The 115,067-nt window shown below is 71.4% G+C and carries 92 protein-coding genes (1 of these 92 running past the window's edge); 58 read left to right on the top strand and 34 right to left on the bottom strand.

What is annotated here, in order from left to right; translation table 11 throughout:
• The 3 genes from ABIC63_RS06305 to ABIC63_RS06295 form a co-directional block, all read left to right on the top strand.
• Window positions 1-620: the 3' portion of a citrate synthase/methylcitrate synthase gene (locus ABIC63_RS06305; RefSeq protein WP_354319108.1), read on the top strand. Its footprint begins 511 nt before the window's first position; 620 of the gene's 1,131 nt are visible here — the last part of the coding sequence; its start codon lies beyond the left edge, outside the window; the stop codon is at window positions 618-620.
• 143 nt (window positions 621-763) lie between these two features.
• Complete coding sequence (locus ABIC63_RS06300) at window positions 764-1,822, top strand: phosphotransferase enzyme family protein (protein ID WP_354319107.1); 1,059 nt, start codon at window positions 764-766, stop codon at window positions 1,820-1,822.
• Window positions 1,823-1,832: 10 nt separating this feature from the next.
• A complete protein-coding gene (locus ABIC63_RS06295; protein WP_354319106.1) occupies window positions 1,833-2,423 on the top strand; it encodes a DUF3253 domain-containing protein in 591 nt (196 codons plus the stop codon).
• On the opposite strand, the gene ABIC63_RS06290 is transcribed toward ABIC63_RS06295, so the two are convergent.
• The 7 genes from ABIC63_RS06290 to ABIC63_RS06260 all read right to left on the bottom strand — a co-directional run bounded on the left by ABIC63_RS06290 (window position 2,387) and on the right by ABIC63_RS06260 (window position 9,702).
• Window positions 2,387-3,574: an MFS transporter gene (locus ABIC63_RS06290; RefSeq protein ID WP_354319105.1), complete on the bottom strand. Its 1,188-nt coding sequence runs from the start codon at window positions 3,572-3,574 to the stop codon at window positions 2,387-2,389. The two genes, ABIC63_RS06295 and ABIC63_RS06290, sit on opposite strands and share 37 nt — an antisense overlap.
• Window positions 3,571-4,473, bottom strand: coding sequence for a ketopantoate reductase family protein (locus ABIC63_RS06285; RefSeq protein WP_354319104.1), 903 nt, complete (start codon window positions 4,471-4,473; stop codon window positions 3,571-3,573). Before ABIC63_RS06285 ends, ABIC63_RS06290 begins: the two co-directional genes overlap by 4 nt.
• Before the next feature lie 11 nt (window positions 4,474-4,484).
• On the bottom strand, window positions 4,485-5,420 hold the full coding sequence (locus ABIC63_RS06280; RefSeq protein ID WP_354319103.1) for a glutaminase: 936 nt from the start codon (window positions 5,418-5,420) through the stop codon (window positions 4,485-4,487).
• A gap of 76 nt (window positions 5,421-5,496) precedes the next feature.
• Window positions 5,497-6,387 (bottom strand): DMT family transporter, encoded by an 891-nt coding sequence (locus ABIC63_RS06275; protein ID WP_234193618.1) that lies wholly within the window; start codon window positions 6,385-6,387, stop codon window positions 5,497-5,499.
• Between the two features lie 61 nt (window positions 6,388-6,448).
• Entirely contained in the window at window positions 6,449-7,864 is a 1,416-nt protein-coding gene (locus tag ABIC63_RS06270; protein WP_354319102.1) for an amidohydrolase family protein, read from the bottom strand.
• Window positions 7,865-7,916: 52 nt separating this feature from the next.
• Window positions 7,917-8,666: a TSUP family transporter gene (locus ABIC63_RS06265; protein ID WP_354319101.1), complete on the bottom strand. Its 750-nt coding sequence runs from the start codon at window positions 8,664-8,666 to the stop codon at window positions 7,917-7,919.
• Between the two features lie 16 nt (window positions 8,667-8,682).
• Complete coding sequence (locus ABIC63_RS06260; protein ID WP_354319100.1) at window positions 8,683-9,702, bottom strand: Bug family tripartite tricarboxylate transporter substrate binding protein; 1,020 nt, start codon at window positions 9,700-9,702, stop codon at window positions 8,683-8,685.
• A gap of 125 nt (window positions 9,703-9,827) precedes the next feature.
• Between ABIC63_RS06260 and ABIC63_RS06255 the strand changes: the two genes are divergently transcribed.
• The 3 genes from ABIC63_RS06255 to ABIC63_RS06245 all read left to right on the top strand — a co-directional run bounded on the left by ABIC63_RS06255 (window position 9,828) and on the right by ABIC63_RS06245 (window position 13,110).
• Entirely contained in the window at window positions 9,828-10,547 is a 720-nt protein-coding gene (locus ABIC63_RS06255) for a GntR family transcriptional regulator (protein ID WP_354319099.1), read from the top strand.
• A gap of 79 nt (window positions 10,548-10,626) precedes the next feature.
• Entirely contained in the window at window positions 10,627-11,565 is a 939-nt protein-coding gene (locus ABIC63_RS06250; protein ID WP_354319098.1) for an isopenicillin N synthase family dioxygenase, read from the top strand.
• Between the two features lie 147 nt (window positions 11,566-11,712).
• Window positions 11,713-13,110 (top strand): aldehyde dehydrogenase family protein, encoded by a 1,398-nt coding sequence (locus tag ABIC63_RS06245; protein ID WP_354319097.1) that lies wholly within the window; start codon window positions 11,713-11,715, stop codon window positions 13,108-13,110.
• Window positions 13,111-13,127: 17 nt separating this feature from the next.
• Here ABIC63_RS06245 and ABIC63_RS06240 read toward each other — a convergent pair whose 3' ends face one another.
• From ABIC63_RS06240 to ABIC63_RS06225, 4 genes are all read right to left on the bottom strand, one after another.
• Complete coding sequence (locus tag ABIC63_RS06240; protein WP_017758556.1) at window positions 13,128-13,637, bottom strand: flavin reductase family protein; 510 nt, start codon at window positions 13,635-13,637, stop codon at window positions 13,128-13,130.
• 150 nt (window positions 13,638-13,787) lie between these two features.
• The gene (locus ABIC63_RS06235; protein WP_354319096.1) at window positions 13,788-15,017 is read right to left on the bottom strand and encodes a spore maturation protein; all 1,230 of its coding nucleotides are present in this window, start codon (window positions 15,015-15,017) and stop codon (window positions 13,788-13,790) included.
• A 105-nt stretch (window positions 15,018-15,122) separates the two neighbouring features.
• Window positions 15,123-15,953 carry a crotonase/enoyl-CoA hydratase family protein gene (locus ABIC63_RS06230; protein WP_354319095.1) on the bottom strand — a complete coding sequence of 277 codons (831 nt, stop codon included), beginning with the start codon at window positions 15,951-15,953 and terminating at the stop codon, window positions 15,123-15,125.
• A 48-nt stretch (window positions 15,954-16,001) separates the two neighbouring features.
• Window positions 16,002-18,674 (bottom strand): winged helix-turn-helix domain-containing protein, encoded by a 2,673-nt coding sequence (locus tag ABIC63_RS06225; protein ID WP_354319094.1) that lies wholly within the window; start codon window positions 18,672-18,674, stop codon window positions 16,002-16,004.
• Between the two features lie 147 nt (window positions 18,675-18,821).
• On the opposite strand from ABIC63_RS06225, the gene fadB reads away from it, so the two are divergent.
• Both fadB and ABIC63_RS06215 read left to right on the top strand, forming a co-directional pair.
• The gene (gene fadB, locus ABIC63_RS06220) at window positions 18,822-20,972 is read left to right on the top strand and encodes a fatty acid oxidation complex subunit alpha FadB (RefSeq protein WP_354319093.1); all 2,151 of its coding nucleotides are present in this window, start codon (window positions 18,822-18,824) and stop codon (window positions 20,970-20,972) included.
• 66 nt (window positions 20,973-21,038) lie between these two features.
• Complete coding sequence (locus ABIC63_RS06215; RefSeq protein WP_017757521.1) at window positions 21,039-21,821, top strand: SDR family NAD(P)-dependent oxidoreductase; 783 nt, start codon at window positions 21,039-21,041, stop codon at window positions 21,819-21,821.
• Window positions 21,822-21,836: 15 nt separating this feature from the next.
• Here the strand turns inward: ABIC63_RS06215 and ABIC63_RS06210 are convergent, their stop codons facing one another.
• Entirely contained in the window at window positions 21,837-22,253 is a 417-nt protein-coding gene (locus ABIC63_RS06210) for a type II toxin-antitoxin system VapC family toxin (RefSeq protein WP_354319091.1), read from the bottom strand.
• A complete protein-coding gene (locus ABIC63_RS06205) occupies window positions 22,250-22,507 on the bottom strand; it encodes a type II toxin-antitoxin system Phd/YefM family antitoxin (protein WP_294366273.1) in 258 nt (85 codons plus the stop codon). Before ABIC63_RS06205 ends, ABIC63_RS06210 begins: the two co-directional genes overlap by 4 nt.
• Window positions 22,508-22,693: 186 nt before the next feature.
• Here ABIC63_RS06205 and ABIC63_RS06200 point away from each other — a divergent pair, with 186 nt between their 5' ends.
• From ABIC63_RS06200 to ABIC63_RS06120, 17 genes are all read left to right on the top strand, one after another.
• Complete coding sequence (locus ABIC63_RS06200; protein ID WP_354319090.1) at window positions 22,694-23,152, top strand: MarR family winged helix-turn-helix transcriptional regulator; 459 nt, start codon at window positions 22,694-22,696, stop codon at window positions 23,150-23,152.
• Window positions 23,149-25,137 carry an FUSC family protein gene (locus ABIC63_RS06195; protein ID WP_354319089.1) on the top strand — a complete coding sequence of 663 codons (1,989 nt, stop codon included), beginning with the start codon at window positions 23,149-23,151 and terminating at the stop codon, window positions 25,135-25,137. Before ABIC63_RS06200 ends, ABIC63_RS06195 begins: the two co-directional genes overlap by 4 nt.
• A 120-nt stretch (window positions 25,138-25,257) precedes the next feature.
• Complete coding sequence (locus tag ABIC63_RS06190; RefSeq protein ID WP_354319088.1) at window positions 25,258-26,442, top strand: acetyl-CoA C-acetyltransferase; 1,185 nt, start codon at window positions 25,258-25,260, stop codon at window positions 26,440-26,442.
• A gap of 96 nt (window positions 26,443-26,538) precedes the next feature.
• Window positions 26,539-27,384, top strand: coding sequence for an ABC transporter ATP-binding protein (locus ABIC63_RS06185; RefSeq protein ID WP_354319087.1), 846 nt, complete (start codon window positions 26,539-26,541; stop codon window positions 27,382-27,384).
• A complete protein-coding gene (locus ABIC63_RS06180) occupies window positions 27,368-28,093 on the top strand; it encodes an ABC transporter ATP-binding protein (RefSeq protein ID WP_354319086.1) in 726 nt (241 codons plus the stop codon). Before ABIC63_RS06185 ends, ABIC63_RS06180 begins: the two co-directional genes overlap by 17 nt.
• Before the next feature lie 167 nt (window positions 28,094-28,260).
• Window positions 28,261-29,133: a branched-chain amino acid ABC transporter permease gene (locus ABIC63_RS06175; protein WP_017761967.1), complete on the top strand. Its 873-nt coding sequence runs from the start codon at window positions 28,261-28,263 to the stop codon at window positions 29,131-29,133.
• Window positions 29,134-29,137: 4 nt separating this feature from the next.
• Window positions 29,138-30,145 carry a branched-chain amino acid ABC transporter permease gene (locus ABIC63_RS06170; RefSeq protein WP_354319085.1) on the top strand — a complete coding sequence of 336 codons (1,008 nt, stop codon included), beginning with the start codon at window positions 29,138-29,140 and terminating at the stop codon, window positions 30,143-30,145.
• Between the two features lie 39 nt (window positions 30,146-30,184).
• Window positions 30,185-31,009: an enoyl-CoA hydratase-related protein gene (locus ABIC63_RS06165; protein ID WP_294366287.1), complete on the top strand. Its 825-nt coding sequence runs from the start codon at window positions 30,185-30,187 to the stop codon at window positions 31,007-31,009.
• Window positions 31,010-31,140: 131 nt separating this feature from the next.
• Entirely contained in the window at window positions 31,141-32,355 is a 1,215-nt protein-coding gene (locus tag ABIC63_RS06160; protein ID WP_354319084.1) for an ABC transporter substrate-binding protein, read from the top strand.
• A 37-nt stretch (window positions 32,356-32,392) separates the two neighbouring features.
• Window positions 32,393-34,042, top strand: a complete 1,650-nt coding sequence (locus ABIC63_RS06155; protein WP_354319083.1) for a long-chain-fatty-acid--CoA ligase — start codon at window positions 32,393-32,395, stop codon at window positions 34,040-34,042.
• Between the two features lie 29 nt (window positions 34,043-34,071).
• Window positions 34,072-34,953, top strand: coding sequence for a thioesterase family protein (locus ABIC63_RS06150; protein ID WP_354319082.1), 882 nt, complete (start codon window positions 34,072-34,074; stop codon window positions 34,951-34,953).
• Window positions 34,954-35,075: 122 nt separating this feature from the next.
• Entirely contained in the window at window positions 35,076-36,158 is a 1,083-nt protein-coding gene (locus tag ABIC63_RS06145; RefSeq protein ID WP_354319081.1) for a CaiB/BaiF CoA transferase family protein, read from the top strand.
• Between the two features lie 20 nt (window positions 36,159-36,178).
• Entirely contained in the window at window positions 36,179-37,741 is a 1,563-nt protein-coding gene (locus ABIC63_RS06140; RefSeq protein ID WP_354319080.1) for an acyl-CoA synthetase, read from the top strand.
• A gap of 49 nt (window positions 37,742-37,790) precedes the next feature.
• Window positions 37,791-38,972 carry an acyl-CoA dehydrogenase family protein gene (locus tag ABIC63_RS06135; RefSeq protein ID WP_354319079.1) on the top strand — a complete coding sequence of 394 codons (1,182 nt, stop codon included), beginning with the start codon at window positions 37,791-37,793 and terminating at the stop codon, window positions 38,970-38,972.
• Complete coding sequence (locus ABIC63_RS06130; RefSeq protein ID WP_354319078.1) at window positions 38,972-39,796, top strand: enoyl-CoA hydratase/isomerase family protein; 825 nt, start codon at window positions 38,972-38,974, stop codon at window positions 39,794-39,796. Before ABIC63_RS06135 ends, ABIC63_RS06130 begins: the two co-directional genes overlap by 1 nt.
• Complete coding sequence (locus ABIC63_RS06125) at window positions 39,793-40,683, top strand: SDR family oxidoreductase (protein ID WP_354319077.1); 891 nt, start codon at window positions 39,793-39,795, stop codon at window positions 40,681-40,683. Before ABIC63_RS06130 ends, ABIC63_RS06125 begins: the two co-directional genes overlap by 4 nt.
• A 38-nt stretch (window positions 40,684-40,721) precedes the next feature.
• Entirely contained in the window at window positions 40,722-41,528 is an 807-nt protein-coding gene (locus ABIC63_RS06120; RefSeq protein WP_294366303.1) for a crotonase/enoyl-CoA hydratase family protein, read from the top strand.
• 64 nt (window positions 41,529-41,592) lie between these two features.
• Here the strand turns inward: ABIC63_RS06120 and ABIC63_RS06115 are convergent, their stop codons facing one another.
• Together ABIC63_RS06115 and ABIC63_RS06110 are read right to left on the bottom strand one after the other, a co-directional pair.
• On the bottom strand, window positions 41,593-41,796 hold the full coding sequence (locus ABIC63_RS06115; protein WP_294366305.1) for a hypothetical protein: 204 nt from the start codon (window positions 41,794-41,796) through the stop codon (window positions 41,593-41,595).
• A gap of 47 nt (window positions 41,797-41,843) precedes the next feature.
• Window positions 41,844-42,671: a metallophosphoesterase gene (locus ABIC63_RS06110; RefSeq protein WP_354319076.1), complete on the bottom strand. Its 828-nt coding sequence runs from the start codon at window positions 42,669-42,671 to the stop codon at window positions 41,844-41,846.
• A 146-nt stretch (window positions 42,672-42,817) separates the two neighbouring features.
• Here ABIC63_RS06110 and ABIC63_RS06105 point away from each other — a divergent pair, with 146 nt between their 5' ends.
• Entirely contained in the window at window positions 42,818-42,991 is a 174-nt protein-coding gene (locus ABIC63_RS06105; RefSeq protein WP_354319075.1) for a hypothetical protein, read from the top strand.
• Between the two features lie 65 nt (window positions 42,992-43,056).
• Here ABIC63_RS06105 and ABIC63_RS06100 read toward each other — a convergent pair whose 3' ends face one another.
• Window positions 43,057-44,040 carry a LysR family transcriptional regulator gene (locus ABIC63_RS06100; RefSeq protein WP_294366312.1) on the bottom strand — a complete coding sequence of 328 codons (984 nt, stop codon included), beginning with the start codon at window positions 44,038-44,040 and terminating at the stop codon, window positions 43,057-43,059.
• A gap of 116 nt (window positions 44,041-44,156) precedes the next feature.
• Between ABIC63_RS06100 and ABIC63_RS06095 the strand changes: the two genes are divergently transcribed.
• Window positions 44,157-44,663: a hypothetical protein gene (locus ABIC63_RS06095; protein WP_294366314.1), complete on the top strand. Its 507-nt coding sequence runs from the start codon at window positions 44,157-44,159 to the stop codon at window positions 44,661-44,663.
• A gap of 261 nt (window positions 44,664-44,924) precedes the next feature.
• Here the strand turns inward: ABIC63_RS06095 and ABIC63_RS06090 are convergent, their stop codons facing one another.
• The 3 genes from ABIC63_RS06090 to ABIC63_RS06080 all read right to left on the bottom strand — a co-directional run bounded on the left by ABIC63_RS06090 (window position 44,925) and on the right by ABIC63_RS06080 (window position 48,484).
• Window positions 44,925-46,778 carry a phosphoenolpyruvate carboxykinase (GTP) gene (locus tag ABIC63_RS06090; protein WP_354319074.1) on the bottom strand — a complete coding sequence of 618 codons (1,854 nt, stop codon included), beginning with the start codon at window positions 46,776-46,778 and terminating at the stop codon, window positions 44,925-44,927.
• A 216-nt stretch (window positions 46,779-46,994) separates the two neighbouring features.
• Entirely contained in the window at window positions 46,995-47,147 is a 153-nt protein-coding gene (locus ABIC63_RS06085) for a hypothetical protein (protein ID WP_017759270.1), read from the bottom strand.
• Window positions 47,148-47,278: 131 nt separating this feature from the next.
• A complete protein-coding gene (locus tag ABIC63_RS06080) occupies window positions 47,279-48,484 on the bottom strand; it encodes a threonine ammonia-lyase (protein ID WP_354319073.1) in 1,206 nt (401 codons plus the stop codon).
• Window positions 48,485-48,665: 181 nt separating this feature from the next.
• Here ABIC63_RS06080 and ABIC63_RS06075 point away from each other — a divergent pair, with 181 nt between their 5' ends.
• A complete protein-coding gene (locus ABIC63_RS06075; protein WP_354319072.1) occupies window positions 48,666-50,990 on the top strand; it encodes an ATP-binding protein in 2,325 nt (774 codons plus the stop codon).
• Between the two features lie 145 nt (window positions 50,991-51,135).
• Entirely contained in the window at window positions 51,136-52,707 is a 1,572-nt protein-coding gene (locus ABIC63_RS06070; protein WP_354319071.1) for a S41 family peptidase, read from the top strand.
• A gap of 164 nt (window positions 52,708-52,871) precedes the next feature.
• Here ABIC63_RS06070 and recQ read toward each other — a convergent pair whose 3' ends face one another.
• Window positions 52,872-54,809: a DNA helicase RecQ gene (gene recQ, locus ABIC63_RS06065; protein ID WP_354319070.1), complete on the bottom strand. Its 1,938-nt coding sequence runs from the start codon at window positions 54,807-54,809 to the stop codon at window positions 52,872-52,874.
• 491 nt (window positions 54,810-55,300) lie between these two features.
• Here recQ and ABIC63_RS06060 point away from each other — a divergent pair, with 491 nt between their 5' ends.
• From ABIC63_RS06060 to ABIC63_RS05995, 14 genes are all read left to right on the top strand, one after another.
• Window positions 55,301-56,266 carry an ABC transporter substrate-binding protein gene (locus ABIC63_RS06060; RefSeq protein ID WP_354319069.1) on the top strand — a complete coding sequence of 322 codons (966 nt, stop codon included), beginning with the start codon at window positions 55,301-55,303 and terminating at the stop codon, window positions 56,264-56,266.
• A 110-nt stretch (window positions 56,267-56,376) separates the two neighbouring features.
• The gene (locus ABIC63_RS06055; protein WP_354319068.1) at window positions 56,377-57,216 is read left to right on the top strand and encodes an ABC transporter permease; all 840 of its coding nucleotides are present in this window, start codon (window positions 56,377-56,379) and stop codon (window positions 57,214-57,216) included.
• A gap of 8 nt (window positions 57,217-57,224) precedes the next feature.
• Entirely contained in the window at window positions 57,225-58,016 is a 792-nt protein-coding gene (locus tag ABIC63_RS06050; RefSeq protein ID WP_354319067.1) for an ABC transporter ATP-binding protein, read from the top strand.
• 785 nt (window positions 58,017-58,801) lie between these two features.
• Entirely contained in the window at window positions 58,802-59,593 is a 792-nt protein-coding gene (hutC, locus tag ABIC63_RS06045) for a histidine utilization transcriptional repressor HutC (protein ID WP_294366329.1), read from the top strand.
• 56 nt (window positions 59,594-59,649) lie between these two features.
• On the top strand, window positions 59,650-61,197 hold the full coding sequence (gene hutH, locus ABIC63_RS06040) for a histidine ammonia-lyase (protein WP_354319066.1): 1,548 nt from the start codon (window positions 59,650-59,652) through the stop codon (window positions 61,195-61,197).
• Between the two features lie 31 nt (window positions 61,198-61,228).
• Window positions 61,229-62,956, top strand: a complete 1,728-nt coding sequence (gene hutU, locus ABIC63_RS06035; protein WP_354319065.1) for a urocanate hydratase — start codon at window positions 61,229-61,231, stop codon at window positions 62,954-62,956.
• A gap of 117 nt (window positions 62,957-63,073) precedes the next feature.
• Window positions 63,074-63,838, top strand: coding sequence for an IclR family transcriptional regulator (locus ABIC63_RS06030; RefSeq protein WP_354319064.1), 765 nt, complete (start codon window positions 63,074-63,076; stop codon window positions 63,836-63,838).
• Window positions 63,839-63,922: 84 nt separating this feature from the next.
• Window positions 63,923-64,672, top strand: a complete 750-nt coding sequence (locus ABIC63_RS06025; RefSeq protein WP_294366337.1) for a transporter substrate-binding domain-containing protein — start codon at window positions 63,923-63,925, stop codon at window positions 64,670-64,672.
• 26 nt (window positions 64,673-64,698) lie between these two features.
• Complete coding sequence (locus ABIC63_RS06020) at window positions 64,699-65,367, top strand: amino acid ABC transporter permease (RefSeq protein ID WP_294366338.1); 669 nt, start codon at window positions 64,699-64,701, stop codon at window positions 65,365-65,367.
• 28 nt (window positions 65,368-65,395) lie between these two features.
• Window positions 65,396-65,971, top strand: coding sequence for a HutD/Ves family protein (locus ABIC63_RS06015; protein ID WP_354319063.1), 576 nt, complete (start codon window positions 65,396-65,398; stop codon window positions 65,969-65,971).
• Between the two features lie 174 nt (window positions 65,972-66,145).
• Window positions 66,146-67,315, top strand: a complete 1,170-nt coding sequence (gene hutI / locus ABIC63_RS06010; protein WP_502935854.1) for an imidazolonepropionase — start codon at window positions 66,146-66,148, stop codon at window positions 67,313-67,315.
• Window positions 67,312-68,781, top strand: a complete 1,470-nt coding sequence (locus ABIC63_RS06005) for a formimidoylglutamate deiminase (protein WP_354319061.1) — start codon at window positions 67,312-67,314, stop codon at window positions 68,779-68,781. Before hutI ends, ABIC63_RS06005 begins: the two co-directional genes overlap by 4 nt.
• Window positions 68,782-68,898: 117 nt before the next feature.
• Complete coding sequence (gene hutG, locus ABIC63_RS06000) at window positions 68,899-69,723, top strand: N-formylglutamate deformylase (RefSeq protein ID WP_354319060.1); 825 nt, start codon at window positions 68,899-68,901, stop codon at window positions 69,721-69,723.
• A 47-nt stretch (window positions 69,724-69,770) separates the two neighbouring features.
• Window positions 69,771-71,183 (top strand): FAD-binding oxidoreductase, encoded by a 1,413-nt coding sequence (locus tag ABIC63_RS05995; protein ID WP_354319208.1) that lies wholly within the window; start codon window positions 69,771-69,773, stop codon window positions 71,181-71,183.
• A 49-nt stretch (window positions 71,184-71,232) separates the two neighbouring features.
• Here the strand turns inward: ABIC63_RS05995 and ABIC63_RS05990 are convergent, their stop codons facing one another.
• The 6 genes from ABIC63_RS05990 to recC all read right to left on the bottom strand — a co-directional run bounded on the left by ABIC63_RS05990 (window position 71,233) and on the right by recC (window position 85,052).
• Entirely contained in the window at window positions 71,233-73,146 is a 1,914-nt protein-coding gene (locus tag ABIC63_RS05990) for a sensor histidine kinase (protein ID WP_354319059.1), read from the bottom strand.
• The gene (locus ABIC63_RS05985) at window positions 73,130-73,852 is read right to left on the bottom strand and encodes a response regulator (RefSeq protein WP_354319058.1); all 723 of its coding nucleotides are present in this window, start codon (window positions 73,850-73,852) and stop codon (window positions 73,130-73,132) included. Before ABIC63_RS05985 ends, ABIC63_RS05990 begins: the two co-directional genes overlap by 17 nt.
• The gene (locus ABIC63_RS05980; RefSeq protein WP_354319057.1) at window positions 73,849-74,841 is read right to left on the bottom strand and encodes an alkaline phosphatase D family protein; all 993 of its coding nucleotides are present in this window, start codon (window positions 74,839-74,841) and stop codon (window positions 73,849-73,851) included. The genes ABIC63_RS05985 and ABIC63_RS05980 overlap by 4 nt, the downstream gene beginning before the upstream one ends.
• 160 nt (window positions 74,842-75,001) lie before the next feature.
• Window positions 75,002-77,275 (bottom strand): exodeoxyribonuclease V subunit alpha, encoded by a 2,274-nt coding sequence (gene recD / locus ABIC63_RS05975; RefSeq protein ID WP_354319056.1) that lies wholly within the window; start codon window positions 77,273-77,275, stop codon window positions 75,002-75,004.
• Window positions 77,272-81,423: a UvrD-helicase domain-containing protein gene (locus ABIC63_RS05970; protein ID WP_354319055.1), complete on the bottom strand. Its 4,152-nt coding sequence runs from the start codon at window positions 81,421-81,423 to the stop codon at window positions 77,272-77,274. The genes recD and ABIC63_RS05970 overlap by 4 nt, the downstream gene beginning before the upstream one ends.
• Window positions 81,420-85,052: an exodeoxyribonuclease V subunit gamma gene (gene recC, locus ABIC63_RS05965; RefSeq protein WP_354319054.1), complete on the bottom strand. Its 3,633-nt coding sequence runs from the start codon at window positions 85,050-85,052 to the stop codon at window positions 81,420-81,422. Before recC ends, ABIC63_RS05970 begins: the two co-directional genes overlap by 4 nt.
• 63 nt (window positions 85,053-85,115) lie before the next feature.
• Here recC and ABIC63_RS05960 point away from each other — a divergent pair, with 63 nt between their 5' ends.
• Entirely contained in the window at window positions 85,116-86,192 is a 1,077-nt protein-coding gene (locus ABIC63_RS05960) for a homocysteine S-methyltransferase family protein (protein WP_354319053.1), read from the top strand.
• Between the two features lie 130 nt (window positions 86,193-86,322).
• Here the strand turns inward: ABIC63_RS05960 and corA are convergent, their stop codons facing one another.
• Complete coding sequence (corA, locus tag ABIC63_RS05955) at window positions 86,323-87,309, bottom strand: magnesium/cobalt transporter CorA (RefSeq protein ID WP_294366359.1); 987 nt, start codon at window positions 87,307-87,309, stop codon at window positions 86,323-86,325.
• A gap of 249 nt (window positions 87,310-87,558) precedes the next feature.
• On the opposite strand from corA, the gene ABIC63_RS05950 reads away from it, so the two are divergent.
• The 4 genes from ABIC63_RS05950 (at window position 87,559) to hprK (ending at window position 91,922) form a co-directional block, all read left to right on the top strand.
• Entirely contained in the window at window positions 87,559-89,679 is a 2,121-nt protein-coding gene (locus ABIC63_RS05950) for an ATP-dependent helicase (RefSeq protein WP_354319052.1), read from the top strand.
• Between the two features lie 253 nt (window positions 89,680-89,932).
• Window positions 89,933-90,262 carry a ribosome hibernation-promoting factor, HPF/YfiA family gene (hpf, locus tag ABIC63_RS05945; protein ID WP_017757964.1) on the top strand — a complete coding sequence of 110 codons (330 nt, stop codon included), beginning with the start codon at window positions 89,933-89,935 and terminating at the stop codon, window positions 90,260-90,262.
• A 144-nt stretch (window positions 90,263-90,406) separates the two neighbouring features.
• On the top strand, window positions 90,407-90,874 hold the full coding sequence (locus tag ABIC63_RS05940; RefSeq protein WP_294366364.1) for a PTS sugar transporter subunit IIA: 468 nt from the start codon (window positions 90,407-90,409) through the stop codon (window positions 90,872-90,874).
• 94 nt (window positions 90,875-90,968) lie between these two features.
• Window positions 90,969-91,922, top strand: a complete 954-nt coding sequence (hprK, locus tag ABIC63_RS05935) for an HPr(Ser) kinase/phosphatase (protein WP_043119117.1) — start codon at window positions 90,969-90,971, stop codon at window positions 91,920-91,922.
• A 21-nt stretch (window positions 91,923-91,943) separates the two neighbouring features.
• On the opposite strand, the gene fur is transcribed toward hprK, so the two are convergent.
• Window positions 91,944-92,360 (bottom strand): ferric iron uptake transcriptional regulator, encoded by a 417-nt coding sequence (gene fur, locus ABIC63_RS05930; protein ID WP_076505370.1) that lies wholly within the window; start codon window positions 92,358-92,360, stop codon window positions 91,944-91,946.
• Between the two features lie 116 nt (window positions 92,361-92,476).
• On the opposite strand from fur, the gene ABIC63_RS05925 reads away from it, so the two are divergent.
• The 4 genes from ABIC63_RS05925 (at window position 92,477) to ABIC63_RS05910 (ending at window position 95,237) form a co-directional block, all read left to right on the top strand.
• Window positions 92,477-93,031, top strand: a complete 555-nt coding sequence (locus ABIC63_RS05925) for an outer membrane protein assembly factor BamE (RefSeq protein ID WP_294366369.1) — start codon at window positions 92,477-92,479, stop codon at window positions 93,029-93,031.
• 94 nt (window positions 93,032-93,125) lie between these two features.
• Entirely contained in the window at window positions 93,126-93,965 is an 840-nt protein-coding gene (dapB, locus tag ABIC63_RS05920; RefSeq protein ID WP_354319051.1) for a 4-hydroxy-tetrahydrodipicolinate reductase, read from the top strand.
• A 38-nt stretch (window positions 93,966-94,003) separates the two neighbouring features.
• Complete coding sequence (locus ABIC63_RS05915; protein WP_354319050.1) at window positions 94,004-94,705, top strand: MotA/TolQ/ExbB proton channel family protein; 702 nt, start codon at window positions 94,004-94,006, stop codon at window positions 94,703-94,705.
• Window positions 94,706-94,772: 67 nt separating this feature from the next.
• Window positions 94,773-95,237, top strand: a complete 465-nt coding sequence (locus ABIC63_RS05910; RefSeq protein ID WP_294366374.1) for an ExbD/TolR family protein — start codon at window positions 94,773-94,775, stop codon at window positions 95,235-95,237.
• 106 nt (window positions 95,238-95,343) lie between these two features.
• Here the strand turns inward: ABIC63_RS05910 and ABIC63_RS05905 are convergent, their stop codons facing one another.
• The 5 genes from ABIC63_RS05905 to glgB are packed head-to-tail and all read right to left on the bottom strand — an operon-like array spanning window position 95,344 to window position 104,928.
• Complete coding sequence (locus ABIC63_RS05905; RefSeq protein WP_354319049.1) at window positions 95,344-97,812, bottom strand: glycogen/starch/alpha-glucan phosphorylase; 2,469 nt, start codon at window positions 97,810-97,812, stop codon at window positions 95,344-95,346.
• A 59-nt stretch (window positions 97,813-97,871) separates the two neighbouring features.
• Complete coding sequence (glgA, locus tag ABIC63_RS05900) at window positions 97,872-99,347, bottom strand: glycogen synthase GlgA (RefSeq protein WP_354319048.1); 1,476 nt, start codon at window positions 99,345-99,347, stop codon at window positions 97,872-97,874.
• Window positions 99,347-100,666: a glucose-1-phosphate adenylyltransferase gene (gene glgC, locus ABIC63_RS05895; RefSeq protein WP_354319047.1), complete on the bottom strand. Its 1,320-nt coding sequence runs from the start codon at window positions 100,664-100,666 to the stop codon at window positions 99,347-99,349. The genes glgA and glgC overlap by 1 nt, the downstream gene beginning before the upstream one ends.
• Before the next feature lie 57 nt (window positions 100,667-100,723).
• Window positions 100,724-102,766 carry a glycogen debranching protein GlgX gene (gene glgX / locus ABIC63_RS05890; RefSeq protein WP_354319046.1) on the bottom strand — a complete coding sequence of 681 codons (2,043 nt, stop codon included), beginning with the start codon at window positions 102,764-102,766 and terminating at the stop codon, window positions 100,724-100,726.
• Window positions 102,763-104,928 (bottom strand): 1,4-alpha-glucan branching protein GlgB, encoded by a 2,166-nt coding sequence (glgB, locus tag ABIC63_RS05885; protein WP_354319045.1) that lies wholly within the window; start codon window positions 104,926-104,928, stop codon window positions 102,763-102,765. The genes glgX and glgB overlap by 4 nt, the downstream gene beginning before the upstream one ends.
• A 206-nt stretch (window positions 104,929-105,134) precedes the next feature.
• Between glgB and leuS the strand changes: the two genes are divergently transcribed.
• From leuS to ABIC63_RS05860, 5 genes are all read left to right on the top strand, one after another.
• Window positions 105,135-107,789, top strand: a complete 2,655-nt coding sequence (gene leuS, locus ABIC63_RS05880; RefSeq protein WP_354319044.1) for a leucine--tRNA ligase — start codon at window positions 105,135-105,137, stop codon at window positions 107,787-107,789.
• On the top strand, window positions 107,786-108,349 hold the full coding sequence (locus ABIC63_RS05875) for an LPS-assembly lipoprotein LptE (RefSeq protein ID WP_234193695.1): 564 nt from the start codon (window positions 107,786-107,788) through the stop codon (window positions 108,347-108,349). The genes leuS and ABIC63_RS05875 overlap by 4 nt, the downstream gene beginning before the upstream one ends.
• 13 nt (window positions 108,350-108,362) lie before the next feature.
• Window positions 108,363-109,409, top strand: coding sequence for a DNA polymerase III subunit delta (gene holA, locus ABIC63_RS05870; protein WP_294366386.1), 1,047 nt, complete (start codon window positions 108,363-108,365; stop codon window positions 109,407-109,409).
• A 38-nt stretch (window positions 109,410-109,447) separates the two neighbouring features.
• Window positions 109,448-110,173, top strand: a complete 726-nt coding sequence (locus ABIC63_RS05865; protein WP_502935853.1) for a 5'-methylthioadenosine/adenosylhomocysteine nucleosidase — start codon at window positions 109,448-109,450, stop codon at window positions 110,171-110,173.
• 211 nt (window positions 110,174-110,384) lie between these two features.
• Window positions 110,385-111,293: a hypothetical protein gene (locus ABIC63_RS05860; protein ID WP_294366391.1), complete on the top strand. Its 909-nt coding sequence runs from the start codon at window positions 110,385-110,387 to the stop codon at window positions 111,291-111,293.
• 51 nt (window positions 111,294-111,344) lie between these two features.
• Here ABIC63_RS05860 and ABIC63_RS05855 read toward each other — a convergent pair whose 3' ends face one another.
• On the bottom strand, window positions 111,345-112,358 hold the full coding sequence (locus tag ABIC63_RS05855; protein ID WP_354319042.1) for an LLM class flavin-dependent oxidoreductase: 1,014 nt from the start codon (window positions 112,356-112,358) through the stop codon (window positions 111,345-111,347).
• 193 nt (window positions 112,359-112,551) lie between these two features.
• On the opposite strand from ABIC63_RS05855, the gene ABIC63_RS05850 reads away from it, so the two are divergent.
• A complete protein-coding gene (locus tag ABIC63_RS05850; protein ID WP_354319041.1) occupies window positions 112,552-114,795 on the top strand; it encodes a TonB-dependent siderophore receptor in 2,244 nt (747 codons plus the stop codon).
• The last annotated feature ends 272 nt before the right edge of the window (window positions 114,796-115,067 follow it).

The following is a 115,067-nucleotide window of genomic DNA, read 5'->3' as shown; positions in this document are numbered from 1 at the left end:
TGGTCACGGTGGCCGACCACGGCCTCAACGCCTCGACCTTCGCCGCGCGTGTCGTCGCGTCCACGGGCGCCGGCCTGGCCTCGGCCGTGCTCGCGGGCCTGAGCGCGCTCAAGGGCCCGTTGCATGGCGGCGCGCCCGGGCCGGTGCTGGACATGCTCGATGCCATCGGCCATGCCGATGCGGCCGCGCTCTGGCTGGACGCCGCGCTGGACCGCGGCGAGCGGCTGATGGGCTTCGGCCACCGCATCTATCGGGTGCGCGATCCGCGCGCCGACGCGCTGAAGAAGGCACTGCGTGGACTTGCTCAGGCCGGCGGCGTGGAGGCCGGCCGCGTCGCGCTGGCCGAGGCGGTGGAGCGCGCCGCCCTCGCCTCGCTGCAGGCCCGCAAGCCGGGCCGCGTGCTGGAGACCAATGTCGAGTTCTACACCGCCCTGCTGCTCGAAGCCGTGGGCCTGCCGCGCGAGGCCTTCACCGCCGTCTTCGCGGCCGGCCGGGTCGGCGGCTGGGTGGCGCATGCGCGCGAGCAGGTGCAGCGCGGGCGGCTGATCCGGCCGCAGTCGGTGTACGTGGGGCCGGCACCCGCGGCGGCTGACAAGGTGGCCGAGCCGGCGGTTGCCTGACGACAGTTGCTCGAAGTCGTTGGGGTGGGCCATGGTGAGCGCGCGTCTTTGGCATCGCCGAAGCCGGTGCCACTTAGACTCCGCGCCCCGTGTCGACCTGCGTGCATCCGCCGCGGGTCGGCATGGGCTGCAGAAAGCGAACCATGGCCACTTCCGACGCGTGCGATCCCGAGCTTGTCCCCACCCACACCACCGTCGCCGCGCGTTCCGTGGCGGGCTGGGCGCAGCGGCACTATGGGTTGGCGGTGGAGCACTGTGTGCTGATCCGCCGTGGTCTCAATGACAACTACGCCCTGCGCGTGGCGGGTGGCGTGCGCCACGTGGCGCGGCTCTACACCATCCGCCCGCGTGGCCCCTTCAACGTCGATTTCGAGACCGCGCTGCTGAAGCACCTGCAAGGCCGCGGCGTGGGCGTGGCCGCCCCCGTCGATACGACGGCGGGCGGCTCGCATGTGCGTCTGCCGTGTCCCGAAGGCGAGCGCGGGTTGGCACTCTTCCACCACGTCGAAGGCGCCGTGCCGGACGCTCTGGACGACTTCGCCGCGACCGGCGAGGTGCTGGCCCGCATGCATGCCGCCGCGCGGGACTACGCCGGCCCGCCCAGCCTCTACGCACTCGATGGCCACGGCTTGGCCGGCCGCACGCTCGCCTGGTTGCGGGCCTATCCCGGCCTCGATGCCGGCGTGCTCGCCAGCTACGAATCGCTGATCGGTTCCTTGCTGGAGGAGCTTGCCGCGGCCGAGCCCGCGCTGACCCGCGTGCTGTGCCACGGCGACACCCATGGTTTCAACAACCATGTGGTGGCCGACGAAGCGGGCAGCAAGCGCGCGGTCCTCTTCGACTTCGACGATGCGGGGCCGGGCTTCCTGGCCTACGACCTGGGCGTGATGCCTTGGTCCTACCTGCTCCGCAAGGGCCTGCGCGAAGCCGACGACCTGCTGCGCGAGCGCTGGACGCACTATCTGGCCGGCTACCGCGCTGCGGGTGGCTTGATCACCGACGCGGATCTGGCGGCCCTGCCGTTGTTCATCCAGCTGCGCCATCTCTGGAACCTGGGCGAGGGCGTCGGGCGCCTGCACCATTGGGGAACCAGCGTGGCGCCCGAGGACTGGCTGCGCAAGCAGATCGAGGTGATGGCGGCGTGGAAGAGGCTGGATCTGGGCCCGGCGTCCGCCGACAGCGTGGGGGGCCCGCCCGTGTGACGATGCCGTCATGCGCCCGACCGACGCCACCGTCCGCCTCACCATCGCCGACCTGCTTGAACGCCGTGCCACCGAGGCGACGGTCTGCCCCTCGGAGGTGGCCCGTGCGCTGTCGGCGGACGATTGGCGACCGCTCATGCCGCAGGTCCGGGCTGTTGCCATCGAGATGGCGAGGCAGGGCAATCTGGAGATCCGCCAGCATGGCCGAGCTTTGTCACCCGAAGCGGCGTTGCGCGGCCCGATCCGGCTGGGCCGCACGAGCTCGGCCGCCGCCGCTGGTGCACACACCGGCGGCCATCCCACCACGCCCGACGGGCGCTACTTCGTCGTGCGGGGCCGGCTCTGGCGCAAGGCCAACCCGGACCTGCCGCAAGACAAGCGCGATGCCCTCTTGCGCCAACTGATGGACGCCCGCCGTGCCCTGCGCGGCCGTCGCTCCGAAGCCGAACGCCAGGCCGCGCGCCAACAGGTCGACCAGGCCAAGCGGGCCCTGGGCGAGCGCGGGCCCGTGTGGTGGACCGACGGCGCGCCCGACTTCAACCGCCGCATGGCCCGCAACACGCCCTACCGCGACTGGTTCGCCGCGCTGCCGGAAGGTTGAGCCGGACGCAGCCCCAGCCACAGCAGCGCCGCCGCGATCAGGCCCAGCGGCAGCAGCGAGCCCAGGTTCAGCAGCGTCCAACCCCGCGTGGTGACCAGGGCACCCGACGCGAAGGAGGTGCCCGCCAGCACGGCGAACTGCAGGAAGTTCATCGCCCCCTGCGCCCGGTTGCGCTCCTGCGGCGTGTGCGATTGCAGCGAGAGCGTGGTGCTGCCGGTGAACAGGAAGTTCCAGCCCACGCCCAGCAGGAAGAGCGCGATGGTGAAGTGGTGCAGTTCCACGCCCGACAGCGCGATGGCCACGCACAGCATGTTCAGCAGCACGCCCGTGCCCATGATCGGCAGCGTGCCGAAGCGCTGGATCAGGTGGCCGGTGAAGAAGCCGGGCGCGAACATGCCGATCACATGCCACTCCAGCACGAAGGCCGCGTCCGAGAAGGGCAGGCCGCACTGCTGCATGGCCAGCGGCGTGGCCGCCATCAGCAGGTTCATCACGCCATAGGCCAGCGCGCCGCCCATCGCCGCAACCAGGAAGGTGGGCTGCCGCAGCAGTTGCGCCACGCTGCGGCCGGCGGAGGCCGAAGAGGTGGCCAGCGGCGGCGGAAAGCGCATCAGGGCCAGCAGGCCCATGGCCAGCAGCGCGACCACCGCCAGCGCCAGGTAGGCGCCGACGAAGGGCGCGGCCGTGAGGTCGCGCGTGCGGGCCGCCAGGTTGGGCCCGACGATGGCGCCGATCAGCCCACCCGCCATCACGTACGACACCGCCTTGCTGCGCATGGCCGGCGCGCACAGCTCGGCCGAAGTGAAGCGGTAGAGCTGGCCGTTGGCCGAGTAGTAGCCCGCCAGCAGCGTGGCGGCGCACAGCAGCCAGAACTGGCGCGTGAAGGCCGCGAAGGCGCACAGCAGGGCCGAGCCCAGCGCCACGAGCAGGCCGAGGAAGAAGCCCGTCTTGCGCCCGAGGCGCCCCTGCACCCAGGCCACCGGCGCGGTGAACAGCGCGCCGCCCACCACATAGCCCATGACCGGCAAGGTCGCCATCCAGCCATGGGGCGCGAGGGCCAGCCCCACCAGGCCGTTGATGGCGATGAAGGTCACGTTGTTGGTGAGGAACAGCCCCTGCAGGGCCGTCAGCAGCCAGAGGTTGCGGTTCATCGTGCCGCCGGCGGCGTCTCCAGCAGCCGGACCACGCTGTGCAGCAGGCGGTTCAGCGGCACCGGCACGCCCAGTGCATCGCCGCGGCGCACCACGTAGCCGTTGATGTGGTCGATCTCGGTGGGCTTGCCGCGCATCAGGTCCTGCGCGGTGGAGGAGAACTGCGCCGGCATGGTGGCCGCGATGGCGTCCACCGCCGCATACGGATCGCCCGGCACCTGCACGCCATCGGCGCGGGCCACCGCCAGGCATTCGTCGGCGATGGCACGCAGCGTCGGCAGGATGCCCGGCGCGGGGTAGAGCACGCCGTAGGGCTGGCGCGTGATGGCCGACAGCGCGTTGTAGGCGGCATTGAGGATCAGCTTGGCCCACAGCGCGCCGATGGCCTGCGCCGACACCTCGGTGGGCACGCCGGCGGCCTCCAGCAGGGCCGCGACGTCGGCACTGCGCGCCGACGGGCCGATCACCAGTTCGCCGCGGCCGTGGTGACGCAGATGGCCGGGTCCTTCCATCTCGGTGGCGACGTAGACCACGGCCGGCACCACCATCTGCTGCGGCAGCACCGCCTGCAGGCGCTCGGCGTTGTCCACGCCGTTCTGCAGGCTCAGCACCAGCGCACCGGCCGGCAGATGCGCGCGAATCTGTTCGCCTGCGGCCGCGGTGTCGGGCGACTTGACGCAGAACAGCACCAGGTCGGCGCCGGCCACGGCCTCGGGGCCGGTCGCCGCCTGCAGCGGCACCTGCTCGTCGAAGCGCGTGGTCTGCATGCGCAGCCCCTTGGCGCGCACCGCCTCCACATGGACGGGCCGGCCGATCAGAACCACCGAATGGCCCGCGCGGGCCAGCATGCCCCCGTAGTAGCAGCCGACCGCGCCGGCGCCCATCACTGCGACCTTCATCCTTCGCTCCTTCAGAAAACGGAAAGCCCGGTGCGGGCCACGAACAGTTCCAGCGCCCGCATGCCCAGGTGCGAGTTGCCCGTGGCGTCGAGCGCGGGCGACCACACGCACAGCGTGAGCCGGTCGGGCACCACGGCCACGATGCCACCGCCCACGCCGCTCTTGCAGGGCAGCCCGATGCGGAAGGCGAATTCGCCCGCCGCGTCGTAGGTGCCGCAGGTGAGCATCAGCGCATTGATGCGGCGCGCCTGGCGCTCGGTCACCACCTGCTCGTCGGCATTGGAGGGATGCGCGCCATCGCGTGCCAGGTAGCCAGCCGCGCGGGCCAGCTGGCGGCAGCTCAGGGCCAGCGCGCACTGGTGGAAGTACAGGTCCAGCACCTCGGCCACCGGGTGGTCCAGCTTGCCGAAGCTCTTCATGAAATGGGCCAGCGCCAGGTTGCGGTGGCCGGTGGCGGCCTCGGAGGCGGCGACCTCCTCGTCGAAGACGACCGGCTCGCCCGCGAGGTGGCTCAGGAAGCCGCGCAGCGTGTCCCGCGCATCGGCGCCGTAGAGGTCGACGATGCGGTCGGCCACCGCGATGGCGCCGGCATTGATGAAGGGATTGCGCGGCTTGCCCTGCTCGCTCTCCAGCTGCACCAGCGAGTTGAAGGGATTGCCCGAAGGCTCGCGCCCGATGCGCGCCCACAGTTCGGCCTCGGGCATGTGCCGCATGGCCAGCGTGAGCGAGAAGAGCTTGGAGATGCTCTGGATCGAGAAAGGCACATCGCCATCGCCTGCCACGGCCTCGTGGCCGTCGCAGGTGCGCAGCGCGATGCCGAAGCGGTGGGCGTCCACGCGGGCCAGGGCGGGGATGTAGCTGGCGACCTTGCCCTCGCGCCCCGCCTCGGGCTGCAGGGTGTGGACGATGTCGTCGAGGACGGCCTGGAAGTCGAGGGAGCTGTTCATGGAAAAGGGGGTGGTGGCTGCCCGTTCGGACGCCCCTGCATATGGAAGAAACTTTCTTCAGTTTGTACGTCGAGCTTCAGCCTCTGCGGTTCAGCAACACCAGCCCCACCGATACACCGGCCAACGCCGCCACCAGCTGCGCCGTCAGCGGCTCGCGCAGCAGCAGCACGCCGAAGAGCAGCGCGAACAGCGGCGTGAGGAAGGTGAAGGGGGAGATGCGGGTGGCCGGGTAGTGCCGCAGCAGCCACATCCAGGCCAGGTAGCTGGCGAAGGCACCGATGAAGGTCTGGGCCGCGATGGAGGTCCAGGCGTAGGCCGAATAGCCCAGGCCCCAGGTCTCGCCGCGCACCAGCGAGGCCACCGGTACCACCACGGCCGTGACGGCCAGTTGATAGAACAGCGTCTTCTCGGCACTGGCGGTGGCCAGCCGGCTGCTGCGGATCACCAGCGTGGTCAGCCCCCACAGCAGGCCCGCCAGCAGGGCCAGCGCGTCGCCCCGCAACTGCCCGGGCTGGGCATGGCCCAGGCTTTCGCTGAAGGCCACCACCACGGCCGCGAAGGCCAGGGCCAGGCCGATCCACTGCACGCCCCGCAGCCGTTCGGCCGGCACCAGCCGCGGCAGCAGCAGGGCCACGAAGAAGGGCGAGGTGTAGAGGAAGACGGTGAGCCGCGAGGCGGTGGTCAGCTGCAGGCCCAGGTAGATGCAGATGAACTCGCCGGAAAACAGCAGCCCCGCCAGCAGCCCGGCCGCCAGCGTCCCGTCGCGCCGGAACAGCGCCACGCCGCGCACCGCGCACCACAGCAGCAGCAGCACGGTGGCCCCCACCATGCGCAGCGTGGCCTGCCACATGGGCGGCACCTCCGCCACGGTGGTCTTGATGAGGATCTGCTGCAGGCCCCAGAACGCACAGCAGGCGACGAGGATCAGGAGGGCTCGGGTGTCGAGGTGGTCTTTGCGATCGGTCATGCAGCGGGCGGCGTTGTCTCGGCGGTCTTCTGGGGTCAGCCGCCGATCCTAGCCCGCGGGGCTAAAAGCTGCTGGGCGCGTGCAGGGCCTGTGCACGGTGTGCGTCCGAGGTGGCATGCACCCGCTGGATGGGCGCCCTTGCCACGTCGCGCCGCGCGATGGTGGCCACCTCGCGCATCAGCGCGCGGGCGTCCCAGTCCACCGGCCAGCCCTGCCACAGCCGCAGTGCGCCCTGCACGAAGACGGCATCGATCTGGTCGCGGTTGGCGAAGCGCACCAGCTCCCAACCCAGGTCCCAGCTGGGCACGAACTCGGGCACGTCGACGTCGAGCAGCAGGAAGTCGGCCGCGTGGCCTGCATCGATGCGGCCGGTGATGTGGCCCAGGCCCGCGGCGCGCGCGCCTTCGTGCGCAGCATGGTCCAGCCAGGTCCAGCCGCCGCCGCAGGAGGAGTCGCCCTTGGCGATGCCCTGGGTCAGGCGCTGGGCCATCTCGGCGGCGTCCATCAGGCGCAGCGCATCGGCGCGCGTGCCGTCGGTGCCCAGGCCGAAGGGCACGCCCAGCATCTGCAAGAGGCCGGCGTCGAGCACGGCATTGCCCTTCCAGGCGCTGGCCACGGGGTTGTAGGCCACGGCGGCGCCGCTGTCGCGCAGCAGGCCCAGCTCGCGCGGAGTCAGCAGCGTGGCATGGGCGAGCAGCGCGCTCTCGTTGAGTGCGCCCACGGCGTGCAGCAACTCCAGCGGACGCAGGCCGCGTGCGACCAGCGAGCGCTCGACGGCGGCCAGGTGCTCGTTCACATGGGTCTGGAAGCGCACGCCGGCTTCGCGGGTGAGCGCGGCCACGTCGCGCAGCATGCGGTCGGTGGCCGCCTCGGGGATGGAGATGGCCAATGACGGATGCACCAGCGGATCGTGCTCGTGCGCGGCGAGGAAGCCCGCCGCGCGGTCGAGGATGCGGCGCGCGCCGGCCTCGCCCTCGGTGTTGCCGGCGTCGTTGCAGATCAGGCCCAGCACGCAGCGGATGCCCACCTCGCGCGCGGCGCGTGCCACGCCGCCCAGGCCCTCTTCGGAGCGCGTGCCGGCATCGACCACGGTGGTGAAGCCGCCGCGCAGCGACTCCAGCGCGGCCAGTTTGGCCGACAGGTAGGCGGCGTGCTCGTCCAGCACGCCTTCCATCGGCACCCAGATGCGGCGGAAGATCTCCGACGGCTCGCCGAAGGCCAGCGACTTGCCGAAGGCCTGCGTGAGGTGGGTGTGGATGTCGATGAGGCCGGGCATCAGCAGATGGTTCGGGGCCTCGTGCACCGGCAGGCCCGGATGGGCGGCCCGCACCTCGTCGACGGGGCCGACCTGCGTGAAGCGGCCGTTCTGCACGGCGACGGCCAGGCCCTGCCTCATGCCGCCCCGCTGCAGCAGGTGGCCGGGGGCGATCAGGAGCGGGGCATCGCCGGCGGAGCGGAGTTGGTCAACGGACAGCATGGGAGAAGGTGCTCGGAAAGGCGCGCTCACAACGTGGCGCAGAAAGGACGTGTCACTTCAGGATCAGCAGGGCGAACCAGCCACCCGTGGCCAGCAGCAGCACGGCCACGCCGCGTTGCAGTTGGGCGATGGGCAGCCGCCGCGCGGCGCGCTGGCCCAGCAGGCTTCCGGCCATCAGCAGCAGGCCGCACATCAGTGCCAGTCGCCAGTCCAGCCGGCCGGCCAGCGCGTGGACGGTGCTGGCGGACACGGCCACCGGCAGCTGCACCGCCTGCGCCGCGGCGACCGCGAAGACCAGCGGCTGGCGCAGCAGCATCAGCAGCGGCAGCAGCAGCACCGGGCCGCCGGTGCCCGTCAGCGCCGAGCCGGCACCGACCGCCGCACCCAGCGCCGCGAGCGCCCCGCTGCCCAGCGTCGGTGCGCCTTCGTGGACGCCGGCCGACGCCGGCCGCAGCCCGCGCCAGCCTGCCAGCAGCACCAGCGCCGTGACGCCGGCCAGCAGCACCTGCACCGGCAGCCAGCGCACCACCAGCGCGCCGACCACCGCACCCACGAGCGCACCCGCGAGCAGCGGCACGCAGCGGTGCGCCAGTTCGGGCCGCTGCCGCAGGGGGCCGAGCGCCACCAGCGCCGGCAGCAGGAAGGCCAGCGACGAGGCCGCGATGGCCTGCGGTGCCGGCACGCCGCCCAGCGTGGTCAAGAGCGGCACCACCAGCACGCCACCGATGCCCGTCGCGCCGATCAGCGCGCCGGCCGCCAGCAGCAGCGGCGTGACGATCCAGGCGTGGGCGATCAGCGGCATGTCGGTGGCCTCATCGTCATTCGGCCTTGATGCCGGCTTTGTTCACGACGTCCTGAATGGTCTGGCGCTCCTTCTTCAGGTAGTCGCCGAAGGCCGGGCCGGTGGTCACCACGGGGCGCACGGCGATCTCGCCCAGGCGGCGCACCACCTCGGGGTCCTTCATCGTGGTCTGGATGGCCTCGGCCAGCTTCGCGGCGACTGGGGCCGGCACGTTGGCGGGCGCCAGGATGCCCAGCCAGGAGTCCAGCTCGAAGCCCTTCAGGGCCGGCGTCTCGGCCAGGGCCGGCACCTGCGGCGCGATGGGCGCGCGGGCGGCGGAGGTGACGCCCAGGCCCTTGACCTTGCCGTCCTTGATGAAGGGCAACGCCAGCGACAGCGGCAGCACCGCCAGGTCCAGCTGGCCGCCGGCCACGTCGGTCAGCACCTGCGGGCCCGACTTGTAGGGCACATGCACGATGTCGATGCCGGCGCGCTGCTTGATGAGCTCGGCCGTCACATGCAGCGAGGTACCCACGCCGTCGGTGCCGAAATTCAGCTGCCCCGGGTGCGCCTTGGCGTACGTGATCAGCTCGGCGGCACTCTGCGCCGGCAGCTGCGGCTTGCCGACCAGCACGAAGGGCGAGAAGCCGACGGTGGCGATGGGCGCGAAGTCCTTGAAGGTGTCGTAGCGCACGGCCGAGGGCGCCACCAGCGGTGCCACGTTGAGCGGGCTGGCCACGGCGAACAGCAGCGTGTAGCCGTCGGCCGGCGCACGGGCCGCCTTCTGCGTGCCGATGGTGCCGGCGGCCCCGGCCACGTTGTCGATCACCACCGGCTGGCCCAGCACCTCGCCCAGCTTGGCGTTGACCAGGCGGGCCGTCGCATCGACGCCGCCGCCGGCCGCGAACGGTACGATCAGCGTGACCGGTTTGGCCGGCCAGGCCTGGGCCTGTGCGGCGCCGGGCCATGCGGCCAGGGCCATGCCCGCCGCCAGGGCGGCAGCCAGGGTGCGGCGGGTGGAGCTCAGGGAATGGGCGGTGCGGGCGGGATGGGCCATGGTCGTTCCTCGTTCGGCAGTGTTGAAGGATGGAAAAGCACCTCGACGGTGCGAGAATCTACTCGTTATGACAAGTTATAACAAGCGATGCAAGCGGCATGCCAGCCGTGCGGAAGGGCCGCGCCTTGGCTGAGATTCCCCAGTCGCTGCATGCCCGCCTGCGCGATGAACTGCGCGCCGCCATCCTCGACGCCCGACTGAAACCGGGCGACAAGCTGCCGTCCGAATCCGAGTTGCAGGCGGCCCATGGCGTCAGCCGGATCACCGTGCGCCAGGCGCTCGGCGCGCTGCAGGCCGAGGGCCTGATCGTCAAGCTGCACGGAAAGGGTGCGTTCGTCTCGCACCCGAAAGCGGCGCAGAGCCTCAACCGCCTGCAGGGCCTGAACGAGGCGCTGGCCGCCGAGGCGCGCGCCGTCAGCAACAAGCGCCTGGCCTGGCGCGAGGTGCGGGCCCCCGCCGCCGTGGCGCAGAAGCTGGGCCTGTCAGGCAACACCACCGTCTACCACCTGCAGACCGTGCGCTACCTGGAGCGCGAGCCGCTGTCGGTCAACAACTCCTGGCTGCTGGCCACGCTGGGCGAGCGCCTGTCGCGGGTGGACTTCTCCCAGCGCGACCTGATCGACGTGTTCGAGCACGAGGGCGGCATCGCCGTCGGGCGCGCCGACCTGGAGATCGGCGCCGGCACCGCCCGCGCGGCGGATGCCCGCCTGCTCAAGCTCGAAACCGGCGCGCCCGTGCTGGAGGTGGAACGCGTCGTGCATGACCAGACCGGCACGCCGGTGCATGTGGAAAGCGCCGTCTACCGCGCCGACACCTTCCGCTACCGGCTGAGCCTGCAACGCTAGAAGGGCCCGCCAACCTGCCCGCGCAGCCCGCCGCGTCACGATTGCCCGCCGACCTTCCTCAACGCCTTTGCCCGCCGCCATGACCGCTGCCTCCACCATCCCCGTCATCAACATCGCCGCCCTCGCCTCGCCCGATGCCGACGCCCGTCGCCGCGTGGCGGCCGAGGTGGGCGCCGCCTGCCGGGACATCGGCTTCTTCGCCATCACCGGCCACGGCGTGCCGGCCGAAGTGATCGACGGCGCCTTCGCCGCCAGTCGCGACTTCTTCGCCCAGCCGGTGGCCGACAAGGCCGCGCTGGCCTATGCCTCGCTCAGCCACAACCGTGGCTACGTGGGCATGGGCGTGGAGGCGCTGGACGAGAAGCGCGGCGCCGACCAGAAGGAGGCCTTCAACCTCATCTGGACCGACGAGGCCACCCGTCCCCCCAATGCCTGGCCCGCCCTGTCCGGCTGGCGCGCGCCGGTGCAGGCCTACTTCGATGCCGTGTTTGCCGCCGCCAGCCGCCTGCATGCGGCCTTCGCGCTGGACCTGGGCCTGCCCGAGGACTTCTTCGCCGACAAGATCGACCGACCCCTGGCCACACTGCGCCTGTTGCACTACCCCGCTGGGCAGGCGGCCGACCAGGGCGTGGGCGCGGGTGCGCACACCGACTACGGCAACGTCACGCTGCTGGCCACCGATGGCGTGTCGGGCCTTCAGGTGCAGGGCCGCGCCTGCGACGAGTGGATCGACGTGCCGCCCCTGCCCGGCGCCTTCGTCTGCAACATCGGCGACTGCCTGATGCGCTGGACCAACGACGTCTACCTGTCGACGCCCCATCGCGTGGTGCGACCGGCCGCCGAGCGCTACTCGATCGCCTTCTTCCTCGACCCGAATCCGGAGGCGCTGGTCAGCGCCATTCCCAGCTGCGTGGCGCCCGGCGAAGCGCCGCGGCATGCGCCGGTGACGACGCAGGCCTACCTGCAGGCCCGCTTTGCGGCCACCTACGGCGCCGCTGCGACGGCGCCGGCTGGTTGAGCAGCGGCGGGCGCCGACTGCCCGCCAGTCCCACCTGAGTCCTGCGACCCTGCGATGGTGTGGCGTGCGGCGGCCGTGGGCAGCTCCATACCGCTGCCCTCGGGCACGGGGCATCATGCGGCACCTTCTTCGACACCGCCCCTTGCCATGACGCCTGCGCTCCACGCCATGTTCGACGCCCAGCACGCCGCCAGCCGCGCCCAGCCGGAGACGCCGCTCGCGCTGCGCCGCGACCGCCTGCTGAGGATGCGCGGCCTGCTCCAGCAGCACGGCGCGGCGCTCGCCCAGGCGGTGCAGGCCGATTTCGGCGTGCGCTCGGCACCGCTGACCGAGATCGCCGACATGCTCCTCTTGCGTGAAGGCGTGGCCGACGCGCTGCGCCATCTGCGCGCGTGGTCGCGGCCGCGCCGGGTGCGCACGCCGCTCACCCTGCAACCGGCGCGTGCATGGATCCAGCGGCAACCGCTGGGCGTGGTGGGCGTGCTCTCGCCCTGGAACTATCCGCTGCTGCTGTCGCTTGGGCCTGCTGCCACGGCCATGGCGGCCGGCAACCGGGTGATGCTCAAGCCCAGCGAGCGCACGCCGCGCACCTCGGCGCTCACGGCCGAGCTGGTGGCGCGCCACTTCGAGGCCGACGAGTTCTGCGTCGTCAATGGCGACGCCGCGCTGGCAGCGGAATTCGCCGGACTGCCCTTCGACCATCTCTTCTTCACCGGCTCCACCGCCGTGGGCCGCCACGTGGCCGCGGCGGCGGCCGCCAACCTCACGCCCACCACGCTGGAGCTGGGCGGCAAGTCTCCCTGCGTCGTCGACCCGTCCTGCCGCATCGACGAAGCGGCAGCGCGCATCGCGCATGGCAAGCTGCTCAATGCCGGGCAGACCTGCATTGCCCCCGACTACCTGCTCGCCCCGGCAGCCATGCATGCCGCACTGGCGGATGCCATCGGGGGGGCCGCCGGGCGCATGTTCCCGACCGTCGGCGGCAATCCCGACTACACCGCGCTGATCGATGACCGCCACGCCCAGCGGCTGGCGCGCCTGCTGGACGATGCCGTCTCGCGAGGCGCCGAGGTGCGCGTGCTGGGCGCCGACGGTGCCGATGCGCGCCAGATGGCGCCGCGCCTGGTGCTGGGTGCCACGCCCGACATGGCGCTGATGCAGGAGGAGATCTTCGGTCCGGTGCTGCCCGTGCTGGCCTGCGAGAACGCGCAGCAGGCCGTGCAGTTCATCAACGCGCGGCCACGGCCGCTGGCGCTGTACTGGTTCGGGGAGGATCGCGCGGCCCGCGATGCCCTGCTGCAGCAGACCACCAGCGGCGGTGTGAGCATCAACGACACGCTGGTGCACATCGCCCATCCGCGCCTGCCCTTCGGTGGCGTGGGCGACAGCGGCTGGGGCGCCTCCCATGGCGAGGCGGGTTTCCTGCGCTTCACGCACGAGAAGGCGGTGCTGGTGCAGTCGCGCTGGTCGCTGGGCAGCCTGCTGCATCCGCCCTACGGTCCCCGAACCGAGCGGCTGCTGGCCGCAATGCGCCGTCGCGGCTGAGGCCGGATTCGTCGCGCCTACAGCGGGTGCTCGGTATAGAAGCGGCCGCCGTGGAAGAGCAACGGGGCCACACCGGCCCGATGCGCGCAGCGCTCCACCTCGCCGACGAAGATGACGTGGTCGCCTTCTTCATAGCGGCTGCGGTTGAAGCATTCGAAGCTGGCCACGCAGCCCTCCAGCACGGGCGCACCGGCCACGCCTGGGGCCCAGTCCACGCCCTCCCAGCGGTCCACTCCGCGTGCGGCGAAGCGCTCGGCCAGCGCCTTCTGGCTGGCGGCCAGGATGTTGACCGCGTAGTGCGAGCCCGCGCTGAGGTCGGGCATCGAACCCGCGCTGCGCGCCAGGCTCCACAGCACCAGCGGCGGCGTCAGCGACACCGAGTTGAAGGAGTTGGCCGTGAAACCCACCAGCCGTCCATCGGCGGCCCGCGCCGTGATGATGGTCACGCCGGTGGCGAACATGCCCAGGGCGGCGCGGAACTCGGCGGCGGAAAAGTCGGGCGCTTGGGCCTGGAGGGGTGCGGTCACGGAAGAGGGCCTGGTGGCGGGAGGCGGTCGGCCGGCATTGTCCCGCAGGCCGCTTGCCGGGGGCAGTGACAGGGTCAGGCAGGTGCAGATGCAGGCGTCAGGCGCTGCGCGCCGCTGGCCGATGAAGGGGGCTGAAGAAGGCCCGGCGCCTCAGCCGAAGAACCAGTAGCAGACGGCGATCGCGGCCACCACGCCCGCCAGCTCGGCCAGCAACGCACAGCCCACCGCGTGCCGCGCCCGCTGGATGCCCACCGCGCCGAAGTACACCGCCAGCACGTAGAAGGTGGTCTCGGTGCTCCCCTGGATGGTGGCGGCCACCAGCGCGGGGAAGCTGTCCACACCGTGGGTCTTCATGGTCTCGATCAGCAGCGCCCGCGCCGCGCTGCCCGAGAAGGGCTTGACCAGCGCGGTGGGCAGCGCATCGACGAAGCGCGTGTCCCACCCGGTCTGGGCCACGCACCAGCGGATGCCGTCCAGCAGCAGGTCCAGCGCGCCCGAGGCCCGCAGCACGCCGATGGCGCAGAGCATGGCCACCAGGTAGGGCAGCAGGCCCTTGGCCACGTCGAAGCCTTCCTTGGCGCCCTCGATGAAGCGGTCGTACACCGCCACCCGCCTGAGCGCGCCGACCACGAGGAAGACGATGACGATGCCGAACAGCACCAGGTTGCCCATCAGCGACGAGAGCTGCGCCAGCGCCTGCGCCGACAGCGTGGCCAGCAGCGCCATGAAGCCGGCCAGCAGCGCCGCGCCGGGCAGCAGGTAGGCCAGCACCACCGGATCCCACAGTTTCAGGCGCTGCACCAGCGCCACCGACAGCAGCCCCACCAGCGTCGACGCGCTGGTCGCCAGCAGGATGGGCAGGAAGACCAGCGTCGGATCGGCCGCGCCCTGCTGTGCGCGGTACATGAAGATGGTCACCGGCAGCAGCGTGAGCGAGGACGCGTTGAGCACCAGGAACAGGATCTGCGCATTGCTGGCCGTGTCGGGCTGTGGGTTGAGCGTCTGCAGCTCCCGCATGGCCTTCAGGCCGATGGGCGTGGCCGCGTTGTCCAGGCCCAGCGCATTGGCCGCGAAGTTCATGGTGATGAGCCCCAGTGCCGGATGGCCGGCCGGCACTTCGGGCATCAGCCGCCGAAAGAGCGGCCCCAGCGCCCGCGCCATCAGCGCCACCAGGCCGGCCGCTTCGGCGATGCGCAGGAAGCCGAGCCACAGCGTGAGCGTGCCGAAGAGCAGCAGCATGATCTCCACCGACATCCTGGCCATGGCGAACAGTGCCTCGACCATGGCGGCGAAGACCGTCGCGTCGCCACCCACCAGCCAGCGCGAAAAGCCCGCCACGGCGGCGACGAGGAAGAAGGACAGCCAGAGGCCGTTGAGCATGGGTTGGAGGCGCGCCGAGGGCGGAGGATAGGCAGGAGCGGCGCATCATAGGAGGCGCCTTGGCCTCTGGGCCACTGGCGCAGCGGCCAAGGCGCTGCGCCAGGCTCAGGCCGGGTCGCTGGCCGGCGGCGCCTCGCCGAAGCGCCCGTGCCGCCCCGCCCCCGCCGCAAAGCGCGCAGCGCCCGCCTCACCCTCGGCAAAGAACATCGGCACGCCGTTCGCGCCCTCCTGCCGCAGTGCCTCGTCCAGCGGCAGGTCCCACTGCGCATAGGCGGAGCGGCGGTCGGCCCGCATGCATTGCTGCGGAAAGGCCGCCAGCTCGCGCGCCCAGGCCTGGGCGGCGGCCAGGGCGTCGCCACGGGGCACCACGCGGTTGACCAGGCCCATCGCCAGCGCCTCGCCCGCGGGCACGGGCCGCCCGCTGAGGATCAGGTCCATCGCCCGGCCCATGCCGATCAGGCGCGGCAGCCGCACGGTGCCGCCGTCGATCAGCGGCACGCCCCAGCGGCGGCAGAAGACGCCCATCACCGCGTCGTCGGCGGCCACGCGCAGGTCGGCCAGCAGGGCCAGTTCCAGGCCGCCGGCCACGGCGTAGCCCTCGATGGCGGCGATCAGCGGTTTGGCCAGCGCCATGCGCGTCGGGCCCATGGGGCCGGGGCCCTCACCGCGGGCATCGAGCGCATTGCGCGCGGCCGGGTCGGTGGCGGCCGCCAGGTCGGCGCCCGCACAGAAGTGGCCACCGGCGCCGGTGAGCACCGCCACCCGCAGGGCATCGTCGGCCTCGAAGCGTTCGAAGGCGGCGCGCAGCGCTTTGGCGGTGGCGCCGTCGACGGCGTTGCGCTTGTGCGGGCGGTCAAGCGTGATGGTGCAGACGGGGCCGTCGGCGGCGTAGTGGACGCCAGTGTCCTGGTGAGAGGAGGAGGAGAGATCGGTCATGGGCGAGGCTCCCGGTTGAATAGGTCCGCGGCCGACAAGGCGTCCGTCCTACCGCACCACGCCCGCCTGCCGCGCCAGCGCCACCGCCTGCGTGCGGCTGCGGGCGCCGAGCTTGAGGTTGATGTTGCGCAGGTGGGTGCGCACGGTGCTGTCCGAGACGAACAGCTTCTCGGCCATGGCCGCGTTGGAATAGCCGGCGGCCAGCAGTTCCAGCACGCGGATCTCCTTGCGGGTCAGCGGCTCGGCCAGGGGCGCGGGCGCTGCGTCGCCGGCCGCCGGCTCGTCCTCGTGCACCTCGCCGAAGGCGGCGGCCAGGCGCGCCACATGGTCGGCATAGATGGGGCCCGCCTCGTCCAGCCGCGCCCGGTCGGCCTGCAGGGCGCGCAGCAGCGGTGCCAGCGCGGGCCCCTCGTCCAGCAGCAGCCGCACGAAGCCTTCACGTGCGGTCTCGGCCAGCACGGCGGCGAGCGTCGTCTGCGCCTCGGCTGCCGCCCCTTCGCGCGCCTGGGCCAGCGCCAGCAGCACACGCAGCTTGAGCGCCCGGTGCCGCCGCGCCTGCGTGTCAGCCTCGGCGATGGCCGGTGCCAGCGCCTGCCGCACGCCTGCCGCATCGCCAAAGCGCAGCTGCCAGCGCCAGCGGCCGATGGCGATGTCGTCCACCGGGTGGGCCGGCAGGTTGAGGCGGCGCACGCGGTCCCACACGGCGGCGTCGTCCGCGCGCTCCAGCATGTCGGCGGCCGCGTCGCGGTTGCCCTGCAGCATCAGGAGGCGCGCGTGCTCCAGTTTGGCGCTGGCCACCACGCGCGGCAGCTGGCGGTCGTGGCCCAGGTATTCGAGCTCGGTCAGCAGCTGGAAGGCGCTGTCCACGTCGCCCTGCAGGAAGGCGATGCGCGCACGCATGCGGTAGGCCGCGATCACGTGGTCGGGCAGCCCGACGTCGCGGGCCAGCGGCAGGTACACGCTCAGCAGGTGCTCGGCGCCGGCCAGGTCGTCGCTTTCGTACAGCACGCCGGCATGCAGCACGCCGGCCCAGGCATTGCCCTGCGTGGGGTTGTAAGAGGCGCTGCGCGGCGTGGCGGACAGGGCCACGCGAAAGCGGGCGGCGGCCTGGCGCAGCCGGCCTTCGGCCAGATCGAGCACGCCTTCCATGGCCTCGGTGTACATGCGGTTGAAGATGCTGCCGGCCTGGCTGCGGCGGGCGGCGTCGAGCAGGCGGTGGGCCTCGTGCTGCTCGCCCATCACCGAGACGATGTAGGCCATGGCATTGGCCAGCGCGCTGTCGGCGAAGGCGCGGCAGGTGGGCAGCCGCCGCAGGTTCGCCTGGCCGACCGGGTAGGCGTCCTCGGGATGGTCCTGCATGGCCAGCAGCAGCGGCTGCAGGCCGTTGACATGGGCGCGCACGGCGGCGTCTTCGCTGGTCTCGCAGCCGCTGGCGCGCAGCCGTTGCAGCGCCTGCCAGGGGCCGCGGGTGAAGCATTCGGCCCAGGTGGCCACCATCTGCAGCAGCGGTTGGCCGGCCAGCTGCTCGGGCGGCAGCGCGGCGAACCAGCGGTCCAGCAGGCGCATGCGGCCTTCCTCCAGGAAGCGCTCGGCATGGCGTGCCAGCAGGGCCAGCGCATGCGGATGGTCGCCGCCCTCGATGGCATGGTCGATGGCGGGCACCGGCCGGCCCTGGGCCTCGTACCAGCCGGAGGCCGCCAGGTGCAGCCGCGCCACGTCGCCGGGCCGCTCGCGTGCCAGTTGGGCGCGCAGGAAGTCGGCGAACAGGCTGTGGTAGCGGTAGCTGCGCGCATCGCTGGCCAGGGGCGCCAGAAAAAGATGGCCGGCCTCCAGCTGCGCGAGCATCGCCGTGCAATCGGCGCGCGGGGCCACGGCGGCGCACACCTGCACATCCAGCACCCGCAGCACGCTGGTGCGCAGCAGGAAGTCGCGCACCTCCTCGCTCTGCTGGGCCAGCACGTCCTCGGCCAGGTAATCGGCCACGGCGCGGTCGGAGCCCGAGAAGCGCTCGACGAAGTCGCTGCCCGCGGCGCCATGCCGTTGCAGCGCCAGCGAGGCCAGCCACAGCGCGCCGGCCCAGCCCTCGGTCTTGGCCAGCAGGCGCTCCAGCGTGTCGCGTGGCAGCGCCTTGCCGCGCAGGCGGAAGAACTCCTCGGCCTCGGCGGCCGAGAAGCGCAGCAGGGCGGCATCGATCTCCAGCAGCTGGCCGCGGGCCCGCAGTCGACCCAGGCCCAGATCGGGCAGGCTGCGCGAGCCGATCACCAGCTGGGCCTGGCGCGGCAGGCCGTCGAGCAGTTGCCGCACCAGGCCGATGACGGCGGGCGACTGCAGCACCTCGAAGTCGTCGAGGAAGAGCGCGAAGGGCAGCGCGTCATGGCCCAGGGCTGCGATGGGGTCGCCCCGGCCGCTGCCCGGTGCGGGCTCGATGCCCAGGGCCTGCACCGCCGCGCCCAGGCCTTGCAGAAAGCGCGGCACGTCGTTGTCGGCGCTGTCCAGCGTGAGCCAGGCGGTGGCGATGCCCTCGGCCTCGAAGCGGTCGCGCATCTGGCGCATGGCGGTGGTCTTGCCGAAGCCGGCCGGCGCGCGCACCAGCAGCAACCGGGCGCGGGCCGCCTCGTGCACCTGCCGCGCGATGGCCTGCCGCAGCACCTGCGCCGCAGGCGGTGCGGGTGGGCTGAGCTTGGCGGGCTGGACGGGCACGGAAGGCGGCGGGGCGGACATGGGACGAGGCGGCGCGCGTGGCGCGGAGTGACAAGGGCCGCGCGGCGGCGGCCGGCCACTTTCGTCGGTTTGGACGATGGCCGCAAGAAGGGGCGATTCCTAGACTGCCCCCGGCATCGAAGGCCGAGACACCCAGGAGACAACACCGTGTTCGAAGGAAACAGCATCCGCCTGCACCCCCTGGCCGATGGGCTGGTGGAGCTTGTCTTCGACCGCCGCGGCGAGGCCATCAACAAGTTCGACGCCCGCACCGTCGCCGAGCTGCGCGAGGCCGTGGCCCTGCTCGCGGCCGACGCCGGCCTGCAGGGCGTGCTGGTCACCAGCCCCAAGGACGTGTTCATCGTCGGCGCCGACATCACCGAGTTCGGCGCCACCTTCCAGCAGAGCGCCGAGGCCATCACGGCGGGCGTGCGCCGCAGCAACGAGGTCTTCGTCGCGCTGGAAGATCTGCCGGTGCCCACCGTGGTCGCCATCAACGGCTATGCGCTGGGCGGTGGGCTGGAGCTGGCGCTGGCCGCCACGCTGCGGGTGATGTCCACCGTGGCCCAGGTGGGCGTGCCCGAGGTCAAGCTCGGCCTCTTTCCCGGCTTCGGCGGCACCGTGCGCCTGGCCCGCGTGGCGGGACTGGAGACGGCCATGCGCTGGGTCGCCACCGGCACGCCGGCCGATGCGCGCACGGCCCGTGCCGCTGGCGTGGTCGAGGCCGTGGCCGAACCCGATGCATTGCGCGACGAGGCGCTGGCCCTGCTGCGCCGCTGCGTCGCCGGCGAGGTGGACTGGCGCGCCCAGGTCGCGCGCAAGCGCAGTGCCCTGCCCGGCGATGCCGCTGCCTTCGCGGCCACGGCGCAGCAGGTGCTGGAAGAGCTGGCCCCGCGCCTGGGTCGCCATCAGCCTGCCGCGCCCATGGCTCTGGCCATGATGGCCGAGGGCGCGTCGCAGCCGCGCGACGAGGCGCTGAGGCTGGAGGCCGAGGCCTTCGGCCGGGTCGCGCGCACGCAGGCGGCGGCCTCGCTGGTGCGCACCTTCCTCAACGAACAGGCCGTGCGCAAGGCGGCGAAGAAGCAGGCCGCCGGTGCAAAGGCGCCGGCCCGGGCCGCCGTCCTTGGCGCCGGCATCATGGGCGGCGGCATCGCCTTCAGCAGCGCGCTGGCCGGCATTCCCGTGCGCATGAAGGACATCCGCGCCGACCAGCTCGATCTGGGCATGACCGAGGCTGCCAGACAGCTGGGCCGCCGCGTGCAGGCGGGCCGCTTGTCGCAGGCCAAGGCCGACGCGGTGCTGGCCGCCATCACGCCGCAGCTGGACGACGCGGGCCTGGATGCGGCGGACCTGGTGGTCGAGGCCATCGTCGAGCGGCTGGAGGTCAAGCAGCAGGTGCTGGCCGCGCTGGAGCCGCAGCTGCGGCCCGATGCGCTGATCGCCACCAACACCTCCAGCCTGCGCCTGGCCGACATCGCCACGCCGCTGGCCCGGCCGCAGAACCTGGTCGGCATGCATTTCTTCAACCCCGTGCCGGCCATGCCGCTGGTCGAGGTCGTGCGCGGCCCGCAGACCAGCGACGCGGCTGTGGCCGCCGCGGTGGCCTATGCCCTGGCCATGAAGAAGACGCCCATCGTGGTGGCCGACGGTCCGGGCTTCCTGGTCAACCGCGTGCTCACCGCCTACTTCAATGCCTTCAACGAACTGGTGGCCGAGGGCGTGGATTTCACCGCCGTCGACCGCGCCATGGAGGCCTTCGGCTGGCCCATGGGCCCGGCCTGGCTCAACGACGTGGTGGGCATGGACACCGGCGCCCATGTGGGCGACGTGATCACCGCTGGCCACCCCGCACGCATGCGCGCCATCGACGCCAACCCGGTGCACCGCATGGTGCGCGCCGGCCGGCTGGGCCAGAAGAGCGGCGCCGGCTTCTACCGCTACGAACGCGACGCGGCCGGCAAGCCGCGCCGCAGCGCCGACCCCGCTGCCCAGGCCCTGCTGGCGGACCTGGCGCCCGGCGGCTTCACGCCCATGACCGACGACGCCATCGTGGAGCGCCTGATGCTGCCCCTGCTGGCCGAGGCCATCGCCGCGCTGGAGGACGGCAGCGTCGCCAGCGCCGCCGAGCTGGACATGGCCCTGCTGCTGGGCGTGGGCTTTCCGGCTTGGCTGGGCGGGCCGCTGCAGTACGCCGACTGGCTGGGTGCGGCCGAGTTGCTTCAACGGCTGGAGGCCCATGCCGCGCACGGCCCCGCCTATGCGCCGCCCGAACTGCTGCGGCAGATGGCGGCGCAGCAGCGGCGCTTCCACCCGCTCTGAACCCCCACACGCCGTCGCCTGCCGCCTTGGCAGGCGCCCTTCACCACGACACAGGAGAGCCCCTTCATGCAACTCGATGCCACCATCGCCGCCGTCGTCACCGGCGGTGCCTCCGGCCTGGGCGCCGCCACCGCGCGGCGGCTGGCCTCGCACGGCGTCAAGGTCGCGCTGTTCGACCTCAACGAAGCGGCCGGCGAGGCGCTGGCGCGCGAGATCGGCGGCCTGTTCTGCGCCGTCGACGTGACCAACGAGGCTTCGGTCGATGCCGGCTTCGCCAAGGCCCGCGCCGCGCACGGGCAGGAGCGGGTGCTGGTCAACTGCGCCGGCACCGGCAATGCCGTCAAGACCGCCAGCCGGGACAAGGCCACCGGCGAGATCAAGCACTTTCCGCTGGCCAACTTCGACCGCATCATCCAGATCAACCTGGTGGGCACGTTCCGCTGCATCGCCAAGTCGGCGGCCGGCATGCTGACGCTGGAACCGCTCGCCGATGGCGAGCGCGGCGCCATCGTCAACACCGCCTCGGTGGCCGCGGTGGACGGCCAGATGGGCCAGGCCAGCTATTCGGCCAGCAAGGCCGGCGTCGCGGGCATGACCCTGCCCATCGCCCGCGACCTGATGGGCGAGGGCATCCGCGTCAACACCATCCTGCCCGGCATCTTCGACACGCCGCTGCTGCAGGGCGCGCCCGACAACGTGAAGGCGGCGCTGGCCGCCTCGGTGCCCTTCCCCAAGCGGCTGGGCAACCCGGCCGAGTACGCGCACCTGGCCGAGACGATGATCACCAACGGCTATTTCAACGGGGAGTGCGTGCGGCTGGACGGGGCGATCCGGATGGCGCCGCGGTAGCCGGTGCCGCAGTGCTCAGGATGCCGCAAAGGGATTGAACACCTCGACGGCCAGCGCCTTGAAGTCCGCCACGTTGCGGGTGGCCACGGTCAGGCCATGGATCTGTGCGGTGGCGGCGATCATGGCGTCTTCGTAGAGCGTGTCGGACTTCCGGTGCATCAGCCGCGCCCAGACCCGGAAGGCCGCGGCGTCCATGGGCAGGACGTTGTAGGCGCTGGCGATCTGCGCGAGCCATGCCTCGATCTCCTGGGCCTTGGCCGCATCCTGCTCCTTCGTCAGCTCGATGCCGGCCTGGATCTCGCCGAGCGAGACCGCCGAAAGATGCAACTGCGCATCGTCCAGGGACTTCAGCCAGGCGACCACCCCGCCGTGCGGGCGCAGGCGGCGCAGTTCGGAGACGACGTTGGTGTCGAGCAGGTAGCCCTGCGTCACCGCTGCGGCTCCACCTTGCGCCTGCGCGCCTGGCCGCGAGCGGGCACCAGCAGATCGGTGCGGCCGTCGTCCGACAGCAGCAGCTGCTTGAGCGACGGACGCGCCGCCGACTGCAGCCGGCGCCATTCCTGCACCGGCACCAGCACGGCCGCTTCGGCGCCACGGCGGGTCACCATCTGCGGGCCTTGCGCCAGGCAGGCATCGAGGAATTCGCTGAACCGCGCCTTGGCGTCCTGGACGGGCCATGTGTGCATCGAAAAGCTCCCCTGTTGAACTGGTCAGACAACTAGTCTGTCAGCGGAGCCTCGTACTGTCAAACGACAGACCTCGCCGCCTGCTCCTCGGCGGGACTTTCGCCCATCGGCGGGCGGCCGGCCCGGAGTCGGGATCCATCCCCTCCAAATCGTTGGGATCCAAATGATTGGCCTATCATCCGCCCCATGAATGACGACACCCCCGCCCTGCCCCGCCAGCGCTTCGGCATGCGTTTCGTCGTGCTGGCCCGTCGCTGGCGCCGGGCGTTGGACGCGCAACTTGCTGCCCTGGGCCTGACCGACGCGGGCTGGCCGCCGCTGATGTACCTGGCCGAGGCGGGCGGCGGGCTCACGCAGCGGGAGCTGGCCGAGCGCATCGGCATCGACGGCTCCAGCCTGGTGCGGCTGCTGGACCAGCATGCCCGCGCCGGCTGGATCGAGCGCCGCGACGATCCGCAGGACCGCCGCACCTGGCGGCTCTTCCTCACCCGCGACGGGCGCGCGGTGGTGCGCCGCATCCAGACGGTGCTGGACCGGGTGGAAGGCCGCATGCTCGCCGGGCTGGACGACGCCCAGCTGCAGGCGCTGCTCGACGGCTTCGACCGCATCGGCGAAGGCATCGCAGCCCTGGAGTCCGGGGCATGAGGGCCCACCCGGCCGTTTCGGCCGCCGGTGCCCCTTCCTTCGAACGCCTCGCGCGCCGCCTCGGCTTCGAACCCGCCCGCCTGGCGTTCACCCTGCGCACCGCGGCCGGCTCGGGCATGGCGCTGCTGCTGGCGGGCCTGCTGGGCCTGGACCATCCCCAATGGGCGGCCATGACCGTGTGGATCGCGGCGCAGCCGCTGCGTGGCCACCTGATCGAAAAGAGCCTGTACCGCCTGCTGGGCACGGCCGCCGGTGCCGTCTACGGCGTGGCGCTGGTGGCCCTGGGCCACGGCTCGCCGGTGGTGCTGGTGCCCGGGCTGGCGCTGTGGGCGGGGCTGTGCGCGGGCGCGGGCCAGCTGCTGCGCGGCTTTGCCAGCTACGGCACCCTGCTGGCCGGCTACTCGGCGGCGATGGTGGCGCTGCTCGACGCTGGTCAGCCAGCGCACATCGTGGCCTTCGGCCTCGACCGGCTGCTGACCATCGGCCTGGGCGTGGTGGTGGCGCTGGCCGTGAGCCTGCGCTTCGCGGCGCGGCCGCCGGCCGATGCTCTGCACCTTCGCACACGCATGCTCTGCCTAGAGCGGATGCACGAGCTGGCCGCCTGGGCGCGCACCGGCGTGGCGCCCGCGCAGGCCTCCCGCGATGCCCAGCTGGGCGAACTCGCGCGCCTGGAGGAAGGGCTGGAACTGCAGGCCGCCGGACGCCTCGGGGGACGCCGCGAAGTGCATGCGCTGCGCCGGGCGCTGACCGCCCAGGTCGGCCTTCTGCTGTGGTGGCCCGGTGCACAGCCGCCCGGACCTGTCGACGGTGCCCCGCTGGCGGCCGCCCTGCAGGGCGTGTTCGACGCCGCGGCGGCCGGCCGACCCGTGGGGCCGTTGCTATTGCAGGCCGCCGCAGTCGCCGAAACGCGGGACGCCGAACTGGCCGGCGTGCTTCGTCGCCTCGGCATGGCTGCCCGGAGCGCCGAAAGGCCCGAGGGCTCGGAAGTGCGTTCCGGCACCGGGGCCCGTCGCGCGCGCGGTGCCGAGCTGCATGCCGTCTTCGAACCGACCGTCGTGCTGCACCGCGACTGGATCGCTGCCCGCGAAACCTTCCTGCGCTCCCTCGTCACGCTGGGCCTCATGGGTGGGCTGTGGCTGGTCACGGGCTGGCCGGTGGCGCCCCTGCTCATGCTCGGCGTGGCCGTGATGACCACGCTCTTTTCCACCGCCGACGACCCGGCGCGGATCATGCGCTCGGTCTTCTGCGGCCAGTTGCTCGGCGCCGCCGCGGCGCTGGCGGTGCAGGCCTTGCTCTGGCCGTGGGTGGACGGCGCGGCCGGGCGACTGCTGATGTGCCTGCCGCTGGTGCTGGCCGGCGCCTTCGTGCTGGCGCATCCGCGCACGGCGCGCTTCGGCTTCGACTTCAACCTCGTCGGCCTGCTGCTCCTGCAGCCCATGCATGCCCGGGCGTTCGCCTGGCCGACGGGGCTGGCCGAGGCGGCGGCGGTGGTGGCCGGGCCGCTGGTGGCGCTGGCGGCCTTCCGCCTCGTCTTTCCGCCGGGCGGGCGCCGCCGCTATGCGCAGCTGTCGACGCTGATGCAGGCGGAGGTCTCGGCCATGGCCGCGCAGCCGCAGGCGTGGCGACGGGCCGCGGTGTGGCGGGCCCGATTGCAGCACCGCGTGCTGCGCCTGGTCCGCTGCGCCGATGCGGCCGGCCTGGCGCCGGAGCATGGCGCACGCCAAGGCCTGGCCGTGCTGGCCACGGGGCAGGCGGTGCTCGCGCTTGGGCAGCTGCTGGCGCAGGACGCGCTGCCGCCCGCCGACCGTCGCCGCGCGCAGGCCTGGCTGCGTCGGCTGGCCCGGCCCATGCGCAGTCCGGCCCAGGCCCACCGCCGGGGCCGCCTGCTGGCGCGCGATGCGTTGCGGCTCGGCCCCCCGCCCGCCGGGCATGCGCCGGCTTCGGCGCTGCAGCACGCCGCCCGGGTGCTGGCGCGGGCAGCCTGAGAGGGGCCGCCGCGGTCCGCGGCCCTCGAAATTCGTCGCTTCGGACGAGCGACGCCGCCGCCCTCGCCGCCCAGAATCCACGCGGACTTCCGACGAACCGCACTGGAGACTGGAGACACCATGGCAGAAGCATTCATCGTCGCCGCCACCCGCACCGCCGGCGGCCGGCGCGGCGGCAGACTCTCGGGCTGGCACCCGGTGGACCTGGCGGCCCAGGTGATCGACGAGCTGGTGCGCCGCGCCGACGCCGATCCCGCCCTGGTCGAGGACGTGATCATGGGCTGCGTCAGCCAGGTGGGCCAGCAGGCCACCAACGTGGCGCGCAATGCGGTGCTGGCCTCGTCGCTGCCCGAGTCGGTGCCGGGCACGTCGGTCGACCGGCAGTGCGGCTCCTCGCAGCAGGCGCTGCATTTCGCGGCCCAGGCGGTGATGAGCGGCAGCATGGACGTGGTGATCGCCGCCGGCGTGGAGAGCATGTCGCGCGTGCCCATGTTCACGCCCAACGCGCTGCCGCTCAAGGCCGGCCTGGGCGGCTACATGAGCCCGGCCATGCAGAAGCGCTATCCCGGCGTGGAGTTCAGCCAGTTCATGGGCGCCGAGATGATGGCCAAGAAGTACGGCCTGTCGAAGGAGCAGCTCGACGTCTACGCGCTGCAGAGCCACCAGCGTGCCGTGGCGGCCACCCACGAGGGCCGCTTCGCCAAGGAGATCCTGGCGGTCGAGGCCCGCAGCGCCGAAGGCGGCGCCGAGGGCGAGGGCCAGCCGCATGCGGTGGACGAGGGCATCCGCTTCAACGCGACGCTGGAGGGCATCGCCGGTGTCAAGCTGATCCAGGAGGGCGGCCGCTGCACGGCGGCCACCGCCAGCCAGATCTGCGACGGCGCCACCGGCGTGATGGTGGTCAACGAGCGTGGCCTCAAGGCGCTGGGCGTCAAGCCGCTCGCGCGCATCCACCACATGACGATGATCGGCCACGACCCGGTGATCATGCTCGAGGCACCCATCCCCGCCACGCAGCGCGCGCTGCAGAAGGCCGGCATGAAGATCGACGACATCGATCTGTTCGAGGTCAACGAGGCCTTCGCGCCCGTGCCGCTGGCCTGGCTGCAGGTGACGGGCGCCGACCCGGCGCGCCTGAACGTCAACGGCGGCGCCATCGCCCTGGGCCATCCGCTGGGCGCCTCGGGCACCAAGCTGATGACCACGCTCGTCCATGCCCTGCACGACCGCGGCGGCCGCTATGGTCTGCAGACCATGTGCGAAGGCGGCGGCATGGCCAACGTGACCATCGTCGAGCGGCTCTGAGCGCACGCTGACGCCGGGGCCCGTCAGCGAGGCCCCACGGACCGGCGTGCGCGGCGCGCGCCGGCCCTTCCATCACAACACCAGGGCAGGACTTCCATGACCCAGGACTTCGGAGACACACACGCCGCCGCCACGCCCCTGCTGCGCATCGAGGGGCTGTCGGTGCGCTTCGGCGGCATCGTGGCGCTCGACCGCGTGGGCTTCGACGTGGCCGCCGGCCAGGTCTGCGGCCTCATCGGCCCCAACGGCGCGGGCAAGAGCACGCTGTTCAACTGCCTCTCGCGCCTGTACGGCTGGCAGGCCGGGCGCATCGCGTTCGCCGGCCGCGCGCTGGACACGCTGCCGCGCCACCGCATGGCGGCGCTGGGCATCGGCCGCACCTTCCAGAACCTGGCGCTCTTCGCCAGCATGACGGTGCGCGAGAACGTGCGCGTGGGCACGCACACCCACCAGCATGCGGGCTTCCTGCGCGACGCGCTGCGCCTGCCCGGCGTGCGACGGCTGGAGGAAGAGGCCGAGGCGCGCACCGACGAATGCATCGCCCTGCTCGACCTGGGCGCCGCGGCCGACCGCCGCGTCGCCGACCTGCCCTTCGGCACCCAGAAGCGGGTCGAGCTGGCACGCGCCCTGGCGGCGCGCCCCCGGCTGCTGCTGCTGGACGAGCCTGCCTGCGGCCTCAACCACGAGGAGCTGGAGGGCCTGGGCGACCTGATCCTCGCGCTGCGTGCGCGGCTGGGCCTGACGGTGCTGCTGGTGGAGCACCACATGGGTCTGGTCATGCGGGTGAGCGACAAGGTGGTCGCACTCAACTTCGGCCGCAAGATCGCCGAGGGCACGCCCGCGGCCGTGCGCGCCCATCCCGAGGTGATCCGCGCCTACCTGGGCGACGACGGTGCCGCCGAGCCGGCCCTGGAGGTGCGCCAGCATGCCCGCGCTGCTTGAGCTGCGCGGCCTGCATGCCGCCTACGGCCCCACCGCCGTGCTGCACGGCATCGACCTGGACGTGCCCGAAGGCCGCGTCACGGCGCTGCTGGGTGCCAACGGCGCGGGCAAGACCACGCTGCTGCGCGCCATCTGCCGGCACATGGTCTCGGTGCGCGGCGAGGTGCGGCTGGCCGGCGAGCGCATCGACGGCCGCAGCACTGAGCAGATCGCCCGCCTGGGCGTGGGCCATGTGCCCGACGGCCGCGGCACCTTCGCGCACCTCACGGCCGAGGAGAACCTGCGCCTGGGCGCCCAGGCCCGGCCGCGCCATCCAGGCCGCGCGGCCATGGCCGAGGCGCTGGAACGCATCTATGCCTACTTTCCTCGGCTGAAGGAGCGGCGCGCGCAGCAGGCCGGCACCCTCTCCGGCGGCGAACAGCAGATGCTGGCGATCGGCCGCGCCCTGATGGGCGAGCCGCGGCTGCTGCTGCTGGATGAGCCCTCCTTCGGCCTGGCGCCGCTGGTGGTGCGCGACATCTTCGCCATCATGCGGCGCATCAACCGGGAGCAGCGCATGGCCATCCTGCTGGTGGAGCAGAACGCGCGCCTGGCGCTGGAACTGGCCGACACCGCCTACCTGCTGGAGACCGGCCGCATCGTGCTGCACGGCAGCAGCGAGGACGTGGGCCGCAACGACGCGGTGCGCCGCGCTTACCTGGGAGGCTAAGAAGGTGTGAACGAACCCGTCATGCCCGCTCGTCCTGCCAAAACACGCCCACTCCGCGTTGCAAATGCTCGCCATAGCCCGAGCTATGGCTGCGCTTTGCGCCTTGATTGGCCGCGTTTTGGCAGCCCGCTCGGCCACGCCGGATTCATTCACACCTTCTGAGAACCATGGACGCATTCCTGCACCAGCTCTTCGCGGGCCTCGCCACCGGCGGCATCTATGCCACCGTCGCGCTGGCACTGGTGATGATCTACCAGGCCACGCACCACATCAATTTCGCCCAGGGCGAGATGGCGATGTTCTCCACCTTCATCGCCTGGTCGCTGATGCAGGCGGGGCTGCCCTACTGGGTGGCCTTCTTCGCCACGGTGGCGCTGTCCTTCGTGGTGGGCGCGGCGGTGGAGTTCGCCATCATCCGGCCGATGCACAAGGCCACCGACCTGGCACAGGTGGTGGTCTTCATCGGGCTGCTGGTGGTCTTCCACAGCCTGGCGGGCTGGCTCTTCGGCTACACGATCAAGGAATTTCCGAGCCCCTTTCCCAAGGACGCCTGGTACGCCAGCGCACTCATGTCGGCGCACGAGGTGGGCGCCATCGCCGTGGCGCTGGCCATCGTGGCGCTGCTCTTCGGCTTCTTCCGCCTCACGCCGCTGGGCCTGGCCATGCGGGCCGCGGCGCAGAACCCGGCCTCGTCGCGGCTGGTGGGCATCTCCGTGGGCCGCATGCTGATGCTGGGCTGGGGCCTGGCCGGCGCCATCGGCGCGGTGGCCGGGATGATGGTGGCGCCGGTGGTCTTCCTCGATCCGCACATGATGACCGGCGTGCTGCTCTACGCCTTTGCCGGCGCGCTGCTGGGCGGCATCGACAACCCGGTGGGTGCAGTGGTCGGCGGCTTCCTGGTGGGCGTGCTGGAGAACCTGATGGGCAGCTACGTGGTGGGCACCGAGCTCAAGCTCTCGGTGGCGCTGGTGTTGATCGTGGGCGTGCTCATCGTCCGCCCGGCGGGCCTCATGGGCCGGCGCATCGTCAAAAGGGTCTGACCCGATGTCCACCTTGCTCACCTCCGATGCCGTGCCGCCGAAGGCGGCGCCCGTGAGGCGGCGGCTCTCGCCCTCATCCGTCTTCGCGCTGGCGTTGATCGTGGCCGGCGTCGCGCTGGCCTTCATCGCGCAGGGCTACCAGCTCTTCCAGGCCACCATGGTGCTGGCCTATGCGGTGGCGCTGGTGGGGCTGAACATCCTCACCGGCTACAACGGCCAGATCTCGCTGGGCCATGGCGCCTTCTTCGCCATCGGCGCCTATGCCGCCGGCATCCTCATGGACCGTGGCGGCGTGCCCTACTGGCTCGCAGTGCCGGCCGCGGGCATCGTGAGCCTGGGGGTGGGCTACCTCTTCGGGCGACCGGCGCTCAAGCTCGAAGGCCTGTACCTGGCGCTGGCCACCTTCGCGCTTGGCGTGGCCATGCCGCAATTGCTCAAGTACAAGCATCTGGAGGCCTGGACCGGCGGCGTGGGCGGCATCGTGCTGACCAAGCCTGAAGCACCCTTCGGCCTGCCGCTGGATGCCGACCAGTGGTTCTACCTCTATGCGCTGGCGGTGGCGGTGCTGCTGTTCTGGGGCGCGCGCAACCTGATCGACAGCGGCAGCGGGCTGGCGCTGCGGGCCATCCGCGACCACGGCATGGCGGCCGAGGCCATGGGCGTGAACAACGCGCATGCCAAGTCCATGGCCTTCGCCGTCTCCGCCGGCTACACCGGCGTGGGTGGCGCGCTGGCGGCCATCGCGGTGCAGTTCGTGGCGCCGGACTCCTTCACCTTCTTCCTGTCCATCTCGCTGCTGGTGGGCATCGTGGTGGGCGGCGTGGGCACGCTGTGGGGGGCGCTGTTCGGCGCGCTGTTCATCCTCTTCGTGCCGGGTCTGGCCGAGCAGGTGTCCAAGTCCGCGCCCTGGGCCGTGTATGGCGTGGTGCTGATCCTCTTCATGTTCGTGATGCCCGGCGGGGTGATGGGGCTGCTGCACCGGCTGCGGGCCCGGCTCGCGCGCCGTGGCTGAGCCCTCTTCGCCTCGACCTTCAACGCCCAAGGAAACCGCATGACCGCCGACACCGACACCGTGCTCCGCCTGCATCGCCACGACGAGGTGGCCGTGCTCACGCTGTGCAACACCGCCCGCCTCAACCCGCTGGGCATCGGCCTGCAGCAGCAGTTGCGTGCGCGGCTGGCCGAGCTGGCCGCCGATGCCGGCGTGCGCGCCCTGGTGCTCACCGGTGAGGGCAAGGGCTTCTGCGTGGGCGCCGATCTGCAGTCCATGGGCGGCGTGCCGGCCGGCGATGGGCGCTCGCTGGGCGCGCACACGGCGGACACCATGCATGCGCTGTCCAACCGGCTCATCCTCGACCTGCAGGCCCTGCCCATGCCGGTGGTCTGCGCCGTCAATGGCGCGGCGGCGGGTGCTGGTGCTGGCCTGGCGCTGGCGGGCGACTTCACGCTCATGGCCCGCTCGGCCTACTTCTTCCTGCCCTTCCTGCCGCGGCTGGGCATCGTGCCCGACCTGGGCACCACGTGGTTCATCGAACGCCGGCTGGGCCGCGCACGGGCCATGGGCCTGGCGCTGCTGGGCGAGCGCCTGTCGGCCCAGCAGGCGCTGGACTGGGGCCTGGTGTGGGGCTGCGCGGACGACGCCGCGCTGCAGGACGAGGCGCTCGCCCTCGCCCGCCGCCTGGCCCGCCTGCCCGCCCATGCCGCGATGGAGGCGCGGCACGCCCTCGACGCCGCCGCCACCGGCAGCCTGGCCGACCAGCTGCACTACGAGGCCGAGCGCCAGCGCGAACTGATCGACGGCGCCGCCTTCGCCGAAGGCGTGCGTGCCTTCGTGCAGAAGCGCGAGCCCGTGTTTCCGCCCCGCAGCGCACGCTGACTGCGAAGGCATCGGCCCAATCGTCGGAACCGACGATGGGCACCGGCAGAGGCGATTCCTACCATCGCCTCGCGACCCCGCACCAAGGCCCACACCACACAGAACGGGCCGACGACAACCAGGAGACAACCATGCGCCTTTCCATCGCACGCGGCCTGGGGGCCGCGCTTGCCACCTTCTCGCTGCTGGCCCTGGCGCCTGCCGCGCAGGCCCAGAAGAAGTACGACACCGGCGCCAGCGACAGCGAGATCAAGGTCGGCAACTTCGTGCCCTACTCCGGCCCGGCCTCGGCCTACGGCACCATCGGCAAGACCCATGCGGCCTACTTCGCCAAGCTCAATGCCGAGGGTGGCATCAACGGCCGCAAGATCAGCTACCTGTCGGCCGACGACGCCTACAACCCGGCCCAGAGCGTGGAGCAGACCCGCAAGCTGGTCGAGCGCGACGGCGTGCTGCTGATGTTCGGCGCACTGGGTACCTCGCACAACCAGGCCGTGCAGCGCTACATGAACCAGCGCAAGGTGCCGCAGCTGTTCGTCTCCACCGGCGCCACGCGCTGGGGCGACCCCAAGACCTTCCCGTGGACCATGGGCTGGCAGCCCACCTACCAGCTCGAAGGCGCGCTCTTCGCGCGCCACATCATGGCCAACCGGCCCAATGCCAAGGTCGGCATCCTGATGCAGAACGACGACTTCGGAAAGGACTACCTCAAGGGCGTGATGGACGGCTTCGGCGACAAGGCCAGGCAGTTCGTCGTGAGCCAGCAGACCTACGAGGTGACCGACCCGACGGTGGACAGCCAGATGGTCGCGCTCAAGGGCTCGGGCGCCGACACCTTCATCAACATCACCACGCCCAAGTTCGCGGCGCAGTCCATCCGCAAGGCGGCCGACATCGGCTGGAAGCCGGCCCACTACCTGGTGAGCGTGTCGCTGTCGATCAGCTCCGTCATCAAGCCGGCCGGTGCCGACAACGCGCAGGGCATCATCACCGCCACCTACCTGCGCGAGCCCTCGGACCCGAGCAACCAGGGCACGCGCGAGCTGGCCGACTACCTGGCCTTCATGAAGCAGTACTACCCGGCGGGCGACCCGAACGACTCGCTCAACGTCATCGGCTACTCGCAGGCCCAGACGCTGGCCGAGGTGCTGCGCCGCTGCGGCGACGACCTGACCCGCGCCAACGTCATGAAGCAGGCCGCGAGCCTGAAGATGGCCCTGCCCATGCTCTACCCGGGCATCACGCTCAGCACCGGCGCCGACGACTTCTTCCCCATCAAGAAGATGCAGCCCGTGCGCTTCGATGGCACGCGCTACGTGCCCTTCGGCGAGCTGCTCGGCAGCTGACGCCACCGCACCCCAACCGCATCCAGGAGACACCGCCATGTCCGAACCCCTCTTCGGCCTGATGCAGGACCGCCCGCTGCTGATCTCTTCGCTCATCGAGCATGCGGCGCGCTTCCATCCGCGCACCGAGATCGTCTCGCGCCTGCCCGAGGGCGGCACGCACCGCACCGACTGGCTGGGCGTGCGCAATGCCGCCTGCCGCATCGCCAACGCGCTGCAGTCGCTGGGCATCCAGCGCGGCGAACGGGTGGCCACGCTGGCCTGGAACAGCTGGCGCCACCTGGCGCTGTACTTCGGCGTCTCGGGCACGGGCGCCGTGCTGCACACCGTCAACCCGCGGCTCTTTCCGGAGCAGATCGAGTACATCGCCAACCATGCCGAAGACCGCGTGCTGTTCTTCGACGTCACCTTCGCGCCGCTGGTGCAGAAGCTGGCGCCGAAGCTCAAGACCGTGAAGACCTACGTCTGCATGACCTCGCGCGAGCACATGCCCGCGCTGGACCTGCCGGACCTGCGCTGCTGGGACGAGCTGCTCGCCGCCCAGAGCGAGCGCTACGACTGGCCCGACTTCGACGAGCGCACGGCCTCCTCGCTCTGCTATACCTCCGGCACCACCGGCAATCCCAAGGGCGTGCTCTATTCGCATCGCTCGACGATGCTGCACACGCTGATGGAGCTGGCGCCCGATACCTTCGGCATCAGCTCGCGAGAGACGGTGATGCTGATCGTGCCCATGTTCCATGCCAACGGCTGGGGCACGCCCTATGCGGCGGCCATGGTGGGCACGCGACTGGTCTTCCCGGGGCCGCACATGGATGGCGAGAGCGTCTACACGCTGATGCGTGACGAACGGGTCACCTTCTCGCAGGGCGTGCCCACGGTGTGGCTGATGCTCTTCCAGTACCTGGACGCGCACCCGGAGATCGACCCGCGCGCGCTGGGCGTCAAGATGATCGGCATCGGCGGCGCCGCCGTGCCGCGCGCCATGCTGGAGCGCTTCGAGAAGCAGTTCGGCGCCCAGGTGGTGCAGGGCTGGGGCATGACCGAGACCAGCCCCATCGGCGTCATCAGCAAGCTGCTGCCCAAGCATGACAGCATGGCCGAGGACGAACTGGTCAAGGTCAAGCTCAAGCAGGGCCGCGGCGTGTGGGGTGTGGACCTCAAGCTGGTGGACGATGCCGGCGAGGTGCAGCCCTGGGACGGCCAGTCGCGCGGCCACCTGCGCGTGCGGGGCCCGTGGATCGCCTCGGGCTACTTCAAGGGCGAAGGCGGCTCGCCCATGGACGACGAGGGTTACTTCACCACCGGCGACGTCGCCACCATCGACGGCGACGGCTATCTCCAATTGGTGGACCGGGCCAAGGACGTGATCAAGTCGGGTGGCGAGTGGATCTCGTCCATCGACGTCGAGAACGCGGCCATGGGCCATCCGGGCGTGGCGGAGGCGGCCATCATCGGGGTGGCCCATCCCAAGTGGCAGGAGCGACCGCTGCTGCTGGTGGTGCCGCGCGCGGGCCATCAGCCCACCAAGGAATCGGTGCTCGACTTCCTGGCCAGCCGCATCGCCAAGTGGTGGCTGCCTGACGACGTGGTGGTGGTGCCCGAGCTGCCCCACACCGCCACGGGCAAGCTGCTCAAGACGCGGCTGCGCGAGCAGTACCGCGATTACCAGCTGCCCACGGCATGAGCGGTGTTGGCGCCCCTCCTCACGAAGCCATGCGCCGCCAGGGCTGGCGCCAGGCGCGCGAGGCCTACGGCTGGCACACGACCCTGGCGCCGCGCCATGCCGACCTGGACCTGCTGCGGCACCTGAACAATGCCGCGGTGATCGGCCTGCACATCGAGGCGCGCATCCGCTGGCTCGATGCGGTGCTGCCGCAGCCTGCGGGCGACGGCCTGCGCCTGCGACCCGCCGGGCTGTGGACGGACTTCCTGGCCGAGGGCGCCTATCCCGCATCGTTGGAGGCTGGCGTGGCGCTGCTGTGTGTCGATGCCGAGGCGGCCCACATCGCCACGGCCCTCTTTCAGCAGGGCCGCTGCATCGGCCTGCAGCACACCGAGCTGGCGGCCTGGCAGGACGGCGAGCGCGTGCCGCTGCCCGCGGCGCTCGTGCAGCAGCTGCGCCTGCACGAACAGCCGCGCCCCTTGCCCGCGGAGGTGCATGCGGCTTTCGGCGCGCCCGCCACCCAGGCCATCGAGGAGCTGCTGACCACCCGGTATGCCGATGTCGACGCCGAAGGGCTGCTGTCGGACGTGGCACTGGCCCGCTACCTGGAGCACGGCCGCTCCCGCTGGTGGCTGGATGGCGGCGCCGATCCCAGCCGGCTTCCGCTCACGGGTGGCGTCGACGTGATGGTGGCCCACATCGCCCTGCGCGTGCACCGCGCCACCCCCGTGCCGGTCAGCTGGCGCCTGCGCACCGGCGTGCAGGCGCTCGGCCGCAGTTCGGTGGTGCTGCGCTGTCGCCTGTTCGACGGCGATGCGCTGCAGGCCGACAGCGAGGCCGTGCTGGTCGCCATCGATCCCGCCACGCACCGGCCCGCGCCGCTGCCCGAGGCGGTGCGCGACCGCTGGTCGGCGCTGCTGCCGGCCCCCTGAAGCGCGACGCGGCACTTTCGTCCGTTCCGACGATTCCGGGTGCAGCGCCGGCTGCGCCATGATCGGGGCAGGGACCGGCGACAAGGCCGGCCCGCGCCATGCACACACAAGGAGACAACGCGATGGCAGGTCCGCTCCACGGCGTCCGGGTGGTCGAGTTCGCCGGCCTGGGCCCCGGCCCCTTCTGCGCCATGCTGCTGGCGGACCTGGGCGCGGAGGTGCTGCGCATCGTCCGCCCCGGCGTCGCGCCCGATCCGCAGGACATCACCACCCGCAGCCGCCGGCAGGTCGCCATCGACCTGCGCGGCCCCGACGGCCAGGCGGCGGCGCTGGCCCTCATCGACAAGGCCGACCTGCTGGTGGAGGGCTTCCGCCCCGGCGTGATGGAGCGCCTGGGCCTGGGCCCCGACGACTGCCTGGCCCGCAACCCGCGGCTGGTCTACGGCCGCATGACGGGCTGGGGCCAGCATGGCCCGCTGGCCAAGGCGGCGGGCCACGACATCAACTACATCGCCATCAGCGGCGCGCTGCATGCCATCGGCCGCGCGGGCGAGGCGCCGGTGCCGCCGCTCAACTACGTGGGCGATTTCGGCGGCGGTGGCATGCTGCTGGCCGTGGGCCTGCTGGCCGCCCTGCACGAGGCCGGCCGCAGCGGCCGCGGCCAGGTCATCGATGCGGCGATGACGGACGGCACGGCGCTGCTCTCGGCCTTCATGTACGGCTTCAAGGCCAAGGGCCAGTGGAGCAACCAGCGCGGCGAGAACATGCTCGACGGCGGCGCCCACTTCTACGACACCTATGCCTGCGCCGACGGCAAGTACGTGGCCATCGGCGCCATCGAGCCGCAGTTCTATGCCGAACTTCGCGAGCGCTGCGGCATCCACGATCCGCTCTTCGACGGCCAGATGGACCCGGCCCGCTGGCCGCTGCTCAAGCTGCGCCTGGCGGACGTGTTCCGCACCCGCACGCGCGACGAATGGTGCGCCCTGCTCGAAGGCACCGACGCCTGCTTCGCGCCGGTGCTGGACTGGGACGAGGCGCCTCAGCACGCCCACAACCGCGCGCGAAACACCTTCACCGAGGTCGACGGCGTGGTGCAGCCGGCGCCGGCGCCGCGCTTCTCGCGCAGCACGCCCACCGAGCCCGCCGCACCGCAGGCCGCCAGCCTGGACGAGGTGTTGGCCGCCTGGGGCGCGAAGGTCTGACGGCCCCGGAGCGCACGGCCATGACGATGTCCCTCACCCAATCCGTCCACAAGGGCCGGCGCGAGAAGGCGGCCGAGACCGCGGCGATCTGCGGCGACGAGCGCCGCAGCTGGGCCGAGCTGGCCGGCCGCATCGAGCGCCTGGCCGGCGCCCTGGCGGCGCTGGGCGTGGCGCCGGGTGACCGCGTGGGCATGATGGCCCTCAACTCGGTGCGCTACCTGGAGTACTTCTACGGGTGCTGGTGGACGGGCGCCGTGGTCAACCCGGTCAACATCCGCTGGAATCCGCACGAGGTCGCCTACTCGCTGGACGACTGCGACACCCGCGTGCTGATCGTGGACGATGCCTTCGCCCCGCTGGTGCCGCAGCTGCGCGAGCTGTCCCACAGCCTGCGCACGGTGATCTTCTGCGGCCGCGGCACGCCGCCCGAGGGCGCGCTGGGCTACGAAGCCCTGCTGGCCGAGGCCGCACCTCGCGACGACCTGCGGCGCGGCGGCACCGATCTGGCCGCCGTCATGTACACCGGCGGCACCACGGGCCGGCCCAAGGGCGTGATGCTGGGTCATGACAACCTCTACATCAATGCCCTGTCCAACGCGAGCGCGGTGCCGCGCGTGGGCGTGCAGGTGGGGCTGGTGGTCTCGCCCATGTTCCATGTGGCGGGCTGCGGGCTGTCGCTGCTGATGGCGCAGCGGCTGGTGCCGCAGGTCATCGTGCCGGCCTTCGACGAGGTGGCCATCATGGCGGCGGTTCAGGCGCACCGGGCCAACGAGATCTTCCTGGTGCCCACCATGATCAAGCGGCTGATCGAGCATCCGCGCTTCGCCGAGTTCGACCTGTCCAGCCTCAAGCTGATGCTCTACGGTGCCGCGCCCATCGACGCGACGCTGCTGGCGCAGGCCATGGCTGCCCTGCCCGGCGCCGACTTCGCCCAGGCCTACGGCATGACCGAGCTGGCGCCCACCGTCGTCACCCTCGGCCCCGAGGAGCACCGCCCCGGCCCGCAGCGCGAGCGCCTGCTGCGCGCCGCCGGCCGGCCGGTGCCCATCGCCGAGGTGCGCATCGTCGACGGCGAGGGCCGTGAGCTGCCGCCCGGCGAGGTGGGCGAGATCACCGCCCGCGGACCCATGGTGATGCAGGGCTACTGGAACAAGCCGGCCGAGACGGCCGCGGCGCTGCGGGACGGCTGGATGCACACCGGCGACATGGGCCGGCTCGATGCCGACGGCTACCTCTTCGTGGTCGACCGGCTCAAGGACATGATCGTCAGCGGCGGCGAGAACGTGTATTCGGCCGAGGTGGAGAACGCCATCGCCCAGCTGCCCCAGGTGTCCATGTGCGCCGTCATCGGCGTGCCCGACGAGCGCTGGGGCGAGCGGGTGCATGCGGTGCTGGTGCTGCGCGAGGGCCAGTCGCTGGACGAGGCCGAGGTGATCGCCCATTGCCGGGCGCGCATCGCCGGCTACAAGTGCCCGCGCTCGGTGGAGTTCCGCGCCGCGCTGCCGCTGTCGGCCGCCGGCAAGCTGCAGAAGTTCGAATTGCGTGCCCCCTTCTGGGCCGGCCGCGCCCGCAACGTCAATTGACCGACCGCGCAGCCCGGCGCGGCCGGTTGCGCCCGACAAGGAGACAGACATGCCCCTGAACCTGAAGCGCTCCTGGAGCAACGAGGAGCTGGAGGCGCTGCGCGACACCGCGGTGCGTTTCATCGAATCCGAGATGCAGCCGCAGGACGAAGCGGCGCGCAAACGCGGCCACGTCGGCCACGCGCTCTGGCGCCGCGCCGGCGAGTTGGGCCTGCTGTGCACCGACATCCCCGAGGAGTACGGCGGCGGTGGCGGCGATTTCCGGCACGAGGCGGTGATCTACGAGGAGATGGCGCGCCGCGGCCTTTCCGGCATGAGCAATTCGGTGCACTCCATCGTGGCGCACTACTTCCTCAATCACGGCACCGAGGCGCAGAAGCGCAAGTACCTGCCGCGCATGGCCCGCGGCGAGCTGATCGGCGCCATCGCCATGACCGAGCCCGGCGCCGGCTCGGACCTGCAGGGCATCCGCACGCGGGCCGAGCGGCAGGGTGACCACTACGTGCTCAATGGCAGCAAGACCTTCATCACCAACGGCTTCCTGGCCGGCGTGATCCTGGTCGTGTGCAAGACCGACCCCACGCAGGGCGCACGCGGCACCTCGATCCTGATCGTGGAGACCGATGCGGCGCCTGCGGGCGATGACGCGCCCGGCATGCAGCGCGAGGGCTTCCGCGTGGGCCGCGTGCTCGACAAGATGGGCATGAAGGCGCAGGACACCTCCGAGCTCTTCTTCGACAACGTGGTGGTGCCGGCCGATGGCCTGCTGGGCGGCCAGGAGGGCCAGGGCTTCTACCAGCTGATGGGCGACCTGCCCTACGAGCGGCTGATCATCGGCGTCAGCGCCGTGGCCTGCATGGAAGGCGCCTATGCCGCCACGCTGGACTATGTGCGCGAGCGCAAGGCCTTCGGCAAGCCCATCGCCGAGATGCAGAACACCAAGTTCAAGCTGGCCGAGGTGGCCACGCAGATCATGGTGGGACGTGCCTTCATGGACCGCTGCGTGCAGCAGATCGTGGCCGGCGAGCTGGACACGGCCACCGCCTCCATGGCCAAGCTTTGGGGCTCGGAGGCGCAGGGTCGTGTTCTCGACGAACTGGTGCAGCTGCATGGCGGCTACGGCTTCATGAACGAATACCTGGTCACGCGCATGTATGCCGACGCGCGGGTGCAGCGCATCTATGGCGGCACCAGCGAGATCATGAAGGAAGTCATCTCGCGGGCGCTGTGATGACGACGCCCGCCGCCAACGATGTGCTGCAGGTGCGCGAGGAAGCCGGCGTCGCCTGGCTCACGCTGCACCGGCCCGAACGCCTGAATGCGCTGGACGACACGCTGGTGCTGGCCCTGCGCCAGTACTTCCAGGGCCTGACGCTGCAGTCTTCCGCCCGCGTGGTGGTGCTGCGCGGCGCGGGCCGGGCCTTCTGCGCCGGGCTGGACCTGCGGGACGTGGACCTGGACCGCATCCCCGATGCCGCCACGATGCTCCAACGCCAGCGCGGCATCCGCGACATCATGGTCGCCATGCGGCGCTGCCCGCAACCCATCGTGAGCCTGGTGCAGGGCGCGGCCAGCGGCGGCGGCTTCGCGCTGGCGCTGGCCTCGGACATCCGCCTGGCCACGCCCGATGCCCGCATGAACGCCGCCTTCATCCGCATCGGCCTGTCGGCCTGCGACGTGGGCGTGAGCTACTTCCTGCCGCGCATGGTCGGCAGTTCGGTGGCCGCCGAATACCTGCTGACCGGTCGCTTCATCGACGCGCAGCGTGCGCAGCAACTGGGCCTGGTCAGCCGCGTGGGCCCCATGGACGAGATCGAGGCCGAGGCGCGCAGCCTGTGCGCCGACATGCTGCGCGCCACGCCGCTGGGCCTGGCCCTCACCAAGGACGCGCTGGGCCATGCGGTGGACGCCGCGAGCCTGGAGGCGGCCATGGCCCTCGAAGACCGCAACCAGGTGCTGTGCACCCAGACGCCCGACTTCCAGGAAGGCGTGCGCGCCTTCCTCGAGCGGCGCGAACCGCGCTACGGCGCATCCTCACCAAGCTCTCTTCCATGACTTTCGACGACCTCATGTACAAGCCCGGCCTGCTGGCCGGCGAACGCATCCTCGTGACCGGCGGCGGCACCGGCTTGGGCCGCGTCATGGCCGAGGCCTTCCTGATGCTGGGCGCCGACGTCTACCTCTGCGGCCGGCGCGGCCCCGTGGTGGAAGAGACCGCACGCGAGCTGATGGCGGCCCACGGCGGCAAGGCGGCCGGCCATGCCTGCGACGTGCGGCAGCCTGACGCCATCGAGGCCATGCTCGACGCCATCTGGGCCGACGGCGGGCCGCTCACCGGCCTGGTCAACAACGCGGCCGGCAACTTCGTCAGCCGCACCGAGGACCTGTCGATGCGCGCCTTCGACGCCGTGGCCAACATCGTCATGCGCGGCAGCTTCAACATGACGCTGGAATGCGGCAGGCGCTGGCTGGCGGCAGGGCAGCGCGGCAGCGTGCTGTCCATCCTCACGACCTGGGTGTGGAACGGCTCACCCTTCGTCGTGCCCTCGGCCATGGCCAAGTCGGGCGTGCATGCGATGACCCAGTCGCTGGCGGTGGAATGGGGCAACCGCGGCATCCGCTGCAACGCCATCGCGCCGGGGCTCTTTCCCACCGAGGGCATGAGCGCGCGCCTCAATCCACAGGGCGGCGAGCACAAGCCCGAGGGCAATCCCATGCAGCGCGCCGGTCGCATGCCCGAGCTGGCCAACCTGGCGGTCTTCCTCATGAGCCGACAGGCCGAGTACCTCACGGGACAGACGATTGCCATCGATGGCGGGCAATATCAGGCCACCGGCGGCAACTTCGCCAGCCTGGCCGCCTGGGGCGATGACGACTGGGCGAAGGCGCGCGAGTCCATCGCCTCGCGCAACGCGGCCGACCGCGCCCAGCGCACGGCCTGAGATCCCGCCGCCGGGCTTTGCACAGGAGACTTTTTTCGATGACTTCCCCCACCCGTGTGCGGGTCGACGTGGACGGCGGCGTGGCAGAGGTGGCGCTCGCCCGGCCCGACAAGATGAACGCGCTCGACCCCGCCATGTTCGACGCCCTGCTCGATGCCCTGGCGCGCCTGCAGGCCGAGCCCGGCCTGCGCGCCGTGGTGCTGCACGGCGAAGGTCGCGCCTTCTGCGCCGGACTGGACATGGGCAGCATGGCCGGCATGGCGGGCGGCGAACCCGCTGGCGGCTTCACCGACCTGCTGCCGCGCACCCATGGCATCGCCAACCGCTTCCAGCAGGTCTGCTGGGGCTGGCAGGAGCTGCCGGTGCCCGTCATCGCCGCGGTGCACGGCGTGGCCTATGGCGGCGGTTTGCAGCTGGCAGCGGGCGCGGACATCCGCCTAGTGGCGGCCGATGCGCGCCTGTCGGTGCTGGAGATCAAGTGGGGCCTGGTGCCCGACATGGCGGGCTGCGCGTTGCTGGCGCCGCTGGTGCGCGGCGACCACCTGCGGGAGTTGGTCTACACCGGCCGCGTGGTCGATGGCACCGAGGCCGCCGCGCTGGGCCTGGCGACCCGGGTCAGCGCCGATCCGCTGACCGAGGCCCGGACCATGGCGCGCCAGATCGCCGCCAGCAGCCCCAGCGCCATCCGCGCCGCCAAGCGGCTGATGCGCCTGACGGCACACGCCACGCCCGAGGAACTGCTGCTCGCCGAAGCGCGGGAGCAGCAGGCGCTCATCGGTAGCCCGAATCAGAGGGAGGCAGTGCGCGCGGGGATGGAAAAGCGCCCGGCAAGGTACGAGGACTGAGCCCGCTTCCCCCTTCGCGGCTCGGCGCGCTTCCCATCCGATCTGCGGGGTGGCGTCCCGCCGCTCAGCGGCCCGACTTGTTGCGCACGCCGCTGACGCCAGCGTCGATGGTGCCGAACACCTCCACACCGCTGCCGCCCGTGGATGCCGTGCTGCCGCCGCTGGCCGAGCCGCTGCTCGCGCAGCCGGTGCCGAGGGCGGCAAGGCCCAGCATCAGTGCCAGGGTGAGGGCGGCGCGCCGGGCGCCGGGGGCGAATCGAGAGGTCATCGAACGGTTCCTTGGATGAGGATGGCCGGCATTCAGCACCGGACGCTTCAGGGTCGACTCCGAGGCTGCGTCGGCAGTTCCACGCAGCCCAGCGGCAGGAAGCCGGCCTGCTCGCCCTTTTCCTCGTAGCCGCGCGGATTGGCGACCACGCGGCAGCCTGACTTCACGTAGTCGAAGGCGCAATGCAGGTGGCCGTGCATCCAGACGTCGGCCAGCGGCAGCAACTCGTCCAGCGCATTGCAGAAGCCTGCCGTGCCCGGCGCCAGCCCGTAGCGCGGGTCGGCGCTGGCCAGCGAAGGCGCGAAGTGAGTGATGGCTACCGTCACACCGTCGAAGGGCTGGGCGAGTGCTTCGCGCAGCCAGTCCTGGCACGCCAGGGCCTGCGCGCGCAGCTCGGCTGCCATGAAGGGCTGGCCGCCGCGTGTGGTGGCGGCCTTGGCCAGGTAGAAATCGGCGGCGCGCATGGCCTTGCCGCGCTTGCGAACGCGGGCGACGGTGTCGTCCTGCGGCGTCGCAAGGGCGTCGAAGTCGGCCCAGAGCGTGGTGCCGACGAAGCGCACACCCTGGTGCATCTGCATCTCGCGCTCCAGCCAGACGATGCCGAGCGCCTCGCAGTGCTCGCGCAGACGGGCATGGGTCTCGTCGAAATCCAGGCCGTCGTACTCATGATTGCCGGGCACGTAGATCACCGGCACCGGCCAGCCCCGCTTCGGGGAAAAGCGGCCCAGGCCGAAATCCGGGTCCGTCAGCTGCGAGCCGCGCTGGTACGAGCCCACGTCCCCCGCGAGCACCAGCAGCTCGGCGCCGGGCGCGGGATGGGCGACGAATTCGGGATAGGTCTCGAGGTGCAGGTCCGACAGCAGCTGGATCTTCATGCGCACCAGTGTAGAAATTCACAGCCCATGTCGCGGTCGCTGCGGCGCCATGCGCGGACGGCATGGAGTTGGGGTTGTGAAAACTAGGGAAAACCCTATTCTTCTACCCATACCTACATACACGCGGCGTGGAGCCGCGAAACATCATGTCTTCCCTGCTCACTTTCTGGTCCCGCTGGATGCAACCGACCGCCGCCCCCGTGCCCGCCAGCCCGGCCGCCGATCTCTTCGAATCCGCCGACGCGATGGCCGGCCTGGATCCGCACCACGCGCAGGAACTGCGCGAAGCCGCTTCCGCCTGGCTGCGCGTCGTCCGTTGAGGTATCGCCAGGCTGGCGCAAGATAAGCGGCAACCGGAGCACCGGCGGGATAGGCCGCAAGCCACTCAGGCCCGCGGCAGCACGTACTCCGCCAGGGTGCGGGCAAACGCATCGCCCGCCGCCCGCACGATCAGGTCGCGCAGCCACGCGTGACCCGGTGCCGCCTGCATACGCCGGTGCCACAGCGCATCCACGTGCACCAGCGGCAGGGTGAGCGGCAACTCACGCACGACCAGGCCGTCGCTCACGCCGGTGCTGCTCACGAAATGGCGCGGCAGCACCGTCAGCAGGTCCGAATCGGCCACCACCTTGCCGGCCGTGAAGAACTGGTTCACCGTCAGCACGATGCGCCGGCGACGGCCGATGGCCTCCAGCGCCTCGTCGACGAAACCCCAGGGCCGCCCGGAAAAGCTCACCAGCAGGTGACGCGCGGCGCAGAAGGCGTCCAGCGTCAGCTCCTGCGCGGCCAGCGGATGGCCGCTACGCATCACGCAAACGTAGCGCCCCACGTAAAGGCGGTGCGATTCGAAGGCCACGGCTTCACCGGCCTGGGTGCGGGCCGTCAGGTCGGCCATCACCGCCGGAAAGTGGCCGATGGCCAGGTCTGCCGATTCCTTGTCGAGCAGGCCGCGCGGGTCGCGCGTGTTCAGCGGTACCACCCGCAGCGACACGCCGGGCGCCTCCGCCTCCAGCAGCCGCACGGCGCCGGGGATCAGCTCGGTGGCGGTGGCATCGGCCATGGCCAGCACGAAGCTGTCGTCCGCCTGCGCCGGCTCGAAGGCCGTGGGGGCGATGGCGTGCTGGATGTGGCGCAAGGCGTCGCGCACCACCGGCCACAGGGCCAGGGCCCGCGGCGTGGGCTCGACGCCGCTGCCGGCGCGGTGCACCAGCTCGTCGCCCAGCGTCTCGCGCAGGCGGCGCAGGGCATTGCTCACCGCGGGCTGGGTCAGAGAGAGGTTGCGGGCGGCGCGGGTGAGGCTGCGCTCGGCCATCACCTCGTCGAAGACGCGCAGGAGATTCAGATCGAGTGTGCGGAAATTGACGTTCATCATTCCAATGAATGAAGAGCATCACCACTATAAAGTGGAAGAACACTGGGGCAAACCCTAATATTCAGCCCATCGGCACTGTTGCCCACCGTTTTCTTCCCTAGGAGGGGATTGCCATGACCACTTTCGTCCACGTCGACCAACCCGTCTCGCACCCCGGCGTCCGCCGCGCCGAGGAAACCGCGGCCTACATCCGCGATGCCGGCCGCAGCTTCAAGGCCCGCGGTGGCGCGCTCATGATGGTCGTCGCCGCCCTGCTGGCCGCTGCGCTGGTGGTGGCCGAGCGCTTCGTCGCCGAGATCACCGACGGAAGCCTGCTGGCCGCCTGGATGGTGCTGTGGGCCCTGGTGTTCGGCGGCCTGTCGCTGTACGCCGCCGGCGCTGCGCAGAGCCTGGCCATCGGCTTGGTCGAGCGCTGGAACAGCCTGCAGCGCGCCCAGGCCGCTGCCCGCGCCGACGAGCGCTTCCTTGCCGCCGCACACCGCGACACCCGCATCATGAACGACCTGCAGGCGGCCATCACCCGCGCCGAATCGGTCTCGGCGGTCGACAGCGCCGTGCCGGCCCAGACCAAGATGCGCGTGCACCAGGCCACCGCCAGCCACCTGGCCCGCTACTACTGAGCGCCGTCTGGTCCGCCGACACTAAAGGCGGCAAGCGCCCACGAAAAAACCGCCCTCGGGCGGTTTTTTTTCGTCTGCGGCTCACGGGCGGGATGCGAAATAGAGCCCAGACGCGCCAGCAAAGATCAAATGGCCGCGGAGCAGGCCATGTCAGTGCACCCGCGGAACTGGCTTGGCCAGGCCGCTGGGTGCGCCCCCCTCCAAGCCGAAGGCGCCAGAGAGGGGGGAGCCGCGAAGCGGCATGGGGGGTGCTGCTCTAGGTCAAGCCGCCAGGCGCTGCTCGATGGCCGCCTTGGTCTGCGGCAGCTCTTCCGGCAGGTGGTGGGCCAGTTGCTCGAACAGCTCGCTGTGCAGCTTGAGTTCGGCCTGCCAGGCGGCCTTGTCGATGCTGGTGACCTTGTCGAATTGCTCGCGGCTGAAGTCCAGGCCGGTCCAGTTCAGGTCTTCGTAGCGCGGGCTCACGCCGAAGACATGTTCGTCGCCCTGGCCCTGGCCCTCGATGCGGTCGATCATCCACTTGAGCACGCGCATGTTCTCGCCGTAGCCGGGCCAGACGAACTTGCCGTCGTCGCCCTTGCGGAACCAGTTGGTGGTGTAGATGTGCGGCAGCTTGGCGCCCGAGGCCTGCAGCTTCTTGCCCAGGTCCAGCCAGTGCTGGAAGTAGTCGCTCATGTTGTAGCCCATGAAGGGCAGCATGGCGAAGGGGTCGCGGCGCACCACGCCCTGCTGGCCGGCGGCGGCGGCAGTGGTCTCGCTGCCCATGGTGGCGGCCATGTAGACGCCTTCGGTCCAGTTGCGGGCCTCGGTCACCAGCGGCACGGTGGTCGAGCGGCGGCCGCCGAAGATGAAGGCGTCGATCTTCACGCCCTTGGGGTCGTCCCAGGCCTCGTCCAGTGCGGGATTGTTGGTGGCGGCCACCGTGAAGCGCGCGTTCGGATGGGCGGCCTTGGCGCCGGTCTCGCGGGCGATCTGCGGCGTCCAGTCCTTGCCCTGCCAGTCGATCAGGTGCGCGGGCATCGCCTTGCCGGGGGCATCGGCCTCCATGCCTTCCCACCACACATCGCCGTCGTCGGTCAGCGCGACGTTCGTGAAGATCACGTTCTTGTCGAGGCTGGCCATGCAGTTGGGGTTGGTCTTGAAGTTGGTGCCCGGTGCCACGCCGAAGTAGCCCGCCTCGGGGTTGATGGCGCGCAGGCTGCCATCGGGCTGGGGCTTGATCCAGGCGATGTCGTCGCCGATGGTCGTGACCTTCCAGCCCTCGAAGCCGGCCGGCGGCACGAGCATGGAGAAGTTGGTCTTGCCGCAGGCGCTGGGGAAGGCGGCGGCCACGTGGTACTTCTTGCCCTCGGGGCTGGTCACGCCCAGGATGAGCATGTGCTCGGCCAGCCAGCCTTCGTCGCGGCCCATGTTGGAGGCGATGCGCAGGGCGAAGCACTTCTTGCCCAGCAGGGCGTTGCCGCCGTAGCCCGAGCCGTACGACCAGATCTCGCGCGTGGCCGGGTAGTGGACGATGTACTTGGTCTTGTTGCAGGGCCAGGCCACGTCCTTCTGGCCGGCCTGCAGCGGCGCGCCCACGGTGTGCACGCAGGGCACGAACTCGCCCTCGGCGCCCAGCACGTCGTACACGTCGCGGCCCATGCGGGTCATGATCTTCATGTTCACGGCGACGTACGGGCTGTCGGACAGCTCGATGCCGATGTGCGCGATGGGCGAGCCCAGCGGGCCCATGCTGAAGGGCACCACGTACATGGTGCGGCCCTTCATGCAGCCATCGAACAGGGGCTGCAGCGTGGCGCGCATCTCGGCCGGGGCCATCCAGTTGTTGGTGGGGCCGGCGTCTTCCTTCTTGTCGCTGCAGATGAAGGTGCGGTCCTCGACGCGGGCGACGTCGCTCGGGTCGGAGCAGGCGAGGAAGGAGTCGGGGCGCTTGGCCGGGTTCAGGCGCTTGAAGGTGCCGGCCTCGACGAGCTGGTTGCACAGGGCGTCGTACTCTTCCTGGCTGCCGTCGCACCAGTGGATGCGTTCGGGCTTGCACAGGGCCGCCATCTCGGCCACCCAGGCGATGAGCTTGGGATTCTTGACGTAGTCGGGGGCCTGCAGATTGCTGGGACTCATGGTGAACTCCTGAAAAGAAAACTGTCTTTTCGAACGACGCTCGTCGCGGGGCGCGCGGCGTGAACGTCGTTGGAGAAAACGTCTTCGGTCAGGGATTCCGCGGTCGCGGTCGGCGCAGGCGGCAGGTCGCGCGCGGCGTGAAGCCCGCGAGTCCGTCGGAAGGCATGGAGGAATCCGGCATGGCGCTCAGGCCGGATTCATGCACGCCCTCGGCACTCAGGCCAGGTACACCGCGATCGAAGCCAGCAGCAGCATCAGGATGCCGCCAGCAATGGGCAGCACGATGGGCATCAGCGGAACGATGCCTTCCACCGCGTCTTTCTCGATGATGGCATCGTGGCCGGGCTCGACGGGCGTGGGAGTGGACATGGGCGAGCGTCTCTTTTCTAAGCGGACAAGGAGAAAGATGTTAACAAGCACCCCTTCTCCCAGGAAAGCGACTGGGTCTCGGGGTTTCTCCTGCCGAGGCGCTCCAGCAGCGGGTTTGCGCTATCCCGCGACTAGCGCTTTTCCTCGGCCTCGAAGCCGGCGTTGCGCAGCGCCGCGATGACCGAGGCCAGGTGTTCGCGCCCGCGGGTCTGCAGCACCAGTTCGATGTCCACGTTCTGCGCCGCCAGCAGCGTGAAGGCGCGCTGGTGGTGCACCTCGTCGATGTTGGCACCGGCCTCGGCCACCGTGGCCGTGATCCGGGCCAGCATGCCGGGCACGTCGCGCGCGCTCACCGTCAGGCGCGCCAGGCGGCCGGCGCGCACCATGCCGCGCTCGATGATCGCGGCCAGCAGCAGCGGATCGATGTTGCCGCCCGAGAGCACCAGGCCCACCTTGCGGCCGCGGAAGCGCTCCGGGTGCCGAATCAGCGCGGCCAGGCCGGCGGCGCCGGCGCCCTCCACCAGCGTCTTCTCGATCTCCAGCAGCATCAGCACCGACTGCTCGATGTCGCCTTCGTCCACCAGCACCAGGTCGTCGACCATCGCCGCGATGATCTCGCGGGTGCGTTCGCCGGGCGTGCCCACGGCGATGCCCTCGGCGATGGTGCTGGTGCCGGCGACGTGCTGCGTGCCCTTCACGGCGTTGACCATGGCCGGGAAGCGCGCGGTCTGCACACCCACGATCTGCAGCCCGGGCCGACGCGCCCTGCCGACCACCGTCATGCCGGCCAGCAGGCCGCCGCCGCCGACCGAGACCACCAGCGTGTCCAGCTCGGGCACGTCCTCCAGCATCTCCAGCGCCACCGTGCCCTGGCCCGCGATGATGGCGTCGTCGTCGTAGGGATGCACGAAGGCCAGGCCCTCGCGCTCGGCCAGCTCGTAGGCATGGGCGCGCGCCGCCTCCAGCGAATCGCCGAACAGCACCACATTCGCGCCGAAGCCGCGCGTGCGCTCGATCTTTACGCCCGGCGTGAAGCGCGGCATGACGATGGTGGCGGGAATGCCCAGGCGCTGCGCGTGGTAGGCCACGCCCTGCGCATGGTTGCCGGCCGACATGGCGATCACGCCCCTGGGCGGCACGTCGGCCGCAGCCAGCTGCGCCATGATGTTGCAGGCGCCACGCTCCTTGAAGGAGGCGGTGAACTGCAGGTTCTCGAACTTGAGGAAGACCTGCGCACCGACGATGTCCGACAGGGTGCGCGATTCCACGCAGGGTGTGCGCAACACCTGCCCTTCCAGGCGCCGGGCGGCGGCTTCGATGTCTTGGAGGGAGACCATGGCTGGCATTGTGGCGCCGCTGCGCACGCGGGCCTGCGCCGCACACGTGCCTGCGATCGCATGCGGCCCTGCACCGGCGCCGGCGAGCACGCGCAGCCGCCCCGGGGCATTCGTGCCTTGCACTTCCGCATTGCACCGGACTGCGCTATGGTCGCCGCTCCATCTCCGAGGAAACCCTGCCATGGCCCGCCGCTCAGGACTCGACGCCAGCACCGCCCAGCGCGGGGCCGCCTTGCCCTCGCCCGGCCTGCGCGAGGCGCCGGTGCTGGAGCTCATGTGCTCGCACTTCGTGCTCACGCTCGCTGCGCAGCAGGGCCCGCGCTTCAACGTGCGGCGCGACCTCAACGGCCTGCTCTCGCTCACCGGCCGGCACCTGGTGTGGCCCGCGTCGGTATTGCAGCGGCTGCGGGCCTTCCTGGCGCGGCGCTGCGAGGGCAACGAGGTCTGGAAGGACGTGCAGACGCTGGACAACCGCGCCCTGCTCGAGCGCCACGGCCACTGGCGCGGGCCCTACGAAGAAGGCACGCTCTTCTTCCACCTCGACGAATACGCCAAGGACCAGCCCAAGGACCTGCTGGCGGTGCTGGCATTGACCCGCGACTGGCTGGCGCAGACGCTGCGCAAGCAGTCCACGCTGGTCGAGAAGAACATCGACGCGCTGGCCGGCCTGCTGCAGTTGAACAAGGCCGAGCGCGCGCTGCTGCTCTACGGCACGCTGGCGCGCTACCAGCGCGACCTGCGCTCGCTGCTGGTGGAGTTCAAGGTCAGCAACGCGCCCGAGGCCTATGCCGCGCTGGCCGAGGTGGCCGGCGTGAGCCCCAGCGAGGTGGGCGAGGCGCTGCGCGCCGGCTCGCGGCTGGAGCGCATCGGCCTGGTCGAGAACCTCATCTCCGAGCACAACATCACCGACCTGGCCGACTTGATGAAGGTCAGCGAGAAGCTGCCGCCGGTGCTCATGCGCGAGTACCGCGACCAGAGCGAGCTGATGGCCGTCTTCACGCGGCCCTCCACCAAGAGCGAATTGACGCTGGACGACTTCGCGTTCGTCGACGACGAGGCCCGCATGCTGATCACGCTGCTGCGTGCCGCCGTCGCGCGCAAGGAGCCGGGCGTGAATGTGCTGCTCTACGGCCCGCCGGGCACGGGCAAGACCGAGCTGGCCAAGGTGGTGGCGCAGGCCGCGGGGCTGGAGCTGTTCGAGGTCGAGTACGCCGACCGCGACGGCAACTCCCTCTCGGGCCGCGACCGCTACCGCTCGCTGCAGATCGCGCAGGTCTTCCTCAAGGGCAGCGCGCAGTCGGCGCTGCTGTTCGACGAGGTGGAGGACGTGTTTCCGCCCATCAGCACCGAGGCGGCGCAGTTCATGGCCCGGGCCGAGCAGATCGCGGCGCCGGCCGCCAGCGGCAGCGTCAACGGCAAGGCCTGGGTCAACCAGATCCTGGAGACCAACCCGGTGCCCACGCTGTGGGTCACCAACCGCATCGAGCAGATCGATCCGGCCTTCCGCCGCCGCTTCGCCTACCACCTGGAGCTGAAGTCGCCACCGCCCGGGGCGCGCGAGCAGATCGTGCGCAAGGCCCTGGCCGGCGTCGAGGTGTCCGAGGCCTTCGCCGGCCGTCTGGCCGAGCGGCGCGGGCTCACGCCGGCGCAGATCCGCACGGCGGTGCGTTTCGCCGGCCTGGCGGCCGAAGGCGGCGTCGACGCCGAGGCGCTGATCGAACGCCAGCTGCGCAACGCCGACCAGGCGCTCGGCCGCAGCGCGGGCGCCCCGGCCGAGCGCCTCGCCGTGACGACCTGGGACCTGGGCATGCTCAACGTCGACACGCGCTTCGAGATCCCGCGCATCGTCGAGGCGCTCAAGGCCCGCGGCCACGGCACGCTGTGCTTCTACGGCGCGCCCGGCACCGGCAAGACGGCGCTGGCCGAGCACATCGCCCGCGCGCTGGGCCGGCCGCTGATGATCAAGCAGGCCAGCGACCTGATGAGCAAATACGTCGGCGAGACCGAGCAGCAGATGGCCGCCATGTTCCGCGAGGCCGAGGCCGAAAAGGCTGTGCTGCTGTTGGACGAGGCCGACTCCTTTTTGCAGGACCGCCGCGGCGCCCAGCGCACCTACGAGGTCACCGAGGTCAACGAGATGCTGCAGGGCATGGAGCGCTACCAGGGCGTCTTCGTCTGCACGACCAACCTGCTCGACCGCATCGACCAGGCGGCGCTGCGGCGCTTCACCTTCAAGATCCGCTTCAAGCCCCTCACGGCGGACCAGCGCGAGCGCATGTTCGTCAACGAGGCGCTGGGCGGCGATGCCGAGGCCCTGACGACTGAGGCGGCGGCGCGGCTGGCGCGGCTGGACCAGCTGTGCCCCGGCGACTTCGCCGCGGTCAAGCGGCAGGTGGAGATCCTGGCGGCGGCCTTCACGCCCGAGGAGTTTCTGGAGCAGCTGGAGGCCGAGCATCGCCTCAAGCCCGAGGTGCGCGAGGCCCGGGGCATGGGCTTCGTCCACTGAGAAGGGGTGGGCGAGCCCGCCACGCCCGCCCGGCCCCGCCGGATTCATTCACACATCCTGGGCGCGCGAACTGTCGTGCAGGGGCGCTAGCATCGGCGCCGGCATGCGCGCCGGGGCCGCGTGCCCTTCACACCGAGGACGATCCATGAAGCGACGAGGGATGGGGGCGCTGCTGGCCGGCGCGATCGTGACCGTGTTGAGTGCCTGTGGCGGCGGCGGAGGTGGAGGCGGTGGCGGCGCGCTGCCGCTGGCCCTGCCCGCCAGCAGTCCGGCGGCCCCGGCGTCCACGCCTGTCGCCCAGGCCGGCGATCCGGACATCGTCGACGTGGCCTCCGTGGCGGGCCGGTGCGCCAAGCCCCGCAGCGGCAGCGCCGACCTGGCCGGGACCCTGCTCGACGAGAAGCGCTGGGTGCGCTCCTGGATCAATGACACCTACCTCTGGTACGACGAGGTGCCCACCCTCTCGGCGGCGAACTATGCGACGCCCATCGACTACTTCGCGGTGCTCAAGACCTCGGCGATCACCGACAGCGGCAGGCCCAAGGACCGCTTCCACTTCACCTACGACACCGCCGCCTACCAGGGCCTGTCGAACAACGGCCAGGAGGTCGGCTACGGCATCCACTTCGCCTACCTCTCCAGCGTGCCGCCGCGGGACGTGCGCGTGGCCTACGTGGAGCCCAACTCGCCCGCCGCCGCGGCCGGCGTGACGCGCGGCATGCGCCTGCGCACCGTCGACGGCATCGACGTGACCAACGGCAGCAACGTGGATGGCCTCAACGCCGGGCTGGCGCCCCAGAAGGCAGGCGACGTGCACCAGCTGGGCCTGCGCACCCTGGCCGGTGGCGACGTCACGCTCAGCCTCACGGCCGCCGACATCGCCAGCAGCGCCGTGATGAACGTGAAGACCATCGCCACGGCCAGCGGCAACGTGGGTTATCTGCAGTTCAACCAGCACAGCGTGGCGGCCGAGGCGCAGCTGATGGACGCCATCGCCGGCCTGCGCGATGCCGCCGTGGCCGACGTGGTGCTGGACATGCGCTACAACGGCGGCGGTCTGCTGGGCATCGCCTCGGAGCTGGCCAGCATGATCGCGCCGACCGGCAGCACGGCGGGGCAGACCTTCGAGCGGCTGGTCTACAACCGCAAGAACCCCTTCGGCACGTCCGACGCCGCCAGCCGGGTGCCCTTCTATGCGACGGCGCAGTACGGCCCGCGTTCGGGCAGCCCGCTGCCGCGGCTGAACCTGCCGCGCGTGCTGGTGCTGGCCGGTGGCGATACCTGCTCGGCCAGCGAGTCCGTGGTCAACGGCCTGCGCGGCATCGGCGTGAACGTGGCGCTGGTGGGCGGCGCCACCTGTGGCAAGCCCTACGGCTTCTATCCGCAGGACAACTGCGGCACCACATACTTCGCCATCCAGTTCCAGGGCGTCAACGCCAAGGGCCAGGGCGACTACGCGGACGGCTTCGCGCCCACCTGCAGCGTGGCGGACGACTTCAGCCATGCGCTGGGCGACCCGGCGGAAGGGCGCCGGGCCGCGGCGCTGAGCCTGCGCCAGAACGGCGTGTGCCCCGCGCCCGCCACGCCGCTCGTGGCCAGCGCGCGCTCGGCCATCGCCGGCAGCGGCACCGGCCTGCCCGCCGATCAGGCCGTGCTGGGGCCGCGCGCGCCGTGGCTAGACAACCGGATCGTGCTGCCGGCGGACCGCGGGTTCTAGACAAACAGACGCCGATTGCAAGCAGCGGCAAGATCGAATGGCCGCGGAGCAGGCCATGCCAGTGCACCCGCGGAACCGGCTTTGCCGGGCCGGGGGGTGCGCCCCCCTCCAAGCCGAAGGCGCGAGGGAGGGGGGAGCCGCGAAGCGGCATGGGGGGTGCCCGCTTATCGCACGCTGGCGATGACCCGCACCACTTCCTCGCCGTAGGCCTCCAGCTTCTTCGCGCCGAGGCCGCTGACGCCTTCCAGGTCTTCCAGCGAGCCGGGCGCGCGCTCGGCGATGGCGGCGAGGGTGGCGTCGTGGAAGATGACGTAGGCCGGCAGGTTGTGGGCCTTGGCCACCTCGGCGCGCCAGGCCTTGAGGGCCGCAAAGCGGGCCTGTCCCGCGGTGTCGAGCGCCGCCGCCGCCGCCGGTGCCGCGGCGCTGGTGCCGCCCGTGCGCTCGCGCCGGCTGCGGCGCGGGGCCGGCTGCGACACCGACTCGCGCAGCCGCACCGGCACCTCGCCGCGCAGCACCGCGCGCGAGCCGTCGGTGAGGCGCAGGGTGTTGAACTTCTCCGCGTCCACCTCCACCGCGCCGATGGCGATCAGCTGGCGCAGCACGCCGCGCAGCTGCGTCTCGCTGTACTCGGCGCCGATGCCGAAGGTGCTCACCCGTTCATGGAAGAACTGCTTGACCTTGTCGGTGGTCTTGCCGCGCAGGATGTCCATGATGTGGCCGGCGCCGAAGCCGATGCCGCTTTGCTGCTGCACCCGGTAGATGGTGGACAGCAGCTTGCGCGCGGCATCCGTGCCGTCCCACACGGCGGGCGGCGACAGGCAGTTGTCGCAGCTGCCGCAGTGCATGAGCGGCACGCGCTCCTCGCCCTCGGGCGCATCGGGCGGCATGCCGTAGGTCTCGTCGAAGTAGGCCAGCAGCCGCACGCGGCGGCAGTCGGTGGCCTCAGCCAGGGCCAGCAGGGCGTCGAGCTTGCCGCGCATGACCTGCTTGAATTCCTCGGCCGCCGGGCTCTCGTCGATCATGCGGCGCTGGTTGACCACGTCCTGCAGGCCATAGGCCATCCAGGCATCGGCGGGCAGGCCGTCGCGGCCGGCGCGGCCGGTCTCCTGGTAGTAGCCCTCGATGTTCTTGGGCAGGTCCAGGTGGGCGACGAAGCGCACGTCGGGCTTGTCGATGCCCATGCCGAAGGCGATGGTGGCCACCATCACGACGCCCTCCTCGCGCAGGAAGCGGTCCTGGTGGCGCTGGCGCACGGCGGCGTCCAGGCCGGCGTGGTAGGGCAGCGCGTTGATGCCGGCATCGGCCAGCATCTGCGCCACCTCCTCCACGCGCTTGCGCGACTGGCAGTAGACGACGCCGGCCTCGCCCTCGTGCTCGCGCTCGATGAAGCGCAGCAGCTGCGTGCTGGCGTCCTTCTTCTCGACGATGGCGTAGCGGATGTTGGGCCGGTCGAAGCTGCTGACGAACTGGCGCGCGTCCTGCAATTGCAGCCGCTCGACGATGTCGGCGCGGGTGAGCGCATCGGCCGTGGCGGTGAGCGCGATGCGCGGCACGGCCGGGTAGCGCTCGTGCAGCACGGCCAGCGCGCGGTACTCGGGCCGGAAGTCGTGGCCCCACTGGCTCACGCAATGCGCCTCGTCGATGGCGAATAGGGCCAGCTTGCCGCGCGCGGCCAGGCCATCCAGCAGCTCCAGGAAGCGCGGCGTGTTGACGCGCTCGGGCGCGGCGTAGAGCAGCGTGAGTTCGGCGCGGGCGGTGCGGCGCTCCACGTCCAGCGCCTCCTGCCAGTCCAGCGTCGAGTTGAGGAAGGCGGCGCTCACGCCGGCCTCGTGCAGGGCGCCGACCTGGTCGTGCATCAGCGCGATCAGCGGCGAGACCACGATGCTCACGCCCTGGCCGGCACGGGCGCGGGCGATGGCCGGGATCTGGTAGCACAGCGACTTGCCGCCGCCGGTGGGCATCAGCACCAGGGCGTCGCCGCCGGCCGTCACCTGGTCGACGATGGCCGCCTGCGGGCCGCGGAAGGCCTCGTAGCCGAAGACCTCGCGCAGGATGGCCAGGGGCGCGGCGCTGCCGGAGTCGATGGAGTGGGTGGAAGACACGGTCGGGGCGGGCGGTGGCGGCGGGCGGGCTGGCGGCTGGAAAACGGGGGGATGCCTCCGGTGGCGGACGCGAGCGGCGCGCCTCCCGCGCGCCGGGTGGGCATTGTCTCAGGCCGGCCGTGGCCCCGATGCGGATCGGTGAGTCCACGACCCGACGGGCCTTCGGGCTGCGTGAACCATCGACCGTTCGGGCTGAGCCTGTGGAAGCCGTTTGCACACGGCCTCACAGCCCTGGCACGCCTCCTGCAATCCGGATGGCGCTGGCACCCGCCGCTGCCTGTATAGACAACATTTTGGTGCGCGCCTTCGCCCGATGCACCGAAGCGGGACTTTCCTCCTGCGCTGCTCCTGCTCTCGATCAGGTGGCGCTGCGGGTTGTCCTGTATATACAGGTGTGGCAGGTCGCCTCAGACTGCGCCCGCTCCCGGCTGGCGAGGTCGCCCGCACCGATGTTCGTTGTTGTTCCGCCATTCACACCACAGGAGGGCCGCATGGCCAAGACCGTCTTCAAGATCGCATCGCTGGTGGCCGCGGCCGCCGCCCTCGCCTGCGCCGCAGGCCCCGCCGCCGCGCAGGAGACGAAGATCGCGCTCGGCATGTCCGGCTGGACGGGCTTCGCCCCGCTCACGCTGGCCGACAAGGCCGGCATCTTCAAGAAGAACGGCCTGGACGTGGAGATCAAGATGATCCCGCAGAAAGACCGCCACCTCGCCCTGGCCTCCGGCGCCATCCAGTGCGCCGCCACCACCGTGGAGACGCATGTGGCCTGGAACGCCAATGGCGTGCCCATCGTGCAGATCTTCCAGATGGACAAGTCCTACGGTGCCGACGGCATCGCGGTGCGGGGCGACATCAAGTCCTTCGCCGACCTCAAGGGCAAGACCATCGGCGTCGATGCGCCCGGCACCGCGCCCTACTTCGGCCTGGCCTGGATGCTGAGCAAGAACGGCATGACCTTGAAGGACGTGAAGACCGTGACGCTGGCGCCGCAGGCCGCCGCCCAGGCCTTCGTGGCCGGCCAGAACGACGCCGCCATGACCTACGAGCCCTACCTGTCGACGGTGCGCAACGCACCGCAGTCCGGCAAGATCCTCGCGACCACGCTGGACTACCCGATGGTGATGGACACCGTGGGCTGCGCCCCCACCTGGCTCAAGACCAACGCCAAGGCGGCGCAGGCGCTCACCGCGTCGTACTTCGAGGCGCTGGAGATGATCAAGGCCGAGCCCGCCAAGGCCAACGAGATCATGGGTTCCGCCGTCAAGCAGACCGGCGAGGCCTTCGCCAATTCGTCCAAGTACCTGCGCTGGCAGGACAAGGCCGCCAACCAGAAGTTCTTCTCCGGCGAGCTGGAGCAGTTCATGAAGGAGTCGGTGCCGATCCTGCTGGAGGCCGGCGTGATCCGCAAGGCGCCCGAGGACCTCAAGGCGACCTACGACGCGTCCTTCATCAAGTAAGCCACGAATCTTCCTACTGCGCGGGCTGATCTCGGGCCTGCGCTCCTCGCCGCACGAGAGTGCGGCTGCGGTGCTCGAGCCGACCTCAACCCGCTCGCTACGGAATCTTCATGACTTCCTCTGTTGTCGATATGGCAGTGAACACGCCGCCCTCACCGCGCCGCCGAGCGCGCGGCATGGTGCCGCTGGAGCCCGTGTCGCCACGCACGCGCTGGCTGCTGGGCGTGGCCTTCTTCGTGCTCTTCGTGGCGGTGTGGGCCTTCTTCACGCTGGGCGGCTACGTGTCGCCCACCTTCCTGGCCAGCCCGGTCACGATGGTGAAGGAGGCGGTGCTGCTGTTCACCGAGTACGGCTTCATCGGCGACATCGGCATGACGGTGTGGCGGGTGTTCGGTGGCTTCCTGCTGGCGGCCGTCATCGCGGTGCCGCTGGGCATCCTGATGGGGGCCTACAAGCCGGTGGAGGCCTTCCTGGAGCCCTTCGTCTCTTTTTGCCGCTACCTGCCGGCCTCGGCCTTCATTCCGCTTTTGATCCTGTGGGCGGGCATCGGCGAGGCGCAGAAGCTGCTGGTGATCTTCATCGGCTCGGTGTTCCAGATCATCCTGATGGTGGCGGTGACGGTGGGCAGCGCCCGCAAGGACCTGGTCGAGGCCGCCTACACGCTGGGCGCGGGCGGCGGCGGCATCGTGCGGCGGGTGCTCATCCCGGGCGCGGCGCCGGGCATCGCCGAGACGCTGCGCCTGGTGCTGGGCTGGGCCTGGACCTACGTGATCGTGGCCGAGCTCATTGGCTCGTCCTCGGGCATCGGCCACATGATCACTGACAGCCAGGCGCTGCTGAACACCGGGCAGATCATCTTCGGCATCATCGTCATCGGCCTGATCGGGCTGGTGTCGGACTTCCTGTTCAAGGCCGTCAACCGTCGGCTGTTCGCCTGGGCTTCGCTATGAGCGGCAACATGCAAGAAGCCGGCGTGCAGCTGGCCATCCGCGGCGTCTCGCGCACCTTCACCGGCGCGCGGGGGCAGTCCACGCAGGCGCTGCTGCCGGTGGACTTCGACGTGCGCGAGAACGACTTCGTCACCATCCTCGGACCCTCGGGCTGCGGCAAGTCGACGCTGCTGCGCATCGTGGCGGGGCTGGACTTTCCCACCAGTGGCCAGGTGCTGCTGGACGGCCGGCCGGTGACGGGGCCGGGCGCGGATCGGGGCATGGTGTTCCAGAGCTACACGCTCTTTCCGTGGCTGGACATCGAGCAGAACATCCGCTTCGGCCTGCGCGAGCGCGGCATGGCCGAGGCCGAGCAGAAGGAGCGCGCGGCCTACTTCATCGCCAAGGTGGGGTTGCGCGGCTTCGAGCGGCACTATCCCAAGCAGCTGTCGGGCGGCATGCAGCAGCGCACGGCCATCGCGCGTGCGCTGGCCAACGACCCCAAGATGCTGCTGATGGACGAGCCCTTCGGTGCGCTGGACAACCAGACGCGGGTGCTGATGCAGGAGCTGCTGCTGGGCATCTGGGAGGCCGAGCGCAAGACGGTGCTGTTCGTCACCCACGACATCGACGAGGCGATCTTCTTGGCCAACCGGGTGGCGGTGTTCAGCGCCCGGCCGGGCCGCATCAAGACCGAGATCGCGGTGGACCTGCCGCATCCGCGCCACTACACGCTCAAGACCACGCCGGAGTTCATGGAACTGAAGGCGCGGTTGACGGAAGAGATCCGGGCGGAGTCGATGGCGGCGGCGGAGCATTGAGCGATGGTGGTACGGCGCAGTCAGGGTGATGTCGGGGGCGGCGCGCGTAGCCTGGCCGCGCTGCTGCTGCTGCTTCGTCGCGCGCATGCTGTGATGGGGTTGGGTGGGGTCCTGACGGGTGCCTGGGGCGGCGCGCGGGGCCGGGGCCGGCTGCCGCGGGCTCATGGCGGGGTGGTCGGCTGCGCCGACTCCGCTGCGATGCTCGGCCGGGGCTCGCGTCGCAGAACTCGCTGCGCGCTGGCGCGCTCCGCTCAGACAACTGCGACGAGTCAGCGCACGAAGCACGCCTGTCCTTCGGCAGGCGCGCCTCGCCCCGGCCTGCGCTTCTCGCCACCCCGCAAATCGCCCGCGCCAGCCGGCCCCGGCCCCGCGCGCTGGGGACGCTGCGTCGGTATCGGGACCGGGGAACCGCACGCCCGGTTTTCTGACTGGGCTTCGGCTTCGGCTTCGGCTTCGGCTTCGGCTTCGGCTTCGGCTTCGGCTTCGGCCTGGCCTTGGGCTTTCTCTCCTCTCCCCTCTGGGGAGAGGTTGGGTGAGGGGCCGCCCCTTGCCTCATTGATGCCCGACACTCACCAGCGCCGCAGGCCCTCACCCCAGCCCTCTCCCAGAGGGAGAGGGAGCAACAGCCAGCCGCGGCTGGATCGGCGTGCACGACCGCACCACCGAAGCACCGCTGCCCACGGGCTGCCGGCTGCTCTGGCGCGCAAGCCCGAATGCGCCCGGATCAACCCGCAAGCTCGCTTAGAAGCAGAAGCGCAGACCGCACGCAACCCAGGAGGCCGACCATGACCACAGCCTCCAGAACCAAGCGCCAAGCCGAAGCTGCACCACGCAACGCGGCTCCCTCCCCCAACCCGTCCCTCGCCCTCTACGAGCAGGTCAAGGAACACATCGTCCGCCGCATCCAGAGTGGCGAATGGCCCGCCGGCCACCGCCTGCCGTCGGAACACGAGCTGGTCGCGCAGTTCGGCATCTCGCGCATGACCGCCAACCGCGCGCTGCGCGAGCTGGTGGACGAAGGCCGCGTCAAGCGCGTGGCCGGCGTGGGCAGCTTCGTCGCCGAGACCAAGCCGCAGTCCACCCTGCTGCAGATCGCCAACATCGCCAGCGAGATCCGCGGCCGCGGCCACGACTACGGCTTCGAACTGCTGGCGGCCGAGCGCATCGCCGCACCCGCCGACATCGCCGCCTGGCTGGACGTGCGCCTGGGCGAATCGCTCTTCCACTGCCTCTGCCTGCATCTGGAGAACGGCATCCCCGTGCAGCTGGAGGACCGCTGGGTCAGCCCGCGCATGGTGCCGGCCTTCCTCGACCAGGACTTCTCGCTGATGCCGCCCAGCGAATACCTGGTGCGCCACGTGCCCTTCGACCAGATCGAGCACCTGGTCGACGCCGTGCTGCCCTCGCCCGAGCAGGCCGCGCGCCTGGCCATGGACGCGGGCGAGCCCTGCCTGCTGCTCAGCCGCCGTACGTGGTCGCGCGGCACGCCCATCACGCTGGTGCGCTGCCTGCATCCGGCCTCGCGCTACCGGCTGGGCAGTCGCTTCCGCGCCGACGGCAATCCCGGCTGGGGCTGACGGCCCCGCGCTCCCGCTTCGCTTTCGCACGTCACAACCTGTATAGACAACTTGCCATGACCACCCTGCTGACCCTCCATCCCGGCCAGGTCGACCTGGCCAGCCTGCGCCGCATCCACCAGGGCGGCCTGACGCTCGCGCTGGACGAAGGCGTGCGCTCAGGCATGCAGGCCGCGCAGGACGCCGTGCAGCGCATCGTGGACCACGACGACGTGGTCTACGGCATCAACACCGGCTTCGGCAAGCTGGCCAGCACGATGATCGACCACGGTCACCTGGCCGAGCTGCAGCGCAACCTGGTGCTGTCGCACAGCGTGGGGACCGGCGAGCCGCTGGCGGCCGAGGTCGTGCGGCTGGTGATCGCCACCAAGGCCGTGAGCCTGGCGCGCGGGCATTCCGGCGTGCGGCCGGCGCTGGTCGACGCGCTGCTGGCCCTGTTCAATGCCGGCGTCACGCCGCTGATCCCGGCCAAGGGCTCGGTCGGCGCCTCGGGCGACCTGGCGCCGCTGGCGCACCTGGCCTGCGTGCTCATCGGCGAAGGCCAGGCGCGTCTCTTGGACGGCCGCGTCGTCGGCGGTGCGCAAGCCATGCGCAGCATCGGGCTCGAACCCTTCGTGCTCGGCCCCAAGGAGGGGCTGGCGCTGCTCAACGGCACGCAGGTCTCGACGGCACTGGCGCTGGCGGGGCTCTTCGGCGCGGAGAACGTGTTCGCCTCGGCCCTGATGTCGGGCGCGCTGTCGCTGGAGGCCATCCAGGGCTCGATCAAGCCCTTCGATGCCCGCATCCATGCCGCGCGCGGCCAGCCGGGACAGATCGCCGTGGCCGCCGCCGTGCGCACGCTGCTGGAGGGCAGCGACATCATTCCCAGCCATGCCGACTGCGGCCGGGTGCAGGACCCGTATTCCATCCGCTGCATCCCGCAGGTCATGGGCGCCTGCCTGGACAACCTGACGCATGCCGCCCGCGTGCTGGTGACCGAGGCCAATGCCGCCTCCGACAATCCGCTGGTCTTCTGCGACACCGGCGAGGTCATCTCCGGCGGCAACTTCCATGCAGAGCCGGTCGCCTTCGCGGCCGACATCATCGCGCTGGCCGTGGCCGAGATCGGCGCCATCGCCGAGCGCCGCATCGCGCTGCTGCTGGACTCGGGCCTCTCGGGCCTGCCGCCCTTCCTGGTGCGCGATGGCGGCCTCAACTCCGGCTTCATGATTGCGCAGGTCACGGCCGCGGCCCTGGCCTCGGAGAACAAGTCGCTCGCCCATCCCGCCAGTGTGGACAGCCTGCCCACCTCGGCCAACCAGGAGGACCATGTGTCCATGGCGACCTTCGCGGCGCGCCGGTTGGGCGAGATGGTCAACAACACTGCGGTGGTGATCGGTATCGAGGCCATGGCTGCCGCGCAAGGGATCGAACTGAAACGCAACGACACCACGCCACGCAGCTCGGTCGCCATCGAAGCCGAGATCGCCCGCATCCGCCGCCAGGTCGCCTTCGTCGAGCGCGACCGCTACCTGGCGCCCGACATCGAGGCCATGCGCGTCTGGGCGCTGGCCGCCGAACTGCCCGCCGAGCTGACCGGCCTGCTGCCCAGCCATGCCGCCTGAACCGAACGCCGACCCTTCAAGGAGCAACGCCATGAACGCCCCCGAGAACTTCATCGCCCCCGCCGCCGCCCTCGCCGATCCGCGGGTGGACCCCAGCCGCATCGTGCGCGCCCCGCGCGGCACCGACCTGTCGTGCAGGAACTGGCTGATCGAAGCCCCCTTCCGCATGCTGCAGAACAACCTCGACCCCGAGGTGGCCGAGAACCCGCAAGCCCTGGTGGTCTACGGTGGCATCGGCCGCGCCGCGCGCAACTGGGAATGCTTCGACGCCATCCTCGACTCACTCAAGGAGCTGGGCGAGGACGAGACGCTGCTGGTGCAGTCCGGCAAGCCGGTGGGCGTGTTCAAGACCCATGCGGACGCGCCGCGCGTGCTCATCGCCAACTCCAACCTGGTGCCCAAGTGGGGCCACTGGGAGCACTTCCACGAACTGGACCGCAAGGGCCTCTTCATGTACGGCCAGATGACCGCGGGCAGCTGGATCTACATCGGCAGCCAGGGCATTGTGCAGGGCACCTTCGAGACCTTCGTCGAGGCCGGGCGGCAGCACTATGGCAATGACCTGTCGGGTCGATGGATCCTCACCGCGGGCCTGGGCGGCATGGGCGGCGCACAGCCGCTGGCGGCCACGCTGGCGGGCGCCTGCTCGCTGACCGTCGAATGCCAGCAGAGCAGCATCGACTTCCGCCTGCGCACCCGCTACGTGGACAAGCAGGCGAAGGACATCGACGACGCCTTGGCTCTGATCGCGCACCACACCGCGAAGAAGGAGGCCGTCTCCATCGCCCTGCTCGGCAATGCGGCCGAGGTGCTGCCCGAGCTGGTGCGGCGCGCGAAGGCGTGCGGCCCCAAGCCCGACCTGGTCACCGACCAGACCTCGGCCCACGACCTGATCAACGGCTACCTGCCGGTGGGCTGGAGCGTGCCGCAGTGGCGTGCCGCGTCGCAGGACCCGGCGCAGCATGCGCAGCTCAAGCAGGCCGCCGCCGAAGGCTGTGCCGTGCATGTGCAAGCCATGCTGGACTTCCAGGCCATGGGCATCCCGACGGTGGACTACGGCAACAACATCCGCCAGGTCGCCTTCGACCAGGGCGTGAAGAACGCCTTCGACTTCCCCGGCTTCGTGCCCGCCTACATCCGCCCGCTGTTCTGCGAGGGCAAGGGCCCCTTCCGCTGGGTGGCGCTGTCGGGCGACCCGGAGGACATCTACAGGACCGACGCCAAGATCAAGGAGCTCTTCCCCGACAACAGGCACACCCACCGCTGGCTGGACATGGCGCGCGAGCGCATCGCCTTCCAGGGCCTGCCCGCGCGCATCTGCTGGCTGGGCCTGGGCGAGCGCCACATCGCCGGCCTGGCCTTCAACGAGATGGTGCGAAAGGGCGAGCTCAAGGCCCCCATCGTCATCGGCCGCGACCACTTGGACACCGGCTCGGTGGCCAGCCCCAACCGCGAGACCGAAGGCATGAAGGACGGCACCGATGCGGTGAGCGACTGGCCGCTGCTCAACGCGCTGCTCAACACCGCGGGCGGCGCCACCTGGGTCAGCCTGCATCATGGCGGCGGTGTCGGCATGGGCTATTCGCAGCATGCCGGCATGGTGATCGTGTGCGACGGCACCGAAGCCGCCGAGCGCCGCCTGGCCCGCGTGCTGGTCAACGACTGCGCCTCGGGCGTGATGCGCCATGCGGACGCCGGCTACGAGCTGGCGGTGGCCACCGCGAAGAAATTCGGGCTCAACCTGCCGATGGTGCGCTGAGCGGCTCGCGCGCTCCAGCGCGCGGGAAGAAAGAAGGCGCCACAAAAACCGCCACCCAGTCCCACCGCGTGGGACCGGGTGGTGCACATCGCGATGGCTTTTTTTGATACTGGACGCATGGCCTCGCCTGCGCCCCCCGTTGCTGCTGCTGCTGCCGCCGTCCCTGCCGCCGACCGCGTGCTGCAGGTGCTGGCCGTGCTGGCGCGGCAGGGCCGGCCGCTCACCGCGGCGGAGCTGATCGCCCACACCGGCCTGACGCGCAGCACCCTCTATCGGCAGTTGGCGCGGCTGCGCCGCTGGGGCTTCGTGATCGAGCGCGAAGGCAGCTACGCGCCCGGGCCGCTCAGCCTGCAGATGGCGCTGGGCTTCGACCTGGCGTCCGAGCTCATGCGCCAGGCCCGGCCCACCATGGAAGAGCTGGCCCACCAGTCCCACGAAAGCGTGGGCCTCATCGTCGCCGTCAACGACCAGGCCATCTGCCTGGACATGGTCGAGAGCCACCAGTCGCTGCGCTGCTCCTTCGAGAAGGGCCGCAGCGTGCCGCTGCGCGCGGGCGCCTCGGCCAAGTGCCTGCTGGCCCACCTGGCGCCCTCCGCGCGGGCCGCCGTGCTCGACGCGCAGTACGGCGCCGGCACCGCCGAACGCGCCGCGGCCGAAGCCGCGCTGGACACCATCCGCCAGACCGGTCATGCCCTGAGCGCCGGCGAAGTGGACGACGGCGTCTGGGGCTGCAGCGTGCCGCTGATGGGCGCCTCGCACCAGGCGGCCGGCGTGCTGACGCTGATGGCCCCGATCCTGCGTGCACGGCACCAGGAGGCCGCGCTCGTGCAGATGACCGTGGTGGCGGGCGCCCGCATCTCGCGGCGGCTGCTGCTGCATTGAGCGGGACCGCACCGCCAGCCAGCCCGCTCCCTTCTTTCTTGCGCCTTCCGTTCTTCTCCCTTCCAACGTTCCCGGAGTGATCCCATGATGTCCCGCCCCCTGCCCCGCCGCCTGCTGCTCGCCCTCGTCGGCACCCTCGCCCTGGCCGGCACCGCCGCCCATGCCGCCGAGCCGCTGCGCGTGGCCACCGATGCCACCTTCCCGCCGATGGAATACATCGAGAACGGCAAGCGCACCGGCTTCGACACCGAGATGGTCGAGGCCATCGGCAAGCAGCTGGGCCGGCCCGTCGAGTGGATCGACATCGACTTCAAGGGCCTGATCCCGGCCCTGGTCTCGCGCCGCGCCGACATGGCCGTCTCGGCCATCTACATCACCGACGAGCGCCGCAAGGTGGTCGACTTCACCGTGCCCTACTACGCCGGCGGCCTGGTGGTGATGACCAAGGCCGACAACACCACCGTCAGGTCGCCCGCCGACCTGGCCGGCCGCAAGGTGAGTGTGCAGGTGGGCACCAAGTCGGTGAGCTTCCTCAAGGAGAAGTACCCGCAGGCCCAGCTGCTCGAGGTCGAGAAGAACCAGGAGATGTTCAACCTGGTGGAAGTCGGCCGCACCGACGCCGCCGTCACCGGCAAGCCCGCCGCCTACCAGTACGTGCGCACCCGGCCGGGCCTGAAGGTGATGCCCGAGCAGCTGACCACCGAGGAATACGGCATGGCCATCCGCAAGGACACGCCCGAGCTCACGAAGGCCGTGAACGACGCGCTCGCCAGGATGAAGGCCGATGGCTCTTATGCCGCCATCGTCCAGAAGTGGTTCCCTGCGTCGAAGTAATGCACGGCTGACCCCAGGACGCAATGATGGATCTGGACTTCTCGCCGGTCTGGGCCGGATGGCCCGACCTGCTGCGCGGCACGTTGGTGACGGTGGAGATCACCGCCTGCGCGCTGCTGCTGGGCTGCGTGCTGGGCCTGGCGGTGGGCATCGGCCGGCTGCGGCCGCAGCGCCGCTGGCTCTACAGCGTGTGCACCGCCTATGTGGCCGTGATCCGCGGCACGCCGCTGCTGGTGCAGCTGTTCATCCTGTTCTTCGGGCTGCCGCATTTCGGGCTGCTGTTGCCGGCCTTCCTGTGCGGCGTGCTGGGCCTGGGCGTGTACAGCGGCGCCTATGTGTCGGAGATCGTGCGCGGTGCCATCCAGTCCATCGACCGCGGCCAGACCATGGCCGCCCAGTCCCTGGGCATGACGCCGGGCCAGGCCATGCGCCACATCATCCTGCCGCAGGCGGTGGTGCGCATGATCCCGCCGCTGGGCAACGAGTTCATCGCGCTCATCAAGAACTCGGCCCTGGTCTCGCTGCTGACCATCCACGACGTGATGCACGAGGGCCAGAAGATCATCAGCGTGTCCTACCGCTCGCTGGAGGTGTACCTGGCCATCGCGGCCGTGTACTTCGCCCTCACCGGCACGGTGACGCTGGTGCTGCGCCACTTCGAACGCCGGCTGCGTCAAGGCGGCCTGGTGCATTGAAGTGACACCCGCCCACGGAGACATCGCCATGAAGACCCTGCACCGCTTCGACCTCGACCGGCTCCCGGCGACGCCCTGGAAGAACGGCGGCGGCCGCACGCGCGAGATCGCCTGCTGGCCGCCCGGCGCCGGGCTGGAGGACTTCGGCTGGCGCTGCTCGGTGGCCAGCATCGAGTCCGACGGGCCCTTCTCCGCCTTCGCGGGCGTGGACCGGCAGATCCTGCTGCTGGCCGGCGACGGCGTGCAACTGCAGGGCGAGGGCCTCGACCACCGGCTCGATGTGCCGCTGCAGCCCTTCGCCTTTGCGGGCGAGGCGGCCCTCCGCTGCACCCGGCTGGGCGGGGCGTCGACCGACTTCAACGTGATGACGCGGCGCGGCCGCGTCCGTGCCGAAGTCGCGGTGCATGCGCAGGCCGTGCGCCTGGCCGGCTCGCCGCACGGGCTGCTGCTGGCCGTCTCGGGCACCTGGCGCACCGGCGCTGCCGCGCCGCTGGCGCCCTGCCAGGGCCTGTGGTGGGCCGATGCGATCGGGCCCGCAGAGGCGGTGCCGCAGGACGACGGCGGCGACGCCCGTCTGATCACCGTGCGTCTGTTGCCAGACTGAGCGCCCGAAGCCCCGACCCGCCGTGAACGCCACCGCCCCGCTCGCCGACCACGTCCTACAGGACGGCGGCCGACCCGGCCGGTCATCGCCATCCTTGTCCATCCCCTGCGGAGATTTCCGGTGACCGCCCTGCCCTTCTCCCAATGCCCCAGCGCCGACGGCCTGTGGACCGGCATGCGCGGCAGCGACGGCCAGCCGCTGGCGCTGACCGTGGCCGACGGCCGCATCGCCTGGCTGGGCGCGCCCCATGCGCTGCCGTCCGGCGCGGACGCCCTGCCCCGCCACGACGGCTGCGGCGCGCTCATCACGCCCGGCCTCATCGACTGCCACACGCACCTGGTCTACGGCGGCCAGCGGGCCAACGAATTCGCCATGCGCCTGGCCGGCGCCAGCTACGAAGAGGTGGCGCGCGCCGGTGGCGGCATCGTCTCCACGGTGCGGGCCACGCGTGAGGCCAGCGAGGACGCGCTGTTCGAATCCGCCAGCGCCCGCCTTGCGTCGTTGCTGGCCGAGGGCGTGTGCGCCATCGAGATCAAGTCCGGCTACGGCCTCGCCTTGGAGCACGAGCGCAAGCAGCTGCGCGTGGCCCGCCGCCTGGCCGCCGCCCATGGCGTGACGGTGCGCACCACCTTCCTCGGCGCCCACGCGCTGCCGCCCGAATACGCGGGCCGCAGCAGCGACTACATCGACCTCGTCTGCCGCGAGATGCTGCCCGCGCTGCATGCCGAAGGCCTGGTGGACGCGGTGGACGTGTTCTGCGAGCGCATCGCCTTCTCGCTCGAAGAGACCGAGCGCGTGTTCCAGGCCGCAAAGGCGCTGGGCCTGCCGGTCAAGCTGCATGCTGAGCAGCTCAGCGATATGGGCGGCGCGTCCCTGGCGGCACGCTACGGCGCCCTCTCCTGCGACCACATCGAGCACCTGTCGCCCGCCGGCATCGCGGCCATGGCGCAGGCCGGCACCGTGGCCGTGCTGCTGCCCGGCGCCTACTACACGCTGCGCGACACGCAGCTGCCGCCCATCGCCGGCCTGCGCGCGGCCGGCGTGCCCATGGCCGTCTCTACCGACCACAACCCGGGCACCTCGCCCTGCCTGAGCCTGCTCCTGATGATGAACATGGCCTGCACCCTGTTCCGCCTGACGGTGCCCGAGGCGCTGGCGGGCGTCACCACCCATGCCGCGCGGGCGCTGGGCATTTCGGCCACGCATGGCGAACTGGCCGTCGGCCGCGCCGCCGACTTCGTGCTGTGGAACGTGCAGGAGGCCGCCGAGCTGGCCTACTGGTTCGGCCAGCGGCCCGTGCGTTGCGTCATCCGCCAGGGCAGGATCGCGGAGGGCGCGCTTTGAGCGCCGGGAGCCTCTTCGCCGATCACGCCCTGCTGCCTGGCGGCTGGGCGCGCGACGTGCGCCTGGACTGGGACGCCGCCGGCCGCCTCACCGCCGTCCAGCCCGGCGCCTCCGCCGAGCCCGGCATGCCGCGTGCCGAAGGCCCGCTGTTGCCCGGCATGCCCAACCTGCATTCGCATGCCTTCCAGCGCGGCATGGCGGGCCTGACCGAGTACCGCGCCGAGGCGCAGGACAGCTTCTGGAGCTGGCGCAGCCTCATGTACCGCTTCGCGCTGCGGCTGAGCCCTTCGCAGCTGGAAGCCATCGCCTTCGGCCTCTACGTCGACATGCTGGAGGCCGGCTACACGGCGGTGTGCGAGTTCCACTACGTGCACCACGACACCGACGGCCATCCCTACGCCGACGATGCCGAGCTGGCCCGCGCCCTGCTGCGCGCCGCCGAGCGTGCGGGCATCGGCCTGACGCTGCTGCCGGTGCTCTACCAGACCAGCGGCTTCGGCGGCGCCGCGCCGGCCGAAGGCCAGCGCCGGTTCATCCGCAGCACCGCGTCGATGCTGCGGCTGCTCGAAACGCTGCGTCCGGCTTGTGAAGCCCAGGGCGCGCGCCTGGGCCTGGCGCCGCATTCGCTGCGCGCCGTGCCGCCCGAGGCGCTGCGCGACGCGCTGGCCGGCCTGGCCGCGCAGGACGCGACCGCGCCCATCCACATCCACATCGCCGAGCAGACCAAGGAGGTGGAGGACTGCGTCGCCTGGAGCGGCCAGCGCCCCGTCGCCTGGCTTCTGGACCATGCGCCGGTCGATGCCCGCTGGTGCCTGGTGCATGCCACGCACATGGACGCCGACGAATACCGTCGCGCCGCCGCCACCGGCGCGGTGGCGGGCCTGTGCCCCACCACCGAGGCCAACCTGGGCGACGGCCTGTTCGACCTGCCGCGGTGGACCGCCGGTGGCGGCGACGGAGAACCGGACCCCGCTGCCCGGCAGGGTGCGTCCTCGACGGCCTCCGGCGCCGGCAGGCGGCCCGGCGGCGGCGCCTGGGGCATCGGCTCCGACAGCCATGCCTGCGTCGATGCGGCGGAGGAGCTGCTGATGCTGGAGTACGGCCAGCGCCTGCTGCGCCGCCAGCGCAACGTGGCCGCCACCGCGGCGCAGCCCGATGTGGCCACCGCCCTATGGCTGTCGGGCGTGGGCGGCGGCGCACAGGCGTCGGGCCGCGCGCTCGGTGGCCTGGCCGTGGGCCAGCAGGCGGACATGCTCGTGCTCGACGCGGCCCATCCGGTGCTGGCCGGGCTGGAGGCGCCGCAGATGCTGTCGGCCCATGTCTTCGCCGCCGCCCGCCAGCGCCCGCTCGCGCAGGCGTACGTGGCCGGCCGCAAGACGGTCGATGCCGGCCGCCATCCGCTGCGCGCCGAGGCCCAGCGGGCGTTCGTCCAGGCCCGGCGCGAACTGCTGGCCGGTGGGGCCTGAGCGCCGGCTCTGCCGCACCGGAGCTCGGCCCATGAGCGCGCCCGAACCCCTTTCCTTTTCGGTGCCGTGCCCCCGCGCCAGCGCGGGCGCACGGCCGCCTTCACACTCGCTTCTGCCATGACCGCCTTCACCACCACCGAACCCCCCTTCCGCTTCCGCCAGGGCACGCGGCCGCTGCTGATCTCCATGCCGCACGTCGGCACGCATGTGCCGCCCGCGTTGGCGGCGCGCCTGACCGATGAGGCCCGCCAGGTGCCCGACACCGACTGGCACCTGGAGCGCCTTTACGACTTCGCCGACGAACTCGGCGCTTCGGTCCTGGTGGCGACGCATTCGCGCTATGTGATCGACCTGAACCGGCCGCCGGACGGCGCCAGCCTGTACCCGGGCCAGAGCGTGACGGGCCTGTGCCCCGTCGACACCTTCGACGACACGCCGCTGTACGCGGACCCGGCCGACCAGCCCACCGAGGCCGAGATCGCCGCCCGCCGCGAGGCGATCTGGGTGCCCTACCACGCCAAGCTGGCCGAGGAACTCGAGCGCATCCGCGCCGCCCATGGCATCGCCATGCTGTGGGACGCGCATTCCATCCGCTCCGTGCTGCCGCGCTTCTTCGAGGGCACTCTGCCCGACCTGAACCTGGGTACCGCCCAGGGCGCGGCCTGCGACCCGCAACTGGCCGCGCAACTGCTGGCCATCGCCCGCGCCGACACGGCGCACACCAGCGTGCTCAATGGCCGTTTCACCGGGGGCTACATCACCCGCCACCACGGCCAGCCGGCACGCGGCGTGCATGCGGTGCAGCTCGAAATGACCCAGAGCAGCTACATGCAGGAACAGCTTCCCTTCGACTACCTCCCCGGCGTGGCCGCGCGCGTGCAGCCCACCGTGCGCCGCATGCTGGAGGCCATGCTGGCCTTTGCCGACGGAGCGCGCGCATGAGCGGCCATCCGGCGGCCTCGCAGGGCACGCTTGCCGCAGGCGAGGGCATGGCAGGCGGCCCGACGGGCGTCCGCCGCGCTGCTCCGCCGGCCTTCCTTGCCGCCCTGACCGAGGCCCTCGGCGCCGACGCCGTCACGCCCGGCGAGGCCGTGCCCGAGCGCCACCTGGCCGACTGGAGCGGCCTGCCGCCCGTGCGCCCGCTGGCCCTGCTGCGACCGCGCAGCACCGAGGCCGTGTCGGCCGCATTGCGCCTGTGTACCGAGCACCGCGTGCCGGTCGTGCCCCAGGGTGGCCTCACCGGCCTGGCCGGCGCCGCCATGCCTGTCGAAGGCGCGGTCGCCCTGTCGCTGGAACGCATGAACGCCATCGAGTCGGTCGATGCCGCCACGCGCACCCTCACCGCCCAGGCCGGCGTCACCATCCAGGCCGTGCAGGAGGCCGCTGCCGAAGCCGGCCTGCGCTTCGGTGTGGACTTCGGCGCCCGCGGCTCGGCCCAGGTGGGCGGTGCCCTGGCCACCAACGCGGGTGGCAACGGCGTGCTGCAGTTCGGCATGATGCGCGAGCAGCTGCTGGGCCTGGAGGCCGTGCTGCCCGACGGCCGCGTGCTGCCCATGCTGCGGCCCATGCAGAAGAACAACACCGGCTACGACCTCAAGCAGTTCTTTGTCGGCGCGGAAGGCACGCTGGGCGTGATCACCCGCGCCCTCTTCCGCCTGCATCCGGCACCCCGTGCGCGTGCCACGCTGCTGGCCGCCCTGCCCGACTACGACGCCGCCCTCGCCCTGCTCGGCCGACTGCAGTCCCGCTTCGCCGGCGGCGTCGCCGCCTTCGAGCTGATGTGGCGCGACTTCGTGGCCGCCTCCATGGCCTGGCAGCACCTGCGCGAGCCCTTCGACACGGAGCATCCTCTGATGGCCCTGGTCGATCTGGACGGCGGCAGCGAGGCCGCGCTGCAGGCCGAGGTGGAAGAAGCCCTGGCCGAGGCCATGGAGGCCGGCCTGGTGGTCGATGCGGTGCTGGCCCAGTCGCAGGCCCAGGCCGGTGCGCTGTGGAAGATCCGCGAGGCCACCGCCGAACTGCCGGCCAACCTGCATCCGCCGGTCAACTTCGACGTCAGCCTGCCGATGGCGCAGATCGGCCGCTTCGTCGACGAATGCCGCGCCGCGCTGGAGGCGCGCTGGCCGGGCCACACCAGCGTCTTCTTCGGCCACATCGGCGACAGCAACCTGCACCTCTCGATCGACGGCGCCAGCATCGGCGGCGATGCCGAGGCGGCGGAGCAGCTGGTCTACGGCATGGTCGGCCGCTTTGCCGGCAGCGTCTCGGCCGAGCACGGCATCGGCCTGCACAAGAAGCCCTACCTGGGCGCCAGCCGCACGCCCGAAGAACTCGACGCCATGCGCGCCATCAAGGCCGCGCTGGATCCGCTGGGGTTGATGAATCCGGGGAAGGTGTTCTGAGCGCAGGGACCGGGGCCCGCTGACCGTCTGCCTGGCGCGCGTTCAACGCTCAGTGGCGCATGCCGGGCTCGCGCCGTACCGGCCAGTCCAGACGAACCGTGGTGCCGTGCTCCGGCGTCGACGTCACGGCCAACGTGGCCCCGATGGCGGCGGCGCGGCTGCGCATGCTGGCCAGGCCCTGGCCGCCCGCGGGCGGACCGTCCGCCGCGAAGCCGCGGCCGTCGTCGGCCAGCACGATCTCCATGCGCTCGGGCGGGCCGGCATGCCAGTGCGCTTCGAGGCGGATGCGCCGCGCCTGCGCATGGCGCAGCACGTTGGTGAAGCCCTCCAGCAGGATGCGCTGGATCTGCATGGCCGTCTGCGGCGTGACGTCGGCGCGCGGCGGCAGGGGGTCCACCTCCCATTCCAGCGTCAGGCCGGCCGCCTCCAGGCGCGGCTGCAGCCGGTAGCGCAGCGTGGCGAGCACCACGGTGAGGTCGCCTTCCAGCGGCTGAAGCGAATCGACGGCCACGCGCAACTCGTCCAGCGCCAGCTTGACCTGCGCCTCCATCAACGCCGGGTCGGCGCCCGGGCGGCCCACCAGGTTGAGCAGGCCCACCAGCTGCGAGCCCACGCCGTCGTGGATCTCGCGCATCAGGCGCTGGCGCTCCAGCAGCACCGCCTGCTGCTCGCGCTCGGCCTGCAGCGCGTGCATGGCGGCGGTGAGCTGGCGCTCGCGCTCGGCCACGCGCGCATCGAGCGAGCGAGCCAGGTCGCGGTATTCGCGCACCGAGCGGCTGTAGCGCTCGACCACCATGCCGGCCAGGATCAGCACGAAGCCGAACATGGCGTGCGGCGTGAGCGGCACCCAGCTCGCCCCGCCCAGGCCGATGCGCACGTGCAGCAGGTCGTGCAGCCCGGCTGCGATGGCCAGCACCCCGGCGACGAGCAGGGCATAGGCGGTCGGGCGCCGGCCCGCCACGGCTTCGCGCACCACGCCTGGGAGGCTCAGGATGCCGCCCCCGCACAGCAGCGCCAGCGCGGCCGTCCACAGCAGCGGCCGGCGCAGCGCGAAGGAGGCGGCTGCCAGCAGCACCGCGGCCCACAGGATCGCGCTCAGCAGCTGCAGCACCCGGGGCGAGGGCTGGCGCAGCGCGAGCGTGACGAAGCGTGCGAGCAGGGCGATGTGGACCGCATAGCTCATGGCCACGAGCGCGCCCCATTCGGGCCAGGGCAGCGGCATCTGCAGGCCGCTCTGGTCGAAGTTGCGCAGTGCGCCGGCAACCGCGGCCACGCCGAAGCAGCCATAGAGCGGATCGCGCTGGCGCCACCAGAGGCCCGCGGCCAGCCCGCCCATCAGCAGCAGGCCCGTGGCATACACCAGCGACAGCGTATTGCGCCACAGCCGCTCCTGGGCCTCCAGCGCCTCCAGCCGGGCCAGTGGTCCCCAGCGCACCGCCGAGACGCCGCCGCCGCGCTGCGGCTGGAAGCTCAGCTCGATCCGCACGCGCAGGGGCGCGGCCGCGCCGTCGACGAGGTCGGCGGGCAGCCGCACCAGCCGCGGGCCCCGGCCGGCATCGAAGCCGGGGTCGCCCAACTGGCCCCAGCGCGCCACGAGCCGGTCGTCCACGTAGATGGCGGCCTGGTTGCCCAGCGCTTCGAAGAGCAGGCCATGGAGGCGGTCCTCCGTGTCCGCAGCCGGGACGGGCAGGTCGAGCGTCAGCGTGGCGCCGCCGGCCTGGCGCGGCGACTGGTCGGCCCAGCGGAAGGGCAGGGGGACGGCGCTGGCCGGGCGCGGCGGCTCGCCGGCCACGCGCACCACCGCCTCGGCCGCGTTCAGCGTCAGCAGCTCGGCCGCGGGTGCGGCGGTGGCCGGCCCGGGCGCGCACAGAAGGGCGGGCAGCAGCAGGAGGGCGAGGCGCCACGCCAGCCGACGCGCGCGGGGGATGCGTCCGGCGTGCGGATCCTCAGGGCAGCAGGCCAAGGTTGCGGGCTTCGTAGACGGCCTCGGACTTGTTGTGCACGTCCAGCTTGCCGTAGATGTTGCGCACATGGGTCTGCACCGTGCTGACCGACACGCCGATGCGGGCGGCGCTCTCGGCATAGGTGAAGCCGCGGGAGATGAGGTCCAGCACCTCGAATTCGCGCGGCGACAGCCGCTCGGCCGCGGGCGCCGCACCGGCCTGCGCCGGACTGGCCGGCGCGGCGCCGCGCCCACCCGGGAGGGCCGTGCCGCCCGCCTGTTGCCAGCGCCGCAGCAGCTGCCGCGCAATGATGGGCGACATGGGCGAGCCGCCCGCACGCAGCGATCGGATGTGCAGGCCCAGGTCGTGCTCGGTGCCGTCCTTGAGCAGGTAGCCGCTGGCGCCCGCCTCGAAGGCCCGCACCATGTTGGCCTCGTCGCCGAAGATGGTGATGACCATCACCGCGCAGTCGGGCTGCAGCCGGCGCGCGGCGCGGATCACCTCCAGGCCCGGGCGGTCGGGCAGGCCCAGGTCCACCAGCAGCACGTCCAGCGGCTGCCGGGGCAGCCAGTCGAGGATCTGCTGCGCGGTGGCGGCCTCGAACACCAGCGCCAGCCCGGCGTCGCCCGTCACCGCATGGGCGATGCGCTGGCGCATGCCGGCATCGTCCTCGACCAGGGCGACGCGGGCCGGCCTGCCGGAAGCGCTCGTCGGTGGGGTACTCATTGCCAGTCGTCGTGGGGGATGGTGTGGCGCTCGGCCAGGCCGCCCGAATGGTAGAGGCCCACCTCGACGCGGTCGTCATGGACCGTCGCCAGGCCCCAGTGGTGAAGCGTGGTGGGATTGCGGCTGGTCATCATCCAGGCGGGCAGGGCGGCGCCGGAGGCCGTGGCCTCGAACAGGCAGGTCTCGCCCGCGTAGCGCTGGTAGCGGCGGAAGGCGTTGCGGTGGATGTCGCCGCTGAGCAGCAGCAGGCGCCGCTGCGCCGCCAGGGCCAGCAGCTGGTCGTGCTCCTGGCGACAGTCGGCCCAGGTCTCTCCCTGGTCGGCGCCATTCGCCAGCCAGGCGTCGCGCTCGAACACCACGCCCGAGGCGACGAGGTGGATCGCCTGCGGCTCGGCGCAGCCCGTGATCAGCGCCGCCATCTGCGGCTGGCCCAGCAGCGCCTTGTGGCCGTTGCCGGCCTTGAAGCTGCGTCCGTCGGTGAGGTGCAGCACCACGCCGTCGGCCAGCGGCACGCGCTGGTAGCCGGGCGCGGGCGGCGGCCGGGTGTGGTCGATGGTTTCGAAGAGGGGCATGCGCCCCGGGCCCGGCCTGGCGGCCAGCGCCGCGCGGAAGGCGCTGAACAGGCAGCGCGAATAGGCCAGGTGGTCACGCCACTGCGGATCGGCGGCGAGGTCGGCGCCGCAGGCGTTGTTCCAGAGGAAGTCGTGGTCGTCCCAGATGGCGGAGGTGGGCACCTGGGCCACCAGCGCCCGGAACTCCGGGCAGTCCAGCTGCTGCTGCAGGCGCCGGTGGGCATGGCGGCCGAACTGCTCGGCACTCATGGCCTGGACGCTGGCGGTATCGGCCCCATGCACGTCGTAGTAGGCCGCGTCGCCCAGCAGCACCAGGTGGTCGGGCTGGGCTTCGGCGATGCGCGTCCACACCGGCTGGCTGGGGAACTGCGTGGCCTCGGCGCACGAGGTGAAGGCGATCTTCAGGGGGGTGGGCATGGGGACTCCACGGGGGGATGGGACCGCGGCGAGTGTCGATTCTGGAGCGCCAGCCGCCGTCCCATGAATGGGGGACCTGCGGCCAGATCGGCCACCCAGGGAGCCGATACGGTGGCCGCCTGTGCGAGGGCGCCGGCGCGCTCGGCGTGTCCGCGCCTTCTCAGCCGCCCGGTGGTGCCATCAGCCCGCTGGCACGCAGCACCTGGCGCCCGATGGCCGCCTCCAGCACCCGCTGCCCACGCCCGGCCGGCGCCACCAGCGTGAACCAGCGCCGCGCACGGGTGATGCCGGTGTAGACCAACTCGCGCGTGAGCACCGGGCTGGCGGTGGGCGGCAGCAGCAGGGCGGTGTGCTCGAACTCCGAACCCTGCGACTTGTGCACCGTCATGGCGAAGACGGTCTCCACGGCCTGCAGCCGCGCGGGCAGGGTCCAGCGCACGCCGCCCGAGCCGTCGGCCGCGGCGAAGGCCACGCGCAGCGCGGTGCCGGCCTCGGGCACCGGTCGGCCGGTGGCATCGTCGAAGCGGGCGGGCAACTGCAGCGTCAGGCCCACGTCGCCGTTCATCAGGCCCAGCGCCGAATCGTTGCGGGTGACCAGCACCGGCCGGCCGGCGTACCAGCCCTGGGTGGCGGCGATCCAGCCTTCGGCGTGCAGCAGTTCGGCGATGGCGGCATTCAGGCCCGCCACGCCCCACGGACCTTCGCGCAGCGCGCACAGCAGCTGGAAGCGGCCGCTGGCCTGCAGCAGGGCCGCGGCCCAGGCGTCCCATTCGGCGCGGGGCGCGTCGGAGTCGGGGCGCGCTTCGTGGATGCGACGCAGCCAGTGGGCCGGACCGACAGGCTGCCGGCCGTCGGGCTGCGCGCCCGCCGCCGAGGTGTCGTCGATGCCGTCGTCGGCCAGCAGCAGGGCGCGCAGGGCGGCGTCCTGCGCCAGATGACCCGGCGCAGCGCTGAGGCGGCAGCGGCGCAGGTCGGCGGGGCCGTCGTCGAACAGCGCCAACGCCTCGGCCGCCCGGCCCGCATTGACGGCTGTCGCCAGCCGGCCGATGCCGCTGCCGGCATGGAAGCGCCGGCTCACGCGCAGCATGGCGATGGCCTGGTCCAGCGGCTGCCCGCGCGGGTCCTGCAGATCGGCGGGCGGCGTCTGGCCGGTGGCGGCCTGCAGCCAGGCGAGAGTGTCCGGGGCGTAATGGCCGGCCTCGGCGCGGCTGCACAGTTCGGCCAGCACCGCGCCGGCCTCGACGGAGGCGAGCTGGTCCTTGTCGCCCAGCAGCACCAGCCGGGCCTGTGGGGGCAGGGCGTCGAGCAGGGCGGCCATCATCTCCAGGTCGACCATGGAGGCCTCGTCGACCACCAGCACGTCCAGCGGCAGCGGATGGCCTGCGTGGTGACGCAGGCGGCGGGTGTCGGGGCGGCTGCCCAGCAGGCGGTGCAGGGTGCGGGCCTCGGCCGGCACATGGCTTCGCAGGCCGGCGCCGCCGGGCAGCTGGTGCCAGGGCAACGGGTCGAGGGCGCCGCGGATGGACTCGGTGAGCCGCGCGGCGGCCTTGCCGGTGGGTGCGGCCAGCTGGATGCGCAGCGGCCGGCCCGGGGCGCCCGGCATGCCGCGCGTGCCGGCACCCGCGTCGGAGGCTGAACGGGCACCGGTATCCTGCGCCGCTTCCGCGCCGTGCTGTCGCCCGTCGCCCCCATGCATCGCCATCGACTGCAGCAGCGCCAGCAGCCGCACCACGGTGGTGGTCTTGCCGGTGCCCGGCCCGCCGGTGATGACGGCGAAGCGCTGGCGCAGCGCGAGGGCGCAGGCCATCTTCTGCCAGTCGGGCGTGCCGTCGCCGGCGCCGAAGAGCCGGTCGAGCACGGGGCGGATGCGCGCGGCCGGTGCCACGGGGGCGGGCGCCAGGCGGGCCTCGATGCGGGCGCGCACCTGCTGCTCGTACTGCCAGTAGCGCCGCAGGTACAGGCGCGGGCCCTGCAGCACCAGCGGCGTGGCGCCTTCGGCCGGATCGCCGCGGCCGCACAGGCGGCTGGCGGCCAGGGCCTCGCGCCAGGCGGCCAGGCGCAGCGGCTGCAGCCAGCGCTGCGGGCCGTCGCCCACCGCGGCGGCGCTGGCGGTGTCGGGCGGCAGCGAGAGGCTGTGGCGGCCGTCGGCCAGCGTGGCCTGCAGGTCCAGGCAGACATGGCCGCGGCCGAGCTGGTGGCTGGCCAGGGCGGCGGCCAGCAGCAGCTCGGCGCCGGCTTCGGGATCGTGGTCGCGGCAGAAGAGGGCGAAGCTGCGGTCCAGCTCGCGCAGCCAGCCCTGCTGCACCCAGCGGTCCAGGTCGGCCAGCAGGGCGTCGCGCCGCTGGTCGGCGGCGGCTTCGGCGGGCTCGGCGTCGAAGAGGTCGGCGGTGGGCGTCACGGGCGCGGTCTGCGTGGCGTCGGTGCGGCGGGTCATTCGGCGTCGCCTTCCTCGGGGCCGCGCAGCAGGGCGTCGAGTGCCTCGATCAGTTCGCGCGGCGGCCGCACGGCCCAGATGCCGTGGCCGGGCGCATCGGCGCCGCGCAGGTAGACGGTGAGCGCGCCGCCCAGGTGCGTGTCGGGGTCGTAGCCCGGCAGGCGGCTGCGCAGCAGGCGGTGCAGCGCCAGGCTGTAGAGGGCAGCCTGCACGTCGTAGCGATGGGCCAGCAGCGAGGCCTGGATCGCCGCATCGCCATAGGCCGCGTCGTCCGGGCCCAGCCAGTTGGACTTGTAATCGGCCACCCACCAGCGGCCGTCGTGTTCGAAGACCAGGTCCATGAAGCCCTTGAGCATGCCGGCCAGCTGCGTGGGTGGCAGGGGCGGGCGGGGCTGGCCGGGCAGCAGGTGGCGCTGCACCAGCGCGTCGATGCTGCGCGCGTCGGCGCGGTGCACCGGCATCCAGAACTCCATCTCGGACTTCGGTTGCGCCAGGCCGGCCAGCGTGGCGGGTGCGGCATCGGGCAGCGGCCAGGGCGTGCGCAGCCAGCGCGGCAGCCAGTCGCACAGCGGCTCGATCCAGGCCTCCCAGCCGCGCACGGTGCAACGGCGGGCGATCAGGTCGCGCAGGGCCTCGGGGCTTTCGAGCACGCGGGCGAAGCCCTGCTGCGCGCACCAGTCGAGCAGGCCGTGCAGGAAGCTGCCCGCCTCGGCGCCCTGCGGGAAGGCATGCCAGCTGCCGCCGCGCGGGGCGGTGGCGGGACGCTCCTCCGGCGCGACGTCGGCGGGCGCGATGGCTTCTTCCAGCGCCTGGTCCTGGCGGGCGTCCTCGGGCTCGGCGGCGGGCGCCGGGGCGTCCTGCGCCAGGGTGCCGCTGCCGCCCAGTTGCTGCACGAGTGCGGAATAACTGGCGATCCACCAAGGCGCATGCCCGTGGCGCAGCGGCGTGCGGGCGGTGCCGGGTGGCGGCGGGACGGGTGGGCGCCAGATGCGGGCGTCGGGGGAGGGTGCGGGTTCGATGACGAGCGTGGGCGGGCCGGATGCGGCAGACGCGCCAGCCGCGGCGGATGCGTCGGAGGGCGTGGCTGTCCGGGCTGCCCCGGATGCGCCGCCCACCCCGGACGCGGAGGACGCTCCGGCTGCCGTCGTCGCGGCGGCGTCGCCCGCATTGCCCGCCAGCGTGTGCAGCGCCGCCCGGTAGCCCGCCAGGCTGTCGATGGCCGCGCCGGCGCCCAGCACCTGCCCCAGCGCGCCGCGGTCCAGCGCCACCTTCCTGCCGCTGCCGGCCGCGAGCGGCGCCACGCCCAGCCACAGCGCATGCCGGGCGCGGGTCAGCGCCACGTACAGCAGCCGCATGTCCTCGGCCAGCCGCTCCTCGTCGGCCAGGGCGGCGGCCTCCTCGTGCCTGCCGTCCAGCTCGATCACGCGGGCATCGGCCTCGGCGTCGTGGAAGCCGATGGACCTGGTGGCGGAGGCCTTCTCCTCGCGCCAGGCGGCGATGAAGGGCAGCAGCACCAGCGGGTACTCCAGGCCCTTGGACTTGTGGATGGTCACGACCTTGAGCAGGGCGGCGTCGCTCTCCAGCCGCAGGATCTCTTCCTCGCCGCCGGGCTCGGCCAGGCGCTGGGCGAGGGTGCGGATCAGCGCATGCGGGCCGTCCAGGTCGACGGCGCGGCGTTGCAGCCATTCGGCCAGGTGCAGCACGTTGGTGAGCCGGCGTTCGCCGCCGAGGGCGGTCGCGGCGGGTGCAGCGCCGTCGGGCGCATCCGCCTCATCGACGGGCGTTGGGCTGCGCGTGTCAGGCTGGGGGCGCACATCGGGCCCGGACGCCATCCCTGCGGGCGCTTCGGCAGGCAGCGCGCCGGCCCTGCCAGCCGGCGCAGCCAGCCAGCGCGCGGGCAGGTCGTAGGCATGCAGCAGCGCATGCACCATCGGCAGCACGCCGTGGCGCAGCCAGCAGGCGTTGAAGGACTGCCAGCGCAGGGCGGTCTCTTCCCAGGCCAGTTCGTCCTCTTCCAATCGGGCCAGTCCGGCCAGCGGCAGGCCCAGGCTGCGGCTGGCCAGGGCGGTGCGCAGCAGCCGGTCGTCGCCGGGCTCGGCGGCGGCGCGCAGCCAGCGCAGCAGGTCCTGGGCCTCGGGCGTGGCGAAGACGGATTCGCGGTCCGACAGGTAGACGCTGCGCAGCCCGCGCGCGGCCAGGGCGCCGCGGATGGCGGCGGCCTCGGTGCCGCTGCGCACCAGCACGGCGATGTCGGCCGGCCGCAGCGGCTGCCAGCGGCCGTCGGACTGACGGAAGCCGCTGCGGCCCTCGCTGGTGTCGGCCAGCCAGCGCACGGCGGCGCTGGCGAAGACCTCGGCCATCTGCGCGCGGTAGTCGGCGGTGCCGACGCTGTCGCGGCCGGCGTCGGGCTCGGGCTCCTGCGACCAGAGGGTGAGGGCGGCCGCGGGCGCGCCTTGGAGCCACAAAGCCTCGCTCCGGCCGCGGGCGCGCACCGGCACGAAGGGCACGGGGTCGCCGTCCGCCTGCGCGAAGCGGAAGGCCCCGCGCGGATGGCGGCTGGCCTGCGCGAAGACGCGGTTGACGGCCTGCACCACGGCGGTGGTGGAGCGGAAGTTGGTGTCCAGCGCATAGATGGCGCCACCCGCCGCATCGGCCTGCGCGGCGGTGTCGCGCCGGGCGCGCAGGTAGGTGCGGATGTCGGCGCCGCGGAAGGCGTAGATGGCCTGCTTGGGGTCGCCGATCAGGATCAGGCCGGTGGCGGTGCGGGGGGCGGCAGCAGGGCCGGCGCCGTGCATGTCGCCGGCCCCGGCGCCGCTTCCGTTTTCGCCATCGCCACCGCTTGGGCCACTGCCGTCGCCGCCATCCCCCGCTTCGCCATAGATGCGCCGGAAGATGCGGTACTGCACCGGGTCCGTGTCCTGGAACTCGTCGATCAGCGCCAGCGGAAAGCGGGTGCGGATGCGCGCCGCCAGCGCCGCGCCGCCCGGGCCGGCCAGGGCGCGGTCCAGCTGCAGCAGCAGGTCGTCGAAGCCCAGCTCGGCGCGGCGCAGCTTCTCGGCCGCGAGGGCTTCGCGTAGGGCACGGGCCGCATGCACGGCGAGGTGCGCACGCAGGCCGGCGGGCTGGGCCGCGACCTGCGCCTGCTGCCAGGCGTCGATGGCGTCCAGCGCGGGATGCTCGGGCAACGCCTGGCCCTTCTTGAGCTTGGCGCCTTCGCGGCCGAAGCGGGCGATGTTGTCGGGCGCCTCGGCACCGGCGCTCCAGTCGGCCAGGGCCTGCAGCCAGCCGTCGAAGGTGGCGTCGTCGTCCTTGCCACGGTAGCTGTTGCCGTTGAGGTGCGGGCGGGCGGCGTGCCACAGGCGCTCCAGCGTGGCGCGGTCGGCGCGCCAGGCGGCGCGGGCCTGTTCCTGCAGGGCATCGGCCTCGGCCATGCTGCGGCCCAGCTGGCGCAGGGCGTCGAGCGCATCGGCCTCGCCGTCGAAGGCGCTGCCTTGCAGCCGCAGCTGCGCATCGCCTTGCGCGAGCAGCGGGCGCACGGCCTGCCACAGGGCCTCGGGGTTGGCGAAGCAGCCGAGCAGCGCACGCGAGGCGGCGGCGTCCAGCGGGTAGTAGTGGCGCCGCCAGTGGTCGTGCAGCACCTGCTGCTGCAGCGCCTGCAGGTCGGTCTGCAGGGTCTGGGCGAACAGACTGCCGCTGCCCATGGCGTGCTCACGCAGCATGCGCCAGGCCCAGCCGTGGATGGTGGCGATGGCCGATTCGTCCATCCACTGCGCGGCCACGCGCAGGCGGTGGGCGCAGCCGGGGCGGGCCACGGGCGGGGTGTCGTCCAGGAGTGCGGCCAGCGCATCGCCGGCGGGTGCCTGGGCCTCGCCGGCGAAGACGCGCGCGGCCTCGTCCAGCCGGGCGCGGATGCGCTCGCGCAGCTCCTGGGTGGCGGCTTCGGTGAAGGTCACGACCAGGATCTCGGGCGGCGTGAGCGGCCGGCCGAAGGCGCTGCCGGGCCCGCCATGGCCCAGCACCAGGCGCAGGTAGAGCAGGGCGATGGTGTAGGTCTTGCCGGTGCCGGCGCTGGCCTCGATGAGGCGCAGGCCGTGCAGTGGGAAGCGCAGCGGGTCCAGGGGCTGGACGGGGGGGAGGGCGGTGTTCACGACTCGGCCTCGTTCGAAGCGCCATGGCGGGCGGCGGGCACGCTGCGCCACAAGGGGCCGTACAGCGCCTGGGCCCAGTCGAACAGGCCGCGGCCGTCGCCGGTGCGGGCGGCGGACAGGGCAGTGAAGTCGGGATAGGCACGGGCCAGGGCCGGACGTTCGCCTTCGCCCTGACGCTGCATGCCGCCGTCGTAGGCCATCCGTGCGGCAGGCCCAGCCATGTCCTCGGCCAGCGCGGCGAAGCCGGTGCGGCATGCCAGGGGCAGCGGCTGGCGCAGGCCGGCGAGCCAGGCCTCGACGAGCTGACCCAGCGCTTCGTCCGCATCGGCCCGGGTCAGCGTCGGCAGCACCAGGGTGCCCGATTCACTGACCAGCACGGTGCGCGTGGGGCCGGCGGCCCAGTTGAGCGCCAGGTGCGCCGGCCAGTGGCGCACCACGTGGTGCCACGACAGCTCCTTGCCCTTGTGCAGCCGGCCCTGGGCCAGCACGAGGCGCGCGGGCTCGGCGGTGGCGGAGCCGGATGCCGGGCCTCCACCCGCACCTGCACCACCGCCAGCGGCCAGTCGCCGCGGCGGCAGGGCATCCTCGATCGCCACGCCGCTGGCCGCATGCCGCCAGTGCAGCAGCACGGGCTCGGCCTCCACCTCGGGCCACGCCTCGCAGGCCTTGAGGTAGTGATCGAAGGTGCGGGCCACGCGCTGGCGCAGACCCTGGCCGGCCAGCGTGCCGAAGGCCTGCAGCGGCAGCCGGCCTTCGCTCGCCAGCCGGTCGATCTGCTGCGCGAGCGTCGTGCCCAGCGCCGCCCGGACGGCGGCCGGGCCGGGCTGCGCGTCGCACCAGGGCTGCAGGGCCTGGCGCAGCTGCTGCTCCAGCGCCCAGTTCTCCAGGCCGCCCAGGGCGAAGAGCTCGTCGTCGAGCACGTCCTCGCTGCCGTCCGCACCGGGGCCGAAGCGCACATGCAGGCGCTGGGCGAAGAAGGCCTCGATGGGCTGGGCCAGGAAGTCCTCCAGCGGGCGCAGGGCGATGGGCTCCTCGGGCTGCCAGGGCGGGAGGGCCTGCTCGTCGCGGTCGGGCGGTTGCGCGGAATGAGCCGCCTGCCACTCGCGGCCATAGGTGTAGAGGCCGTCCACGGCCGGCGCGCGCGGCGCCTCGGGCGCGAAGTAGCGCGGGCTGAAGGGCTGCAGCGGATGCTCGGTGGTCAGCGCGGCCAGCAGCGCGTCGCGGTCGTGCTCGTGACCGGCCAAGTGCCAGCCGGCGGCCAGGTGATCGCGCAGCTGGCCCACCAGCACGCTGGGCGCGCGGGCGCTGTGGTCGCGCACGTCGCGGCCGATCCAGCTGAGGTAGAGCTGCTCGCGCGCCGACAGCAGCGCCTCCAGCAGCAGGTAGCGGTCGTCGTCGCGGCGCGAACGGTCGCCGGGGCGCCAGTCGTCGCGCATGAGGTCGAAGTCGGCGCGCATCACGGGCCGCGGGAAGTCGCCGTCGTTCATGCCCAGCAGGCAGACCACGCGGAAGGGGATGGCCCGCATGGGCATCAGCGTGCAGAAGCTGACGCCGCCCGACAGGAAGCGCTGCGCCAGCCCGCCGCTGCCCAGCTGGCCGAGCCAGGTCTCGCGCACCACCGACAGCGGCAGCTTCTCGTCGAAGCCGGCGGCGGCGCAGTCGTCCAGCCAGCGGTCCAGGCCCTGCAGCAGTTCCTGCACGCGCACCTGCTCGCGCGGCGTGGCCGGCGCGAAGAAGCGCTGCAGCAGCGCGCGCAGGCGTTCGGCCCAGACGGTGGGCGTGTCTTCCAGCGACAGCGTGTCGAGCGTGACTTCCATGGCGCGCAGCAGCGCCGCCAAGGGTCCGAGGGCGGCGGCGTCCAGCCCGCCCACCTCGTCGAAGGGCGCGATGCCGTCGAAGGCCTCGCCGTCGCCGGCCGCATAGCCCAGCAGCATGCGTTGCAGGCCGAAGCGCCAGCTGTTCGCTTCGCCGGCGGCGCCCAGGCCCTGCTGCGCGCGCTGATCGGCATCCAGGCCCCAGCGCACGCCGGCGCCTTCGATCCAGCGCTTGAGCACGGGCAGCTCGTCCTCGGCCAGGCCGAAGCGTTCGCGCACGGCCTGCACTTCGAGCAGGTCCAGCACGTCGCTGGCGGCGAAGCGGCTGTCGGGCAGGGCCAGCAGCGCTTCGAGGGCCACCAGCAGCGGCTCGCGTCCGCGCTGGCCCTGGTCGGCGACGGTGAAGGGAATGTGCCGCGGGTCGCTGCGCGTGAGCCGGCCGAAGACGGCCTCGACGTGCGGCGCGTAGGTATCCACGTCGGGCAGCATCACGATCACGTCGCGCGGCTGCAGCGTGGGGTCGGCGTCGAAGCGGGCCAGCAGCTGGTCGTGCAGCACCTCCACCTCGCGCTGCGGCGAATGGGCGGTGTGGAAGCGCAGCGAGATGTCGCGCGCCGGGTCGACGGCGGGCCAGCGGGCGCGGGTCTCGGCCAGGGGGCGCAGCTCCAGGATGTCGTCCTGCAGCTGGCGCAGCAGGCTGTGATCGGGCGGTGCATCGTCGCTGAACAGGTCGATGCGCCCGCTGCCGATGCCGGCCCAGGCGCCGCGGTAGCGGTCGGGCTCGTCGAAGCCGTCGATCAGGTGCAGGTAGTCGCGGCCTTGCTTGCCCCAGGCGGCCAGCAGCGGATGGGCATGCTGGTGCAGCGCGGCCTCGTCCAGCACGGCGGGCATGCCGGGGCGGCGCGCCTGCCGGCGGTAGGCGCCGCGCAGCAGGTCCTGGTCGGCCACGATGTCGGTCCAGTGGTGGCGGCAGGGGTTGTGCACGAAGAGCATCACCTGCGCGTGCCGCGCCAGGGCCGCCAGCGCCTGCAGCGTCTGCGCGGGCAGGGCGGAGATGCCGAAGACGATCACCCGCCGCGGCAGGCCCGCCGGGGGCGGGCCTTCGTGCGCGGCCAGGGTGTCGATGAAGCGCTGGTGCACGCCGGCGCGGCTGCCCGCCAGGCCCTGCGTCGCATCAGCCGGTGCGCGGCCGTCCAGATCGTCGAGCAGGGCGCGCCACAGGCGGGCCTGCCAGTGCTGGTCCTCGGGCAGCGGGCGGGTGCCGCCGCGCAGCGTCTGCAGCTGGTCGCGGCCCGCCGCCCAGTCCTGCAGCCAGTCGGCGCGGTAGACCTGGTACTGGTCGAACAGGTCGGCCAGCCGCAGCGCGAGCTGGTGGCACTTGCGCAGGTCGGGGTCGTGGGCCAGGAAGCGGGCGAGCGGTGCGAAGCGGGCGTCGGTCTCGGCCGCGCGGGCGGTGAGCGCGGGCAGCAGGCGCATCAGCCGCCAGGCGAGCGGCGCCTCGTCCAGCGGCGAGCGCTCGGGCACCGTGTCGGCGCCCAGCACCGCGCGGTAGGCCCGCCACAGAAACTGCGCGGGCAGCTGCACATCGAAGGCCGCCGTGATGCCCAGCCCGCCGCGGGCCGGATCGGCCGCCAGCGCCAGCTTGAGCCACTGCGCGATGCCGTTGCTCTGCACCAGCACCACCTCGTCCTCCAGCGGCGCGAGCGGATGCCGCGCCAGCCAGGCCACGAGCAACTGCCGCAGGTCCTCCGGCCGGTTGCCGTGCAGGACCATCAGGCCGGGCTGCAGGGGGGGCGTGGCGAAGGAATCGGTCATGGCGGGCAGCGGCCGGCCATGTTAGCGGCCGGGGCAGGCGCGGGTTTTTACAATCGCGCGCCCATGAATCTGCCCACCTACACCCGCGCCCAGCAGCTGCCCGCCATCCTGGCCCAGCGCATTGCCATCCTCGACGGGGCCATGGGCACCATGATCCAGCGCTTCAAGCTCAGCGAGGCGCAGTACCGCGGCGAGGGCTACACCGGCCCCGGCGCCGTGGGCGATCGTTTCAAGGACTTCCACAAGGACGTCAAGGGCAACAACGAGCTGCTGTCCATCACCCGCCCCGACGTCATCCGTGGCATCCATGAGGGCTACCTCGCAGCCGGCGCCGACCTGATCGAGACCAACACCTTCGGTGCCACCACCATCGCGCAGGAGGACTACGACATGGCCGGCCTGGCGCGCGAGATGAACCTGGCCAGCGCCCGCCTGGCGCGCGAGGCCTGCGACAAGTTCAGCACGCCCGACAAGCCGCGCTTCGTGGCCGGCGCCCTGGGCCCGACGCCGCGCACCGCCAGCATCAGCCCCGACGTGAACGACCCGGGCGCACGCAACATCGACTTCGAAACGCTGCGCGCCGCCTACTACGAGCAGACCGCCGCGCTGGTCGAGGGCGGCTCGGACGTGCTGCTGGTCGAGACCATCTTCGACACCCTCAACGCCAAGGCCGCGCTCTTCGCCATCGACGAATACTTCGAGGCCAGCGGCGAATGCCTGCCGATCATCATCAGCGGCACCGTCACCGACGCCTCGGGCCGCATCCTGAGCGGCCAGACCGTCACCGCCTTCTGGCACAGCGTGCGCCATGCGCGCCCGCTGGCCGTTGGCCTGAACTGCGCCCTGGGCGCCGCGCTGATGCGGCCCTATGTGCAGGAACTCAACCGCGTGGCGACCGACACCTTCATCAGCTGCTACCCCAACGCCGGCCTGCCCAACCCGATGAGCGAGACCGGCTTCGACGAGACGCCCGACGTCACCTCGCGCCTGGTGCACGAATTCGCCGCCGACGGCCTGGTCAACATCGTCGGTGGCTGCTGCGGCACCACCCCCGACCACATCGCCGCCATCGGCGCCGCCGTCGGTCCGATGACGCCGCGCGGCGTGCAGGGCGCGCGCTTTTACCGCGAAGCCGCCTGAGCGCCTGCCCGGACATCCCGACATCGGGCCGCGGAGCAGGCCACGCGGGAGCGCGCGCGGAACCGGCTTTGCCGGGCCGCTGCGTGCGCCCCCTTGAGGGGGAGGCGCCGCAGGCGCCAAGGGGGTGGGCCTACTTCAACCAGCCGCGCTTTCTAAAGTAGAGCATCGGCCCGACGGCGCTGGCTGCCATCAGCAGCAGCACGTACGGATACCCCAGGCTCCACTCCAACTCGGGCATGAACTTGAAGTTCATGCCGTAGATGCTGGCGATCAGCGTCGGTGGCAGCAGCGCCACGCTGGCCACCGAGAAGATCTTGATGATCTTGTTCTGGTTGATGTTGATGAAGCCGACGGTGGCGTCCATCAGGAAGTTGATCTTGTCGAACAGGAAGGCCGTGTGGCTGTCCAGCGACTCGATGTCGCGCAGGATCTGCCGCGCCTCCTCGAACTGGTCGGCATTGAGCATGCGGCTGCGCATCATGAAGCTCACCGCGCGGCGGGTGTCCATCACGTTGCGGCGGATGCGGCCGTTCAGGTCTTCCTGGCGGGCGATCAGGCCCAGCACCTCGCCCGCGATCTCGTCGCTCACATTGCCCTTGAGCACCAGGTTGCCGGCGGCTTCGAGCTCGTCGTAGATGCCTTCGAGCGTGTCGGCCGAGTATTCGGCGTCGGCGTCGAAGAGCTTGAGCAGCACTTCCTTGGCGTCCTCGATCAGCCCGGGTGCCCGGCGGGCGCGCATGCGCAGCAGGCGGAAGACGGGCACGTCCTCGTCGTGGATCGAGAACAGCACGCCGCGGCTCTTCAGCTCGGCGTTGTGCTGGTTGAGGATGAAGGCCACGCGCACGCTGCGCGGCTCGTCGGCGTCGGCGATCAAGAAGTCGCTGCGCACATGCAGGTCGCCGTTGTCCTCTTCGTAGAAGCGGGCCGACTCCTCGATGTCCTCGTCGGTCACGTCCTCGGGAATGGACAGGCCGTAGTACTGCTTAACCCAGCGCTTCTCGTCCGGGCTGGGCGACTCCAGGTCGACCCAGATCGGCTGGAAGCGGGACAGCTCCTCCAGCGACTCGATTTCCTCCTGGACGAGGCGGCCGTTGGCGAGCGTGAAGATGTTGAGCATGGCGTGCTCCCCTGAAAGCGAAGGCGTTGCGGGACGAAGGGCGGCAGGAAGGGGGTGGTTGGCGCTTTCAGCCCGCCACCCGCGCACCAGCCGGCACGCGCGACGCGAAGGTCAGAAGGGAGCTGAAAGCTGCCGAGACGGGGAGGTGTCCAAGGTCGGTACTCCGGTAAAGCAGCGGGCGCGATTATGCACCGCAGCAGGGCGTGAAATGCCCCGATCTGGATGGGCATCCAGTACATTTGTGGCGTCATGTCCACCCTTGTGAACGAAGCGTCCACGGTCGCCGCCGGCACCGTGGCCGGGCGCCTGGAAGCGGCCCTGGCCGGGCTCAACGAAGACCAGCGGGCAGCCGTCCTGCACGGCGTCGGCGAGCGCGCGATGCCGGGCGGGCCGCTGCTGGTCATCGCCGGTGCCGGGGCCGGCAAGACCAGCACGCTCGGCCACCGTGTCGCCCACCTGCTGGCGGCGGGTGCCGACCCGCAGCGCATCCTGCTGCTGACCTTCTCGCGCCGTGCCGCGCAGGAGCTGACCCGCCGCGCCGGCCTGGTCGCCGCCCGCGTGCTCGGCCTCGCAGAAGGCAGCCTGCCGGCGCTGCCCTGGGCCGGCACCTTCCACGGTGTCGGCGCACGGCTGCTGCGCGACCATGCGGCCCAGCTCGGGCTGGACCCGGACTTCACCGTCCACGACCGCGGCGATGCCGAAGACCTGATGGGCTGGGTGCGCCACGCCCGCGGCCTGTCGCAGACGGCCCGGCGCTTTCCCCTCAAGGGCACTTGCCTGGCCATCTACTCGCGCGTGGTCAACACCCGGCTGCCGCTGGCCGAGGTGCTGCGCCAGTCCTTCCCCTGGTGCGCCGAATGGCAGGAACAGCTGCCGGCCCTGTTCGCCGACTATGTGGACGCCAAGGCCCAGCAGAACGCGCTGGACTTCGACGACCTGCTGCTCGCCTGGGCCACGATGATGGAAGAACCGGCCCTCGCCGCACAGGTGAGCGCCCGCTTCGACCATGTGCTGGTCGACGAATACCAGGACACCAACCGGCTGCAGGACGAGATCCTTCGCCGCCTCAAGCCCGACGGCCGTGGTGTCACGGCCGTCGGCGACGACGCCCAGGCCATCTACGGCTTCCGCGGCGCGACGGTGCGCAACATCCTGGACTTCCCGGCCGCCTTCGACCCGCCCGCACGCGTGCTCATGCTGGAGCGCAACTACCGCAGCACCCCGCCCATCCTCGACGCCGCCAATGCCGTCATGGACCATGCGCAGGAGCGCCATGCCAAGCGCCTGTGGACCGACCGCCCCAGCGCCGGCCGGCCGCAGCTGGTGCTGGTGCCCGACGAGGCCCACCAGGCCACCTGGGTGGCCGACCGCGTGCTGGCCCACCGCGAAGGCGGTCTGGCGCTCAAGCGGCAGGCAGTGCTGTTCCGCACGGCCAGCCACAGCGCGGCGCTGGAGCTGGAACTGGTGCGCCGCAACATCCCCTTCGTGAAGTTCGGCGGCCTCAAATTCCTGGAAGCGGCGCACGTCAAGGACCTGCTGGCGCTGATGCGCTTCGTGCACAACCCGCGCAGCCGGCTGGCGGGCTTCCGCACGGTACAGCTCATTCCCGGCATCGGCCCCGCCACCGCCGGCCGGCTGATGGACGCGATGCAGGCTGCCGCCGACCCGGCCGCCGCGCTGGCCGCCTTCGTGCCGCCGCCCATGGTGCGCGAGGCCTGGCAGGACTTCGCCCGCGCCTGGCAGGCGCTCAAGGCCGGCGGCGATGGCTGGCCACAGGAGCTGGCCATCGCCATCGACTGGTACGCGCCGCATCTGGAGCGCCTGTACGAGGCCGCCCCGCTGCGCCTGGGCGACCTGCAGCAGCTGGCCGAGCTGGCGCGCGGCTATGCCTCGCGCGAGCGCTTCCTGACCGAGCTCACCCTCGATCCACCCGACGCCACCAGCGACCGGCCGGGCCCACCGCTGCTGGACGAGGACTACCTCATCCTCTCGACCATCCATTCCGCCAAGGGGCAGGAATGGAATTCGGTGCATGTGCTCAACGTGGTCGACGGCTGCATGCCGGCCGACGTGGCGCAAGGCGCGCACGAGCTGGAGGAGGAGCGGCGCCTGCTCTACGTCGCCATGACGCGCGCCCGGGAACACCTGCACCTGCTGGTGCCGCAGCGCTTCCATGTCACGCAGCAGTCGCGCTTCGGCGACCGGCATCTGTATGCAGGCCGCACGCGCTTCATCCCCGATGCGGACCTGCACCATTTCGACCGCGTGACCTGGCCGCCACCGCCGCCCGTCGTGCCCCATGCCCCTGTCCCGCCCGAGGTCTTGGACCTGCGCCAGCGCCTGCGCGCCGCCTGGCGCCCGGGCTCTTGAATGCGGGCCCCCGCGCTATCGAAGATGCAGCGGCGCGAACATCTCCTGATGGCGCTCAAACATTCCTCCATTGCAATTCGATGACGCCGCGCGCATAGTGAATTCAACGCGCCGACGCGCCTTCATCCCACATCGTCAGACCGCCCCGCCGACATCCCGCATTGCCTCGCGCACCCGCTTGAGTTCCGCCGGCCGGCGCCTTCCTTTCGAAGAACCGGCCATTTCCCCAACCGTCAATTCCAGGAGGTCATTCATGAATTTGACGATCAGCGGCCATCACCTCGACGTCACGCCTTCGCTGCGCAGCTACGTCACCACCAAGCTCGACCGCATCACGCGGCACTTCGACCGCGTGGTGGACGTCAAGGTGATCCTTACCGTGGAGAAGCAGAAGGAAAAGGAACGCCGGCAACGCGCCGAATGCAGCATCCACGTGAAGGGCAACGACATGTTCGCCGAGTCCAGCCATGCCGACCTGTATGCGGCGGTGGACGAACTCATGGACAAGCTCGACCGCCAGGTCGTCCGCCACAAGGACCGTCTCCAGGATCATGGACATCCCTCGCCCAAGCGCCTGATGTGAAGTCCCGCAGGCGACACCGCCTGCCATGCCGCCGAGCCCCTGCTCGGGGCAAATCCTCTTGAAAAGCCGCCTCCGGGCGGCTTTTCCATGTCTGGTACAAGGGTTAGCCCGGGTGCATAATCGCGCCCCGATTCGCCCCCCACCATGAACCGACTCGCATCCATCCTGCCGTCCGCTCAAGTGCTCGTGAGCGTGGACGCCACCAGCAAGAAGCGTGCTTTCGAGGAAGCGGGCCTGCTGTTCGAGAACCTGCACGGCCTCGGCCGCGCGCTCATCACCGACAGCCTGTTCGCCCGCGAGCGTCTCGGTTCGACCGGTCTGGGCCATGGCGTGGCCATCCCGCACGGTCGCATCAAGGGCCTGAAATCGCCGATGGCGGCGGTCTTCCAGCTGGCCCATCCCATCGGTTTCGACGCGCCCGACGAGCAGCCCGTGGCGCTGCTCATCTTCCTGCTGGTGCCGGAGACGGCCACGCAGAAGCATCTGGAGATCCTCTCCGAGATCGCCGAGATGCTGAGCGATGCGCCCCTGCGCGAGAAGATCAAGAGCAGCGTCGACGCCAGCGAGCTGCATGCCCTGATCGCGGGCTGGCGCTCGGCCCAGGTGGTCTGAGGGGCGCACGCCCCGGGGCTCGCGCCCTTTCCTGCTTTCTCATGACGTCGCGCGGGTGCCCCGACGGGGGCTCGCCTCTGTGGACAATGGCCGCATGAAGCCCACCGTCATCAGTGCCGATGCGATGTTCGAGGATTTCCGCGGCTCCCTGCGCTGGGAGTGGCTGGCGGGCCTCGGCGCCTCGGAGCGGCAGTTCGACCCCGAGGTCATCAGCAATGCCCGCTCGGCCGCCGACCTGGTCGGCTATCTGAACTACATCCATCCCTACCGCGTGCAGATCATGGGCGCTCGCGAGGTCGCGTACCTCACGCGCGGATCGCCCGAGGACTGCGCCCGGCGCGTGGCGCGCATCGTCACGCTGGAGCCGCCCATGCTGGTGCTGGCCGATGGCCAGGCCGCGCCGGACGAGCTGCTGTCCATCTGCGAGCGGGCGCAACTGCCGCTCTTCGCCACCCGCGAATCCTCGGCCTTCGTCATCGACGTGCTGCGGGCCTACCTGTCCAAGCACTTCGCCGAGCGCACCTCGATGCACGGCGTGTTCATGGACATCCTGGGCATGGGCGTGATGATCACCGGCGAATCGGGCCTGGGCAAAAGCGAACTGGGTCTGGAGCTGATCTCGCGCGGCAATGGCCTGGTGGCCGACGACGCGGTCGACCTGTTCCGCATCAACCAGGCCACCATCGAGGGCCGCTGTCCCGACCTGCTGCAGAACCTGCTGGAGGTGCGCGGCATCGGCCTGCTGGACATCAAGGCCATCTTCGGCGAGACGGCGGTGCGCCGGAAGATGCGGCTCAAGCTCATCGTGCACCTCGTGCGCCGCGACTCCTTCGAGCGCGACTACGAGCGCATGCCCGCCGAGCCGCTCACGCAGGACGTGCTGGGCGTGCCGATCCGCAAGGTGGTCATCCAGGTGGTGGCCGGCCGCAACATCGCCGTGCTGGTCGAAGCCGCCGTGCGCAACTCCATCCTGCAACTGCGCGGTATCGACACCTATGCCGATTTCGTCGCCCGCCACCACAAGGCGATGGAAAACGGCGGCGCGTGAGCCGCGAAACAGCGGTGGGTGCTATCGGTTCCTGCAGTCGTTGCACACGCCGTAGAGCGACATGGCGTGATCCTGCAGTTCCCAGCCCTTGTCCTTGGCGATCATCTGCTGGCGGCGCTCGATCTCGGCGTCGTAGAACTCCTCGACCTTGCCGCAGACGGTGCACACGAGGTGGTCGTGGTGCGTGCCCTCATTGAGTTCGTAGACGGCCTTGCCGCTCTCGAAGTGGCTGCGCTCCAGGATGCCGGCCTGCTCGAACTGGGTCAGCACGCGGTACACGGTGGCCAGGCCGATGTCGGAGCGCTCGTTCAGCAGCACGCGGAACACGTCTTCGGCCGTCATGTGGCGCTGGCCGCCGGTCTGGAAGATCTCCAGGATCTTCAGGCGGGGAAGGGTGGCTTTGAGGCCGGTGCTCTTGAGTTCTTCGATGTTGCCCATGGTGGATTCCGGCATTGGCGAGGCGGGTGGCATGCCCGCGCTGCCTGTGGGTCGGAGCCGCCCTGGCAGAGGCCGGCCGCTACAATGCCCGGATCATATCGCCACGCTTTTTCCCCATGCCTGGACAACTTCTCCGCCCGAGCGGCTTTCGTCTGGCGGCCGTCCTGCTGGTCGGCGTCGGCATCGCCGGCTGCAGCAGCACCGGTGATCGTGTGCGCGGCGCCCTCAACGCGATCACGCCGTACAAGGTCGAGGTGGTGCAGGGCAACTTCGTCTCCAAGGAGCAGGTGGACGCCCTCAAGACCGGCATGTCGCGCCAGCAGGTGCGCGAGATCCTGGGCACGCCGCTGCTCACCGACGTCTTCCATGCCAACCGCTGGGACTACGTTTTCACCATCCGCCGCCAGGGCGTCGAGCCGCAGCAACGCCGCCTGACGGTGTTCTTCGAGGGCGACACGCTGGCCCGCTTCGAGGGCGACACCATGCCTTCCGAAGAGGAATTCGTCGCCACGCTGGACACCCGCAAGCGCAGCGGCAAGGTGCCCGAGCTGCAGGCCTCGGAAGACGAGCTCAAGAAATTCAAACCGGCCGTGTCCGCGTCGCCCACGCAGGACCTGCCGCGCAGCACCCAGCCGCTGCCGCCGAGCTACCCGCCGCTCGAAACCCGCTGAACCTTCTCCCCAGGCCGCCGGTCGCCGCCGTCGCAACGCGGCCGGCCCGGCGGCCTTTGTTGTTCTTGCCCTCCCGCACCGAAAGCGAACGCGCATGACCGCCGCTCCCGTCGCCTCCTCTCCGTCTTTCGCCTCGCACCGCATCGCCGTCGCGGGCGCCTCCGGCCGCATGGGCCACATGCTGATCGAGGCGGTGCGCGCCGCGGACGACTGCCAGCTGGCCGGCGCCCTCGACCGCGAAGGCAGCCCCACGCTGGGCGGCGATGCGGGCGCCTTCCTGGGCTTTGCCTCCGGCGTGGCCGTGACGGCCGACCTGCGGACTGGCCTCGCCGGTGCGCAGGTGCTGATCGACTTCACCCGCCCCGAAGGCACGATGGCCCATCTGGCCGTCTGCCGCGAGCTGGGTGTGCAGGCCGTGATCGGCACAACCGGCTTCAGCGATGCGCAGAAGGCCGAGATCGCCGAGATCGCCAAGGACATCGCCATCGTCATGGCGCCCAACATGAGCGTCGGCGTGAACGTCACATTCAAGCTGCTGGAGATGGCGGCCAAGGCGCTTTCCACCGGCTACGACATCGAGGTCATCGAGGCCCACCACCGCCACAAGGTGGACGCCCCCTCGGGCACCGCGCTCAAGATGGGCGAGGTGATCGCCGACGCGCTGGGCCGCGACCTGAAGGACTGCGCCGTCTACGCCCGCGAAGGCGTCACGGGCGAGCGCGACCCCTCCACCATCGGCTTCGCCACCATCCGCGGCGGTGACATCGTGGGCGACCACACCGTGCTGTTCGCCGGCACGGGCGAGCGCATCGAGATCTCGCACAAGTCCAGCAGCCGCGCCGGCTATGCCCAGGGCAGCCTGCGCGCGGTGCGCTTCCTGGCCGGCCAGAAGGCCGGCCTGTTCGACATGTTCGACGTGCTCGGCCTGCGCTGAGCGCGCCATCCCCTCCAACGCGACCGCGCGAGCAGACGATGGGTGCCCTTTCGCTGCTGGACCAGGCCGACGCCGTCGGCCGCGGCGTCGCCTTGTTGCTGCTGCTGATGTCGGTGGCCAGCTGGGTCACGCTGCTGTGGAAAGCGTGGGTGCTGCGCGGCGGCGCCGGCCGGCTGGCCCGCGCGGTGGCGCTCTTCTGGCAGGCGCCGGACGTGGGCGAGGGCGTGGCCCGACTGGCCGGGCTCGACCCGCGCCGCCATGTGCTGCCGCTGGCGCAGGCGGTGCAGTCGCTGCCCGCACGCACCCAACCCGACACGCTGCAGGCCCTGGGCCAGCCGCAGGCACCGCTCACCCGGGCGCTGCGCGATGCGCTCCAGGCCGTGCTGCGGCAGCTGCAGGCGGGGCAGATCCTGCTGGCCACCATCGGCGCGACCGCCCCCTTCGTCGGCCTGCTGGGCACGGTGTGGGGCATCCATGGCGCGCTGGTGAGCATCGCGGGCCAGGCGGGCGGCTTCACCATCGACAAGGTGGCCGGCCCGGTGGGCGAGGCGCTGATCATGACCGCCTTCGGCCTGGCCGTGGCCCTGCCGGCCGTGGCGGCCTACAACGTCTTCGGCCGCATCATCGGCCACATGGAGGCCGAGCTTGAAGGCTTCGCGCACGACCTGCTGGCCGTGTTCGCACCCGAGCCGGCGACGGCACCGATGCCCCCTGCGCGGCCGATGCCGGTGACGGCCTGATCGCCGCTCTGCCGCTTGCTACAGCCGAGCGAGCTCTCATCCCCACCTCGCAGGACGACCCCGCACCATGGCCTTCGGCCGCAGCACCGACCGCCTGAACCCGCGCACCGGCCCCGCTGCGCGGCCGATGGCCGACATCAACGTCACGCCGCTGGTGGACGTGATGCTCGTGCTGCTGGTGATCTTCATCGTGACGGCGCCGCTGATGGCCAGCTCGATCCGCCTCGACCTGCCCGCTGCAGGGGCCGCCGCGCCGATGGAGCAGCCGCGCGCCATCACCTTGGCGCTGGACGCGCAGGGCCGTCTGTTCGTGGACGACCAGCCTGTTGCCGATGCCAAGGCGCTGACGCAGCGGCTGCGCACCGCCGCCGCGGGCGTGCCGGACATCGAACTGCAACTGCGCGCCGACCGCAGCCGGCCCTATGGCGAGATCGTCACGCTGATGGACGCGGCGCGCGAGGCGGGCATCCAGCGCATCGGCTTCGTGGCCGAGCCGGCGTCCATCGATCGCGCTGGCGCGTCGCCACGCTGAGCAACTGCGTCGGCCGGCGCATCGGCCAAAAGCAGGCTTGGCCGCCGGTCCGTGGCCGACCGCCTCTTGCCCCGCAGCGGCGCCAAACGGTGACCGCGCACCGCCCTCAGCCCGCCTTGCCCAGCACCACAGGCTTCGTCCGCCAGATGTCGTGCGCGTATTCGGCGATGGTGCGGTCCGATGAGAACACGCCCATGCCCGCCACGTTCAGGATGGCCTTGCGCGCCCAGGCGTCGGCGTCGCGGTAGAGCGCATCCACTTCGGCCTGCTTGGCCACATAGGCGGCATAGTCGGCCAGCAGCAGGTAGTGATCGCCCCAGTTCACCAGCGTGTCGAACAGGCCCTGGTAGCGGCCCGGCTCGCCGGGCGAGAAGGCGCCCGACTGGATCGCGTCCAGCGTGCGCTTGAGCTCGGCATCGCCTTCGTAGAACTCGCGCGGCCGGTAGCCCTTGGCGCGGATCTCGGCCACCTGCGGCGTGGTGTTGCCGAAGATGAAGATGTTGTCGTCGCCGACGTTCTCCTTCATCTCCACGTTGGCACCGTCCAGCGTGCCGATGGTCAGCGCGCCGTTGATCGCGAACTTCATGTTGCCGGTTCCCGAAGCCTCGGTGCCGGCGGTGGAGATCTGCTCCGACAGGTCGGCCGCCGGCATGATGATCTCGGCCAGGCTCACGGAGTAGTTGGGCAGGAACACCACCTTCAGCAGCTTGCCCACGCGCTCGTCCGCGTTGATGACCGCGGCCACGTCGTTGATGAGCCGGATCACCTGCTTGGCCGTGAAATAGGCCGAGGCCGCCTTGCCCGCGAAGATCACGACGCGCGGCACATGGTGGCCGTGCGGATCGTCCAGGATGCGGTGGTAGCGCGTGACGACGTGCAGCACATTCAGCAGCTGGCGCTTGTACTCGTGGATGCGCTTGACCTGCACGTCGAACATGGCGTCGGTGTCCACCACCACGCCCATGTGCTGCTCGATCCAGTTGGCCAGGCGCAGCTTGTTCTCGCGCTTGGCATGGCGGAAGGCGCGCACGAAGGTGGGCTGCTCGGCCATGGGCTTGAGGGCTTCGAGCTGCGACAGGTCGCGCCGCCAGCCGCGGCCGATGCGCTTGTCCAGCAGCGCGGCCAGCGGCGGGTTGGCCTGGGCCAGCCAGCGGCGCGGCGTGACGCCGTTGGTCTTGTTGTTGAAGCGCTCCGGGAAGAGCCGCGCGAAGTCCGCGAAGATGGACTGCTTCATCAGCTCCGAATGCAGCGCCGACACGCCGTTGACCGAATGGCTGGCCAGCACCGCCAAGTAGGCCATGCGCACGCGCCGCTCGCCGGATTCGTCCACCAGCGACAGCCGGCGCATCAGGTCCGTGTCCTGGCCCACCTGGGCGGCCACCTCGCCCAGGAAGCGGGCGTTGATGTCGAAGATGATCTGCAGGTGGCGGGGCAGCACGCGGCCGAGCATCTCCACCGGCCAGGTCTCCAGCGCTTCGTGCATCAGCGTGTGGTTGGTGTAGCTGAAGACCTTCTGCGTCTGGGCCCAGGCGTCGTCCCAGCCCACGTCGTATTCGTCCACCAGCAGGCGCATCAGCTCGGGGACGGCCAGCACCGGATGGGTGTCGTTCAGGTGGATGCTGACCTTCTCGTGCAGATGGTCGAAGCCGGTGTGCGTGCGCAGGTAGCGGCGCACCAGATCCTGCACGCTGGCGCTGCAGAAGAAGTACTCCTGGTGCAGGCGCAGCTCCTTGCCCGACAGGGTGGAGTCGTCGGGGTAGAGCACGCGCGAGACGTTCTCGGAGTGGTTCTTGGTCTCCACCGCCTCGAAGTAGTTGCCGCGGTTGAAGGCCGAGAGGTCGATCTCTTCGGTGGCGCGGGCCGACCACAGCCGCAGCGTGTTGGTGGCCTGCGTGCCGTAGCCCGGAATGATGGTGTCGTAGGCGATGGCCAGCACGTCGTGGGTGCCCACCCACTTGGCGGTGCCGTAGGCCTGGCGGCCTTCCACATGGCCGCCGAAGCGCACCCGGTACTTGACCTCCGGCCGCTGGAATTCCCAGGGATTGCCGCGCGTGAGCCAGTAGTCGGGCGTCTCTACCTGCTGGCCGTCGATGATGCGCTGGCGGAACATGCCGTATTCGTAGCGGATGCCGTAGCCCATGCCCGGCACGCCCAGCGTGGCCATGGAATCCAGGAAGCAGGCGGCCAGCCGGCCCAGGCCACCATTGCCCAGCGCCGCATCGGGCTCGCGCTCGGCCAGGGCGCTGACGTCGATGTCGAAGTCGGCCAGCGCGGCCTTGACCGTGTCGTACAGGTCGACGGCCAGCAGGGCGTTGGTGAAGGTGCGGCCGATGAGGAATTCCATCGACAGGTAGTACACGCGCTTGACGTCCTGCGCATAGCTGGCGCGGGTGGTGGCCATCCAGCGCTCGACCAGCTGGTCGCGCACGGCCAGGGCGGTGGCGGCGAGCCAGTCGTCCTGGCTGGCGGCCACCGGGTCCTTGCCGACGGCGTACATGAGCTTGGTCGCCACGGAGCGCTTGAAGGCGGCAACGTCACGATCGGGATGGTCGTATTCGAAGTCGGCTGGAGTCATGGCGTTCTTGAAAGCTTTCGTGGATGGGAAGGGGCCCGGCGCCGAAGGTTCCCCAGCATTTAATGGGCCAGGGCCTCCCGGTAGACCGTGAGATAGTGCTCAGCGGCGGTGCCCCAGTCGGCCGGCCGGCGCATGGCGGTGGCCCGCACGCGGCGCCAGTCGGCGGGTCGCTCGTACAGGGCGAAGGCCCGGCGCAGGGCGCGGGCGTAGTCCTCGCCCTCGAAGCGCTCGAAGACGAAACCGGTGGCCGTGCCCTCGGCCATGTTCTCCAGCGCGCAGTCCACCACCGTGTCGGCCAGGCCGCCCACGCGGTGCACCAGCGGCAGGGCGCCGTAGCGCAGGCCGTACATCTGCGTCAGACCGCAGGGCTCGAAGCGCGAGGGCACCAGCACCACGTCGGCGCCGCCGAAGAGGCGGTGGGCCAGCGGCTCGTCGTAGCCGATGCGCGCAGCGATGCGCTTGGGCTGGACGGCGGCGCGCTCGCGGAAGGCCTGCTCCATCCAGGCGTCGCCGCTGCCCAGCAAGGCCAGCTGGCCGCCGCGTTCGAGCAGCCCGTCGATGCCGCCCAGCACCAGGTGCAGGCCCTTCTGCTCGGTCAGCCGGCTGACCACGATGAACAGCGGCGCGCGCTCGTCCACCGCCAGGCCCAGCTCGTGCTGCAGGGCCGCCTTGCAGCGGGCCTTGCCTGCCATGCGCCGGCCCTCGGGCATGGAAAAGCGCTGCGCCAGGTGGCTGTCGGTGGCGGGGTTCCACACCGTCTCGTCCACCGCATTGAGGATGCCGTGCAGCGCGCCGCTGCGCGCGCGCAGCAGGCCGTCCAGACCGAAGCCCTGCTCGGGCGTCTGGATCTCGCGGGCATAGGTGGGGCTGACGGTGGTGATGCGGTCGGCGTAGAACAGACCGGCCTTCATGAAGGACACGTCGCCGTGGTATTCCAGTCCCTCGACCTGGAAGGCTTCGGGCGGCAGACCCAGCTCGGCGAAGGCCCATCCGCCGAACTGGCCCTGGTAGGCCAGGTTGTGGATGGTGAAGACGCTGCGCACGTCCGCGCCCTGGCCGCGCTGGCGCGCGAAAGCCAGGTAGGCCGGCGCCAGGCCGGCGTGCCAGTCGTGCGCATGCAGCAGCTCGGGGCGCCACAGCGGGTCCAGTCCCTGGGCCAGCAGCGCGGCCGCCCAGCCCAGCATGGCGAAACGGCGGTGGTTGTCGCCGTAGGGCTGCTTGCCTGGGCCTTCGTAGGGGTTGCCCGGCCGGTCGTACAGGGCGGGCGAATCGACCAGGTAGGTGGGCAGCAGCCGGCCGGCGCCGCCGTCGATGTAGCCGAAGCGCAGCAGGGCCGGCTCGCCCCAGGGTGCGTGGAACGGGGCCACTGGCCGGGCATCGGCCACGCCGGCCGCGATGGCGGGAAAGGCGGGCAGCAGCACGCGGGCGTCGGCGCCCGCGGCCGCCAGGGCCAGGGGCAGGGCGCCGGCCACGTCGGCCAGGCCGCCGGTCTTGAGCAGCGGGAACAGCTCCGCGCTCACTTGCAGGATGCGCATCAGGCCGAGCCACCCTTTCCGTAGCTGGCGAGGTTCTCCACCGGCTGCTGCAGACCGAGCCGGCGCAGCATCTCGCGCGTGATCAGCACCACCCCGCCGGCCGTGCGCTCGAAGCGCTCGGCGTCGGCCACCGGGTCCTCGCCCACGATCAGCCCGTCGGGCAGCACGCAGGCGCGGTCGATCACCACCTTGCGCAGCTTGCAGCCGCGGCCGATGGTCACGTCGGGCAGGATCACCGCCTCCTCGATGTCGCAGAAGGAATGCACCCGCACGCCGGAGAACAGCACCGAGTTGCGCACGCCGGAGCCCGAGACGATGCAGCCGCCCGAGACGATGATGTTCACCGCCTGCCCCGGGTTGCCGTCGCGGTCGGGCACGAACTTGGCCGGCGGCAACTGGCGCTGGTAGGTCCAGATCGGCCAGTCGTCGTCGTAGATGTCGAGTTCGGGCGTGATGGAGGCGAGGTCGAGGTTGGCCGACCAAAAGGCGTCGATCGTGCCCACGTCGCGCCAGTAGGGCACGACGCCCTGCACCCGGCTCACGCAGGACATGCCGAAGGGATGCGCCAGCGCCCGGCGCTCGGCCACGGCGCGCGGGATGATGTTCTTGCCGAAGTCGTGCTCCGACTCGGGGTTGTCGGCATCCTCCTCCAGCAGGCGGTAGAGGTACTCGGCGTCGAAGATGTAGATGCCCATGCTGGCCAGCGCCACATCGGGCTTGCCGGGCATCGGGGGCGGGTCGGCCGGCTTCTCGATGAAGGCGGTGACGCGGCGGGATTCGTCCACCGCCATCACGCCGAAGGCGGTGGCCTCCTCGCGCGGCACCTCGATGCAGCCGACGGTGCAGCCGCCGCCGTTGGCCACGTGGTCGCGCAGCATGATGGAGTAGTCCATCTTGTAGATGTGGTCGCCGGCCAGCACCACCACGTAGTCGTGCCGGTGCGAGCGCGAGCGGATGATGTCCGCGTTCTGGTAGACGGCATCGGCCGTGCCGCGGTACCAGTGGTCTTCGCTCACCCGCTGCTGGGCGGGCAGCACCTCGACCATCTCGCCGAACTCGGCGCGCAGGAAGTTCCAGCCGCTCTGCAGGTGGCGCATGAGCGAATGCGACTTGTACTGGGTGACCACCGCCACCCGGCGGATGCCGGAGTTGATGCAGTTGGACAGCGCGAAATCGATGATGCGGAACTTGCCGCCGAAGAAGACGGCCGGCTTGGCGCGGCGGTCGGTCAGCTGCTTGAGCCGCGAGCCCCGGCCGCCGGCCAGGACCAGGGCGATGCTTCGTCGCACCAGCTGATGGGTTTCGAGGGAATGGTCCATCCCGTGAGTCTCCTGTGGGGTCGGTGTCGGTCTTGTGGAAAGCAAAGTCAGCCGTCGTCAGGCCGGCCCGGCCAGCCAGAGCGTGCCGGACGGCACCGTCTCGTGGGTGGACAGGTTGCGCGGCGCGGTGGGTGTCTCGTCGTCGGTGGCCAGGTGCAGGTGCCAGTCGCCAGGAGGTAGCACGAACGGTGCCGGGCCATCCCCGGCGTTGACCAGCAGCAGCCAGTCGCCCTCGCCCGCCTCGCCCTCGAAGCGGACGGCCATGGCGTGGGCCTGGCCGCGTTCCCAGTCGGCGGGCTCCATGGGACGGCCCTCGGGCGCCAGCCAGCGCAGACGGGGTTCGTTCGCGGCCGGCTCGGCGGGCCACCAGCGGGTGCGGCGCAGCGGCGCCGCCCGGCGGCGCAGGGCCGTGAGGCGGGCGGTGAAGTCCACCAGCGCGGCATCGGCGCGGGTCCAGTCGATCCAGGTGGTCTCGTTGTCCTGGCAGTAGGCGTTGTTGTTGCCGCCCTGGCTGTGGCCCAACTCGTCGCCCGCCAGCAGCATGGGCGTGCCCTGGGCGCACATCAGCGCCGCCAGCAGGGTGCGCGCCAGGCGCCGGCGGCGGGCCAGGACGGCCGCGTCGTCGGTGTCGCCCTCCACGCCCTGGTTGTGGCCGAGGTTGTGGGCATGGCCGTCGCGGCCCTGCTCGCCGTTGGCCAGGTTGTGGCGCTCGTTGTAGCTGAGCAGGTCGCGCAGGTTGAAGCCGTCGTGCGCGGTGATGAAGTTGACGCTGGCCGTGGGCGCCCGGCCGTCGTGGTGGAACTCGCCGCTGGAGCCGGCGAGCCGGTGTGCGAACTCGCCGCGGCCGACGGCACGGTGCAACCAGAAGGCGCGCTGCGTGTCGCGGAAGCGGTCGTTCCATTCCAGCCAGCCGGGCGGGAAGGCCCCCAGCTGGTAGCCGCCGGGGCCGATGTCCCAGGGCTCGGCGATCAGCAGCGCCTGCGAGAGCACCGGGTCCTGCAGGCAGGCGGCCAGGAAGGGTGCGCGGGCGTCGAAGCCGCCATCCGTGCCGCGGCCCAGCATGGGCCCCAGGTCGAAGCGGAAGCCGTCCACGCCCAGCTCGGTGACCCAGTGGCGCAGGGCGTCCATGGCCAGCTGCACCACGCGCGGCTCGGAGAAGTCCAGGCAGTTGCCGCAGCCGCTCCAGTTCTCGTAGAAGGCCGGGGCGTCGGCGCGCAGGCGGTAGTAGAGGGCGTTGTCGATGCCGCGCAGCGAGAGCGTCGGGCCCAGCTCGTCGGTCTCCGCGCTGTGGTTGAACACCACGTCGATCACCAGTTCCATGCCGCGCGCATGCACCGCCTCGGCGAGGGCACGGAACTCGGCCACGGGACTGCCGCCTTCGCTGGCATAGCGCGCCTCGGGCGCGAACCAGCCGATTGGGCTGTAGCCCCAGTAATTGGCCAGCCCCAGCTTCTGCAGACGTTCTTCGTCGGCGCGGTGCTGCACGGGCATCAGGCTCAGCGTGGTCACGCCGAGGCGATGCAGATGGTCGAGCACCGCCGGCTGGGCCAGGCCGGCATAGCGGCCGCGGTGCTCCGGCGGCACGGCCGGATGCAGCATGGTGTGGCCCTTGGGGTGCAGCTCGTAGAGCACCCGTTCGCCCGCCGCGATACGCGGCCGCGGCACGGCCAGCGGCGGCAGCGGGGCGGTCACGCGGGCCTTGAGGGCGATGGCGGCGTTGTCGCGCGTGTCGCGCACCTCGGGCTGGCCCGGGACATGGCCCAGGAAGAGGTCTTCGCCCCGGTACTGGCCGACCACCTCGCGCGCATACGGGTCCAGCAGCAGCTTGGCCGGGTTGAAGCGATGGCCTTCGTGCGGCGCCCAGGGGCCGTGCACGCGCCAGCCGTAGACCAGCCCGGCGCGCGCCGCCGGCAGCAGGCCGTGCCAGACGCCGTCGGTGCAGTGCGCGAGCTTCAGACGCTGCTGCTCGTGGCGGCCCTCGGCGTCGAACAGGCACAGCTCCACCGCTTCGGCCCGCGGTGCGACGAGGGCGAAGTTGACGCCGCCGCCGGGCAGGAGCGTGGCGCCGAGGGGATGCGGCCGACCGGCGAGCAGGCTCATGCGAGGGTCCACCACGTCACCGCCAGCGGCGGCACGGCGATCGCCAGGTGCTGGTCCTGGCCGTGCATCGGCTCGGGCACCGTGTTGGCCATCCCGTTGACCACGCCGCTGCCGCCGAAGCGTTCGCTGTCGGTGTTGAGCACCTCGCGCCAGGCGCCGGCCCGGGGCACGCCCACGCGGTAGTCGTGGCGCACCACGGGCGTGAAGTTGGCCACCGCCAGCAGCAGGGCGCCGTCGGGGGCGCGGCGCACGAAGGCGAAGACGGACTGCGCCTCGTCGTCGTGCACCATCCATTCGAAGCCCTGCGGCTCGCAGTCCTGCTCGAACAGGGCCGGAAAGTGGCGGTACAGGCGGTTGAGCTCGCGCACCAGGCGCTGCACGCCCTGGTGCGGCGCGTGGTCGAGCAACTGCCAGTCCAGGCCGCGGTCGTGGCTCCATTCGCGCGTCTGGGCGAACTCGCCACCCATGAACAGCAGCTTCTTGCCCGGATAGGCCCATTGCCAGCCGTACAAAAGCCGCAGCCCGGCAAAGCGCTGCCAGTCGTCGCCGCCGGCCATCTTGTCGATGAGCGGGCCCTTGCCGTGCACCACCTCGTCGTGCGACAGCGGGAGCACGAAGTTCTCGCTGTGGGCGTACATCAGGCCGAAGGTGATCTGCCGGTGCTGGTGGCGGCGGTGCAGCGGATCGGTGTGGGCGTAGGCCAGCGTGTCATTCATCCAGCCCATGTTCCATTTGTAGTGGAAGCCCAGGCCGCCGGCTTCGGGCGGCTGGGTGACGCGGGGGAAGCTGGTCGATTCCTCGGCGAAGGTGACGGCGCCGGGTCGCTCGGTGCCCACCACCTGGTTCATGCGGCGCAGGAAGGCGATGGCTTCCAGGTTCTCGCGGCCCCCGTGTTCGTTGGGCAGCCACTCGCCGTGCGGGCGGCTGTAGTCGCGGTAGAGCATGGAGGCCACCGCGTCCACCCGCAGCCCATCGATGCCGAAGCGCTCCAGCCAGTACAGGGCGTTGCCGACCAGGTAGTTGCAGACCTCGGTGCGCTTCCAGTTGAAGATGAGCGTGTTCCAGTCGCGGTGGAAGCCCTCGCGCCGGTCCTCGTACTCGTAAAGGGCGGTGCCGTCGAAGCGCGCCAGGCCATGCGCGTCGGTGGGAAAGTGCGCCGGCACCCAGTCCAGGATCACGCCCAGCCCGGCGGCATGGGCGGCCTGCACGAAATGGCGAAAGTCCTCCGGCGTGCCGAAGCGCGAGGTCGGCGCATACAGGCCGATGGGCTGGTAGCCCCAGGAGCCGTCGAAGGGATGTTCGCTGACGGGCAGCAGCTCCAGGTGGGTGAAGCCCAGCCCGGCGGCATAGGGCACCAGCGTCTCGGCCAGCTCGCGGTAGCTGAGCCATTCATGGCCGTTCTTGCGGTGCCAGGAGCCCAGGTGCACCTCGTAGATGCTGATGGGCGCGTCGCGCCGGTTGGCGGCAGCGCGCTCGGGCGGCAGCGGCAGGGGCGGCGGCAATTCGCGAACCACGCTGGCGGTGCCGGGCCGCAGGCGGGCGCCGAAGGCGTAGGGGTCGGCCTTGCGCAGCAGCGCCCCGTCCGCGGCCAGGATCTCGAATTCGTAGGCATCGCCCGGCTGCACGTGCGGCGCGAAGATCTCCCACACGCCGCATTCGGGGCGCCGCCGCATCAGGTGGCGGCGACCGTCCCAGGTGTTGAAGTCGCCCACCACCGACACCCGTCGCGCATGCGGCGCCCAGACGGCAAAGGCCACGCCGTGCACGCCGGCCTGGACGCGCGGATGCGCGCCCAGCACCTCGAAGGGCCGCAGGTGCGTGCCTTCGGCCAGCAGCCACACGTCCAGGTCGGACAGCACGGGCCCGAAGCGGTAGGGGTCGTGCAGGCGGGAGGCATGGCCGTCGTCCCACTGCACCTGCAACAGGTAGCCCAGTTCGGCCGGGGCGGCGGGCACCAGGGCGGCGAAGACATCCGAGTCGCCCTGGCGCTGCAGCACCGCCAGCGGATCGCCCGAGGCCGCATGCAGCACCGCCACCTGACGCGCCCCCGGCAGCAGGGCCGCGATGCGCAGCCCGCCGGCCACGCGGTGCGGGCCGAGCACGGCGAAGGGGTCGCCATGCTCGGCCCGCATGAGGGACTGGATTTCGCCGTCGGAAAGCATTCGGAAAAGGGGGAAGGCGAAGAGGACGCCGCAGGGGTTCCAAATGTAGCGAATACCCTGGGCCGTCCGGCGGGACGGGAGGCCAGGGCGGTACCGGTGGTCGCCCGCGCCGCAAGCGAGAAACGGGCCACCCCGTGCGGCCTGCGCCAAGCCCTGATAATCGCCGGTCCCCGGCCCGCCCTGCGCCGGGCGCCTGTGCCAAGCCCATGAATCCCACCTACCAACCGAGTGAAGTCGAGTCCGCCGCCCAGGCCGACTGGACCGCCGCCGATGTCTACCGCGTGACCGAGGTCGCGGGCAAGAAGAAGTACTACGCCTGCTCCATGCTGCCGTACCCCAGCGGCAAGCTGCACATGGGCCATGTGCGCAACTACACCATCAACGACATGCTGGCGCGCTACCTGCGCATGAGCGGCTACAACGTGCTCATGCCCATGGGCTGGGACGCCTTCGGCCTGCCGGCCGAGAACGCGGCGCTCAAGAACGGCGTGCCGCCGGCCAAGTGGACGTACGAGAACATCGCGTACATGAAGGGCCAGCTGCAGGCCATGGGCCTGGCCATCGACTGGAGCCGCGAGGTCGCCACCTGCGACCCCAGCTACTACAAGTGGAACCAGTGGCTGTTCCTGAAGATGCTCGAGAAGGGCATCGCCTACCGCAAGACCCAGGTCGTCAACTGGGACCCGGTGGACCAGACCGTGCTGGCCAACGAGCAGGTGATCGACGGTCGGGGCTGGCGCACCGGCGCCCCGGTCGAGAAGCGCGAGATCCCCGGCTACTACCTCAAGATCACCGACTACGCCGAAGAGCTGCTCGACCACGTCCAGCACAAGCTGCCCGGCTGGCCCGAGCGCGTGCGGCTGATGCAGGAGAACTGGATCGGCAAGAGCAGCGGCGTGCGCTTCGCCTTCACGCACGACATCCGCGGTGCGGACGGTGCGCCGATCCAGGACGGCCGCATGTACGTCTTCACGACGCGGGCCGACACCATCATGGGCGTGACCTTCTGCGCCGTGGCGCCGGAGCACCCGCTGGCCGCGCATGCCGCCGCCAGCAACCCCGAGATCGCCGCCTTCATCGCCGAGTGCAAGGCCGGCGGCGTGACCGAGGCCGAGCTGGCCACGCAGGAGAAGAAGGGCGTGCCCACCGGCCTCACGGTCACGCACCCGATCACCGACGAACAGGTCCCCGTCTGGGTCGGCAACTACGTGCTCATGAGCTACGGCGACGGCGCCGTCATGGGCGTGCCGGCGCATGACGAGCGCGACTTCGCCTTCGCCAACAAGTACGGCATCCCGATCGTGCAGGTGGTGCTGGTGGACGACGAGCCGCACTTCGACTTCCACAAGTGGCAGGACTGGTATGCCGACAAGGAGCGCGGCGTCACCATCAACTCCGACAACTTCAGCGGCATGCGCCACCAGGAGGCGGTGGACGCCGTGGCGCACGCGCTGGAGGAAAAGGGCCTGGGCGCCAAGAAGACCACCTGGCGCCTGCGCGACTGGGGCATCAGCCGCCAGCGCTACTGGGGCACGCCGATCCCCATCATCCACTGCCCCGACTGCGGCCCGGTGCCCGTGCCCGAGCAGGACCTGCCCGTGGTGCTGCCCACCGACTGCGTGCCCGACGGCAGCGGCAATCCGCTGAACAAGCGCGAGGACTTCCTCGCCTGCACCTGTCCCACCTGCGGCAAGCCGGCCCGCCGCGAGACGGACACGATGGACACCTTCGTGGACAGCTCGTGGTACTTCATGCGCTACTGCGACCCGGCCAACGACCAGGCCATGGTGGCCGACGGCGCCCGCTACTGGATGCGGGGCCAGGGCAATGCCGCTGGCGGCAGCGGCATGGACCAGTACATCGGCGGCATCGAGCACGCCATCCTGCACCTGCTGTACGCGCGCTTCTGGACCAAGGTGATGCGCGACCTGGGCCTGGTGACGATCGACGAGCCCTTCACCCGCCTGCTCACGCAGGGCATGGTGCTCAACCACATCTATTTCAAGCGCAACGCCAAGGGCGGCAAGGACTACTTCCCGCCCTCCGAGGTCACGCCCACGCTGGACGCGCAGGGCCGCATCACCGGCGGCACCACGGCCGACGGCACGGTGGTCGAGTACGGCGGCGTCGGCAAGATGGGCAAGAGCGAGCGCAACGGCGTCGATCCGCAGGAGCTGATCGAGAAGTACGGCGCCGACACCGCGCGCCTGTACACCATGTTCACCGCGCCGCCCGAGGCCACCCTGGAGTGGAACGACGCGGCGGTGGAAGGCAGCTTCCGCTTCTTGCGCCGCGTGTGGAACTTCGGCCAGGCGCTGGCCGCGATGCCCGCCGCCGATGGCGCCGCGCCCGGCAAGGCCGCCAAGGCCCTGCGCCGTGAGGTGCACACCGTGCTGCGCCAGGTCGACTACGACTACCAGCGCATGCAGTACAACACCGTCGTCTCCGGCGCGATGAAGCTGCTCAACGCGCTCGAAGGTTTCAAGGCCGAGGGCGAGGAAGGCGGCGTGGCCGCGCTGCGCGAAGGCTTCGGCATCCTGCTGCGGGTGCTCTACCCGGTCGCGCCGCACCTGACGCACCAGCTGTGGAAGCAGCTCGGCTACGCGGATGCGCAGGGCGTGCTGCTCGATGCGCCCTGGCCCGTGGTCGACGAAAGCGCCCTGGCGCAGGACGAGGTCGAACTCATGCTGCAGATCAATGGCAAGCTGCGCGGCGCCGTGGTGGTGCCGGCCAGCGCCGACAAGGCCGAGATCGAGGCCCTGGCCGTGGCCAGCGAGGCCTTCACCAAGCATGCGAACGGCCAGGCCGTGAAGCGTGTGATCGTGGTGCCGGGTCGCCTGGTCAACGTGGTGGTGGCATGACGACGGGCGCGCGCCTTGCCGGGCGGCCGTCGGACACGGCGCAGCGCGTCTCGCGCCGCGGCCTGCTGGCGGGTGCGGCCATGCTGCCCGTGGCCGCGCTGCTGGGCGGCTGCGGCTTCCGGCTGCGCGGGGCCGCGCAGTTTCCCTTCCGCTCCATCGCCGTGACCGGCGTACCGGGCGTGGCCGCCGAGCTGCGCCGCGCCTTGCGCGGCCAGGGCGACCTGAAGGTGCTGGCCAACACCGACCCGGTGGCCGAGGCCGAGGCCATCTGTGAGCTCAGCGACGAGTCCCGCAACAGCGCCATCCTGTCGACCAATTCCACGGGCCAGGCCCGCGACCTGTCGATCACGCTGCAGATCAGCTACCGGCTGCGCACCAAGGACGGCCGCGAGCTGATCCCCAAGACCTCGATCACGCTGTCGCGCGACATCAGCTACAACGAGAACACCGTGCTGGCCAAGGAAGCGGAACAGAACTTCCTGTACCGCGACATGATGCAGGACATGGCCCAGCAGCTGGTGCGCCGCCTGGCGGCGGCCAAGCCGCCCGCCGCGTCCTGAGTCCGTCGTCCCGATGCAACTGGCCGCCGCCCAGCTCGACGCGCACCTGGCCAAGGGCCTGCGCACCCTCTACACCGTGCACGGCGACGAGCCGCTGCTGGTGCAGGAGGCGGCCGACGCCATCCGCACGGCGGGCCGCGCGGCCGGCTACACCGAGCGCAGCAGCTTCACCGTGGCCGGCGCCCACTTCGACTGGAGCAGCGTGCTGGCCGCGGGCGGCTCGCTCAGCCTCTTCGCCGACCGGCAGCTGATCGAGATCCGCATCCCGTCGGGCAAGCCCGGCAAGGACGGCAGCACCGCCCTGCAGCAGATCGCCGAGGGGGCCTCGGCCAGCGACGGCACGCTCACGCTGGTCTTCCTGCCGCGGCTGGACAAGATGACCAAGAGCGGGGCCTGGTTCGGTGCCCTGGAGTCGCACGGCGTCACGCTGCAGGTCGACCCGGTCGAACGCGGCGCCCTGCCGCAGTGGATCGCCCAGCGCCTGGCGCGCCAGGGCCAGCGCGTGAAGGCCGGCGAGGAGGGCCAGCGCACGCTGCAGTTCTTCGCCGACCGGGTGGAAGGCAACCTGCTCGCCGCCCATCAGGAGATCCAGAAGCTCGCCCTGCTGCACCCGCCGGGTGAGCTGGGCTGGGAACAGGTCGAGGCCGCCGTCAACAACGTGGCCCGCTACGACGTGTTCAAGCTGTCGGACGCAGTGCTCTCGGGCAACGCCCCGCGCGTGGCCCGCATGCTCAGCGGCCTGCAGGCCGAGGGCGAGGCGGCGGTGCTGGTGCACTACACGCTGGCCGAGGACATCCGCGCCCTCAAGCGCGTGCGCGACGCCATGGAGGCGGGCCGTCCGCTGCCCATGGCCCTGCGCGAGAACCGCATCTGGGGCCCGCGCGAGCGCGCCTTCGAGCGCGTGCTGCCGCGCCTCACGCCGCGCGCGCTGGCCCGCCTGCTGCGCGCCGCGCATGTTACCGACGGCATCGTCAAGGGCCTCAAGCAGCCCGACTGGCCCGCCGACCCCTGGCAGGCGCTGCAGCGGCTGGGGCTGATGACGGCGAAGCTGTGCGCGTGAGCGCTGCAGAAGACGCCCCCATCGCCATCGTCGGCGCCATGCACGAGGAGCTGGCGGCCCTGCTTGCCGCCATGCCCGACGAACAGGCCGAGACGGTCGCCGGCCGCCAGTTCTGGCGCGGCCACCTGGAGGGCCGGCCCGTGGTCGTGGTGCTCTCGCGCATCGGCAAGGTCGCCGCCGCCACCACGGCCGCCGTGCTGCTGGCGCGCTACGGCGTGCGGGCCGTGCTCTTCACCGGCGTGGCCGGCGGCCTGGGCGACGGCGTGGCCGTGGGCGACGTGGTGGTGGCGCGCGAGCTGCTGCAGCACGACATGGACGCCTCGCCGCTCTTTCCGCGCCACGAGGTGCCGCTGACCGGCATCGCCCGTTTTGCGGCCGACGCCGCGCTGGCCGACGCCGTGGCCGCCGCGACGCAGGAAGTGCTGGCCGCGTTGCCCACGCACCTGCCGGCCGAGGTGCAGGCCGAGTTCGCGCTGACGCAGGCGCGGCTGCACCGCGGCCTGATCGTGAGCGGCGACCGCTTCGTCGCCACGGCGGCCGAAAGTGCCGCGTTGCGCGCTGACCTGCCCGACGCGCTGGCCGTGGAGATGGAAGGCGCCGCCGTCGCCCAGGTCTGCCACGACTGGGGCGTGCCCTTCGCGGCCGTGCGCACCATCTCCGACCGGGCCGACGACGCGGCCCACGCGGACTTCGGCCGCTTCGTCGCACGTGTCGCCAGCCCCTTCAGCGCGGCCATCGTGCGGCGGGCGCTCGCCAGGCTCTGACCGCGCCGGACGGACGCGGCTCAGCGGCCGTCCTACACCGAGGAAAGACGCGTTCCGCTTGGCCACGGCCTGGCGACCGATAGGCTGCATTCGAGTGGACGGCTTGCACGTCCCGGCCCTGCTGGCACCGCGGGGGTCGGGCGGCTTCCGTCCGCTCCTTCTTTCCGCACCTCCGCGCTCGTCTTCCCTTTCCGTCGAAGGAACCGGCACCATGCCCCGCTTCTCGCCCTCCACTTCCTCGCCCCGTCCGCTGCGCCGCGCCGGCGTGCCCCTGGCCCTGGCGGCCGGCTCCGTGCTGCTGCCCCTGTCCGCCCTGGCCCAACAGCAGACCGCGATGGCCACCGATCCGGCCCTGCGCCCGACCGTCTCGCCCGCGCTGGACCGCATCAGCCTGTCGGTCGGCGCCTTCTATGCCGAGCCCAAGGTCAGCGCGACCGTGGGCAATTCCTTCGCTTCCTTCAATACCGGCGACGTGACCGCCGACCGCAAGGCGCTGCCGCGCATCGCCGGCGAGATCCTGCTCGGCGACAACCACGGCATCTCCTTCGAGGCCTTCCGCTACAGCCAGAACTACGCCAACGCCGGCACCGCGGGCTACACAAGTGGCCCCTTCGGCGTCACTGGCACGGCCGGCCTGAACCTGAACTTCGACCTGGACGTGGCCCGCCTGGGCTACCGCTACTGGTTCGGCTCGGGCAACACGGTGTTCGGCATCGGCGCCGGCATCGGTTACTACAAGGTCAAGCTGGAGACCAATGCCTTCGCCGCAGCCAGCGCCAATCTGCCCAGCCTGGGCTTCTACGGCACCAGCGGCAACTACAGCCGCCAGGACAGCGACGACGCCGTGGCGCCCATGCTGGAAGTGGGCGTGCGGCATGCCATCTCGCCCGACCTGCGCCTGTTCTTCGATGCCTCGGGCATCCGCAAGGGCGGCAGCAGCGGCGTGCACGGCAGCATCTACAACGCGCAGCTGGGTGCGGAATGGTTCCCGTGGCGCAACGTGGGCGTGTCGCTGGCTTATGCCGTCACCGACGTGGACCTGAAGCGCGACGACCCCGGCCTGCAGGGGCTGCGCATCAAGTTCCAGGGCCCGGTCGCGGCGGTCAAGGCCCGCTTCTGATCGGGCGCGGCGGCGGCTCCACAAGGCGCCGCCGCCTTTCGCCGGCCTGCCTCAGGCGGGCAGGCGCAGTTCGCGCGCGGCCTCGGCCGCGATCTCGTACGAGCGCAGCCGTGCGGCATGGTCGTAGATGCCGCTGGCGACGATCACTTCCTGCACGCCGGTGCGGTCCATGAAGTCCTGCAGGCCGGCGCGCACCGTCTCCTTGGTGCCGATGGCGGCGCAGGAGAGCACGCTGTCGAGCAGCATGTTCTCGGACGGGCCGATGCGCTCGCGGTAGCCCGTCACCGGCGGCGGCAGGCGGCCCGGCCGGCCGCTACGCAGGTTGACGAAGGACTGCTGCCACGAACTGGCCAGCAGATGGGCCTGGGCCTCGTCGTCCGCTGCAAAGATGTTGAAGCCGGCCATGGCGTAGGGTTTGGCCAGCTGGGCGGAGGGCTTGAAGGTCTCGCGGTAGATGCGCAACGCCGGCATCAGCTGCTGCGGCGCGAAGTGCGAGGCGAAGGCATAGGGCAGGCCCAGGTGCGCCGCCAGTTGCGCACCGAAGGTGCTGCTGCCCAGGATCCACACGGGCACCTGCAGACCGCGGCCGGGCACCGCCAGCACGGGCTGGCGCGGCTCGGGGCTCATGAAATCCATCAGTTCCAGCACGTCCTGCGGAAACTGGTCGGCATCGCTGGCCAGGTCGCGCCGCAGCGCACGCGAGGTGCGCTGGTCCGATCCGGGGGCGCGGCCCAGGCCCAGGTCGATGCGGCCGGGGTACAGCGACTCCAGCGTGCCGAACTGCTCGGCGATGACCAGCGGTGAATGGTTGGGCAGCATCACGCCGCCGGCACCGATGCGGATCGACCGGGTGCCGGCGCCGATGTAGGCCAGCAGGGTGGAGGTGGCCGCGCTGGCGATGCCCGGCATGCCATGGTGCTCGGCCAGCCAGTAGCGGCGAAAGCCCAGCGCCTCGCCATGCTGGGCGAGCGAGAGCGAGTGGCGGAAAGACTGTCCCGCATCGCCGTCGTCGCGGATCGGGGACAGGTCGAGGATGGACAGGGGCAACTGCTGCGAATCGGACATGGCGCCGATCATGAACCGATCGGATTGATCCTGCCGGCGTGGGCCCTTGCGCGCCGGAGGCCGACGCACCGGCCCGTCGTGGGGGCTTGGCACGGCTTCTTACAATCTGCCGTTTTTCGCCATAGCAAGCTGTGCGTTCCTGTGGGGAAAGCGCTGCCAGCCAGCCCTTTCATTCCTGCCCCAGGAGCATTGCATGCCTGCTTGCCGCCGGTCGCGTTCGGCCGTCCCTTCTTCTTTCTCCTCCCCGCGCCTCCCGCTGCGTCCGCTGGCCCTGGCCGCGTTCGCGCTGGGTGCGTTGCCCGCCTGGTCGCAGACGACCGCGGAGACCGCGGAACCGGCCGCCGAAGCCCCCGAGGCGCCTGCCGCGCGGCGGTCGCTCCAGAAGTCGCTCGATGCGGTCACGGTGCAGGGTGCGCGCGAAAGTGCCACCACCCGCCTGCCGCTCACGGCCCGCGAGACGCCGCAGTCCGTCACCAGCGTCACCCGCGAGCAGATCGAGCGCCAGTCGCTCACCAGCATCGACGCCGTGCTGCGCAACGTGAACGGCGTGGCCGTGAGCTTCTACGACACGCAGCGCCCGCTGTACTTTGCGCGCGGCTTCCAGATCACCGACTTCCAGATCGATGGCCTGCCCAGCTACAGCAGCACGACCAACCAGGAGTTCGACACCGCGCTGTACGAGCGCATCGACGTCGTGCGCGGCGCCAATGGCATCCTGACCGGCGTGGGCACGCCCTCGGCCACGGTGAGCCTGACGCGCAAGCGGCCGCAGCGGCAGTTTGCGGGCTCGGTGTCGCTGTCGGCCGGCTCGTGGGACTTCAAGCGCGCCGAGCTGGACCTGAACGTGCCCCTCAATGCCGACGGCAGCGTGCGCAGCCGCTTCGTCATCGCGCCGCAGAAGAGGGACTCCTTCCGCGACCGCTACTCGGAGGACAAGAACGCCATGCTGGCCGTGGTGGAGGCCGACCTGGGCAGCAGCACCGTGGCCTCCATCGGCTACCAGCGGCAGAAGAACGACCCCAAGGCGCCCATCTGGGGAACGATCCCGCGCTTTGCCACGGACGGCGGCAAGATCGACCTGCCGGTCTCCACCAGCTTCTCGCCCTCGTGGACGCGCTGGAGCCGCGAGTCGGAGACGCTGTACGCCAACCTGGAGCACCAGTTCAACGACGACTGGAGCCTGCGCGCGAGCATTGCCCGCACCGAGGGCGAGACCTTCAGCCTGCGGACCTATGGTTACGGACGCACCACCTTGTCGGCGCCCTTCATCAACCGCCTGACCGGTGCCGGCATCACGCTGTACGGGTCCGTGGGCGGCGGCACCGAGACGCAGAACGCCATCGACACCTACCTCTCGGGCAAGCTGCACATCGGCGGCCGCACGCACGACGTGGTGCTGGGCATTGCCGACTACCACACGGTGACGCGCACCGATGGCTACACCTCGCTGTCCAGCTGGCGCTACGACATCCCCAACATCTACGCCTGGAACGGCTACGCGCCGCAGCCCTACTACCGCAAGACGGGCGCCTGGAACGAGCAGACCACCGACCAGACCGGCCTGTATGCGTCGGGCCGCTGGCGGCTGACCGATGCGCTGTCGCTCATGACCGGCGTGCGCCTGACCAACTGGGAGCGTGCGACCAGCAGCTTCAACACGGCGGGTCAGTACGTGAGCACTACCGGCGTGCAGAAGGTGGAGCGCAAGAGCACGCCCTTCGTGGGCCTGATGTACGACGTCACGCCGGATGCGTCGATCTATGCCAGCTACGGCCGCATCTTCAACCCGCAGAACTACCGCGACGCCAACAACAACCCGCTGGCGCCGGTGACGGGCAGCAATGCGGAGATCGGCATCAAGGGCAACCTGCTGGACGGTCGCCTCACGGGCAACTTCGCGATCTACGAGACCAAGCAGGACAACTTCGGTGTGCGCGACTCCAGCGTGCCGGCCGGCACGCTGCCCGATAACAGCTCGGCCTACCGGGCGGTGGACGGCACGCGCTCGTACGGCTTCGAGGCCGAACTGGCCGGCTTCGTGACACCGCGCTGGCGTGTGAGTGCGGGCCTGACGCGCACGAAGGTGGAGCGCAACGCGAGCGACCTGATCTACGCGAACTTCCCCGAGTACCTGCTGCAGCTGTCGACCGACTACCAGCTGAGCGGTGCATTGGCGCCGTTGTCGGTGGGCGGTGGGCTGCAGTGGCAGACCAAGATCGAGGGCTTCAACATTCCGCATCCGATCCTGGGCACGGTGACGGTGACCGATCCGCCGGTGGCGGTGCTGAACCTGCGAGCGACGTGGAAGTTCAACGAGCGGCTGAGCGCGACGCTGAACATCAACAACGCGACGAACAAGAAGTACTGGGCCAACCTGGACTACGCCAATTACGCCGATCCGCGCAACATCATGCTGACCTTGCGGGCGAAGTTCTGAGGGCTTGTTACTGTGGGCTGAGCTGACGGTTGCTTGGGCCTGGGGTGTTTTGCTGCTGCGCCCGGTGGCGGTGATAGTGGTTTGCGGTTTGCGGTTTGCGGTCCGCAGTCGGTAGTCGGTAGTCGGTAGTCGGTAGTCGCGGTCGATGGTCCGGCCCTGGCGCCGGTGAGGGCGTGGCGGCGCTTCAAGTGGGGCGGTCGGCGCTGCGCGCCGACTCCCCTCCGGTGCTCGGACAGACGGGCCGCGGCAGAACTCGCTACGCGCTTCGCGCT

Origin of the sequence: Pseudacidovorax sp. 1753 (assembly GCF_040544975.1) — a bacterium.
Taxonomy (GTDB): Bacteria; Pseudomonadota; Gammaproteobacteria; order Burkholderiales; family Burkholderiaceae_C; genus Xenophilus.
Note: the sequence above shows the minus strand (reverse complement) of the source record. Positions and strands in the feature narration are given on the sequence as shown.

Coding starts and splice junctions, on each gene's coding strand:
- dapB (WP_354319051.1), top strand. CDS start 93,126: ATGACCGCCGCTCCCGTCGCCTCCTCTCCGTCTTTCGCCTCGCACCGC.
- ABIC63_RS06270 (WP_354319102.1), bottom strand. CDS start 7,864: ATGCTGTCCGTTGACCAACTCCGCTCCGCCGGCGATGCCCCGCTCCTG.
- ABIC63_RS05905 (WP_354319049.1), bottom strand. CDS start 97,812: ATGACTCCAGCCGACTTCGAATACGACCATCCCGATCGTGACGTTGCC.
- ABIC63_RS06070 (WP_354319071.1), top strand. CDS start 51,136: ATGAAGCGACGAGGGATGGGGGCGCTGCTGGCCGGCGCGATCGTGACC.
- ABIC63_RS05855 (WP_354319042.1), bottom strand. CDS start 112,358: ATGTCCGATTCGCAGCAGTTGCCCCTGTCCATCCTCGACCTGTCCCCG.
- ABIC63_RS05875 (WP_234193695.1), top strand. CDS start 107,786: ATGACGACGGGCGCGCGCCTTGCCGGGCGGCCGTCGGACACGGCGCAG.
- ABIC63_RS06300 (WP_354319107.1), top strand. CDS start 764: ATGGCCACTTCCGACGCGTGCGATCCCGAGCTTGTCCCCACCCACACC.
- ABIC63_RS06295 (WP_354319106.1), top strand. CDS start 1,833: ATGCGCCCGACCGACGCCACCGTCCGCCTCACCATCGCCGACCTGCTT.
- ABIC63_RS06260 (WP_354319100.1), bottom strand. CDS start 9,702: ATGGCCCATCCCGCCCGCACCGCCCATTCCCTGAGCTCCACCCGCCGC.
- ABIC63_RS06155 (WP_354319083.1), top strand. CDS start 32,393: ATGTCCGAACCCCTCTTCGGCCTGATGCAGGACCGCCCGCTGCTGATC.
- ABIC63_RS06015 (WP_354319063.1), top strand. CDS start 65,396: ATGAAGACCCTGCACCGCTTCGACCTCGACCGGCTCCCGGCGACGCCC.
- ABIC63_RS06285 (WP_354319104.1), bottom strand. CDS start 4,473: ATGAAGGTCGCAGTGATGGGCGCCGGCGCGGTCGGCTGCTACTACGGG.
- hutI (WP_502935854.1), top strand. CDS start 66,146: ATGCGCGGCAGCGACGGCCAGCCGCTGGCGCTGACCGTGGCCGACGGC.
- ABIC63_RS06030 (WP_354319064.1), top strand. CDS start 63,074: ATGGCCTCGCCTGCGCCCCCCGTTGCTGCTGCTGCTGCCGCCGTCCCT.
- ABIC63_RS05940 (WP_294366364.1), top strand. CDS start 90,407: ATGAACCGACTCGCATCCATCCTGCCGTCCGCTCAAGTGCTCGTGAGC.
- ABIC63_RS06170 (WP_354319085.1), top strand. CDS start 29,138: ATGTCCACCTTGCTCACCTCCGATGCCGTGCCGCCGAAGGCGGCGCCC.
- ABIC63_RS06105 (WP_354319075.1), top strand. CDS start 42,818: ATGTCTTCCCTGCTCACTTTCTGGTCCCGCTGGATGCAACCGACCGCC.
- ABIC63_RS06280 (WP_354319103.1), bottom strand. CDS start 5,420: ATGAACAGCTCCCTCGACTTCCAGGCCGTCCTCGACGACATCGTCCAC.
- ABIC63_RS05865 (WP_502935853.1), top strand. CDS start 109,448: ATGCACGAGGAGCTGGCGGCCCTGCTTGCCGCCATGCCCGACGAACAG.
- ABIC63_RS06020 (WP_294366338.1), top strand. CDS start 64,699: ATGGATCTGGACTTCTCGCCGGTCTGGGCCGGATGGCCCGACCTGCTG.
- ABIC63_RS06225 (WP_354319094.1), bottom strand. CDS start 18,674: ATGTCCGCCCCGCCGCCTTCCGTGCCCGTCCAGCCCGCCAAGCTCAGC.
- ABIC63_RS05985 (WP_354319058.1), bottom strand. CDS start 73,852: ATGAGTACCCCACCGACGAGCGCTTCCGGCAGGCCGGCCCGCGTCGCC.
- ABIC63_RS06095 (WP_294366314.1), top strand. CDS start 44,157: ATGACCACTTTCGTCCACGTCGACCAACCCGTCTCGCACCCCGGCGTC.
- ABIC63_RS05860 (WP_294366391.1), top strand. CDS start 110,385: ATGCCCCGCTTCTCGCCCTCCACTTCCTCGCCCCGTCCGCTGCGCCGC.
- ABIC63_RS06085 (WP_017759270.1), bottom strand. CDS start 47,147: ATGTCCACTCCCACGCCCGTCGAGCCCGGCCACGATGCCATCATCGAG.
- ABIC63_RS06165 (WP_294366287.1), top strand. CDS start 30,185: ATGACCGCCGACACCGACACCGTGCTCCGCCTGCATCGCCACGACGAG.
- hutG (WP_354319060.1), top strand. CDS start 68,899: ATGACCGCCTTCACCACCACCGAACCCCCCTTCCGCTTCCGCCAGGGC.
- ABIC63_RS06110 (WP_354319076.1), bottom strand. CDS start 42,671: ATGAAGATCCAGCTGCTGTCGGACCTGCACCTCGAGACCTATCCCGAA.
- corA (WP_294366359.1), bottom strand. CDS start 87,309: ATGCTCAACATCTTCACGCTCGCCAACGGCCGCCTCGTCCAGGAGGAA.
- ABIC63_RS06290 (WP_354319105.1), bottom strand. CDS start 3,574: ATGAACCGCAACCTCTGGCTGCTGACGGCCCTGCAGGGGCTGTTCCTC.
- ABIC63_RS06080 (WP_354319073.1), bottom strand. CDS start 48,484: ATGGTCTCCCTCCAAGACATCGAAGCCGCCGCCCGGCGCCTGGAAGGG.
- ABIC63_RS06135 (WP_354319079.1), top strand. CDS start 37,791: ATGCCCCTGAACCTGAAGCGCTCCTGGAGCAACGAGGAGCTGGAGGCG.
- hutU (WP_354319065.1), top strand. CDS start 61,229: ATGAACGCCCCCGAGAACTTCATCGCCCCCGCCGCCGCCCTCGCCGAT.
- ABIC63_RS06075 (WP_354319072.1), top strand. CDS start 48,666: ATGGCCCGCCGCTCAGGACTCGACGCCAGCACCGCCCAGCGCGGGGCC.
- ABIC63_RS06205 (WP_294366273.1), bottom strand. CDS start 22,507: ATGCACACATGGCCCGTCCAGGACGCCAAGGCGCGGTTCAGCGAATTC.
- ABIC63_RS06175 (WP_017761967.1), top strand. CDS start 28,261: ATGGACGCATTCCTGCACCAGCTCTTCGCGGGCCTCGCCACCGGCGGC.
- glgA (WP_354319048.1), bottom strand. CDS start 99,347: ATGCGCATCCTGCAAGTGAGCGCGGAGCTGTTCCCGCTGCTCAAGACC.
- ABIC63_RS06190 (WP_354319088.1), top strand. CDS start 25,258: ATGGCAGAAGCATTCATCGTCGCCGCCACCCGCACCGCCGGCGGCCGG.
- glgX (WP_354319046.1), bottom strand. CDS start 102,766: ATGAGCCTGCTCGCCGGTCGGCCGCATCCCCTCGGCGCCACGCTCCTG.
- ABIC63_RS05925 (WP_294366369.1), top strand. CDS start 92,477: ATGCCTGGACAACTTCTCCGCCCGAGCGGCTTTCGTCTGGCGGCCGTC.
- ABIC63_RS06185 (WP_354319087.1), top strand. CDS start 26,539: ATGACCCAGGACTTCGGAGACACACACGCCGCCGCCACGCCCCTGCTG.
- holA (WP_294366386.1), top strand. CDS start 108,363: ATGCAACTGGCCGCCGCCCAGCTCGACGCGCACCTGGCCAAGGGCCTG.
- glgB (WP_354319045.1), bottom strand. CDS start 104,928: ATGCTTTCCGACGGCGAAATCCAGTCCCTCATGCGGGCCGAGCATGGC.
- glgC (WP_354319047.1), bottom strand. CDS start 100,666: ATGGACCATTCCCTCGAAACCCATCAGCTGGTGCGACGAAGCATCGCC.
- ABIC63_RS05960 (WP_354319053.1), top strand. CDS start 85,116: ATGAATCTGCCCACCTACACCCGCGCCCAGCAGCTGCCCGCCATCCTG.
- leuS (WP_354319044.1), top strand. CDS start 105,135: ATGAATCCCACCTACCAACCGAGTGAAGTCGAGTCCGCCGCCCAGGCC.
- recD (WP_354319056.1), bottom strand. CDS start 77,275: ATGACCCGCCGCACCGACGCCACGCAGACCGCGCCCGTGACGCCCACC.
- ABIC63_RS06060 (WP_354319069.1), top strand. CDS start 55,301: ATGGCCAAGACCGTCTTCAAGATCGCATCGCTGGTGGCCGCGGCCGCC.
- hprK (WP_043119117.1), top strand. CDS start 90,969: ATGAAGCCCACCGTCATCAGTGCCGATGCGATGTTCGAGGATTTCCGC.
- hpf (WP_017757964.1), top strand. CDS start 89,933: ATGAATTTGACGATCAGCGGCCATCACCTCGACGTCACGCCTTCGCTG.
- ABIC63_RS05995 (WP_354319208.1), top strand. CDS start 69,771: ATGGCAGGCGGCCCGACGGGCGTCCGCCGCGCTGCTCCGCCGGCCTTC.
- ABIC63_RS06245 (WP_354319097.1), top strand. CDS start 11,713: ATGACGCCTGCGCTCCACGCCATGTTCGACGCCCAGCACGCCGCCAGC.
- ABIC63_RS05915 (WP_354319050.1), top strand. CDS start 94,004: ATGGGTGCCCTTTCGCTGCTGGACCAGGCCGACGCCGTCGGCCGCGGC.
- ABIC63_RS06230 (WP_354319095.1), bottom strand. CDS start 15,953: ATGACCGATCTCTCCTCCTCCTCTCACCAGGACACTGGCGTCCACTAC.
- ABIC63_RS05910 (WP_294366374.1), top strand. CDS start 94,773: ATGGCCTTCGGCCGCAGCACCGACCGCCTGAACCCGCGCACCGGCCCC.
- recC (WP_354319054.1), bottom strand. CDS start 85,052: ATGACCGATTCCTTCGCCACGCCCCCCCTGCAGCCCGGCCTGATGGTC.
- hutC (WP_294366329.1), top strand. CDS start 58,802: ATGACCACAGCCTCCAGAACCAAGCGCCAAGCCGAAGCTGCACCACGC.
- ABIC63_RS06130 (WP_354319078.1), top strand. CDS start 38,972: ATGACGACGCCCGCCGCCAACGATGTGCTGCAGGTGCGCGAGGAAGCC.
- ABIC63_RS06180 (WP_354319086.1), top strand. CDS start 27,368: ATGCCCGCGCTGCTTGAGCTGCGCGGCCTGCATGCCGCCTACGGCCCC.
- ABIC63_RS06145 (WP_354319081.1), top strand. CDS start 35,076: ATGGCAGGTCCGCTCCACGGCGTCCGGGTGGTCGAGTTCGCCGGCCTG.
- ABIC63_RS06250 (WP_354319098.1), top strand. CDS start 10,627: ATGACCGCTGCCTCCACCATCCCCGTCATCAACATCGCCGCCCTCGCC.
- ABIC63_RS06265 (WP_354319101.1), bottom strand. CDS start 8,666: ATGCCGCTGATCGCCCACGCCTGGATCGTCACGCCGCTGCTGCTGGCG.
- fur (WP_076505370.1), bottom strand. CDS start 92,360: ATGGGCAACATCGAAGAACTCAAGAGCACCGGCCTCAAAGCCACCCTT.
- ABIC63_RS06195 (WP_354319089.1), top strand. CDS start 23,149: ATGAGGGCCCACCCGGCCGTTTCGGCCGCCGGTGCCCCTTCCTTCGAA.
- ABIC63_RS06235 (WP_354319096.1), bottom strand. CDS start 15,017: ATGCTCAACGGCCTCTGGCTGTCCTTCTTCCTCGTCGCCGCCGTGGCG.
- ABIC63_RS05980 (WP_354319057.1), bottom strand. CDS start 74,841: ATGCCCACCCCCCTGAAGATCGCCTTCACCTCGTGCGCCGAGGCCACG.
- ABIC63_RS06055 (WP_354319068.1), top strand. CDS start 56,377: ATGACTTCCTCTGTTGTCGATATGGCAGTGAACACGCCGCCCTCACCG.
- ABIC63_RS06025 (WP_294366337.1), top strand. CDS start 63,923: ATGATGTCCCGCCCCCTGCCCCGCCGCCTGCTGCTCGCCCTCGTCGGC.
- ABIC63_RS06090 (WP_354319074.1), bottom strand. CDS start 46,778: ATGAGTCCCAGCAATCTGCAGGCCCCCGACTACGTCAAGAATCCCAAG.
- ABIC63_RS06115 (WP_294366305.1), bottom strand. CDS start 41,796: ATGACCTCTCGATTCGCCCCCGGCGCCCGGCGCGCCGCCCTCACCCTG.
- ABIC63_RS06050 (WP_354319067.1), top strand. CDS start 57,225: ATGCAAGAAGCCGGCGTGCAGCTGGCCATCCGCGGCGTCTCGCGCACC.
- ABIC63_RS06200 (WP_354319090.1), top strand. CDS start 22,694: ATGAATGACGACACCCCCGCCCTGCCCCGCCAGCGCTTCGGCATGCGT.
- ABIC63_RS06160 (WP_354319084.1), top strand. CDS start 31,141: ATGCGCCTTTCCATCGCACGCGGCCTGGGGGCCGCGCTTGCCACCTTC.
- hutH (WP_354319066.1), top strand. CDS start 59,650: ATGACCACCCTGCTGACCCTCCATCCCGGCCAGGTCGACCTGGCCAGC.
- ABIC63_RS06215 (WP_017757521.1), top strand. CDS start 21,039: ATGCAACTCGATGCCACCATCGCCGCCGTCGTCACCGGCGGTGCCTCC.
- ABIC63_RS06100 (WP_294366312.1), bottom strand. CDS start 44,040: ATGAACGTCAATTTCCGCACACTCGATCTGAATCTCCTGCGCGTCTTC.
- ABIC63_RS06275 (WP_234193618.1), bottom strand. CDS start 6,387: ATGACCGATCGCAAAGACCACCTCGACACCCGAGCCCTCCTGATCCTC.
- ABIC63_RS06125 (WP_354319077.1), top strand. CDS start 39,793: ATGACTTTCGACGACCTCATGTACAAGCCCGGCCTGCTGGCCGGCGAA.
- ABIC63_RS05850 (WP_354319041.1), top strand. CDS start 112,552: ATGCCTGCTTGCCGCCGGTCGCGTTCGGCCGTCCCTTCTTCTTTCTCC.
- ABIC63_RS06140 (WP_354319080.1), top strand. CDS start 36,179: ATGACGATGTCCCTCACCCAATCCGTCCACAAGGGCCGGCGCGAGAAG.
- ABIC63_RS05950 (WP_354319052.1), top strand. CDS start 87,559: ATGTCCACCCTTGTGAACGAAGCGTCCACGGTCGCCGCCGGCACCGTG.
- ABIC63_RS06150 (WP_354319082.1), top strand. CDS start 34,072: ATGCGCCGCCAGGGCTGGCGCCAGGCGCGCGAGGCCTACGGCTGGCAC.
- ABIC63_RS06120 (WP_294366303.1), top strand. CDS start 40,722: ATGACTTCCCCCACCCGTGTGCGGGTCGACGTGGACGGCGGCGTGGCA.